The organism is Priestia aryabhattai (assembly GCF_023715685.1).
GTDB classification, from domain to species: domain Bacteria; phylum Bacillota; class Bacilli; order Bacillales; family Bacillaceae_H; genus Priestia; species Priestia aryabhattai_B.
On record NZ_JAMBOQ010000003.1, the window covers coordinates 519,041 to 634,383 of the forward strand.

The following is a 115,343-nucleotide window of genomic DNA, read 5'->3' on the forward strand; positions in this document are numbered from 1 at the left end:
AGGAGCCGTGTTTGGAGATAAGATGTCTCCGTTGTCTGATACAACAAATTTTGCTTCTGGTATCGTTGAAGTGCCGCTTCCTAAACATATTCAGCACATTACGTGGACGACGGTTCCAAGTATTGTCATTACAGCAATCATTGCATTGGTAATTGGAATGAACGGAAATCAGGAAAGCGTCAATTACGGGGAAATTCAAGGAATTCAAGAAGCATTAAAACATACGTTTAATTTACACGTGTTAACTTTGCTTTCTCCACTCTTAGTTCTTATTTTTTCAATGAGAAGAGTCGATGTATTGCCAACGTTAGTTTTAGGTATTGTAACGGCAATCATTACAGGAATGATCACACAGCATGAATTTACGCTGAGTCAATTGCTAGGCGTTCTTCAAAGCGGACCGGTAGTAGAGTCAGGAAATAAAGTAGTCGATGCGATCGTGAACAAAGGCGGACTACAGTCCATGATGTTTTCTATTTCCCTTATTATGATTGCCTTGTCACTAGGTGGCTTGATGAGAGCAGTTGGAATTATTGATGCTTTATTAGAAGGATTAGCAAAACAAATTCGCCGCAGCGGAGACGTTATTTTTGCTACGCTTCTATCTTCAATTGGAGTTAACGTTATTACAGGAGAACAGTATTTATCGATTCTCTTGCCTGGGCAGACGTTTAAGCCGCTGTATGAAAAGTGGAATTTAGACCCGAAAAACTTATCACGAACGCTTGAAGACGGTGGAACGGTTATTAATGCTATTATTCCGTGGGGTGTCAGCGGTGCTTTTATTTCAACTGCATTAAATATTCCCGCGGCTGACTATATTCCATTTACATTCTTTAGCGTTCTCTGTCCTATCTTTTCAGTTATTTTAGCATATACAGGCATTGGTATTGCCAAGAAAAAAGCTCAGTCTTAACTGGGCTTTTTTTGTTGGAAAAAGGACAGGTAAAAAACGACAAAAAAAGTATCATTCCACTTTTCAAATCTATAATTTAATAATACAATTTACTATACGTCTTTCTTGTTAATGTATTTGTATGAATTCTTATTTTTTTACAGATGAAGAAATTTGGGTTTTGCGGTATGATAAATAAGCTGTATTGGCGATGGGATGAATGCCCTTTTTAGCAAACATTTAAGAAGGGTAAAGCCAAATGAAAACACTCATTATAAAAGAGAAAAGATATTTATTGAGGAGAGGGTTTCTGTTGAAAAAATGGGGCATCATTGCATTAATCACTGTAGCTGTGCTCGGTGTGACAGCGGTTTTCAACCGAGCTGAAAGTGATGATGTAAATAAAGAAAAATTGAATTTATTATCGCCTTATTCAAATAAAGTAGATGTATATAGCATTAGGTATCCTAGTGATAATTTAAAGATAAAAGGGTTTTTAGTGCAGCCTAAAGACATTGCAGACAAACATTATCCGCTTTTAGTATATAATCGCGGAGGAAATCGCGAACATGGCATGATTCGCGCAAAAACACTTCAGTACTTATCATATTGGGCAAGTAAAGGCTACGTCGTTGTTGCGACTCAATACAGGGGAAATGGCGGGAGTGAAGGAACAGAGACGTACGGCGGTAAAGATATTGACGACGTATTAAATCTTATTAAGTGGGGAGAACAGCTTCCCTATGTAAATCACCAGCAAAAGGTAGCGCTCGGATATTCACGCGGCGGTATGATGACGTATTTAACGATGAAAAACGGCGTTAAATTTGATGCAGTTGTCGTACAATCAGGTATTACAGACATGTTTCAATTCTACGATCAAAGAGGACCTGAAATGAAACAAGTGCTGCGCACAATTGTAGGGGATCCGGCACAATATCCAGAGAGGTATAAAAGTCGTTCTGTTGTCTATTGGAGCGACAAAGTAAATTCACCTCTTTTGATTTTGCAAGGTGATCATGATCGCAAAGTTCATCACACTCAGGCTGAAAAGCTTGTGAAACAACTAGATGAGCAAGGAAAAGAATATAAATATGTACTGTACAAAAACGGAGACCATCCGCTAACTGCTTATTATGATCAATATAACGCGGAAATTGATAAATGGTTTAAAATACATTTAGCTAAGCAGTAAAGAAATTGGAAGCAGTTTTGATGAATGAGAAAGAGCAGCTTGTTTTATCCTACTAGATGTAAGCACTATGAAAAGGGGATGAAGCAAAATGACTCAGTCTAAAAGTCAAAAAGAGCGTCAGTGGAACGTGCGAAAGCAATCACAAAACCCATCGCATGGAAAAGTAAAATCTTTTGAGGAATTATCAGAAGAAATCGCACCTAAACGTAAATAAGGTAACCTTTATATAAAGGAAGACACAAAAAAGGAGAGCTGAAGCTCTCCTTTTTCTATGTTTGTTTATGGATTTGTGGACCACATACCCGCAGATTTGATAAAAATACGCGGATGCAGTTTTAATTGTGCTACCATAATTTCTGCTAGGTCTTCAGGCTGCATAACTTTATCAGGATTGCCGTCCGTTAAGTTTTCTTTATACGCTAATTCCGTTGCTACTGTACTTGGTGTTAGAGCTGTTACACGAATATTGTGTTTGCGCACTTCTAACGCTAGAGATTCGGTTAAGCCGAGTACGCCAAATTTTGAAGCGCTGTAAGCACTTGTAACGGGAGCGCCTTTTTGGCCAGCCGTGGATGAAATATTGATGATGTCTCCACCATTTTTTTCGATTAATTGAGGTAGAACGGCGCGCGTTACGTAGTAAACGCCCATTAAATTTACATCAATGATTTGTTTCCACTCAGCTGGTTCTAACTCTAAAAAGCTTCCGAATTTACCGATTCCCGCATTGTTGATTAAGATATCTGTTGTCCCTAATTTTGTATGTAGATGCTCAACTGCGGCGTTTACTTCTTCCATAGAAGAAACGTCTGCTGTTGCATAAGCAACTTGTACATCAAATGCTTCTAGTTCAGAAGCAACAGCCTTTAAATCCGCTTCTGTACGAGCGATTAAACCGATATTTACGCCTTCTTTTGCTAATTCAATCGCAGTTGAACGACCGATGCCTTTTCCTGCTCCTGTGATAAGAGCTACTTTGCCTTTAAGTGATTGTGCCATGTATAGACTCCTTTCAATGTTCCACATAAACATCCTTCATATTAACGAAGAATTATTCATTACTATCCTATAGAAATGCACAAATGATGTCAAAAATAAAGATTATTAAAATCGCTTTAAGTATAAATTTCCTTTTCATACAAAAACTATAGAGAATAAAAAGAAGAAATTCCGTTTCTTTTCGTTCAATGTAGTGGAGGATGAACAATGCGTATAAAAAAACTATCTGAGTTAACGAATAAATCCAAACAGCGGAAAGAAAAAGCTGATGAATCTAAGGGCTCTAAGGAAACTAGTGCTTCTTCTACTCAGGAAGAGCAGAAATTATCGGAGAGGGTGGGAGATAATTTATCCCGCATGAAAAAAGCACTGGAACAGAGCACGGACTTAGTTGTAAGAGAGTTTAGAATTTCGATTGAAGAAAAATTCACTTTAGGTGTTGCTTACATCGACAGGTTAGTAAATAAAGATGAAGTTGAACACTATGCGCTGGACTCCATTATGCACTATCACGATGAACATTTAACACATTATGACGGCATTGCGGATGAACAAGTCATTCAAGAGGTAAAGGAGCGTCTTTCTAAAATTGATATAGACGGTACACCTTTTGTATTAATGGTTCCTGCACTATTTATTCAATTTTTTCAAGCTGCTGAAGATTATTACCAGCGCGCAGATATTAGTACATTGATTCGCTTAATGCGCTATATGGCATTTTTCTTAGCCCTTTTAACACCTTCTGCTTATATTGCTTTAACTACTTTTCATCAAGAGATGCTTCCTTTTGCTTTGTTAATTAGTATTGCAGCTCAAAGAGAAGGCGTCCCTTTTCCTGCTATTATTGAAGCGTTTATTATGGAAATCACGTTTGAAATTTTGCGAGAAGCGGGAGTTCGATTGCCTCGAGCAGTAGGTTCAGCTATTTCGATTGTTGGAGCACTCGTTTTAGGAGAAGCCGCCGTACAAGCGGGATTAGTCTCGCCTGCAATGGTTATCGTTGTATCCATCACCGCTATTAGTAACTTTGTGTCACCTGTGTATGATATGGCTATTGCAGTAAGGATGCTGCGCTTTACTTTAATGGTTTTAGCAGCTACTTTTGGCTTGTTCGGTATTATCCTGGGGTTAATTTTAATGATTTTACATTTATGCAGCTTAAGGTCATTTGGAGTCCCGTATATGACACCTATGGCTCCATTTGTAAAGCGTGATCAAAAGGATGTGATTAGACGTTCGATCAAAAAAATGAAAACAAGGCCAAAGCTTATTAACGAGAAGAATATTTCACGTCAAAAGACGCAAAAAAACTAAACTGTGGAAAGGTGGCCGTTTACTATGAAAGCATTTCTAATGCTATGTATCTGTTTATTACTATTAAGCGGCTGCTGGAGCAGTCGAGAGTTGAATGAGCTAGCCATTACGGTTGCTGTCGGAATTGATAAAGCAGAAGATGGCATTATTGTTACAGTTCAGTTGATTAACCCAGGTGATATTCAGGCAAAAACTCCTACAAACGGGCCTACTGTGACCACCTTTTCTATTAAGGCTTCTTCTGTAATGGAAGGGTTAAGAAAAATAACGACAAAATCCCCTCGGAAAATTTATCTTTCTCATTTGCGAATGCTAGTCATTAGCGAAAGCATGGCAGAAGACGGTATCGCTGAAGTGCTTGATTTCTTTGCCCGGGATCATGAAGTACGTACCGATTATTTTGTTGTTGTTGCTAAAAATACGAAAGCATCGAACGTGCTGAACGTATTAACAACAATCGGAAAAATACCGGCTAACCATATGTTTGCTTCATTAGACGTGTCACAGCGTATTTGGGCACCTACTAGAGGAGTGAAGTTAAATGAACTGATCAGTAACTTAACCAGTGAAGGGAAGCAGGCGGTGTTGTCAGGGGTATTGTTAAAAGGTAACGTGAAAAATGCAGGAGATATGTCCAGCATTTCTCGCACCAATCTTTCTACTCTGCTCAATTTCAAAGGATTAGGTGTCTTTCAAAATGATAAACTTATCGGCTGGTTTAATGAAGACGAAAGTAAAGGATACAATTATATTACAGGAAATGTAAAAAGTACATTGATTGTTATTCCATGTGAAAAGAAAGAAAAATAGCATGATATCATCGGAGTAGAAATGCTTCGAACGAATGTGAAGGTGACAGCTTCTATGAAAAATCATAAACCTCATATTCACGTTGATTTAAAAGGTGAAGCGAACGTAGCGGATGTAGAGTGTCAAGTGAATTTACAGGACCCAGCTGTAATTAATATGCTGGAACGAAAAACAGCAGCGGACGTAAAAGAAAAAATGAATGATGCGGTGGAAAAAGCTCAAAAAACTTATAAAAGCGATATCTTTGGTTTTGGAGAAGCGTTTTACAGACAAGATGTAAAGAGAGGGTACAAAATGAAAAGAGACTGGAACAGAATTTACGCGTCCGCAATTTTTTAAGTTTTCCTTTAGGTCTAATTATTACAGGCGTGGCGTATTACATTATTCCGAATACAGCATACCTCAATTATTTTGAAAAATATTATTGGCCGTTTTATTTATTTGTACTAAGTGTCTGTTTTCCATCATTATTTATTGCTCTTTCTTATATAAAGAAAAATAAGACAGCCAAAGGCGATAGAAGCCAACAAACATAGCATTATTTATACGCATGTGGTATAGTATACGATGACAATTCAAGAAGAAACGCCGTACACGTTTGTATATGTACGGGAGAGGTTCGAAAACTCCCTCTATAAAAAACTAAGATCATCGTTGATGACAAAAGACACGGTTTTAGCGTGTCTTCTTTCACGTGCTTTTCTACCAACACGTCTCTTTGACGTGTATGCTGGCGAGGGCGTGTATCTTAGTTGCTTTTTAGGGAGATTGCTGGAAAAGAGCAGTCTCTTTTTTGTGTTATAAAATTAGTCACAAAGGGAACGAACGGTTCAATAAAGTTTCTTCTTCTTTTGATTTCAATCAAAAAGGAGACGAACAATGATGATTAAAAATGAAAAAGCTATTGTTGTATTTAGTGGAGGTCAAGATAGTACAACATGTCTATTTTGGGCTTTGAAAAACTTTAAAGAAGTAGAAACGGTTACATTTCAATATGGTCAGCGTCATAGTCAAGAAATAGAGGTAGCAAAAGCTATTGCAGCTGATTTAGGTGTGAAGCACACCGTACTAGATATGTCACTTTTAAATCAATTAGCACCAAATGCATTAACGCGAGATGATATTGATATCGAGCAAAAAGAAGGAGAATTGCCTACCACGTTTGTGGATGGCCGCAATCTGTTATTTTTATCATTTGCAGCCGTACTGGCTAAGAACAGCGGAGGCCGTCATATCGTAACAGGCGTTTGTGAAACCGATTTTTCGGGATATCCAGACTGTCGAGATGTATTTGTGAAATCGTTAAACGTCACGCTTAATTTATCAATGGACTTTGAGTTTGTTATTCATACACCGCTCATGTGGATTGATAAAGCAGAAACGTGGGCTTTAGCTGATGAGTTAGGGGCGCTTGAGTATGTGCGTGAAAAAACATTAACGTGCTACAACGGTATTGTTGCTGATGGATGCGGTGAATGTCCCGCATGTCAATTGCGAAAACGTGGGTTAGATCAATACCTGCAAATAAAAGAAGGAGGAGAGAAATAATGCTGCAACAAATGTATCCTCAAGTATTTCATGACTATGAATATGAACTGAACAAAGATATGCAGTTTGCTGCGGCACATTTTGTTCCTCACACAGAAGCAGGAAAATGCCGTCAAGTCCATGGACATACGTATTTTGTTAACCTAACTGTTGCCGGAGATACATTAGACGAAGCAGGCTTTTTAGTAAACTTTGCGCTATTGAAAAAAATTGTTTCTGGTCAATTTGATCATACATTATTGAACGATCATTCTATCTTTAACGAAGAAAATCCAAATGATTTTCCTACAACTGAAGTTGTTGCTCGTAAAATTTATGAGTTGGTTCAAGAATATCTAGACACACTACCAAATAAGCCTTCTTGCGTACAAGTATTCGTGCGGGAAACGCCGACAAGTTACGTAGTTTACCGCCCAAAGAAGGTGAAAAAACGTGGCTAATACAATTCCAGTACTTGAAATATTCGGACCAACGATTCAAGGGGAAGGAATGGTTGTAGGACGTAAGACGATGTTTGTTCGTACCGCAGGCTGTGATTATTCGTGCAGCTGGTGTGATTCAGCTTTTACATGGGATGGATCGGCTAAAAATGATATTCGTCAACTAACAGCAGAACAAATTTGGACTGAGCTGAAAGAAATCGGTGGAGAGTGCTTTGATCACGTCACCATTTCTGGAGGAAACCCTGCGCTTATCAAGGCAATTGGTTCACTTATAGAGCTTTTGCACAGCCATGGGGTAAAAGCAGCTCTTGAAACACAGGGAAGCCGTTATCAGGATTGGTTTCTAAAGATCGATGATTTAACGATTTCTCCTAAGCCTCCAAGTTCATTAATGAAAACAAATTTCTCCGTATTAGACGATATTATAGAGACATTAATAAAGGAAAAACGCATGGAGCACATAAGCATAAAAGTCGTTGTATTTAATGATGAGGACTTTGAGTATGCAGCGTCCGTTCATGAACGTTATCCTGAGGTTCCGTTTTTTGTTCAAGTAGGCAACGAGGACTTAACGACAATCGATAATGCGTCGTTAACACAAGAATTGCTTAAAAAGTATGAGTGGTTAATCGATAAGGTCGTGGCAGCTAAAAACATGAATAATGTAAGAGTTCTGCCGCAGGTTCACGCCCTTGTTTGGGGAAATAAACGAGGTGTGTAAGCGCATAGCAAAAAATTTACAAAGAAAAATAAAAACAGATATATACAAAATAAAAAAACGCTGTTAGAATGACAATCGTAGAAAGAGAGGAAATGCAAATGAGCGGTCGAAAAGATGAAGAATTAGAAGGTGTATCACTCCTTGGAAATCAAGGAACAAACTATTTGTTTGAATATTCACCAGAGATTCTAGAAGCATTTGATAACAAACATCCAAATCGTGATTATTTTGTGAAATTCAACTGTCCAGAATTTACGAGCTTATGTCCAAAAACAGGTCAGCCGGATTTCGCAACCATTTATATTAGTTACATTCCAGATGAAAAAATGGTGGAAAGCAAGTCGTTAAAGCTTTATTTGTTCAGCTTCCGTAACCATGGAGATTTCCATGAAGACTGTATGAACATTATTATGAATGACTTAATTAAACTGATGAATCCAAGATATATTGAAGTATGGGGGAAATTCACACCACGCGGCGGCATTTCAATTGATCCATATACAAACTATGGCCGTCCCGGTACGAAATATGAAGAAATGGCTAATTATCGCCTAATGAATCATGATTTATACCCAGAAACAATTGATAATCGTTAATTCGAACAAACAGGTTGTGTATGCAACCTGTTTTCCATTGCAAAAACAACAGGTGAGAAGGTGAAAGAATGTCACAGAGATCAGCATTAGTATTAGGTGCAAGCGGACTTGTTGGTCAAGAACTTTTAAAAATGTTATTAAGCAACAGCTTATATAACCATGTGACAGTGTTTGTTCGAAAAAAGTTACCAATCGAACACACAAAGCTACGTCAGCTCGAAATAGATTTTTTAGAGCTTGATAAGCATGAAGAATGCTTTGCAGTTGATGATGTATATTGCTGTTTAGGCACGACAATGAAAAAAGCAAAAACAAAAGCGAGATTCATTAAAGTGGACTACGAATTTCCTTTAAAAGCGGCTAAATGTGCAGAAAAATATCGCTGCAAAAACTTTTTAACGATTACAGCAATTGGTGCTGATCTTCGTTCGCCATTCTTTTACAGTAAAGTAAAGGGGCAAGTAGAAGAAGATATCGCAAGCTTGTATATCCGTTCTACTCACTTTTTCCGCCCATCGTTATTATTAGGCAAGCGCCAAGAGTTTCGCCTATTTGAAAAGATTGGGGGATACACGTTAAAGTCGTGTTCATTTTGCCTTGTAGGAAAGTGGAGAAAGTATCGTCCAATTAAAGCGTATAACGTAGCCAAATCGATGATGAAAGCTGCACTTGAAGATAAATGTGGTGTTCATGTACATGAAAGCCAAGACATCTATACAGGTGAATGCTATTATTCGTTTACCAACGGCAAGCGCGTGTTATCAAAATAAAGAAAAGCCTCTTCATAAGAAGGGGCTTTTTTCTATCTTCCGTCAGCATCCGCATCACCATCACCATCGTGATCAGAAGCTGATTCACTCCAACTTGTGTAGGAGTTAGAATCTTCTTCTGCATAATTCATGGGCTCAACAGATGTTTTTTTATTTGAAGTCTGCTTTCGTTTACAAACGAACTGCACGATGAAAAAAAGAATGACAATAAGAGCAACTATAAACAATATAGTATCAAACATGCTAGTAATTCCTTTCGGTAAGAAGATAGAAGATAATAGTAGCTTTTTTATTGTCACACGAAAATAAGTCCCTTTCAAGAAAAAAGGGGCCTGTTTTTGTTTCTTTAAGGAAACTTTTTTTATCTTAGCCATATATTATTGTATGAAGAAACATTTTAGAAAAGAGGGAGTACAGTGAAAAAAAGTTCGAAGGATGTTAAGGTTCAACAGTATATTTACCTCATGTATAAGCTGGGGATTATTACAGAAGAACAGAAGAATCAATTTTTCCAAAATCAATAAAAAAGCAACCGCTTTTGCTTTCCGGTTGCTTTTTTCTCTTTACATAGCTGGATTAATAATGGTGTAATTTTTGTGGTTGACAACAGTTCGCTGTTCTAAATCTAAATCGCGGTAGTTTGTCATGTAAGTCAAATCAACAATCACGGAGTTTTCGTTTACTTTTTCTACAATGCCCTGTAATCCATTTTTAAATTCTATCAAGTTTCCTACCTCTGCTATTTTCATGATTCATCGCTCCTTTGTTTTAAATTAGTTCATTATGAATTTTTACAATAATTTTAATTTTTAAAATAGTAAAACTAGTTAGCGTTTTCTTTTTTACAATTTTGCCTTAAAACTGGGAATTAGTAAAGGGTTTTTTGAAAAAATATAAAATAAAATTGAAAAAATAAGTGAAATGTGCTGAGAAATAAAAGGAATTGGTAGCTTTAACGAAAGAGAGAAGCAGGACAGTTCCATCTTTGTTCATCTTTCGTTATAATAAACGGGGTATAATCTTGTCATAAATTATAAGAATTAGAAGGTGTAGAAATTGAAAGATACTGGACTCGTGCTCGAAGGAGGCGGTATGAGAGGCCTTTATACAACTGGAGTTTTAGATTACTTTATGGAAAGAAATCTGTACCTTCCGTATGTAATTGGCGTTTCAGCCGGCGCTTGTCATGCCACTTCCTATTTATCTAGACAAATAGGAAGAAGTCGCAAAGCTAATTTAGATTTTTTAGAGGATCCTCGCTACTTGTCGTGGAAAAATTATTTTAAAACAAAAGAGATATTTGGAATGGATTTCGTTTTTGATGAAATTCCTAATCAGCTTCTTCCATTTGACTTTGAGGCATTTGCCGAGCGTACAGAGAAGCTTGTAGTAGGGGCAACGGACTGCGTGACGGGAGAACCCGTTTATTTTGATAAGTATGACCGAGACATTTTGACAGCGGTTCGCGCTTCTAGTTCCCTTCCATTTTTAGCACCTGTCGTTACATATAAAGGAAAAGAGTTGTTAGACGGAGGAATCAGTGATCCGATTCCAATCAAAAAAGCAGTGCAGGATGGATATAGAAAAAATATTGTGGTGCTAACGCGAAACGAAGGATATCGAAAAAAGAAATCAAATATGCTTTGGTTATTGAAGCGCAAATATCGTCATTATGACGGGTTGACTCGTGCGCTTGAAAACCGCTATAAATTGTATAATGAAACATTGTCATATATTGAAGAACAAGAAAGACAAGGGAATATCTTTGTGATTCGTCCGCAAACCCCTCTTGTAGTAGGGCGAATTGAGAAGAATCGTGAGCGTCTCGACGCTCTTTATAACCAAGGATATAAAGAAGCTGAAGCTCAATTTGCATCTCTGCAAAATTGGCTGAACAGTTAAAAGCGAGGTGAAACTGAATGGATGAACAAACAGCAATAAAAATGTTGAATGAGTTAAGTGAAGGAAAAGTAACCGAAATTAAAGTCAAAAAAGAAGACTTTCTTGCTTTTCGTCCTTTTTTAGTAAATCGCCCTGATTTCAAACATTTTCGTGGAATAGCCGGACGCGGTGGAGATTTCACCTATACGTATCTAGAAATTCCTAGGAGCTAAACGAAATGATGGCATTATTTAATTATGCCTTATATAATGGATGTATGAGCCTGTACAGTAGAGAATATACTGTTACAAGTGCTTGTGCGTTTATTTAATAACGTAGGGTAAGAGCGATTAAATGTGTTTAGTTATAGGAGGGATATTATGGATGAGTTTCGAAAAAGTACAGCACCTTTTTATTTTGCAGATCATATATGGAAAGATAAAAATGGAATGACGACTTATGGGATGCTGTTAACGAACCGGCCCGAAGATGACGGGGACTATGACCTCCATTCGTTATTAGAAGAAGCATATGTAGATCATAAAAAAATTCTAATTACTACTGTTTACGATAACAGTGAACAGCAGTTGACCGGATACGTGATACACTTATCAGATGATCAAGACGTCTTTACGTTTATGGATGATACGGGTGCTAAGCTAGTGATTGATTTCTATGATGTTGTAGAAATTGAGATCGAAGATTAAAAAAAGCTGAATGTTGATTACAACATTCAGCTTTTTTGTGTAAAAGTAGATGAATTTAAATGTTTATCATAAGAAGCATAAGGGAAAAACGAATGGAGAAATTTCTGATTAAACTAAAAGAAAGCGGGAAAATATACCTGTATTTTAGAAAATTTACCGTGATTATGACAAAAAACAAGGTACAATGTCATAATTGTGTTCCGAACGTAATTTTGTTCATCAAACTTAAAGAAATGTAATTGAATCGTTCGGTGAAACCCCTATATAGCTATGATAGAGTAATACCATACGAAATTTCAGGAGGTATTACCTATGAAACATAGTTATATGAAATCAATGGTAGTAGCTTGTTTAGCTACTCTTTCATTTATAGGTTTTAATGCAACAGCTACGGCTGCAACTAATTATAAAGTAGTCAAAGGCGATAGTCTTTGGAAGTTAGGTAAAAGATATAGTGTAACAATTGACGATATTAAAAAATTAAACAATCGTCAAGGAGATATGATTTATATTGGTGAAACATTAGCTATTCCGAGTAAGACAAAAGTGCTGGCTGCTGAAACAACGGAACCTTCAACGACAGCACCTGCTAATACGGTCAAGCCTGAACCAAAGCCAGAACCAAAACCAGAAGCTAAACCGACAGAGCAGGAAACACCTGCAGTTTCTATTTCAGCAAGTGAAAAAGATTTATTAGCTCGCCTAGTAGAAGCTGAAGCAAAAGGCGAATCGTATGAAGGAAAAGTAGGGGTAGCGACAGTGGTGTTAAACCGTGTAGATTCTCCGAAGTTTCCAGATACGGTAACAGGAGTTATTAAACAAGTTGTCGGAAAAGCATATGCTTTTTCACCGGTTCAAAACGGATCAATTAACAAACCTGCTTCAGAAGATTCGAAAAAAGCAGTAGAGCAAGCATTGACTAGAAAAGATCGTTTAGACGATTCCATTTATTTTTATAATCCAAAAACAGCTACCGATAACTGGATTCGTTCACGTGCTGTAATTAAAACAATTGATCATCATGTATTTGCCAAATAAAAAGAGCCGCTCTGGCTCTTTTTTTAGTCTAAAAAGATATCGCGTTCCAGACTGCCTTCAGAACCTGTTAAAACTAGACCAATGTCAGTAGTAGCTTCTAAGTTCTGAACGATGGTAAAAGGCACTTTGTATTCGTTAGCAGCTTGAATATAAGGGGAGAGGTATGAATAAGACAAGGTGCCATTTAAAAACAAATGACCGCCCTTCACTTTTTTTAAAATAGGCTTTATTTTTGCTGTATCCTTTTTCATGACTTGCCCTTTTTTTAGCGCAATTTCAATATTCTCACGTAGAGCAGTTAAGAAATATCTTCGTTCGTCTCTTTTTGTTTCCTTTGCTCCATACATCCCTCGTTCTAAGTATTCTTCTAGTTGATCAGACATTACCTCACTTCCTTTCGTTATAAACTATAAACGATTATGTGTATAAGTAAAAGGGACAAGAAAAAAGGAAAATCACTGTGCTATATCACCTGTTTTTTTGCTGAGTACAAAGAAAAACAAAAAATGTGTTGAAATTTAGTCCAAAATATTGTTTAATGTAAATAGATAGAAAATCATATCGGTTTTTTATTAAAGGTTTGTAAGCGATTACAGATATACATACATAGCAGCGTTTGGGGAGACGCTCCTATGATTTTATGTTCAAAGCGTATTGTATAAAAAGGGGATTATATAGCTTTAGGGCATATACGGTCAAGCAAAGGGTCAGATAAATTAATAAAAAATCGCTATGTATTTTCATAAGAAGAACGGTCAACATTTTTGTTGAGCGTTCTTTTTATGCGTTCATATTATGTTTATTCCTCATTGTAGCAGCTGCTGAAAGTTATAAAGGTACATTCCTCATTTCATCTCTCTTATCTTACATAAGTTACATGTAGTATGTTTTAAAGTCCGAAAAAATATATGTCTGTACGCTTGTTCAATCCTAACGCCGTGGTAGAAAAGGAATATTTTTTAAGAAATCACAAAAAAAGAGGCGATTGCCTATGCAAGAAGTGGGTGAATAACATATGTAATAAAGAGAATGAAATATAACTTGAGGAGGCATGTATCATGCAAGAATTTGATGTTAATGACATAAGAAGACCATTCGGTGGTTTTGGAGGCTTTGGCCGTCCAGGATTCGGTTTCGGTCGCCCAGGTTTTGGTTTCGGTCGTCCTGGTTTTGGTTTCGGCCGTCCGGGGTTCGGCTTCGGTTTTGGTCGCCCTTGGGGTTGGGGCTTTGGAGCTGCTCCATTCCTTGGAGGGTTAGTTCTCGGAAGTGCATTAGGAGGTCCAGGTTATTACGGTTATCCAGCACCATATTACCCGCCGTACCCACCATATTATCCTTATTATTAAAACAGTGAGCGCTGATAAAGCGCTCTTTTATTATGTCCAATCCAAGGTATATATAGAATGAATGCAAGACGTTACATTTAGAAAATGATAACAGTTTTAAATAAGGAATGAACGCTTAAGCTAAAGGAGACAAGTTTTCCTTGCAACAATTGTTGATTTTGCTATAATAACTTCGGTGGCATTTTTGGTCACTGGGTGGGCGAGGGATAGATGAAAAGAAGGAAATTAGATTGAACGCATTATTTGAAAAGTTGTTTCGTTTAAACGACCACCAAACAACTGTCGGAAAAGAAAGCTTAGCTGGGGTCATTTCATTTCTTTCCATCGTGTATATTATTGCTGTTAATTCAACCATTTTGTCTGATGCCGGTATTCCGCTTGAAGCAGGAATATTTGCGACAGTGGCTTCGGCTTTTGTAGGCTGTGTTATTATGGCTTTTTGGGCAAATGCGCCTCTCATTCTGGTGCCAGGTATGGGGATTAATGCATTGTTTACGTATACGATGGTTCAATCAATGGGGTTATCTTGGCAAGAAGGGTTATTAGCAGTAGTGATATCTGGCTTTCTTTTTATAGCATTAGCTTTTTCACGATTGTCTGCCAAAATTGTCTCGTCGATTCCACATTCGCTAAAAGAAGCGATAACAGTCGGCGTTGGCTTATTTTTAACGTTTATCGGTTTGCAAAAAGGGAAGCTTGTAGTTCCAAGCGAAACCACTTTTGTAGCACTTGGAGACTTGTCGGACCCGTTTGTTATCAGTACGTTGTTGACGTTAATTATCACAATCGTACTGTTTATCCGAAATGTGAAAGGTAACTTTTTGTTAAGCATGATTGCTGGATCAGTCCTTGCCTTCCTACTTGGTGTCAGAAGCGGTGCAGAAAAAGGACAGTCCGCTGCGAGCGTGAACGACTTCTTTAGTAGCTTTGGCACATTGTCTTTTGGAGCTATTGGAGACATTGCGTTTTGGGCAGCTGTATTTTCATTAACAATGGTATTGATTTTTGAAAATATCGGTTTGCTGCATGGTCAGCTAGGTATGATGAATCAAGATAGCAAATTTCCGCGGGCCTTTCAAGCAACAGCCGCCTCAGCTTTGCTAAGCGGTGTGTTTGGAACAAGTCCAACGGTGTCTTCCGTAGAAGGAGCATCTGGTATTGCAGCTGGAGGGCGAACGGGTTTAACATCGCTGATTACAGGAGTTTTATTTTTAAGTTCACTTCTGTTTATTCCATTTATCAAGCTGGTTCCAGATAGTGCTATTGCACCTATTCTCATTGTTATTGGAGCATTGATGATTCAAAATATCAAAAACATCAATTTACAGGACTTAACAGAAGGTTTCCCTGCATTTTTAATTATTGCGCTTATTCCTCTTACGTACAGCATTGCTGATGGAATTGCATTTGGGTTCATTGCGTATCCACTGCTTAAATTATTCCTTGGTAAAATGCGTGAAGTATCGATGTTCATGTATGTAAGCGCGCTATTGTTTTTCTTGAATTTTGTGTTGCATTATATTGCTTAAAATAGACAGCTGAGTACTTTTGCTCAGCTGTTTTTTGTGTTTGAGGTGAAGAATCCTCTTTTTAGATATCATACTCCGTATTTTGTGTCCTTTGGCTAATCTGTCGCTTCTAAAATGACGTTTTCTGCGTAAAGTAGTACAGAAGTCGGAGGGGGATATAAGAGGGAGAAAACGATGGGAATTAAATTAATTAAAATATCAGCCGTTTATTTTGGAATTGGCATCATATTGGGGCATTATATATCAATTGTTCACAGCTACGCTTTGGCACCTGTTCATGTTCACATCAATTTGTTAGGGTGGACGTCGCTTACGTTAGCGGGACTTATTTATTAGTTGTTTCCTGCGTTTAGCGAAAGTAAATTAGCCAAACTGCACGTATGGTTGCACAATATAGGATTACCGGTCATGATGATTGGTTTATTTTTCATGATTGTACTAGAAAACCAAGCTTTTACACCCGTAGTGGCAGTAGGAGCAACACTTACTGCTATTGGCTTTTTAATTTTCGTGTATCACATCCTTAAAAATTTGAAATCTGAACGATAAACGAAGAAGGTCGTTGATGATGGTTGCTAATTTCAAAAGGAAAAAGAACCATCTATAGCGAATATACATGTAAACAACTTGAAACTGTGATTTACATAAAGGTGTGCTAGGCATCTTTATAAGGAGGGGTAAGCTGCAGGGATTTCTAGCTCTTATAAAAGCCAATAAAAGGGCTGATTATAAGTTTCTTGCGGCGGAGATACTATGGGAGAACATCAACAATTAGTGCGTGTTAGGGAGCTAGCAAATGAAATTATTCGACTTCGTCTTCAAGACCGTACGACTTATGACGAATTAGAGTTGCAAAATAATGTAGAGTTGTTGTCTCGTTCTGTGGTTGACTTAGTAAACATCATGTTAGCCGAAGATGTGGATTCATCTACGTCTTTAAAAGCTACAGCTTCTAAAATGAAAATGGTGTATAATAACATGCATCAAGCTGAGAAAAAAGATTATTTACATTTCTAATTGCTAGCTCCTTTTCGCCACAAACGAAATGGAGGTGTACGAGGCAGATGCTATCGTCACTAACGACTTCTGAAGCTATTGTAGCATCCGTTCTTGCACTGGTTGTCATTGCCGTTTCCATTATCTTTTTTGCCACTCTTATTATGGTTGTTGTTCGACGAGAAAGAATCAGCAGCTTGGTTAATCACGGAGAGCATGCAGATGGGAAGCAAAAAAGCTTAGGTGAATTTTTTCGTTCTTTACGAAAAAAATAAATACCGTTTTCTTATTAAATAGATAAAAGCGGTCAATTTAAACGTTGACCGCTTTTTTTAGGTTGTTTGCTTATTTTTTTCTAAAACAATACGCGCTGCTTCACTAACCGATGACACAACAGTAGAGGCGTGGCGCTGAACAGCTTCAGGAGCTGTAGCCATAGCGAAACTGTTCGGCGTTAATTGAAACATAGGAATATCATTAAATGAATCCCCCACACATGCAATTTCCTCTGGTTTTAGCTGAAGATGATTTAATAAAATTTCAATGGCATTTCCTTTGCTGATATGTTTAGGCATAATATCCAAACACTGCTTGGCAGAAATATATGTATCAATATAATCACCAAACTCTTCGTTCACCTCTTTTTGCAGAGCTACCATTTCATCATGATCTCCAAGAACCGTGATTTTAGATGGAGAAAGAGCGTGACCAAATGAATCCGTCATTTCAATTTGTTCTTCGATAGGGAAAAACATGTGAGTTTCAATCGCTTCAATAATTTCATTTCGCTGCTCTACATAATTCGTATCGTTTGAACAGACAAGCGTAATACGGTTAGGATCTATCGTTTTTTTATAAAGTTGAACCGCTAAATCATCTTCAAACACTTTTCCATGAAGTTCTTGATTTTCTTTGGTCCACACAAATCCTCCGTTTTGGCTAATACGATGAAATGTATTATTAATATCGGTAGAAATTTTTAAAATTTCCGTATCCATTCTTCCAGAAGCAAGACAAACCTCTACTCCTTGGCGCTGAAGTTCACTAAGTGCGTCTGCATTATGCTGTTCTACGTATTTTTCTTCGTGTAAAAGAGTGCCATCTAAGTCGCTTACAAATAACTTAATCATTGCTTGAAAATTCCTTTCCCTAAAAAATCTGCTGTGATAAGAGCTTTACAAATTTATTACATTCCTTATTCTATCAGTGTTTCCCAAGAAACTCATAAAAAAAGCTCAAACCAGCGGTGAATTCAAAAAGTTTGTATAAACTATTTTTTTGTTTATTCACTGTAAAAAACAGCCGCAGTCTAAAAGACCGCGGCCATGTTTTACAATACGTTAAAATATTTCGCTTCAGGATGTGCAAAAACAAGGGCTGTAACAGAAGCCTCTGGTTCCATCATGAAACCGTCTGTTAACTGAATGCCGATGTCTTCAGGTTTAATTAATTTAAACAGTTTTGCTTGGTCTTCAAGGTCTGGACATGCAGGATATCCGAATGAAAAACGCTGACCTTGGTATTTGGCTGAGAAACGCTCCGCCATTGTAAAGTCAGGCGAATCGGGGAATCCCCAGCGGTCACGAATTTGCTGATGAACACGTTCTGCTAATCCTTCGGCTAATTCAAGCGCAAGAGCTTGGAACACGTGACTCTTTAAAAACTCGCCGTTTTCTTTGAATTTCGCTGCGCGTTCGCGAATGCCTGTTCCTGCTGTTACAGAGAAGAAACATACATAGTCCATCTCTTTTTCTTTAGGCTTTGCAAAATCAGATAAGCACAGGAACTGTCCTTTTGCTTGTCGAGGGAAGGTAAATCGTTCAATTTCTGTTTTTTCATCAGCAGGATCATAAATAATTAAATCATTTCCGTCTGCTTGAGCAGGGAAGAACTGATAAATAACCGCTGGCTTAATTAAGTTTTCTTTTAGTGCCAGTTCGAGCAGGTCATCAACGGTTTCTTTTAATTGAACAGCACGCTCGTCTTTTTCAGCAAGCAGCTTATTCACTTTTCCTTTTAGCCCTAAGTGATGGCCTAAAAGCATCTGCCAGTTAATATAGGGAAGAACCTGTGCCAAATCGTAGTGTTTGACAACGTGCCGCTTTAAATCAGCCGGTACAAAAACAGGAGCGTCCGTTGAAATGGCGGATCTTTCTAAAACAGCCGTAGCTGCTTGAGCTGTTTGAGGCTGGCGTTCTCGAACCGTTACTTTCTTTTCTTGCCGCGTTTTTAAATCTTCTAAAAGCTGAATAACTTCTTCTTTGTTCTGCAGCTTATTTGCTAACGCTAATCCGTCCATCGCATCTTTGGCGTAGAGGACCGCACCTTCATATTCCGGGGCGATTTTAAAGTCAGTAAATTTACGGGAAAGGGCAGCGCCTCCTACCATAATTGGAACATCAATGCTTGATTGTGTTAAATCTTGTGCAGTCAAAACCATTTGCTGAGCTGATTTTACTAGAAGACCTGACAAGCCAATGATGTCTGGCTTTTCTTCTTTTACTGCTTCAATCAGCTGCTGCGGCGTTACTTTAATACCTAAATCAATTACTTTAAAACCATTGTTGCTTAAAATGATGTCTACTAAGTTTTTACCGATATCGTGCACGTCACCTTTAACCGTCGCAAGAATAACTTTGCCTTTTCCAGAATCATTTTCAGTTGCTTCCATATGAGGTTCTAAAAAGGCGACGGAGGCTTTCATAACTTCCGCACTTTGAAGCACTTCTGCCACAATCAGCTGGTTGTCATTAAACAAACGTCCGACTTCCGCCATCCCGTCCATAAGCGGTCCGTTAATAATATCTAACGGATCATCATATTGAGCTAAAGCCTGTTCTAAATCAGGAAGCAATCCTTCTTTAGTACCTTCGACAATATACATTGCTAATCGTTCTTCGAGTGTTAACGTAGAAATTTCTACTTTTGCTTCTTTCTTTTTATCACGATAAAAGTTGGTAAACGTGCTTAGCGTTTCATCAGTTGTGTTAAATAATAAAGCATTAGCAAGCTCAATTTCAGCTTCTGGAATAGAAGCATAGCGCTCTAATTTTTCTGTATTAACAATGGCATAATCGAGTCCAGCCTGCGTACAGTGATAAAGGTAAACGGCATTTAGTACTTCACGTCCGACTGGAGGAAGACCGAATGACACGTTACTTACGCCAAGAATGGTCAGGCAATCAGGCAGGGCTTCTTTAATCATTTTAATTCCTTTAACTGTCTCTTCAGCAGAACCAATATATTGTTCATCACCAGTCCCTACAGGAAACACAAGAGGGTCAAAAATAATATCTTTTGGATTAAAGCCATGTTTTTCAACAAGTAAATCATGTGAGCGTTTAGCAATCTCTACTTTTCGTTCTGCAGTAACGGCCATGCCTGTTTCATCGATTGTACCGACAACCAGAGCAGCACCGAATTTTTTTACTAGCGGTAAGATTGCATCAAAACGCTCTTCACCATCTTCTAAGTTAATGGAGTTAATAATGACCTTACCTTGTGAGTACGTTAAAGCTTTTTCAATAACCTTCTCGTCGGTTGAATCGATTACAAGAGGAACCTTCACTTTTTTGACAACTTCTTGAATAAATTCCTCCATGTCTTCCATTTCTTCACGGTCTGGATCTGCTAAGCAAATATCAATAACGTGAGCACCATTTTTAACCTGAGCACGCGCAATTTCAGATGCTTCTTCAATTTTTCCTTCCGCGATCAGACGCTTGAACTTGCGAGAACCGATTACATTCGTACGTTCTCCCACAAAAAGAGGGCGCATAGAATCGTCATATACAAGTGGTTCGATACCAGTTACAGCATGGTTATGCTCGGAGCGATCAAGCGAACGAGGAGCAACCTCTTTTACCGCTTCAGCCAGTGCTTTAATATGAGCAGGCGTTGTACCACAACATCCGCCTACGAAGTTTAGCCAGCCTTTATCAGCAAACCCCTTAATTTTTTGAGCCAGCAGCTCAGGGGATTCGTGATAATTACCTTCTTCATCTGGAAGTCCAGCGTTTGGATAACAGCTAACAGCTGAAGTGGCTAGGTCTGAAAGAGAGCGAATATGATCCGTCATAAATTCAGGACCTGTTGCGCAGTTAAGTCCGACTGAAAGAGGCTTCATATGCTCCAATGATAAATAAAAAGATTCGATATCTTGACCAGCCAAAGTTGTTCCCATTGGCTCAATCGTTCCTGAAATCATAATTGGAACTTCTGTTTTCAGTTTTTCAAACGCAGCTGTAATGCCTAAAAACGCAGCTTTTACGTTCAGCATGTCTTGACATGTTTCGACTAGAAGTAAGTCAACTCCGCCGTCTAACAAACCCCGAACTTGCTCTTCGTACGATTCTACTAACTCAGGGAATGTAATACCTCCGGTAACAGAGAGCGTTTTAGTTGTAGGGCCGATAGCTCCAGCTACGAACCTAGGCCATTCGGGAGTTGAATATTTATCGCGGGCTGCACAAGCAAGCTTCACAGCTTCGATATTCAATTCATACGCTAGGTGCCCTAAATCGTATTCATCAAGTACGGTAGATGTTGAGCCAAACGTATTGGTTTCAATAATATCAGCACCTGCTGCAAAGTACTCTTCATGAATGCGCTGAATCACATGAGGCGCCGTTCGAGTCAAATATTCGTTGCAACCTTCATATTCTTCGCCGCCAAAATCTTCAGCGGTTAAATCAGCATCTTGAATCATCGTTCCCATTGCTCCATCGATGACGAGTATTCGCTTCTTTAGTTGTTGTTCGATAAGTGAGCTCATTTATATCTTCCTTTCTGATGTAACGAGTTGCTTGTCATGAATATAGCGTGTTAGAATTTCGGTCATTTCATAACGCATAAACGGCGTAATTAAGTAAATACCGTCAAATAGCTCATATGCTGTATCAATTAAGTGTTTTGCAATTGCAAGACCTTCGACTTCACCGCGAATCCGGTCATTTCCTGTTGCGTCCATTCGCTCTAGAATATCTTCTGATAATTTAATTCCAGGTACTTCATGGTGAATAAATCGAGCATTTCTTGCGCTTGTTAACGGCATGATCCCGATGTATACCGGTGTTGTTAAATGTTTGGTTGCTTCATATACTTCTTCAATTTGCTTGGTTGAATAGAGAGGCTGAGTAATGAAATAATGAGCCCCGCAGTCGATTTTCTTTTCCAAACGCTGAACTGCTCGGTCTAAGTGACGCACATTTGGGTTAAAGGCAGCTGCGATGGAAAAATTGGTTTTTTGACCAAGCGGTTTGCCGGAATAAGATAGTCCTTCATTAAACTGAGCGATTAAACTAATCAAGTCAAATGAAGATAAATCGTAGACCGAAGTGGCGCCAGGGAAATCGCCAACTTTTGACGGATCACCGGTAATCGCAAGTACTTGATTCATTCCTAATGTATGAAGTCCCATTAAATGAGATTGAAGTCCAATTAAATTTCGGTCGCGACATGTAATATGAATAAGCGGTCGGGCCTTTGTTTCTTGCTGCATCAATGTTGCCATTGCCAAGTTGCTGATGCGAGGTGAGGCAAGAGAATTATCAGCTAATGTAATAGCATCTACGCCAACTTTATCAAGTGCTTTTGCGCCTTCTAAAAATTTCGTCGGACCAAGCTGTTTAGGTGGATCTAGCTCGACGATAACCGAGCGGCGCTTCTTCACAATTTCATGCATATGAGGTTTATCCTGCTGTTCACGCTCTTGAACCGTAACGGCTGGTCTCATTTTAACCACTTTACTTGTAATCGGAGGCTGGTCTTTTAAGGCAGACGACATCGCACGTACGTGAGCTGGTGTTGTACCGCAGCATCCTCCAATTAAGCGAACACCTTGTTCACGGAATAAACGCGCGCTTTCTACAAAGTAGTCTTCATTCGTTTCATATTCCAATTTTCCTTCCACATACGCCGGAAGGCTGGCGTTAGGGTAAGCAGATAAGAAAGCACGATCAGGAAGCGGTACTTCTTCAAGAGACCGAATCATATGATAAGGACCCAAGCGGCAGTTGAGTCCTACGACATCTGCTCCTAAGTCTTCTAATTCTTTTAACGCATCTGCTAAAGGACGGCCATCTTGTAATACGCCAATATCATGCAGGGAAACGTGGGTAATAATAGGCTTATCCGTTTCTTTTCTTGCCAGTGTAAGAACGGTCTTTAATTCTTCGAAATCATAGTATGTTTCAAATAAAAGGCCATCCACGCCTTCATTTAAAAGCCAAAACATTTGTTCGCGAATGCTTCGCTTAACCTCTTCTAAACTAATAGCGTTTTTTTGGAAAGAACGAATTCCGCCGAGTGTACCAACAACGTAAGCCTGGTCTTTTACAGCTTGTTTCGCCAACTTTACACCGGCAACATTGATGTCTTTGACCGAATCTTCTAATCCATAACGAGCAAGTTTTTGATAATTAGCAGCGTAAGTGTTCGTTTGAATAACGTTTGCACCTGCTTCTACATAGGCTCTGTGAATACGAGAAACCTCTTCTGGTTTGGTGATGTTTAGTTCTTCAAAGCAGCTGTCAATACCGTGTGAGTAAAGGAGGGTACCAGTGGCACCATCCCCAATTAAAATTTTAGACTTTAAATCTTCAAGTAACCCCATGTCAAAACCTCCTTAAATTGTTCCGCTTCTATTTCACGAGTGATTCGTTTTATGCAATATGCCGATAAAATAGAAAAAGTCTTCTTAAGAAGAAGACTTTTTTCGCCTTCTTATCTTCCAAGCAATAAATTGCTTGCTGGATTTAGCACCATGTCTCTAACGACTGGTTGCTGAGGTTTCAAAGGGCCAGTCCCTCCACCTCTCATGATAAGAATCAATTGTATATAATTGAAACATATTTTTTTTAATAGAAAGAATACTTATTTAATAATTTATCTGATTTTTAGAAATTATACAACAGTAAATTGTGAATTTCCAGCAAATATTGAGGGGAATCTAAAAGCTAAAGGGAAAATATCCGTATATTTTGTTTGAAAATGACTGTTATGTTAAGGGTTAAGAGGTTTTTTGTGAGAAAAACAAAAAGAAAATGCGAAATAAAAAATAAACGAAAAGGGAAAAGCGCTAGGATATGTGTAAATTCACACGTAAAAAGGCTCGTCTTTTTTTTATAGTTTCTACATATAGTGAACTATGAAGGGTAGAAGGGTGATGGGCATGAAAAGGTGGAAACTCACACTGCAGGTTGCTGCTACGTATGTAGGCACCGTTGTAGGAGCCGGTTTTGCAACAGGCAAGGAAATCGTGCAATTTTTTACACAATACGGGGAACTTGGAATGGTCGGAATTTTAGTCAGCGGCTTGTTTTTTATTTGGCTTGGTTCGAAAATGATGCTGCTTTCGCACTCAATTGGGGCTTCTTCTTATCAGCAGCTTAATACATATTTATTTGGTGATGTGCTTGGAAAAGTGGTAAACGGTGTAATGATTGTCATTTTATTTGGAGTAACTTCAGTCATGCTAGCGAGTACGGGGGCAATAGGAAAAGAGCAGTTCGGGCTGTGGCCTCCTGTTGGAATGATTTTTACAATTGTTTTAACTTATGTATTTATCGCAAGAGGGATTAACGGTATTTTAATGGTTAATTCTCTTGTTGTGCCGATGATGCTTTCATTTGCTTTTATCATCTTTGTGCCAAATATCAGCTATTTCTCACTGATTCAAACGAAGCCAGATTTAACGCTCGTGACACAGTGGAAGTGGGCGGTTAGTCCCTTTTTATATATTTCCCTAAATCTTGCTTTGGCTCAGGCCGTTTTGGTTCCATTAGGAAGCTCCGTAAAGGATAGGAGCGTGATTAAAAAAGGGGCCGTAATAGGAGGATGTGTACTTACGTTTATGCTTGTTTCTACTCATCTTGCACTTTCCAATTTGCCTTATTCATTTCAACTCGATATTCCTATGAGTGCCGTTGTTAAGAATATCTCAGCTTGGGTGAATGTTTTATTTACTGTAGTTGTGTTAGGTGAGATTTTTACTACATTGATTGGAAATGTATTTGGAATCGCTAAGCAGCTTCAGTCATTTCTTCCCCTGAATGATAAACAAGCTTTTGTGTTTATTATCTTGGCTTGCTTTATTATTGGGCAATTCGGATATGCCCAACTTCTTGAGTTTTTGTATCCGATATTTGGCTATATTGGACTAGCTTTTGTATGGATGTTATGTATTAAAAAAGAAAAAATAAGCTAATAGTTGGATTTTAAAGAGCAGATGTGAAAAAACGAAGTTAAATGATGTGACAAGTCGATTTTACTTTGCTATAATGTAAAACAAATAAGACTATAGCAGTCGAATATATTATCCTTCGGGGTCGGGTGTAAGTCCCAACCGGCGGTGATAAAGCGTATGCTTTTAAGCCCGTGACCCGTTTTCATACGATGTATGTTAGCGGTGGATCTAGTTAAAATCTAGAGCCGACAGTAAAAGTCTGGATGGGAGAAGGATCAGGAAGCACAGTTGTTTTTTTGTGTTGTATTAATGAGGGACAGGTTTGCCTTTTTAAGGATACCCTTGTTTTCATACACTACATACGACTGTTTATTTCGTATACAATTAGCGGAATTTTGCATAGATAAAACTGATTCAGCTCAGCCGACCCCTTGGACATTTGTTCAAGGGGCTTTTTTATTTTTAGTGGTTGGGGGAAAGATAAATATGAAAAAAAAGCAGCTGCTATTTCAAAACGGCATAAAAAGTTGGAATAGAGCCAAAGCAGGTGAAGAAAATGTTCACAGGTATTATTGAAGAAATTGGAAAAATAAAACGTATTCAAAAGGCCACAGAAGCAATTGTTCTTACGATTGATGCGAAGACCGTGTTAGAAGATGTGAACTTAGGGGACAGTATTTCAGTTAACGGCGTTTGTTTAACCGTAACGGCTTACTCTCAAAATGAATTTACGGTCGATGTCATGCCGGAGACAATTAAAGCAAGTACCCTTCAGCTTCTAACCGTTGGATCACGTGTTAACTTAGAACGGGCGATGGCTGCAAACGGCCGGTTTGGAGGGCATTTCGTTAGCGGACACGTTGATGGGATTGGAACAATTGTAAGCAAAACACGTAAAGGAAATGCCTTTTATTATGAAATTCAAGTCGATCCTGAACTTCGTGAATTTATGATGTTAAAAGGATCTGTTTCAGTAGACGGAACAAGTCTTACTATTTTTGATGTCAGCAACCAATCATTTACTATTTCTCTTATTCCTCATACGGTGCTTCATACAGTCGTGGGAGACAAACAGCGAGGAGACAAGGTGAATATTGAATGCGATATGTTAGCTAAATATATGCATCAGATGATGACTAATAAGTCAACTCCTGGCGCATCGAATCGTTCAGGTAATATGAAGGATTTATTGCAGCAGCATGGTTTTACAAATTAACAGTGAGGTGAAAGAGATGTTTCATAAAGTAGAAGAAGCCATTGAAGAGTTAAAAAAGGGAAAAGTGGTTATTGTATGCGATGATGAAGATCGAGAAAATGAAGGAGATTTTATTGCATTAGCCGAAAAAACGACGCCTGAGGTTATTAACTTTATGGCTACTCATGGAAGAGGATTAATTTGTACACCTGTTAATGAAGACATTGCGCATAAATTGAATCTTCACCCGATGGTAGCAAACAATACGGATGTACATGGAACAGCATTTACAGTAAGTATTGATCATATTTCAAGTACAACAGGTATCAGTGCATACGAACGTTCTGCTACCGTTATGGCTCTTGTAAATGACGTAACGGTAGCAAGTGATTTTCAACGCCCAGGACACATTTTTCCATTGATTGCAAAAGACGGAGGCGTTCTGCAGCGTGCGGGTCATACAGAGGCCGCTGTTGATTTAGCAGTATTAGCAGGAGGGAAACCTGCGGGTGTTATTTGTGAAATCATGAATGAAGATGGAACAATGGCACGCGTACCGGATTTAACAAAGATTGCAGAGCAATTTGATTTAAAAATGATTACAATAAAAGATTTGATTGCCTACCGCCGCAAACATGACCAGCTTATTAGCCGTGAAGTAGAAGTGAGCTTACCTACGGCATTTGGTGATTTTAAGGCTGTAGGATATACAAATAAACTTGATAATAAAGAACATGTGGCTCTTATTAAAGGTGATATTGATCATAATAGCCCCGTTCTAGTTCGCGTTCACTCTGAGTGTTTGACTGGAGATGTGTTTGGTTCTGAGCGCTGTGACTGCGGTCCTCAGCTTCACGCAGCTCTTACACAAATTGAAGAAGAAGGACGTGGCATTCTGCTGTATATGCGTCAAGAGGGCAGAGGCATTGGCTTATTAAATAAGCTAAGAGCATATAAGCTGCAGGAAGAAGGATACGATACCGTAGAAGCGAATGAAAAACTTGGGTTTGCTGCGGATTTACGAGAGTATGGAATCGGAGCTCAAATCTTGAAAGATCTTGGAGTCAAACAAATGAAGCTTTTAACGAATAATCCTCGTAAAATTACTGGGCTAAAAGGATACGACCTTGAAGTGGTAGAGCGAGTGCCTCTTCAAATGCCGGCAGTGGATGCCAATAAAAAATACTTAGATACAAAAGCTAAAAAATTAGGTCATTTATTACATTTATAATTTTACACTTTTTTTCGTTATAACAAATAAAGCTAATTCATGAAAAGAAATGTAAATAACTATATATTAATACTAGCAGGAGGAACAAAAGATGAATCATTTATATGAAGGAAATTTAGTTGGCACAGGATTAAAAATCGGAATTGTGGTAGGACGTTTTAATGAATTTATTACAGGTCGTTTACTTAGTGGAGCAGAAGATGCGCTCAAACGTCACGGTGTAGCTGATGAAGATGTAGACGTGGCTTGGGTGCCGGGTGCTTATGAAATTCCATTAATCGCTAAAAAATTAGCTGAATCTAAAAAATATGATGCAGTTATTACACTAGGAACGGTTATTCGAGGAGCTACTCCCCACTTTGATTTTGTATGTAATGAAGTAGCAAAAGGCGTTGCATCTCAAAGCTTACAAACAGGCGTACCAATTATCTTTGGTGTATTAACAACTGAAACAATTGAGCAAGCAATTGAACGTGCAGGAACAAAAGCAGGAAATAAAGGATGGGAAGCTGCAGCATCAGCTATCGAAATGGCTAACCTTTCAAAAATGATTGAAGGATAATTGATACCTCTCCCGCTTTTAAAAGCGAGAGCATCTAAAAACCTTGACTATTTGTTAGTCAAGGTTTTTTTGAATAGAAGTTAGCTATGTATAATTTGGATAAAACGTCTTACTCTAAGTAATAATTAAGTCGTAAAAGGGAGACGGCTATGCCTCATTATACTGCTTTTTTTGCATTGATTATTATCAGCACGGCCGTTTTGCTTACAATATTCATACGTGAAAAAGATAAAAAGCTAGTCGTTTTGCTTTTTTTTATCATTGGAATGGCTTATGTACTAGAGTATGTTGTATTTGTGTTGTTTGAAAGTTACGATTACGATCCTGATTTTATGACCAATAAATATTTTGATAATTTGTTTGGGTCCTTAACTTCTCAAGCGTTTGCTTTTCCAATCATGGCTATGGTGGTAGCTGCTTATCAATTAAAATTTCGCTATATTTTAATCATTTCAACTATGTTTATGGGGATTGAAGAATTATTTTTACACTGGGATATTTATACACACCACTGGTGGAAAACAATTTATACAGGTGTTTTAATGACCATAGGCTTTAGTATTTCAAAGATTTGGTATGTATGGCTAACAGAACGTTATATGACATTTGTGCATTACGCTACATTTTTCCTCGGAATGCTCGCCATTACTTCTACTATTATGTTTATGTTGTTAGCATATTTTCATAATAATTGGTTTTATACAGGATGGTTTGCGTCGGCTACTCATGATTCCGTAAATGCAACAATGATTTATGTTTGTATTGTTACGATTCTCCTCGTTTGGAGTGCAGCCAAAGAATTTTTTATTGGAGCTGGAATTATTATAGTTGGGCTGCGTATAGTAGATATTTTTCTGATTCACTATGGGGTTTTGCTGGTATCTATTACCACTTCACTTGTTCTTTTTACGCTTTTACAAGCAGGTGTATTAATTCTGAGCGTTATGCTTCAAGATTTTATTATGAAAAATTGTTATGGGACGAGCAAAAAAGACGTTGCGTTTCCAGCGAAGAACTACTAAGATAATACGTAACTCAAATAGTTTAGTTCAATAATATTTGAAACAAAGAAAAATGAATTGACGGTTATGCGTATTATTTGTAAGATAGGAAAGCAAATAATAGAAAGCCGAAACAGGGGAGTGAAGGATTCGTGAAAGAGTCCTTTTTTGTAGAAAAGGTACTTAATAATAATGTATTAATTGCTAAACACCTTACCTATGATGAAGTTGTGCTAATTGGGAAAGGAATAGGATTCAACAAGAAAAAAGGCGATGAAATCGATGCAAAAGCTGTGGAAAAAATGTTTTTGTTAAAGAGTGAAGAAGAGCAAGAACAGTACAAGCAGCTTTTAGCTCAGGTGGATGAAGACGTAATTGAAATGATGAATGATATTGTAACGCACATTCAAAAACGCGTTAATATTCCTTTGAATGAGCATATACACATTTCATTGACAGATCATATCGCTTTTGCAATAAAACGTTTTCAGCAGGGGATGGGCCTTAAAAATCCATTTTTACTTGAAACAAAAGCCTTATATCCAGAGGAATATACGATAGCATCTGAAGTGGTAGAGATTATTAGTCGCAAAATAGGCGTGCAGCTTCCAGTAGGAGAGATTGGTTTTATTGCGCTTCATATCCATAGTGCGCTGACTGAAAAAAACCTGCTAGAAGTGAATCAAGACTCGCAGCTTATTCAAACGATTATTAATGTGATTGAAGACTCGCTTCATCTGCAGGTAGACAAAGAATCTGTACACTATATGAGATTGATTCGTCATTTGCATTTTGCTATTGATCGAGTAAAAACAGGAGAAAAAATAGAAGAGCCAAAAAAAATTGCTTTGCTATTGAAAGAAGAATATCCACTGTGTTACAATGTGTCTTGGAAAGTGATAAAAGTAATGCAGCAAGCGTTACATTTACCTGTGTATGAAGCAGAAGCAGTTTACTTAACGATGCATCTGCAGCGACTTATAACAAAAACGGATTTATAAAATCATTTCAATACGTGTTACTGATACGATCAGGCATGAGTGAGAAATGAAGCGATGTATAATTGGATGAATTTATCCATTTGTCGTTTCTTTTTCCTCATGCCTTTTTTGTTATAAGAAAGCGCAATCATTGAAAGCTTCGCCTCAGGACACAAGGAGATGTAACGAGTTTTCTAGTTAAAGAAAGCGTTTTATGAAAGCGCGTTAATGATTCACGTATCAAATAGATAGCTTGTTGCACACTAAATATATAAAAGGAGGTAAGCGCCATGTTTAAAAAACTTTTTGGAGTATTACAAAAAGTCGGAAAAGCGCTTATGCTACCGGTTGCGATTTTACCGGCAGCAGGGATTTTATTAGGCTTTGGTACAGCGTTTCAAAATGAAACCTTATTAGACTTATTACCTGCCTTAAATGCAGATTGGTTTCAGCTTATTGCTCACGTAATGGCTAATGCCGGCGACATTATTTTCGGTAACTTACCGCTATTGTTTGCAGTTGGGGTAGCCGTTGGTTTAGCTGGTGGCGATGGAGTAGCTGGTATTGCTGCTATTGTTGGTTATTTAATTATGAATGTAACAATGGGGACAGTAAAAGGGTTAGATACATTAGACGCAGTAGAATTTAGCAAGTTACTGAAGGAAAGTCCAGCATATGCAAGTGTACTAGGTATTCATACACTACAAACGGGAGTATTCGGTGGTATTATCATCGGGGTACTTGCTGCTTCAATGTATAATCGATTCTTTAATATTGATTTACCAGCATATTTAGGTTTCTTTGCTGGAAAGCGTTTTGTTCCAATCGTAACTGGAGTTTCATCTATTATCGTGGGGTTAATTATGGTAGTAGTATGGCCAGTAATTCAAAGTGGTTTAAACACGTTCTCAACAAATATGATTGATTCAAATTTAACATTATCAGCATTTATCTTTGGATTAATTGAACGTTCATTAATTCCATTTGGGTTACATCATATTTTCTATTCACCTTTCTGGTTTGAATTTGGACAATATGTAGATAAAGCAGGTAATGTGGTTCACGGAGATCAACGTATTTTCTTTGCACAATTAAAAGATGGCGTGCCTTTAACGGCAGGAACATTCCAAGTTGGTAAATTCCCATTCATGATGTTCGGTTTACCAGCAGCTGCTCTTGCAATTTATCACGAAGCTCGTCCTGAAAATAAAAAATATGTAGCTGGTATCATGGGTTCAGCTGCTTTAACATCATTCTTAACGGGTATTACAGAGCCGCTTGAATTCTCCTTCTTATTCGTAGCGCCAATACTGTTTGCAATTCACGCAGTATTTGCTGGTTTATCGTTTATGGTTATGCAATTATTAAATGTTAAAATCGGTATGACGTTCTCTGGAGGAGTCATTGATTACATTCTATTCGGAGTTCTACAAAACCGTACAGCATGGTGGTTAGTAATTCCGGTAGGTTTAGTTTTAGCCGTTATCTACTACTTCGGTTTCCGCTTTGCGATCCGTAAATTTAACTTAAAAACACCAGGACGCGAAGATAAAGAAGAAGGCGCAGATGATGAGAAAGTAGAAGCAGCAGAGCTTCCAACAAACATTTTAGCTGCACTTGGTGGTAAAGAAAACATTACACATTTAGACGCTTGTATTACGCGTTTACGTGTATCAGTAGATGATGTAGGCAACGTTGATAAAAACCGTTTGAAAAAACTTGGAGCTTCTGGTGTTCTTGAAGTTGGTAACAATATTCAAGCTATTTTCGGTCCAAAATCTGACACGTTAAAAGGTCAAATTCAAGATATTATGAATGGCAAAACACCAGTTGTCAAAAAAGAAGAGACAAAAACAATTGAAAAACCTGTTGCAACATCTGGAGCAGGAAGCGATAATGGTAATGATATTGTTTCACCGATTGAGGGAGAATTGGTACCTTTATCGGAAGTACCAGATCAGGTATTTTCACAAAAATTAATGGGCGACGGTTTTGCGATTATTCCGAAAACAGGCACAGTAGTTGCACCAGTGGACGGAAAAATAGTAAACTTATTCCCGACGAAACATGCTTTAGGTATTGAATCAACGACTGGACGTGAAGTTTTAATTCACGTTGGTATTGATACAGTTAATTTAAAAGGCGAAGGTTTTGAAGCTTTAGTTGCCCAAGGCGATGAAGTGAAAAAAGGACAGCCTCTATTGAAAATTGATTTAGACTTTGTAAAAGAAAATGCACCATCGACGATCACGCCGATCATTTTCACGAATTTACAAGCTGATGAAAAAATTGATATCTTAAAGCAGGGCCAAGTTTCTCAACAAGAAGCAAATATTATTAACATTTCAAAGTAAAAAGGAGATTGATTTAACATGGCACAAAAAACATTTACAGTAACAGCAGACTCAGGAATTCACGCACGTCCAGCAACAACTTTAGTACAAGCAGCAAGCAAATTTGATTCTGATATCAACTTAGAATTCAACGGTAAAACTGTAAACTTAAAATCAATCATGGGCGTTATGTCTTTAGGTATTCAAAAAGGCGCTACAATCACTATCTCTGCAGAAGGTTCTGACGAAGCAGATGCACTTGCTGCTCTTGAAGATACAATGAGCAAAGAAGGATTAGGCGAATAATGACAAAGGAAATTCAAGGCATTGCCGCTTCTAGCGGCATTGCTATTGCTAAAGCATTTCGTCTAGAAAATCCAGAATTAACCGTTGAAAAAAAATCAGTAACTGAAGTTGAAGCAGAAGTAGCACGTCTAGAAGCTGCACTAGAAACGTCAAAATCAGAACTTGAAATTATTAGAGAGCACGCTCGTAAAGAACTAGGAGATGACAAAGCAGAAATCTTTGAAGCTCACTTATTAGTTCTAAGCGATCCTGAACTTATTAATCCAATTAAAGATAAAATTACAAATGAAAATGTAAACGCTGAACATGCACTTGATGAAGTAGCGGCAATGTTTATTAATATGTTTGAGTCAATGGACAATGAATATATGAAAGAACGTGCTGCTGATATCCGTGACGTAACAAAGCGTGTATTAGCTCATCTTTTAGGTGTAAACGTTTCAAATCCAAGTTTAATCTCAGAAGAAGTTGTCATTATCGCAGAAGATTTAACGCCGTCTGATACAGCACAGTTAAATCGTAAGTTCGTAAAAGGATTTACTACAGATATTGGGGGACGTACTTCTCACTCAGCAATTATGGCGCGTTCAATGGAGATTCCAGCTGTTGTAGGTACAAAAACAGTTATGGAAGACATTCAAAACGGCGTATTAGTAATTGTTGATGGTTTAGATGGCGAAGTTATCGTTGATCCAAGCGAAGAAACAGTAAAAGCTTACGAGAAAAAAGCCGCTGAGTATGCAGAACAAAAAGCTGAATGGGCTAAGCTTGTAAATGAAAAAACGGTTTCAGCTGATGATCATCACGTTGAACTTGCAGCTAACATTGGTACACCGGAAGATGTAAAAGGCGTATTAGAAAACGGCGGCGAAGGCGTTGGCCTTTATCGTACAGAATTCTTATATATGGGCCGCGAAGAGCTTCCAACGGAAGAAGAGCAGTTTACTTCTTATAAAACAGTTCTTGAACGTATGGAAGGCAAACCAGTGGTTGTTCGTACTCTTGACATTGGTGGAGACAAAGAGCTTCCTTATTTAAATCTACCAAAAGAAATGAACCCATTCTTAGGATTCCGTGCCATTCGCTTATGTCTAGAGATGCAAGATATGTTCCGTACACAGCTTCGTGCGCTTCTGCGTGCAAGCGTATACGGTAATCTGAAAATTATGTTTCCTATGATTGCTACTGTTGATGAGTTCCGTCAAGCAAAAGCTATTCTTTTAGAAGAAAAAGCAAAACTTCAACAAGAAGGCGTACAAGTTTCGGAAGACATCGAAGTAGGGATGATGGTAGAGATTCCTTCTTCAGCGGTAATCGCAGATTTATTTGCTAAAGAAGTAGATTTCTTCTCTATCGGAACAAACGATTTAATTCAATACACGCTTGCTGCTGACCGCATGAATGAGCGCGTGTCTTATTTATATCAACCGTATAACCCAGCGATTCTTCGCTTAGTGAATATGGTAATCAAAGCGGCTCATAAAGAAGGTAAGTGGGTAGGCATGTGCGGAGAGATGGCAGGAGATGAGATTGCAATTCCAATTCTTTTAGGCTTAGGCTTAGATGAATTTTCAATGAGTGCAACATCCATTCTCAAAGCTCGTTCTCAAATCCGTCAATTATCAAAAGCTGATATCGAACCTCATTTAGATACAATTCTATCAATGTCTTCTACAGAAGAAGTTATTGAGTTCGTAAAATCAACTTTTCATATTGGATAAAAAAAAAGGTGTGATCATATATGATCACACCTTTTTTATCTTTTAGGCGAAAATAGTAGGCAGAAGCATATTTGCAAACAGCATTGTAAGAAGTGCTGCTACAATCATACCAAGGCTAGAAAAAGTACCTTCAATTTTTCCAAATTCAAAAGCTCTTGCTGTACCTGTCCCATGAGAAGCTACTCCTAAGAGAAGACCTCTCGCTAGAGAAGAGTGGAGTGCGAGGAGTTTAATAAGTTTTGGTGCCACCATACATCCCACTACACCGGTTATAATCACAAACATAATTGTAATATTCGGATCTCCCCCTAGCGTCTGAGATACATTAACAGCAATAGGAATCGTAACTGATCTTGGAATCAAGCTATGAACTAGCGTTGATTGTAAATGAAACACTAATGCTAACAGCATGGAAGAAATCATGGCAGCAAATGTGCCGAGCCCTACGCTTAAGCTGATTTCAACACGGTGTTTTTTGAGTAAATCAAAATACTTAAACATAGGAACAGCAAAAGCAACGGTTGCCGGCCCAAGCATAAAGCTAATAGCGCTGGCACCTTGCTTATAATGGTCATAAGAGCCATTTGTTACTAATAAGATGCCAATTAAAAGAATGGGGGCTAGTAAAATAGGGGAAACTAGCATAGACTTATATTTTTTATAGAGTACTTTTGTGCCAATATAAACGAGCAGTGTAAGCGGAAGAGCAACCCATGTAAGTAACGTCATTTTAGCGAACCTTCCTTTCTTCTTGAAATATGTTCTGCAATGATTCCTGTTATAGACATCACTATAATCGTACTGATTGTGATAATAATCACAATCTGAATTCCAAAATGCATCAATACATCTCCATAATTGATGAGTCCAACGACGGCTGGTATGAAAAATAATAATAGTTCTCCCACTAACAGTGTTCCACCTTGTTCAACCCAGCTTAATTTAATTACTTTAAAATACAGTAAGAAAAACAGTAAGAAAAATCCGATGATACTACCTGGCACTGGGAGGTCAAACCATTGTGAAATACTTTCTCCTATTAAAAACAGAGCCGTTAGTAATAAAATCTGTAAAATCACCATAATCAGTTTCATGATTAGCCTCCTTTATCTATTTTTTTATTCATTCCTAATTTGTTGAGACAATAATGGAGTCGTCTATGCTGAAAAGACGACTCCATCATGGGAAAAGAGAAACTATTTGGATTTTGCAAATGGGGATACAACTTAAGTAAATGAATGCTACACACTTATCTTACAAAAAAGTGACTATAATATGAAATATATAATAACTATGATAACTATTCCTTTTAGTTATAGTTGAAAGAAATCTCTCTACAAATGTGTTGGTAACCTTTTCAAAAAAAGAGTTTGTGAAATATAAGGTCTAATTATTCAATAAAAGGCAGTCAAAAAAGCACAGCTGTGCTGTGCTTCAAACTGTACTTTTAATATAATCAATAAAAGCCTGCGTAGCATAAGAGATATAGCGATCTTTTTTAGCGATTAAAGCAATTTCCCATGGAATAGCATTCTCGAGATTAATCACTTTCATATGCTCCAAATCAAGCTTTTGACATAATGAATAAGGGAAAAGAGCAATGCCAAGATTAGCGGCTACCAGTTCTCCAATGAAGTCCCACTGAGAGCTTTTAAAAGCAATATTAGGTGTAAACCCATTTTTTAAACATTCGTTGTAGACCATTTCATGCATAGTGAAATCTTCATGAAAGGAAATAAGCTTTTCATCTTTTAACTCTTTTAATGAAATCGTAGAATGCTGAGCCAACGGATGAGATTTATGGACAACAAGCTGCAGCGTTTCTCGTGCTAAAGGCGTCGTAAAAAACATGTTTTCATCAACCGGAAGTAAAACTACGCCCACATCTACTTCTCCTTGTTCCACAAATTTTTGCATCTTTTTAGCGCCGTATTCAATTAACTGAATATGAATTTCAGGATATTGCTCTCGAAATGCTTTAATAATGGTAGGGAAAAACAATGTACCAATAATAGGGGGGATGCCTATTTTAATTGTCCCTCTTTTTAAATGCATTAAATCGTAGAGAGAATCCGATAAATCTCGGAGAGAAGATAAAATGCTTTCAGCTTGTTCATACACAATCATTCCTGCATCTGTAAGCTGCACTTGTTTGCCAGCGCGATCAAACAAAGGTGTGCCGAGCTCTTCTTCTAATGATTTAACCATTTTACTGAGAGAAGGTTGAGAAATATGTAGAGCTTCAGAAGCTCTTGTGAAATTTTTATGTTTAGCCACTTCTGTTAAGTAATGCAAATGGCGAACATCCATTTTGTATACCTCCGTGTTCATACATGCCAATTAAAAAGCATTAAGATACACACATTCTACCACATTCACAAACAGCTCTATACCTTTCTTTCATATCAAATCAAATGATCAGTAGAAGAGTACTGAATACGAAAGAAATTGCCAACAATATATATTTACACATTGTTTATTTTAGAAGTATAATATATAAATCAGTAGAACGGTTACATATCGATCACAGAATCAATCAATAAGGTGGTTAGAACGGTTGAGTAAAGCAGATGAAATAAGAGATATCGTTTATATTAATGGCCATGTAAATAAAAAATGCTTTATTACATATGGAATTGAATTTAAAGAGTTTTATCATTCCCTTCCTACGCCGCTTGCAAATATATTATTGTTAAAGCACGGTTTTGAAGACAGTGATTACCATTACCAAACCCATATGGACTACGTAGAAGAAGAACAGATTCATCTTTTAGCAGAGGATGATGTTTATAATTATGGCGATTTTTGTTGGATTGATTTTGAGGATATATCTTCGTTAGATTTGTTAGAACCTCAAGATATTGCAGCGCTGCTGTATTTAGGTCATTTAAAAAAACCGCTCAATTCGCCATTTAATAATAAACTCGGTAATCAATTTGTTTATTTAGCTCATGATGATGGATTTTATAACAAAATCTATTTTCGAGACGTGTATGATATGAAGCATATTTTAAGCCGAATCATTCCGTTAAAAATGTCAGCAATTAAGCAAAAAAGATTTGTATTTAGAAGGAAAAAGTTGGAATATCCAATTTTGCCGCTTGTTTTAGCAAATACTCTTCTTACTTTAACGAATGACGGTTTGTTTATTGATTTTGAACATATGGTGCAATCGCGTAGAGATATTAAAATTCCTTTGTATACAATCGGTGATTTTGACGACATGAATGAAATGTATAATGATCGGTTTGAGCACAAAGAGATGAGTAAATTACAGGCGCATCTTGTTCTGACTCATAAAGAACTAGAATGGAGCATTGAAGAAGTTCAATAATCTAAAAAGCACGCAGCTCATCAGCTGCGTGCTTTTTGAATAGCCGTATAAAAAGGATTTTTCCATTCCATTAGTACGGCGTAATTGTGTGAATCTTCATCTTCAATATAGTTTGCTGCTAAACCAATAGGCGTTCTGCCACAGCGCATCAAAAAGGTCATAACGGGATCATAGAGAGTTCCGGCTGACACAAGATTCATGTATTCAAAAGGCGTGTACAAGGAAGAAACTGATGCGTATCCAGGGATGCGGCATCCGCCGAGCAGCCTTTCTAACTTGTAATGAATCACAACTTCATATAAAGACTGCAAAAGCAGCTTCCCAAGCCCCATCGATCGATGGGAAGGAGCGACGCATACGTCTACTACATAAAGCGTATTACCAGAAGGATCGTGCGTACGAATATATCCGCTTCCTGTTACTTCATCCCATGTATGAGCCGCATTGCCTTCTACTGAAACAATCGCGCTTGTGATAGACCCGCATATTGTTCCGTCTATCTCCACGCATAGTGCTCCATCTGGAAAGAGAGAAACGTGGTTATTTAACTGATCTTTGCTCCATAATAATTCAGAAGGGAAAGGAGGAGGGAAACTTTCTTCTTGAATCCGAATTAACTCATCAAAATCACTCGATGTATACGATCGTACGGTACATGTCACAGGTTTACTTTGATGAAAGACATAGCATTGTTTTTTATACACTGCTTTTTTACCTCCTTTTAAGAAATAATTTTCAGATAATTAAGTATACCATAGGTGAAAAAGAAATTATTTCATATTTATTGAAGGGTTTGACATGAACGTGATAAAGTTAAAAAGATTCGAACTATTAGATGGGGTGAAAAAAAGATGGATGTTCAATTAAAAGGAAAAACAGCACTTGTATTTGCGGCTAGTCAAGGGCTTGGCAAAGCGATTGCTGCTAGGCTCGCAGAAGAAGGCGCAAACATTATGCTTGCAAGTCGTTCAGAAGAGAAACTAATCCAAGTAGCGGAAGAGCTGTCATACCGTGGAAGCGGACAAGTGTTACATAAAACGGCAGATGTCACAAAAACTCATGATATTCAAGATGTTGTTCAATATACGGTAGATACGTTTGGAAGCATTGACATTTTAATTAATAATACAGGAGGCCCGAAAGCAGGGAACTTCCTTTCGTTAACAGATGAAGATTGGAAGCAAGCATTTGAGTTAAATCTCCTCAGTTATATTCGCATCATTCGTGAGGTAGTACCCGCTATGAAAAAGAGCGGAGGACGTATTGTCAATATTGCTTCTTCTTCCATTAAAGAGCCAATTGCTGGACTTATTCTATCAAATACCTTCCGTACAGGAATCGTGGGGCTTACCAAAACACTCGCTTCGGAATTGGCAGAGGACGGTATCTTAATTAACACGGTTGCACCAGGAAGAATTGCAACAGACCGAGTGAAAGAACTAGATACGATTCGTGCTGAAAAATTGGGAGTAGGCGTTTCAGAAATTGAAGAAGAGATGAGAAATCAAATTCCCCTTAAGCGCTACGGTCAGCCTGAAGAGTTTGCCAAAGCCGTTGCTTTCTTTGTATCGGGAGCGAATTCATATATGACAGGCCAGTCATTTCTAATTGACGGAGGTATGGTGAAATCCATTTAGTTACATAGAAAAACCCTGCAGCTGCAGGGTTTTTTATTAAATCCAAGTTGTAACTTGGTCTAATGGTAAACGATCGCTAGCGTGTGCTTCTTTAGCCGCTTTTCCAACCGAGATAAGCATAACTGGAATGTATCGATCCTCAATTTTAAATTCTTCTACAAATTTTTGTGCGTTAAATCCGCCCATTGAACAAGTGTCTAACCCTTTCGCTTTTGCTGCAAGCATGAACGTCATGGATGCAAGAGAAGCATTAGTAAAAGCTGCATCGCGAGCAAAAGCACCGTTTTTATAAGCGCCGTTAATTTGTCCTGACAAAATATTTTTTACATCTTCTGTCATATGACCGGATTCAACTAGTGGGTTGTACACGTCATCTACATTTTTATTTGCTTCTAAATCACCTAAGATAGCTACTACAGCGCCTGCTTCTGTAATTTGTTTTTGGTTGTAAGCAATTGGAAGTAGACGTTCTTTAGCATCTTGGTCTGTAATAACAACAAAATGCCAGTGCTGTAAGTTCCAAGCAGATGGTGACTTCACTGTTGCTTCTAAAAGTTCCGTTAATTCTTCTTTGCTTAATTTAGCTGAAGAGTCATATTCACGAATCGATGTACGTTCATTTACCACATCAAAAAAATCTTTTGTCATAATAAAAACCTCCGTTAAAAGTATGTATTTCTTTAATCAATCGATGCACATTTTATAATGATACACTACTGAAGTCAATTTATATGCTTTTAGTATACCCGCTCTTATGTGCTGTCACTCGCCAAAAAATGCATACACTTCTTACCATCGGTTTAACGTGATTCACGAGATGTAAGATAAGCTTCAATTCGATCACAGGCTTCACGCAGAGTTTTCATGGAATACGCATACGATAGGCGTACATATCCTTCACCGTGAGTAGAAAAGGCGCTGCCAGGTACTAGTGCAACACCCGCTTCTTTTACTAACTCCAGTGCAAAATCAAATGAATTGCTGTGGAAGTTCTGAATAGAAGGGAAGATATAAAAAGCACCAGTCGGCTTTTCCACATCAAATCCCATTTTTACTAGTCGATCATAAACATAATTCAGTCTTTGTTCGTATTCTTTTTTCATATCTACCGCATCGTTTTTGCCTGCTGTCAGTGCCTCAAGTGCAGCTGCTTGGGAGACAGAAGAAGCACAGCTCACGTTGTATTGATGAACTTTTAAAATATGTTTGGCTAAATAAGAAGGAGCAAATAAAAGGCCGATTCGCCAGCCTGTCATAGAATGAGACTTTGATACTCCATTAATGACAATCGTTTTGTCTCTCATAGATGCAATGGAGGCAATTGACTGATGCTTTTTATTAAAAACTAGCTCGCTGTATATTTCATCAGACAATACAAAAATATCTTTATCACTTAAAAGAGCAGCAATCTCTTCTAATTCTTGCTGAGATAACGTTACGCCTGTGGGATTAGACGGATAAGGTAAGATGACACATCTTGTTTTAGACGTCAAATGTTGTTCGATTAAATCGGCTGTTAGTCGAAACCCTGTTTTTGTTGTATCAATATGTATAGGTTTAGCTCCATTTAACCGGATAAGCGGTTCATATCCCGGATATACAGGTCCAGGTAAAATAACTTCGGAATCTTCTTCTAAAATGGTGCGAAGAGCAATATCAATTGCTTGACTAGCCCCGATGGTCACGATAATTTCATCAGCTGGGTTATAGTGTAAGTCATATTTTTCTTTGACAAATTGAGCTGCTGCCTCGCGTAGTTCAATTGTTCCAGCATTGTGGGTATAAGAAGTTTGGTTATCATCAATTGCAGATTTTGCCGCTTCTTTTACATGTTGCGGTGTTAAGAAGTCAGGTTGTCCAATTGTGAGGGATAAAACATCTTGATATTGTGAGACCATATTATAAAATGTACGTATTCCTGATAATTCAATTTCTTTGACACGTTTATTGATTAAGTGCTCCATGGTTTCAAATCCTTCCGCGTATTTTCAACTCATTTTATCACAATGAAAATAGGTAAAAAACCACTATTTGCTTATTTTGCAAATAGTGGTTTTAAGTTAGGTGTTATATATCTTATTATAAGCAGTTGTTAGTTCATAAAATTGTTCTTCGTCTCTGTTATCTAATGCATCGTCAATAAGAGATTTCAAATACTGTTTATTAAAGTTTGTACTCATAGTCGTTAAAATACGATTAGCTTCTTTCGCATAATAGTGTTGGTAAGGTGTGTACTGAGATGAGTGAGGATAGTGATTCATATTTTTTCGATAAGAACTCATAACATAAACCTCCTTTTTTAAAATAAAACGCAGCTTCTATTACTTGAAATGTACCCTTTCTATATAGTTGTTAACCCTGTTTTTAGTTGCGAATGTGCTGAGGTATATGTTAGAAAATAAAACGTAAATTCAGAGGTCCCTCGCTTCACGTTCGATTCTAGGTTTAAAGAAATAAGTGCATAAAAAGACCTGCATATATATGCAGGTCTTGTATATTAGTCAGTGTGTATTTGGCCTTCACGCCAATAAACGGGGGAAACGTAGCCAAAATCAACTTCATGATCGTCCAATGTTACAACGCAGTGATCAGAGCCTTCTTGTTCTTTAATATCTTGATACACAGCTTCTTCTACGTTTTCAATAATGGTCATTTCATTATCGTCATTAAAAAGAATGACGGAGCCTTTCATATTACGAACACCTTCTTTTAAGATTATTCATTCACTTTGTGTAGTATAAACCGTTTTAGCTGTAGAGTCCACAGCTATCTTCGATTTCTTGTTAAAAATTTGTGAACAGGCTTTTAGGAATGAATAAGAAACCCTCTAAATAGAAGAGTAACTGACTTTTCTATCCTTTCTTGAAGGGCAATAGAGTCGGGTTGGTTGGTACACCAGTAGAGAAGCGTGCCAAAAAAATTAAGTATAGCAATAGAAGCCATTTCTTCAGCAGGGATATCGCCTATAAGTTCACCTCGGTCTTGTCCTGTTTGAAAAACTTTTGTAAAATGAGCACGCATTTTTTCAATTTGAAGAATTTCAGATTGTTGAAAGGAACTGTTGGTAATAGCGATATGAAACCAAGAGCGGATTAGGTGAGGGTTAGCTTCTTCGTTTGATTGTGCTAGTAATAAAAACAGTTGTTTAACAATGGCAGCAGTCGATTCTTCTGTTTGAAGGAGCTGTTCTAATTTATAGGAGATACGGTTTGTAAAATTAATTCCAAGGTAGTGAAGAACTTCTTCTTTTGTTTTGAAGTAATTAAAAAATGTTCCTTTTGCTACACCCGCTTCATGCGTAATTTGAGACACAGTCGTTTTTTGATATCCCTGCTGTTGGAATAAAGAGATAGCTGCGTTTTGGATGCGTTTTTTTGTTTCTTCTTTTTGTAATCCTCTGTTCATAAATTACACCTCATTTGGATAGGAGTAGTCGTTTGAATCAAGTTAATAAGCTAGTATAGAGAAGTAAAATAGAGCAATTAAAAAACTGAGCAGAGGATGAGACGAAAGGGATCGAAGCTCATGTTTTTATATAGTATATAATATTCTGTTAATTCATAAAACAATATTTTGTGTATATGTTTTAGCGCAAAAGATAACAAAATAAGCAAATTTTTCTTTACGGATATAAGAGACGGTCACTATAATAGGAAATATGGACTATTAGATAAGTCGGCGAGATGAAAGGAGTAAGTGATATGAATCAAGATAAAGGAATATTGTTAGAAAGTGGTACAAATGAACTGGAAATTGTCGAATTTGAGATAGGAAATGTTTTGTTTGGCATCAATGTAGTAAAGGTTAGAGAGATTATTAATCCAGTATCTATTACACCCGTTCCAAATGCGCATTCTTACATAGAAGGTATTATAGAGCTAAGAGGGGAAGTTCTGCCTGTTGTTGATATAGCAAAAGCGTTAAAAATGGAACCTTCAAATACACCAGAAAAAGATAAGTTAATTGTTACAGAGTTCAATCAGCAAAAAATTGTCTTTCATACTCATGCAGTGACACAAATTCACCGTATTTCTTGGAAAGAAATTGAGAAGCCTTCAGATTTGTATCAAGGTTTGGAAACGCAAATTACTGGAGTGGTGAAATTAAACGGCCAAATGATTCTGCTGTTAGACTTTGAAAAGTTGATTTCTGACGTGAACCCTGATGCGGGTATTAATCAGTCGAAAATAAAAAAGATAGGGACTAGGGAACGATCTAATAAAAAGATTGTCGTGGCTGAAGATTCGCCGCTGCTGCGCCGAATGATTGAAGATACCCTTGCACAAGCCGGTTATGAGAACACGGAATTTTTTGAGAACGGTGAGGAAGCATGGAACTATCTAAGCTCGGTGATCGATGAAGGAGTGGAAATCAGTGGTCAAGTCCAGCTGCTTATTACAGATATAGAAATGCCGCAAATGGATGGACATCATTTAACTAAAAAAGTGAAAGAAAATCCTCAGCTTTCTATACTTCCAGTCATTATTTTCTCTTCTCTTATCACAGAAGATTTACGTCACAAGGGAAAGATGGTAGGAGCGGAAGGACAAGTAAGTAAACCGGAAATCGGAGAGCTTGTTGAGTTGATTGATCTCTATATTTTGTAGGATGACAAAAAAGTGCCTGAAAGCAGATTGCTCCACTTCAGGCACTTTTTTTAAAAATAACTTTTACCCAGCGGTTTAAACACAGGTGCTTGCCGTTTTCTTGGAGTCGAAACAGGGCTTTTTGCCGGCTGTACGAGATGACCCGTATATTTAGATAATAAGCGCTTCGCATAAGATAATGACATAGTCGTTTTGGGATTTCGATACTGATGGTTTAAATGGCCGAGGTGTGATAACTCTTTGAAGTCTTCTTTCTTTGGAGGCATATGGAAAAAGTAGTCTCCAACTGATACAAGTACATCTGATTTTTGTTGACTTTTACCAGGATTTGGCGAAAAGTGAAGTCCTTCTTTTTTTGCTTTTCCTTCTAAAATTAGTTGATCTAATGCAATTTTCTTTAACATGTATAACTGCTTAGGATCAGGAGCAGCTTTTGCGTGACGATTTACAGTGAAAATAGCTTGTGCAATCTCAGATACAGACGGGGTCAAAGAGCCTTGTCCATTTGCTTGAGACATACGTTCACTCCCTTTCTATCATATCAGCTGTTCAACCTATAAGGTGAAAGCTGATACGTTCATTATAGCGTGTCTTGTCCCATTTGAAAATAATTACACGAAGAAGTATTTTGGTAATTAATGAAATTTCTTATGTATAGGGTTTGTTTTGTTGCGTTTCCTTATACAAGTAAAGTGGAACAGCACGTCATACTTTCTAGTTAAAAGAAATGCTGCTCGCACAGTTAAACAATCATTGATTAGTAAAGCACTAACTATTGAGCCATTCGTCGAGAAGGTCGAATATAAACACCAGTACCATTTGGCACAATTTGAGCTAGCTCATTTACTTGAGCATTATACATGCGAATGCATCCTTTGGATACGGCTTTTCCAATAGAACTTGGCTCATTTGTTCCGTGAATGCCATATGACTTTTTAGACAAGCTGAGCCACATTGTGCCAAAAGGCCCCCCAGGGTTTGGCTCCCGGTTAACGATAACAAAGTCTCCAGTAGGGGTTGCGCTCAGCATTTTTCCTGCTGCAATGGGATAGACTTTTTGTATGATATTATTTTTTCTTAATTCAAGCTGTTTTTCAGCAATGAACACGTGGATCGTGTAAGGAATGAGCTCTTTATCGGGGAGGTTTGGAATGACGATTACTTGCCCAGGCGTCAGCGTACTATGGCTTATAAAAGGGTTAGCCATCCAAAGGTCTTCAACCGGAATCCGGTAGTCACCTGAAACGCTTTGCCAGGTTTCACCGCGCTTTACTACATATCTCATTAACTTCGCTCCTTTGATATATGACTATGTTGTAACAGTATACGATTGAAAAAAGTAAAAGTGACTTTTGTGAGCATAAAGTTATTTTGAAAAAGGTGTTGAAATTACATTGACTTATAAGCATGGACTGATTGATATAGGTTCAAATACGATACGCCTTGTTATTTATGAATACAAAAAAGGCAGAGGGTTTAAGCAAATTGAAAACGTGAAAGTAGCTGCACGGCTTCGGAATTATTTAAGTAAAGAAGGAGTGTTAACAGCTAAAGGAATATATACCTTGCTTGATACGCTTAAAACGTTTGGAGTTATTACAAAGCATCATCAGCTGCCGCACGTTACCTGTGTGGCCACAGCCACCATTCGTCAAGCGACTAATGCAAAAGAAGTTCTAGCGTTTGTAAAAAAAGAAACGGGCTTTTCTATTCAACTATTGTCTGAGTATGAAGAAGCGTATTACGGCTTTGTTGCAGTTATTCATTCCACTTCGATCGAAGAAGCCATTACAATTGACATTGGTGGAGGAAGTACGGAAGTTACGTATTTTCGCAATCGTGAGTTAGTGCAGTACCACAGCTTTCCATTCGGTGCCTTGTCTCTACGTCTGCAGTTCGTCAAAGGTAATATCCCCACTGCAGAAGAAAAAGTGAAAATCCGCGATTTCGTGATCCGGCATTTCCATACTGTCCCGTGGCTTTTAAATCGCCAAGTTCCGATTGTAGCAATTGGAGGAAGTGCAAGAAATATGGTGCAATTGCATCAAGGTTTTATCCATTACCCTCTCGCCGGGCTGCATCAATATGAAATGAAGTTAGCTGATATATTGCATGTGAAATCTGCTATAGGCTCATTGTCTTATCACAATCTTCAAAAGCTAGACCGCTTGTCAAAAGATCGTGCGGATACAATTTTGCCAGCGATTGAAGTATTTCAATCGTTATATGAAACAGTGAACGCAACTCGTTTCATCTTAAGCCGCAAAGGCTTGAGAGAAGGGGTGTTATTTAAGGAAGCATCTGATGCTAATATCCAGCCAACGTACCCCGATGTCATACAGCAAAGTTTTCAAGAGATAATGGAAGAGTTTGAAGTAAGTAAAGCTTACGTCAAACAGCTTACGCGCACAGCTATTATAATCTTTCAGCATCTTGGAGAGCAGGGACCGGTTGATTTAAAAGAGGATGACTTAGCGCTTCTTATAAGAGCTGCGCAAGTATATTATATAGGAGAGTATATTGATGCAGAATCAAGCAGCCAGCATACGTTTTATGTGCTTGCTAATCGCACAATAGATGGAATTTCACATAGAGAACGTTTAAAGCTGGCACTTGTTTCTTCATATAAAGGGAAGTCTTCTTTTAGGCAATATGTTGCTCCTTTTAAAAAGTGGTTAACAAAAGAAGAACAAAAAAAAGTCCAGCTGCTCGGTGCGGTTTTAAAAATAGCTACCGGCTTACATGCAACAAAGCGAAATGTTGTTCAACATATTGATATGAAAAGCGATGAAGACACGGTTACGATTAAACTATTATGTACAAAAAACTTTCGTCCTGAACAATATCAGGCTGAAAAACAGAAAAAGCATCTAGAAAAAGTAGTGAAAAAAAATATTGTTCTTGAATTTACTAAGCTTTAGAATAACGCTGGATCGGTTAGAATATTCAGTATAGCTAACTAGATTAAATCCATTATCCCGGAAGGTGAGGCTAATGTTAGAAAGTAATCGCACTTATAAGCAAACCATACAAGTAGCTGATTCAGCTTATTATAATAATCGTGAATTGAGCTGGCTGGCCTTTAACAAGCGGGTGTTGGAAGAAGCTGTAGATACGAAAAACCCTTTGCTTGAGCGGTTTAAATTTCTAGGGATTTTCAGTTCGAATCTGGATGAGTTTTTTATGATTCGGGTAGCCGGATTAAAAGATCAAGTGAAAGCTGGATTTAGCAAACCGGAAAACAAAGCAGGCTTAACTCCTAAACAGCAGCTATTCTCTATCTCCAAACAAAACCACGATTTAGTAAAGCAACAGTATGATACGTATATTCACACACTTCTTCCCGAATTACAGAAATACGGTGTGGAAATCATTACGATTGAAAAGCTGGAGAAATCAAACCTAGAAAAGCTTGAACAGTATTTTGACGAGCAAATCTTTCCCGTATTAACTCCTATAGCTATTGATGCCTACCGGCCGTTTCCTATGTTGCTGAATAAAAGCTTGAACTTAGCAGTCGTCCTTTCAGAAAATTTAAATGATAAGCAGCAAATTGCCGAGATAAAAGGAAGACTAGCTATCGTCCAAGTACCTTCGATGCTAACGCGCTATATTGAAATAGCTACGTCAGATTCTACCCGTCTATTTGTATTGCTAGAAGATGTGATTGCCTATTTTATTAAAAAGTTGTTTAAGGGATACCGCGTTTCTTCCGTTTCTCAATTTCGAATTACCCGCAACGCAGATATGACTATTCACGAAGAAGACGCTCAAGACTTACTAAAAGAAATTGAAGAAGAGTTACAGAAGCGAAAATGGGGAGCGGCTGTTCGCCTTGAGATTAAGGGTCCATATGATCAGGATGTACTAGCGTATTTAAAGTCAGTACTTGAAATTGATGATGAAGATGTGTATGGGATCGAAGGACAGCTGGATTTAACCAGTTTATTTTCGTTTTATAGATTACTTAAATCTACGCATGAAGAGTTGGCTGAAAAAGCCTTTATTCCTAAGCTTACAAGAGAGTTACACCCCGATCAAAATAGTTTCGACCAAATGATTCAAAGAGATATTTTGCTTCATCATCCTTATGAATCGTTTAAGCCGGTACTTGATTTTGTTAACTGTGCAGCAGACGATGAAAATGTGCTTGCTATTAAGCAAACGTTATACAGGGTAAGCGGAGATTCTCCCGTTATTAAAGCATTAAAACGCGCGGCTGCAAAAGGTAAACAAGTGACGGTACTAGTTGAACTAAAAGCGAGGTTTGATGAAGAGAATAATGTGCAATGGGCTAAAGAGCTAGAGCGGGAAGGGTGTCACGTGATATATGGAATGACGCATTTAAAAACGCATGGTAAAATTACGCTCGTGGTGAGAAGAGAAGGAGAGCATATTAAACGATTTGTTCATCTTGGTACTGGGAATTACAACGATGCGACGGCAAAGATCTATACGGATATAAGTCTTTTTACTGTCAACCGAAACATCGGGATAGATGCGGCCAATTTTTTTAATTACTTAAGTGGCTATACGCAAAAACCAGTATATCATCATTTATCAGTCGCACCATTTGATATAAGAAATGATTTTCTGCATCTCATTGATAAGGAAATCCATTATCACAGACAGTATGGTAATGGAAGAATCATTGGGAAAATGAACTCGTTGACGGATAAAATTTTAATTATGAAGCTATATGAAGCTTCTATAGCTGGTGTGACAATCGAACTCATTGTTAGAGGAGCGTGCTGCTTGCGCCCTCAAATTCAAGGCGTTAGCGAGAATATAAGGGTAAGAAGCATTGTCGGAAGATTTTTAGAACATAGCCGAATCTATTATTTTCATCATAATAAACAGGGAAAGTTTTTCTTTTCATCTGCAGATATGATGACAAGAAATATGGTGAAACGAGTAGAAATTTTATTTCCTATCTTGGATACACATTTGAAAAAAAAGGTGTGGAAGTGGCTTGAAGTTATGCTTGCTGATAATGTAAAAGCACGAGAACAAGATCAAGAAGGAAATTATCATTACGTCATAAAAAAAGAACATGAGCCTTCTATTAATAGTCAAGAGATCTTTTGCCAATATGCTCTTTGCGACAATCGATAATAACATGACTAAAAAGCCGAGTACTCGGCTTTTTAGTCATGTTATTATCTAGGAATGGGACCAACAGGACCGTATCCAGGTCCGTAGTATGTGTTATAAACAGGAGCACCGCCTCCATAGCCTCCTCCAGGGTAGCCTCCTCCAGGAAATCCACCGCCGTAAAACGGAACTTGATAAGGATAAGGTGGTGGACAGCACCCAGGCCTGCCTCCAAAACCGCCAACAGCTAGTCCGCCAAGCAGCCCACCAGCTAAGCCAGCAACAAAAGGAAATCCAAAAAAGCGCTCGTCACCATTTGGAATATTACGATATCCTGCATAGGGATATTGATAGTACATAATTTAACCTCCTTGTCAGTTGTCTTTGTAGTGTATGGTTGAACGGAAGCTTTTGAGCCTGGTTTATTTCTTTAAGACTAGAATTAGGCGGTCATGATCAGCTAAAAAAAGACAAAAAAACATAAAAACGCCCTATAAGGGCGTTTTTATGTTGATTGCAAGGTGAAAAGCGTAATTTCAGGCGTAGCTAAAAAACGAAAAGGAATGCGAGTGGTTCCTAAGCCTCTATTCACATAAAGCTTCATTTTAGAATCTCCAACTTCGTACATTCCTTCAGGGTAAACCGTCCCAAAGGGCGGTGTAATCAAAGGACCGTAAAAAGGAATTTGAATTTGTCCTCCATGACTATGGCCGGAGAGCTGAAGGTCAACTGGAAAAGGAGCTGCTTTGACAGCAACGTCAGGTTCATGAATCATAGCAATAGAAAAGATATCCGGCTGTAATTGCCCTAGCGTTCCTTCATATTGTGGATTCCCAAGCATAATATCATCGAGTCCGCAAATATGAATGTAGCTTTTATCAGGCATGGACACCGTGTCAACTTCATTTACTAGAAGTCTAAATCCTGCGTCTTCAATGGCTTGTTTATAGATATTTGTTCCATACCCCCCATGATCATGATTTCCATATATTGCGTATTTTCCAAGAGGAGCCTGAAGCCTCTGTAAAACCGAGGGGATTCTTTCTGGATGTGGGTATTCATTAGGTACATCCATTAAATCGCCGGTAAATAATATGATATTAGGCTTCAAGTTATTTATGGTCACCATAAGCTGTTCTAGTTGTAATAAATCGTAAGAGAGTCCAAGGTGAATATCACTAAATTGTAAAATTTTTATTCCGTTAAAGGTTTTCGGAATATTTTTAGAAGTAATTGTATGACGAACAATTTGCAGGCGTCTAGGCTCAATGTATTTGGCATATGTATACCCAAAAGACGTGGTGAGCAAAGACCCTAACGAAATAGACGCTAGTCCTTTCAAAAAAGATCGTCTTGTATACATCTTTTTCATGCAAAATCAACCTATTCCTTATAGTTTTCAAGTTTTCATTATAGCATTGTTTTTTTTATCATCACAACGAGAAGTCTGCTTTTAAGTTAAATAGATAAAAGTTTCACTTTATTCAGAAAAAATAGTAAAATGATAGTTGTAAAACACTTATGTTTTAGGGAGGAAGATAAATTGAAGAACAAGGTCGTAATTGTTACTGGCGGTTCAAGTGGGATGGGAAAACATATGGCGAAGCGATTTGCAGAACAAGGTGCTCATGTGGTAATCACAGGTAGATCAGCCGATCGATTACAAGAGACAGAAAATGAAATTAAAACGTTTGATGGACAGGTACTTTCAGTGGTGATGGATGTACGCAATCCAGAAGATGTTGAACGAATGGTTCAAGAAACAGACAAGGCATTTGGACAAATTGATTTTTTAGTTAATAATGCTGCAGGCAATTTTATATGTGCAGCTGAAGACTTATCCATTAACGGATGGAACAGCGTGATTAATATCGTATTAAATGGTACATTTTATTGCAGTTCTGCAGTAGGGAAATATTGGATCGAGAAAGGTACAAAAGGGGCCATTACAAACATTGTGGCTACATATGCGTGGAACGCAGGAGCAGGTGTTATTCATTCAGCTTGTGCTAAGTCAGGAGTTTTAACCATGACGCGCACGCTCGCAGTGGAGTGGGGAAAGAAATATGGTATACGGGTAAATGCGATTGCGCCGGGGCCGATCGAGCGAACAGGAGGAGCCGATAAGTTATTTGAGTCAGAAAAAATGAAAGCGCGTACATTAAATTCTGTACCTTTAGGACGCCTTGGAACTCCTGAAGAAATAGCAGGATTAGCTAGTTTCTTATTTTCCGATGAAGCGTCTTATATCAATGGGGAATGCATCACAATGGACGGGGGACAGTGGCTAAATCAGCATCCTTTTTAAGCTTGGCGACGCACTAAAAAGTACAAAGCAAACCGAGAAGGACTAGCAAAATTATGCTATTCGTATTATACTAACGTAAAGTGAACAAGGAGAGGGGAGAGTTGAGTGGACCCGTTAGATGTATTAACAAACATAGAGAAAACTCTTCCGTATTATCAAGCAATTTTTAGTGCAGATGGACATAGAGTAATTGGCTATGAAGTGTTGGCGAGGTTTCAAGATGAAGGGGAAATTGAAAGTCTTGGCCCATTCTTTCATGATGATGCGATTCCGGATGAATATCGCATAGAAGTTGATTATGCTGTTTTAACACAAGCGCTCGAGCATATGTTAACCCAGGAAGAACAATTTTTAATTTTTATTAATCAGAATCCTAATTTATTAATGAACGATCACGGAGAATCCTTGCTAGAATTATTGCAACTTTTTGAAAATAAAGGATTATCGCTTGACCGAATTGTTCTCGAAATTACAGAACACAATTTTAGTGGAGATTTGGAATCCCTTCAACACTTACTAAAGTATTATCAAACATATGGTATTAAGATTGCAATTGATAATATAGGAAAAGAAAGTAGTAATCTAGACAGGATTGGGTTGCTTTCACCAGATATCTTAAAAGTAGATTTACATATTCTGAGACAAACGGACATGGCGCAGTCGTATCAAGACGTATTGTATTCTTTATCTCTGTTAGCAAGAAAAATGGGTGCTACGCTTCTATACGAAGATATAGAAGCCTCCTATCAGCTGCAATATGCATGGAGAAACGGAGGCAGGTATTTTCAAGGTTATTATTTACATAAGCCGGCTGCTGAACTTGTCGATCCGAACATCTTAAAGGATAAACTAAAGGAACGTTTTGAAATGTATATCGCTCATGAAAAGAAAAAGCTGCTTGCTGTTTACCAGCTGACAGAACGCTTTCAAGATAAAATGCAGCAGGTAATGACAAAGTGCAGAAAGCTAGAAACGTATGACGATATGCTGCCTGTTATTGCAGAAGAACTATCCAACGTGTGTTTTCGCCTTTACATTTGCGATGAAAATGGATTTCAAAAGTCATCTAACTATGTAAAGAAAAACGAAGATTGGATGCTTGAGCCTGAGTATGTAAAGAAAAATTGGAGCTGGCGCCCATATTTTCTTGAGAATATTATTCGAATGAGCTATGAAAAAAAAGGAATATTATCAGATTTGTATAATGATATTGAAACAGGTGAGAATATCCGAACTTTTTCGTATCCGATTGATAATATGCACTATATATTCCTTGATATTTCATATTCTTTTTTATACGAAAGAGACGTTTTGTAGAGAATAAATAAGTTGAAGTTAAACCGGCAACCAGCAAAGTGGTTGCCGGTTTTTTATTTTTTTTAGAGGAGAAACGACAGTCTGTTATGAGAGATATGCATAGGGAGGGAGAATTTCGGAATTCTAATAAAAAAGAAGTTAAGGAGCTGATTTAATTTGAAGAAAGTATGCTTACTTGTCTTTTTGCTGATTGTCTCGTACTCAGGAAAATCTGTTCATGCAGAAGTATCAGGAGAGATCAGGCATGAAATCTTTACAAATTTGCAGGGCGCTTATCAGGCTCAGCTAAGAGTTGCGTCTTCCCCTAATAATCAAGATGCTGCTCGTGAGCTGAAGTTGTTTTTGGATGATGAGTATGCATCGGTGTTTTTTAATGAGGCTCTGCTACAAAAAGCTCAAGGGTATGTCGGAGAGGGACCTGAATATTTAATACACTATATTCCTTTCTTTTCTTTCGATGAACAGACGAAGGTAGCTCTTCATTCCGACCAAAATAAAGCTTATGTCTATCAATTTTTTCCGGCTGTACATAATGAACGGGTAGAATACCAAGATCATTATGAAATGATCACTTTAGTAAAAAAACAGGGTAGATGGAAAGGGCAAAAGTTTATATATAGTAAATAACACTCAAAATAGCCGGGGAAAGCTTATTTTGAGTGTTTCTGTTACCTGATGTTAAGAAGCTTCTCAAGCGCTTGAAGGTCGAATCCTCTGATGATTTCCTGGTCAATACGAATGGTCGGAGTGGAATAAGACTCTAACTCAGTAGTCATTCGTTTTCGAGCAGAAGTATCTTTAGATACGTCAAATTCTTTATAGGAAACGTGGTGATGCTGTAAAAACTGTTTAACAATTTCGCAAGGTGGGCAAGCTGGTTGTGTGTATAACTCTATAGATCTCAATGAAAGCACCTCCCTATATCAAAATGAATGATGTTAAAGTAGAATGAAGTTTGTATGATACATAGTATATCGCTATGTTATTATAATAAAAAACGACATGTATCGCTATAATAAGGCATTTTCTTACGAAAAATCACGTAAAGTACTTGTGTTTTTTTAGTATGTGGCATATAGTGAAATGGTGTCTTTTAAGTATTAGTTTAGATAAAGCGTTTATTTGAATTGATATTGTAGAAAAGTCGAATGCGTAATGATGTAATAGGTGAAAGGAGAGATTATATGTCACAATTACAAGGTATTTTAACTCGTCTTGTGAATCTCCGTGAGCAAGCAAGTGGAAGTGAAGCGCCACAACGCTTCTTCGAAGTAGAGGGAAAAAGAATTTGCAGCGTGAAATATCATGCAAAAACTGAAACATACGAACTTGAAGTATATCAAGATGGTGAAAAGCCAGCCGTTTATCAATTTGATAACGTTGATATGATTGCAATTGAAATTTTTGAACTTATTCATTAAGGGATAAAGCAAAACGAATGCCGCAAAGGATTTTATACTTTGCGGTATTTTTTTGTTACTGCGTATGGAGTTTTTGCGGTGGCTTCTGCCCTATTTTCACGAGAAATATCGACAAAGTGATAGCAGATTTTCTGAGAAATGGAAGGAACGAGTCGAATGCTGTAAAAAAACTAAAATAAAAAATTCAGATAATTATGAACTTTCGTTGACACTTGTTTTAAAAAAATCTAGACTTAACATATAAGGGAGAACATCGAGTGCGTCTGCTGCTATTCCCTCTTAAAGGTTCGCATTTACGTAAGCAAGCTATTTTCATTTTGTAGCTTGTTCTTTTTCTCTTTACACACGTGGAAGTTATGAGAAATGGAAGGAGAATGTATAAATGATTGATATTGATCACAATCAGTTAAATCAAATTGAACTTCGAGATTTGCTTGTCACTTCTGATAAAGTTGCTCATGTTCAAGTGGGAAATAATTTAGAACATGCTTTGCTTGTGTTAACAAAGACTGGCTATACGTCCATTCCCGTATTAAATCCAAGGTTTCAGCTGCAGGGGTTCGTGAGCATGACGCTTATTTTAGATTCGATTTTAGGATTAAAGCGCATTGAATTTGAACGATTAGAAACCATGAAAGTAGAAGAAGTTATGAATCAAAATGTTCCTCGTGTCTCCATGAAAAAATCCGTACTGAAAGTCATAAATGCCATGGTTAACCATCCTTTTTTGTGCGTAGAGAATGAAGATGGCATTTTTGAAGGGATTTTAACACGAAGAAATTTGTTAAAGTCATTAAGAAGGCAGTCCATTATTCTCCCGAAGGAGTCATTTCAATAATTTTTTTAAGAAATCGTGTTTCAGCCTATCTTTCTCCGTTTTTTTCTTATATGATAAAGGTAAAATGAAAGTAAAAAGAGGCTTGAAAGGAATAACTGAATGCAATTAATAGAATGTCGAATGCTCGTTGTATTAGCTCAAGAATTAAATATGAGAAAAGCTGCAGAGAGATTATTTGTATCGCAACCAGCTTTATCACAGAGGCTGCAAACCATTGAAAAAGCATGGGATACACAAATCTTCATTCGTTCGCAAAAAGGACTGTCATTAACGCCTGCTGGAGAAAAGATTGTTCAATTTGCAAAAGAAGTGGTAGAAAAAGAAGATCGGGTTCGCGAGGACTTGCATCATTTAGATAATGAAGTATATGGTACACTCAAATTAGCGGTGGCTTCGATTATTGGACAGCACTGGCTGCCGGCGGTGTTAAAACGCTATATGGATCGTTACCCACATGCTAAAATCTCTCTTGTAACCGGCTGGAGCAGTGAAATGCTTCGCTACCTGTACGAAGATGAGGTACATATTGGAATCATACGTGGAAACCCGGATTGGAAAGGTGTCAAAGAACATTTGTTTACAGATCCTCTTTACCTAGTTGATTCAGAAATTGAAAGGGCAGCGGAAGTAGTAAATACTCATCGACCATTTATTCAATTTAAAAGTGACTCGACGTATTATCAAGAAATTTTAGAATGGTGGCATCGAGAGTTTCATACTACACCGAAGCGTACGATTGTAGTGGATCAGATTGAGACGTGTAAGCAAATGGCTTTAAATGGTCTTGGCTTCGCTATTTTACCATCGATTGCTATTAAAGAAGCTGGAAACCATATTCACCGGACGCCGCTTCTAAAAGCAAATGGAGAGCCAATTACGCGAGACACTTCTTTAGTTGGATATGAATCAGCTTTTAAACTGAAGCAAGTTCGAGCATTCGTTGATATTGTACGTGAATATGTAAGAGAAACGGTCTAAAGCGAGCCCAGATGCTCGCTTTTTTTATTTGCAATCGTTATCTTTTTATTAAAACGATAATGATGCTTGTCATTGTGAAAGCATTTTGTTACATTAAATGAGACATTGCTTACTTAGGAGGAATACATAATGAAAATGATGGATGCTAATGAGATTATCTCATTTATTCAAAACAGCACAAAATCAACACCGGTAAAAGTTTACGTAAAAGGTGAAGTAGAAGGAATTGACTTTGGTTCATCTTCTAAAACATTCGTAACGGGCAACACAGGTGTGGTATTCGGTGAATGGAAAGAAATCAAAGCTGCTATTGAAGCAAACGAAGGAAAAATTGAAGACTACGTAATTGAAAACGATCGCCGCAACTCTGCGATTCCTTTATTAGATATGAAAGGAATTAAAGCTCGTATTGAGCCAGGCGCTATTATTCGCGATCAAGTTGAAATCGGCGACAACGCTGTTATTATGATGGGTGCATCTATTAACATCGGCTCTGTGATCGGTGAAGGAACAATGATCGACATGAATGTAGTACTCGGTGGTCGTGCAACAGTAGGTAAAAACTGTCACATCGGCGCAGGTTCTGTATTAGCTGGTGTTATTGAGCCACCTTCTGCAAAACCAGTTGTAGTAGAAGATGATGTAGTAATCGGTGCTAATGCTGTTGTTCTTGAAGGTGTAACAGTAGGTAAAGGTGCCGTAGTTGCTGCAGGTGCAATTGTAGTAGAAGATGTAGCTCCTTACACAGTAGTAGCAGGTACGCCGGCTCGCGTTATTAAAGAAATTGACGAAAAAACAAAGTCTAAAACAGAAATCAAGCAAGAATTGCGTCAATTAAACGAAGAATAAGAAAGACGATCAGTTTGCGCTTTTTCTTTGCTGAATTAATAGGTTTTAGCGATTCAGATACTGAATCCTTAAACGTGTCATATGGACAAGAAGAAAGCGTGGGCAACCACGCTTTCTTCTTTATTTCGTGAGGAGGACATACACATGGCTGAAAATGAATATGTGAAAATAAGAAGAGAGCTACATAAAATTCCTGAATTAGGGTTTCAAGAGGTAAAAACACAGCGTTTTTTGCTTGATTATATTAACACTCTTCCGCAAGAGCGCTTAGAAGTAAAGACGTGGAAAACAGGGCTCTTTGTTAAAGTACATGGTACAAACCCAACTAAAACAATAGGTTACCGAGCAGATATTGATGGTCTTCCTATCACGGAAGAAACAAATTATTCTTTTCAATCACAGCATGAAGGACTCATGCATGCCTGTGGACATGATATGCATATGGCCATTGGGCTAGGAGTACTGACTTACTTTGCTCAGCATGAAATCAAAGATAATTTACTGTTCATCTTTCAACCTGCAGAAGAAGGTCCAGGCGGAGCGCAGCCAATGCTCCAAAGCGACATCATGAAAGAATGGCTTCCAGATTTCATCTTCGCCCTTCACGTAGCACCTGAATATCCGGTTGGGTCGATTGCGCTGAAGGAAGGGTTACTATTTGCTAACACGTCTGAGTTATTTATTGATTTAAAAGGAAAAGGCGGGCATGCTGCTTATCCGCATACAACAAATGATATGGTGGTTGCTGCATGTCAGCTCGTTTCACAGCTTCAAACTATTGTTGCTCGCAACGTTGATCCGCTAGACAGCGCTGTAATTACAGTAGGAAAAATTCAAGGGGGGACGGTTCAAAATATTATTGCGGAGCGAGCTCGAATAGAAGGAACCATTCGTACGCTATCTCCTGAATCAATGACGCGTGTTAAAGAGCGAATTGAAGCGATTATTAAAGGAGTAGAAGTAGGGTATCAGTGTGAAACAGCCATTGATTATGGTTGTATGTATCATCAAGTATATAATCACCATGAAGTCACGCGAGAGTTTATGGAGTTTGCTAAAGTGCAAACGGACGTGGATGTTATTGAGTGCAAAGAAGCAATGACAGGAGAAGATTTTGGCTATATGCTAAAAGATATTCCTGGATTTATGTTTTGGCTTGGCGTTCAGTCTGAATATGGGCTTCATCATGCAAAGCTGCAGCCTCATGAAGGAGCAATAGATATCGCGATTTCACTTATTACAAAATATTTTGAACATAAAGGCAATCAATAAATCGTATAATCATTTTTCCTTATGGCTAAATTAATAGCATGAGGAGGTGGGCAACGATGGCACGAATTGGTGTAGAATACGGTTTAACAGATGTACAGGCTGCACTTCAGCAGCTCGGACATGAAGTGGTACAATTACGCAACGAAAGTGATGCACAAGGGTGCGATTGCTGTGTTGTAACAGGACAGGATTCAAACGTAATGGGGATTTCTGATGCAGTAACGCAAGGCTCAGTTATTACAGCTAGCGGATTAACGGCAGAAGAAATTTGTCAGCAAGTAGGCAACAAGGTACAAGGATAAAAGAAAGCCGAAGGGATAAATCCTTCGGCTATTTTTTATGCATGCTGAGGCTGCTTGGCATCTTCAGCATGCTTTTTATCAATATTTACTTGATGAGGGAATGGAATATCAATACCGTTTGCGTCAAACGCCTCTTTAAACTCTTTGCGAAGCTGACGTTCAACACCCCACTGTTCACCGTTTTTAGCTTTGCCAACTACACGAAGCACAACATCGGATGCGCCAAGACCTTGAACTCCTATCACGCTTGGTCCTTCTACAATGTTTTCGTTTGTCGCAGCAACGCGCTCGCATACTTTTTCTAGTACGGAAATAGCTTTGTCAATATCATCATCATACGAAATGCCAATATCAATCAACGCGCGCATATTGCCTCGGGAATGATTGCTTAAGCTTGTAATTTCACGGTTAGGCACATAGTGAAGAGTTCCATCAAATCCGCGAATTTGAGTAGTACGAAGACCTACTGATTCGACAATTCCTGAAAAACTTCCGGTTGTGACATAGTCGTCTACATCAAGCTGTTTTTCAAGAAGCAAAAAGAAACCTGTTACAACGTCACTAACAAGTCCTTGAGCACCGAACCCGATTGCTAGACCCACAACTCCGGCACCAGCTAATAGAGCTGTAGCATGGATATTTACTGCTTCAAGAAGCATGACGACAAAAATAAAAATAAGTACATATGAAAACACATTAACGGTTAAACTTTTGAGTGTGAGCATACGTCCGCGCGTAGCATTTTCGCGCTCACTCATTTTTTCAAAGGAACGTTCAATAACTTTTTTACCAATTGCTCGTACAAGTAAAAATACAATAGTAATGGCAATAAGTTTTAACACAATAACTCCAGCATTGGTAAGAAGTTGTTCCCAGTTTATGTCTTGCATCTTAAACATTATTTGTTCATCCTTCCTATGTTCTGTTTCAATATTGTAAGTGGGAATTTATTCTGTGGAAAAGATTTTGTAAGAGTATGAGCACATTTGTTTATTCCCGATATTAGACATGCTAAACTGAGAAGGTAAATAAATGCAACCCTTTTATAGCATTTATTTGCTAAAGTCAGGGTTTAATTTGCCCTAAAGGCGGGCATAACAACTATGTTACCATTATAAGGTGTTGTTTAAATTAATTCTTAATTAATATTGACTAAAAAAACAATATCTATTATAATGAAAACCGTTATAACAGTACATAAGTGAGAATGTTTTATACATTTTCTCATTTAATAATTATTTGGAGGGATCATGTATGCCAGAACGTATGGTAGGTAAACAAGCTCCACGCTTTGAAATGGAAGCTGTATTATCAAACAAAGAATTCGGTAAAGTTAGCTTAGAAGAAAATATTAAAAATGACAAATGGACAGTATTATTCTTCTATCCAATGGACTTTACATTTGTATGTCCAACAGAAATCACTGCACTTTCTGATCGTTTTGATGAGTTTGAAGATCTTGACGCAGAAGTAATCGGTGTTTCTACAGACACAATCCATACACACTTAGCTTGGATCAACACTGATCGTAAAGATAATGGTTTAGGTGATCTTAAATATCCATTAGCAGCTGATACAAATCACGTTGTTTCTCGTGAGTACGGCGTTTTAATTGAAGAAGAAGGTGTAGCACTTCGCGGTTTATTCATCATCAGCCCAGAAGGCGAATTACAATATTCAGTTGTAAACCACAACAATATTGGCCGTGACGTTGATGAAACTTTACGTGTTCTTCAAGCGTTACAAACTGGCGGACTTTGCCCAGCTAACTGGAAACCAGGTCAAGCTACTTTAAACGCGTAAGCACAACGTTTAAAAGGTCTAACGTCCACGTTAGGCCTTTTTTTCATCGGATAATAGAGAACATATAGTCAATAATAGTAAAAATAAGGGAGGCTTTTATTCATGAAATTACGTCAGCCAATGCCTGAGTTAACGGGCGCTACAGAATGGTTAAACGGAGAGGTAACAAAAGAGCAGCTAATCGGCGAAAAGCCAACGCTTATTCATTTTTGGTCAGTAAGCTGTCATTTATGTAAAGAAGCAATGCCTCAAGTAAATGAATTTCGCGACCAATACAAAGATCAATTAAACGTAGTAGCAGTTCATATGCCACGCTCTGAAGATGATTTAGACTTAACAAAAATTAAAGAAGTAGCAGCAGAACATGACATTACGCAGCCAATCTTTGTAGACAGTGAACATAAATTAACGGATGCATTTGAAAATCAATATGTACCGGCATATTACGTATTTGATAAAACAGGTCAGCTACGCCACTTCCAAGCTGGCGGAAGCGGTATGAAAATGCTTGAAAAGCGCGTGAATCGTGTATTAGGCGAGAACGAATAAATACAGGCAGTTGTAACAGGTGAAAAGCATTCGATGCTTAGTAGAACTTGCATCGAATGTTTTTCTTTTTTGTGTGTAGGAAGTAACTGATAAAGGAAATATAAAAATGTGGATTTTTTCTTGTGAGTTTACACCATACTAACACTAACAACATGATACGAAACTTACTATTGGAGGTAATTTACATATGAAATTAGGTATGATTGGCTTAGGGAAAATGGGAGCAAATTTAGTATTAAATTTACTAGATCATAACCATTCTGTGGTAGCATTCGATGTTAATAACGAAGCAGTACAGAAAGTATCAGAAAAGGGAGCAGAAGGCGCTTCTTCCATTAAAGAATTAGTGAGCAAATTAGAAAAACCACGCATTGCTTGGGTAATGGTTCCGGCTGGAGAGCTTACAGAAAAAGTAATTTCCGAGCTCCAAGAACTACTTGAAGAAGGAGATATGATTATCGAAGGTGGTAATTCCAAGTATAAAGATTCTGTACGACGTGCTGCAGCTTCTGCTGAAAAAGGAATTCACTACTTTGATGTTGGAACAAGCGGCGGAATGGAAGGTGCTCGAAACGGCGCTTGTATGATGATTGGCGGAGATAAAGAAGCATTTGCTACAATCGAACCTATTTTCCGCGACATCAACGTAGAAAACGGCTATCTCTATTCAGGTGCAGCAGGAAGTGGTCACTTCTTGAAAATGGTTCATAACGGAATTGAGTACGGCATGATGCAAGCAATTGCTGAAGGTTTTGATGTGTTAGAGAAAAGTGAATTTGACTATGACTATGAAGCCGTAGCCCGCGTATGGAATAATGGCTCTGTTATTCGCTCATGGTTAATCGAATTAATGGAACGTGCATTTTCAAAAGATGCAAAACTTGACAGTATTCGAGGAGTCATGCATTCTTCTGGTGAAGGAAAATGGACGGTTGAATCAGCTTTAGATTTACAAGTGCCAACGCCAGTTATTGCTCTATCGTTAATGATGCGCTATCGCTCACTTGAAGATGATACGTTTACAGGTAAAGTAGTTGCCGCTCTTCGCAATGAGTTCGGCGGACATGCAGTGGAAAAACAATAAAAAAGATCAGCGATGAGCTGATCTTTTTTTATGACTATTTACCTTTTTTTGATAAAAATTATAAAAATTATGGTAATTTATTTCGGGAACCGATATATTTAAATATGTGTGGCACATTCTAGCTAAGGGAAAGGACGGGGTATATGGGAACGTTTAAAAAACTAAAAGATTTTTATTTGCCGTACCGAATGTACTTTTTTTATTCTGCTATTTGTTTGTTGTTTGTAACCTCAATCACTGTGATTTACCCTATTGTGTTGCAATATACGATTGATCATATTGTGTTAGGAAAACAATATCAGCTAGTCGATAATGTAGCATTTATTTTTATTGGACTGATGATTGTCAAAGGAATCTTTACATATATTCAGCAATATTACGGCGACTTATTTGGAATTAAGTCCGTGTATACTCTTCGCAATAAACTTTACCGCAAACTTCAGTATTTACCGTTTTCATACTATGACAATGCTAAAACAGGGGACTTGATGTCCAGGTTGACAGCTGATGTAGAAGGATTCCGTTTTTTTCTATCTTTTGGCTTCTCAGAATTAATTCGCTTCATTATTTTACTTACTGCCAGCTTTTCCGTTATGTTCTATTACTCTATTTCACTCACTCTTGTCACAATCTGCTTGCTGCCTTTTTTAGGGGTAGCCGTTTATCGTTTTGATAAACGCGTTCATCCAGCGTTTCGCTTAATTCGCCAATCGTTTGGGGAACTTAATACAAATGTTCAAGAAAGTATAAGCGGCATACAGACGGTCAAATCATTATCAAGAGAAAAATTTCAAACCTCTAAATTTAACGACTCCAATGGAGTTTATAAAAATCGAAACATTGAAACAGCGAATGTGTGGGCGACTTATTTCCCCTTAATGGAGTTTATAGGAAACTTATCTATTGTTGGTCTCCTTGCGTACGGAGGAGCGCTTGTTATGAACGGCAGCGTACGCCCGGGAGAGCTTGTTGCTTTCTTTAGCTTAACCTCTTATTTGATGTGGCCTATTATGAATCTAGGGTTTGTTATCAATATGTTTTCACAGTCTAAAGCTTCAGGTGAAAGGCTGCTAGAAATTTTAGAAGAAAAAGAAAAAGTCCATGAGCATTCCGGAAGTTTCTCTATTAATGGAACAGTCGAGTTTCAACATGTTAGCTTAGCCTATCCAAACGAAGAAAAAAAATCGCTTGAGAACATATCATTTTCTGCTTCTAAAGGGAAAGTAGTAGGTTTAATTGGAGCAACTGGAGCCGGCAAAACAAGCTTAACACAGCTGCTCACGAGGTTTTACGAACCGACTTCAGGACAGATCTTAGTTAACCATCGTCCGATTAAAGAGTATCCACTCTCTGTTCTTCGGAAAGAAATTGGTTTCGTACTTCAAGAAACATTTTTATTCTCAAGCAGTATAGGGACCAATATCTCCTATGGCGTTCCAGGTATTTCTAGAGAAGACATTGTTGATGCTGCAAAACGGGCACAGGCGCATGACTTTATTATGGAACTTCCAGATAGATATGATACGATGCTGGGAGAGAGAGGACTGGGGTTATCAGGTGGACAAAAGCAGCGCATTGCTATTGCACGAGCGCTTATCTTAAACCCTAGCATCTTAGTATTAGATGATGCCACGAGTGCTGTTGATATGAAAACAGAAAGAGAAATTCAATTGGCTTTAAAAGAAGTGATGAAAAATCGTACTACGTTTATTATCGCACACCGCCTTTCTTCTTTGCGACATGCCGATGAAATCTTGGTCTTACACGAAGGTCGAATAAAAGAGAGAGGAAGCCATGAAACACTCATTCAAAAGCAAGGGATTTATAAAAACATTTATGACATTCAATATGAAAGCAATACGTCGGTGATGAACGTATAACAAGGGAGGAATAGAATGGAAGCCGAAAAATATAAAGTTGTTCGAGAGCGCTTTTATTATCAAACAGATCAAATCATTGATAAGATGTTTAACTGGAAGCAAATGGCCCGCTTGTTTCGTTATCTTCATCCATATCGAAAAAACTTGCTTCCTTTCTCGTTTTTTATGGTCATTATCACTACGGTAATTAGACTTGCTATTCCTATTTTGATAGGTGTATATACGCTTGATCATGCTGTGAAAGACAAGAATAGCACGCTGCTCATGCAGTTAGTTTTCATGATCTTTAGCTTGTATGTACTATCGTATATTGCGAATGTCTTTCGAATTAAATGGATGAACCAACTCGGGCAGCACGTTATATATGATTTAAGAAAACATTTATTTACGCATGTTCAAGGGCTGTCGCACCGTTTTTTCGATACACGTTCAGGAGGCTCTATTCTTGTAAGGATTATGAATGATATTAACTCTCTTCAAGATTTATTTACCAATGGGGTGGTTAACCTATTTATGGACCTCTTATTGTTAGTTGGGATTGTGGTTATATTATTTTCTCTCAGTCCTACTTTGACATGTGCTGTTTTAGTTATTTTACCGATTATGTTCTTGATTTCTACAAAGTTGAGAAGAAGAATTCGTCGATCATGGCAAGTTGTTCGTATGAAACAGTCAGTATTAAATTCACATTTAAATGAGAGTATTCAAGGCATTCGTGTCACTCAATCATTTGCTCAAGAACAAGAAAATATGCTGTTTTTTGAGCGTATAAACAGTGAAAATTACGAGAGTTGGAGGCAAGCTACTCGAAAAAATGCCATGTTTCGACCATTTGTAGAACTTACAAATGCTGTTGGAACGGCTATTTTAATTTGGTTCGGTGCTGTACTTATTCAAGATGAACGGCTAACAATTGGTATTTTTGTATCATTTGCTTTTTATCTTGGGATGTTTTGGGAACCGATTTCTCGTTTAGGGCAAGTATACAATCAATTATTAATGGGAATGGCTTCATCCGAGCGTATCTTTGAATTTTTAGATGAAAAACCTCTTGTCGCGGATTTAGAAACCGCTACGTCTTTAGAGGATATGAAGGGAAAAGTTGAGTTCAAGCACGTCTCATTTTCTTATGATGGGAAGCGGAAAGCTCTAAACAACGTATCAATTGAAATAAAAGAAGGACAGACGGTTGCTTTAGTGGGGCATACTGGATCTGGAAAAACATCCATTGCTAATTTAATCACGCGTTTTTATGATGTGAACGAAGGGCAAATCTTAATTGATAATATGCCTATTCAAGATATTACTTTAGCGAGTTTACGAGCGCAAATTAGTATTGTGCTGCAAGAAACATTTATTTTTTCAGGAACCATTATGGAAAACATTCGGTTTGGAAAGCCGGATGCTGCTGATGATGAAGTGATCAAGGCGGCAGAAGCGGTAGGGGCTGCAGATTTTATAAAGCGTCTGAAAAAAGGCTATGATACGGAAGTAGAAGAGCGGGGAAACGTCTTATCCGTGGGAGAGCGTCAATTGATTTCATTTGCTCGAACGCTGTTGGCTGATCCTCGTATTATCATTTTAGATGAAGCGACAGCAAGCATCGATACAGAAACAGAAGTGAAGATTCAACAGGCGCTTAAAACGCTGTTAAAAAACAGAACTGCCATCATGATTGCTCATCGGTTATCTACCATACGAGAAGCAGATAACATCATTGTATTAGATCACGGAAGCATTATTGAAACAGGTAATCACATGGAACTAATGCAGCAAAAAGGCGTATATTATTACCTTGTTCAAACCCATGCTACAGCTTAAAAAACAGAGAGAGTTGATCTTTCTGTTTTTCTGTGAGAAATAGTAAAGAGGTATAAGCGTCGTTAACGGGAAAATGAGGTTGATACAAAAGAATTGTGGTAAAATAACGGTAGTTCAGATTTTTTCCTGTACATAATGGAGGAATTCAAATGAAAAAAGAATTTGCAGTCATCGGATTAGGTAGATTTGGAGGAAGTATTTGTAAAACATTAAGCGATCAAGGAATGGAAGTTCTGGCGATTGATATTGATGAAGAAAAGGTAAATGAGTATGCTAACGTTGCTTCCCACGCAGTAGTAGGCGATTCAATGGACGAAGGGGTTCTAAAAAGTTTAGGAATTCGTAATTTTGATCATGTTATCGTAGCTATTGGTGACAATATTCAGGCAAGTATTTTGACGACCCTTATTCTAAAAGAGTTGGGCGTTGAAAAAATAACGGTAAAAGCGCAAAATGATTATCATGCCAAAGTACTATCAAAAATTGGAGCTAATTTTATCGTGCATCCCGAACGAGATATGGGACGAAGAATTGCCAATAACATGATTTCAAACAGCGTGCTAGATTATTTAGAGCTATCTGAAGAACACAGCATTGTAGAGTTAGTAGCGAGTAAAAGAATGGCTGGCAATACGTTAATTGAGTTAGACATTCGTGCGAAATATGGCATTAACATTGTAGCCATTAAGCGTGATCGAGATATCATCGTTTCTCCGCAAGCGTCAGAAACGATTCGAGAAGGGGACGTGTTGATTGTTATTGGAGCAGATGCAGATATCAACCGCTTCGAAAATAAATTTGCCAGTGCTTAATAAAAGAAAGAGCGGATGCGATCGCATCCGCTCTATTTCTTTTATTAAACCTCCATAATGATCGGTAAAATCATTGGACGGCGCTTTGTTTTTTCGTAAAGGAATGGAGCCAATGTGTCTGTGATTTCATTCTTAATCTCAGACCATTGTGACGTACGACGTTCCATTACTTTGTTCAAGTGTTTTGTAATAAGGGATTGTGCATCATTAATTAAGTCGCCAGATTCGCGCATATAAACAAAACCACGAGAGATAATGTCTGGACCAGCAGCGATCTTGAAGTCTTTCATATTGATGCTTACAACCACAATAACAAGACCTTCTTCAGATAAAATGCGGCGGTCACGAAGTACGATATTTCCAATGTCACCAATTCCGCTTCCGTCAATATATACAGAGCCTGAAGGGATTTTTCCAGCTACTGAAGCTTCGCTGTCGCTTAAAGCTAGCACCTCTCCATTATCCATAATGAAGCAGTTTTCTTCAGGAACTCCACAATCTGTTGCAAGTTTGATGTGCATCTTCTGCATGCGATACTCACCGTGAATTGGCATAAAGTATTTTGGTTTCATCAAACGAAGCATTAATTTTTGCTCTTCCTGTCCACCGTGTCCAGAAGTGTGGATATCGTTTAGAGCACCGTGAATAACCTCTGCTCCTGCACGGAATAGCATATCAATTGTTTTGCTAACACTTACTGTATTTCCTGGAATAGGTGAAGATGAGAATACAACCGTATCTCCAGGGATAATTTGAATTTGGCGGTGAGTACCGTTTGCAATTCTAGATAGCGCTGCCATCGGTTCACCTTGGCTGCCTGTACATAAAATAGTCACGCGATTAGCTGGAATTCGGTTAATTTGAGAAGGCTCAATGAACGTATCTTTTGGACATGAGATATATCCAAGCTGTTGGCCAATCTCAATAGCTGCTTCCATACTGCGTCCGAATACAGCAACTTTACGGTTATGCAATACGGCTGCTTCCACTACTTGCTGTAAGCGATGAATATTTGAAGCAAACGTTGCAAAAATAATACGGCCGTCTACTTTACGGAAAATGTCATGAATGCTGTCACCTACGCGGCGCTCAGACATCGTAAAGTTAGGAATTTCACTGTTTGTACTGTCTGAAAGCAAGCATAGAACGCCTTCTTTACCAATTTCAGCCATTTTCGTTAAGTTCGCCGGTTCGCCCACTGGTGTAAAATCAAACTTGAAATCTCCTGTATGTACGATTTGTCCGTTTGGTGTTTTTACCACAATTCCGTAAGAATCAGGAATACTGTGAGTTGTGCGGAAGAACGTTACCGATGTTTTGCGGAACTTAATTACGTCATCTTCGGTAATTTCATGAAGCTGAGCTGTGCGAAGCAACCCGTGCTCGTCTAATTTGTTGCGAAGAAGCCCAAGGGCTAATTTCCCTGCATAAATAGGAATGTTTAATTCTCTTAATAAGTAAGGAATTCCGCCGATGTGATCTTCATGACCATGTGTAACGAAAAGGCCACGGATTTTATCTGCATTTTTTACTAAATAACTGTAGTCAGGAATAACGTAGTCAATTCCTAAAAGCTCATCTTCAGGGAATTTAATTCCTGCATCAATAAGGATAATTTCATCTTGAAACTGTACGGCATACGTATTTTTACCGATTTCGCCTAGTCCACCCAGGGCGAAAACTGCCGTTTGATTATTTTTTACAAATTTCATTTTCATCATATCTCCAATACTTTAAAATCTTCATGCTGTTGTTCGTACTCTAAATAGTCTCCTGTCACTGCTTGAACAAACTCAATATTAATTGAACGCGCTTTTAACTTTTGACGAACGTCACGCTCAGAATCTGCGTTCACATAGACTGTTTTTGTATTTTCACGTACAGCTACTTCACTCATTTTTTCTTGAAAATAAACTTTAAAAATCATAACAAAAATCTCTCCTTAATTCCGAAATTCAAATAACTTATTTTATTATATTATAAAATGTGTATGTATTTCATGTATTTTCTAAAGAAACTTGCTTTCACTACATTTTAGTCATCTAAATATAACAAGTCAATTAATTATAGAATAATATTAATAGGAAACGGATACAAGACTATATTTTCCGGGCGTATAAAAAATAGGGCTATTCCATTGTACGATGCAGACACACACTCTGCAAATTTTACAACAGAAAGCCCTGAAAAAATCGATTATGCCATCGTTTTTTTACGCAATAATTCATTCCAGCGTTTTAGCAGCCTTTTTCGAAAATCTTTTAACATGATTTTTTAGCTCCTTTGTTTTTTTTGCAATACCTGCCTGTCTCTCTCTGTACTTTTATTATATGATGAAAAGGGAGAGGTTTCTCGTGGTTAAATATGGAAAAATGTAAATAGGAACGTCCATTTATAGAGAAACCAGAGCTTGTTTGATATAATCGGAAAGGCTTAACAAAGAGATAAAAAATTATAAAAAATAAGGTGATAAACGTGGAACGAAAGATTATTTTTTTTGATATTGATGGAACGTTATTGGATCATGATAAAAAACTGCCTGCTTCTACAAAAAAAGCTGTACAGCTGCTAAAAGAGCAGGGGCATGAAGTGGCAATTGCAACTGGAAGAGCTCCTTTTATGTTTAAAGATCTGCGTGAAGAGTTGGATATTCAAACATATATTAGCTTTAATGGTCAGTACATTGTCTTAAATGGAGAAGTTCTTTACAAAAATCCGTTAAATAAAGAAGAGCTTCAACACTTAACGGCTTTTGCTGTTGAGCATGATCACCCTGTTGTGTACATGGATCATGAAGATATGAAATCAAACATCGAGTTTCATGACTATATCGAATCCAGCATCAGTACGCTGAAAATTGGATTTACCCACCCTCACCACGATCCTACTTATTTCGAAGGGCGTGAAATTTATCAATCCCTCTTGTTCTGTACAGCGGGAGAAGAAGCTCCTTATGAAGAAAAATTTAAGAAATTTGACTTTATTCGCTGGCATGAATTTTCAACTGATGTTCTGCCAAAAGGTGGATCAAAAGCGCGAGGAATTGAGACAATGATTGAAAAGCTCGGTTTTGACAAAAAAGATGTATATGCATTTGGAGACGGCTTAAACGATATTGAAATGCTGGAATTTGTGGGAAATGGCGTAGCGATGGGAAATGCGGAAGAAGTCGTGAAAGAAGTTGCTGATCTTGTTACAAAAGATGTAGCAGAAGATGGTATTCTCCACGGATTGGAGCTAGTAGGATTATTAAAGTAAGAAAAAACGCGAGCAGCAGCTCGCGTTTTTTAGCGTTCATATGGAAAAGCATTTTCAGGTTCTTGAAATGGATTTTCTTTATTAATGTAATCATAAAACATAATTCCGTCTAAATGATCAATTTCGTGCTGGAATACGACAGCAGGAAGGCCTTTCAAACGAATTTTCACTTCTTCGCCTTCAAGTGTTGTGCCTTTTACTGTGATACGTGCATACCGAGGAACAAATCCTGGGATATCTTGATCGACAGACAAGCAGCCTTCACCACCTGTAAGGTATGTCTTTTCTACTGAGTGGCTAATGATCTTAGGATTAAATAATGCATAGCTGTATAGCTTGCCTTTTTCATCCGTAACGTGTACCCCAATCATTCGTTTTGATACATTAATTTGAGGAGCGGCAAGCCCGATACCAGATCGCAGCCCATATTTAGCAGCAATTTCAGGATCTTGGCTGTTTTTTACATATTCTAATAAGCTATGTAAAATCTTTTTGTCTTCTTCAGAAGCAGGTAACGGTACTTCTTTTGCTACTTCTCGCAGCGTTGGGTGTCCGTCTTGAATAATATCGTTCATTGTAATCAACTTTCACATCTCCCTAGGCTATTTTATAGGTATAAAGTGTATCAAATCCGTATAAAAAAGTCATTACCTCGACCTTGACCACATAAATGTTTCTTCTAATTATATGTATCACGCCTATGGAAAAACCTGCATAAGAAAAAATAAAAGCGACCGTTAGCCGCTTTTATTGTATAATTACCAGCCGCCACAGCTGCAGCCGATAATAACTAATAAAATGAACAGTACGATTAATAAAACAAAGCCTTTATTAGAACTGCCGCAGCCATATCCACCGTAACCCCACATAATATAACCTCCCGTAGTTATCAATCCCAAGGTAAAAAGTAATAAACTCCCTTTTTTTCACGATTGGGTTAGTATAATATATTAAAAGGTGGAAAAAGGGTGTAGAGAAATTGCTAATTTCCTACAAAAATTGTATAATGGCCCATGGATAAGGGAGGATTTACCAGATATGAAATGCGTCGGAAGATATATAATTATCGGCATTGCTGCTATGTCACTAGCAGGCTGTGCAGAAGGCTCATCGCCTGAACTTGAGGTATATAATGGATTAGAAAAAGTGGTAGCACAAGAAAAGCAATTTGCCGATCAGCAAAAACCGTTAGCTGATTTAGAACAGCAAGAAAATGCGATATACGACCAAATTATTCAGCTAGGGATTAAAGATAAAAAGAAAATAAAAAATAAAGCACAAAAAGCGCAGCAGTTATTAGATGAGCGTGAAAGTAAATTACAAAAAGAAGAAAAAAGCATCAGCGCTTCGCAAAAACAATTTGAAGCGACAGAACCTAAGATTCAAAAACTAGAGGACGGCAAAGCAAAAGACGAGGCGCTTGAACTATCTGCGTTAATGAAGAAGCGTTATAAGGCCTACCAGTCCTTACATGATGCCTATCTTCATTCCATTGAATTAGATCGTCAGCTATATACGCTCTTTGAAAAAGAAAATGTGAAATTAGAGAATCTTGAAACACAAATCGCTTCGATTAATGCTACCTATAAAGAAGTTGAAAAGAAAAAAGAAACGTTTAACACATTAACAGCTGACTACAACAAAGCCAAAGAAGATTTTTATAACAAAACAAAGTTAAAGGTGAAAAATAGTGAGGATAAATAAGAAGGCCTGTGAATTTTACAGGTCTTTTTTTTGCTGAAAAGGAATGTTTTCTGAAATGAAGAAAGGATTTCGACATGATTCAAGTAAAAATTGCAAAAGGTTATTGTTTTAAAAAATCGTTTATTTGTGGCAAGATAGGAGATATGCAGACGTAAAAAAAGAGAAGGTTATTATAAAACATATAATACAGTTTGTATCTGTGTAATAGTACAGCATGTCTTTTTTATGTGTTTTATTTCACAAACTAAAAAAGCGTAATTTCTTGATGTAAATGCATTGACGAACTGTTTTAGTGTATTGTAAACTAGTTAGCGTAGTAAGTGTTGTATTAATCATTTTTGCAAAATAATTAATACAGTTTAACGAAACGCTCGTTTCGCTTAAACTTTCCTTTTACGTAAATGTTTGCACAGAATTCGCTGGGGAATACATAGAAATGTTAAGGATTAGCGAATTCAAAAAGCTACTCGACAAAATATGACTTTTACTTGTCCATTTGGGACATTCTAAAAGCGTGTATGTTTGTTTGATTAGTAAAATGAATTTATACGGCTTAAATGAAAGGAAGAGGTGACTTAGATGGCTGCTAAAACTAAAAAGGCTATTATTGATGTATCAAAGCAACTTGATAAAATCGCTGAGCAGTACCAAACGTTCCAAATTCTTAATGAAGAGGGCGAAGTAGTAAATAAATCAGCGATGCCAGATTTATCTGACGAAAAATTAAAAGAGTTAATGACTCGCATGGTATACACTCGTATTCTTGATCAACGTTCAATTTCATTGAACCGTCAAGGTCGTTTAGGTTTCTATGCACCAACTGCTGGGCAAGAAGCTTCTCAAATCGCTTCACATTTCGCATTAGAAAAAGAAGATTTCATTTTACCTGGGTACCGTGATGTGCCTCAGTTAATTTGGCATGGTCTTCCATTATATCAAGCATTCTTATTCTCTCGTGGTCATTTCCACGGTAACCAAGCGCCAGAAGGTGTAGATGTACTTTCTCCACAAATCATCATCGGTGCACAAATCGTGCAAACTGCTGGTGTGGCACTAGGTCTTAAAAAGCGCGGTAAAAAAGCAGTAGCTATCACTTATACAGGTGACGGCGGAGCTTCACAAGGTGACTTCTACGAAGGTATGAACTTCGCAGGTGCATTCAAAGCTCCAGCAATCTTTGTTGTACAAAACAACCGCTTTGCAATTTCAACACCAGTTGAAAAGCAATCTGCAGCACGTACAATCGCTCAAAAAGCAGCGGCTGTTGGTATCCCAGGCGTTCAAGTAGACGGTATGGATGCACTAGCAGTATACGTTGCAGTAAGCGAAGCTCGTGAGCGTGCAGTAAACGGTGAAGGTCCAACTTTAGTTGAAACATTAACTTACCGTTATGGTCCACATACAATGGCTGGTGACGATCCAACTCGTTATCGTACAGCTGAGCTTGACACTGAGTGGGAAAAGAAAGATCCACTTGTTCGCTTCCGTAAATTCTTAGAAGCTAAAGGCATCTGGAATGAAGAAGAAGAAAACAAAGTAATCGAGCAAGCTAAAGAAGATATCAAACAAGCTATTAAGAAGGCTGACGATTATCCGAAGCAAAAAGTTACAGATTTAATGGAAATCATGTACGAAACTATGCCTTCAAACTTACAAGAGCAATATGAAATCTACAAAGAGAAGGAGTCGAAGTAAGCCATGGCGCAAATGACAATGATTCAAGCGATTACTGATGCGTTACGCACAGAAATGAAAAACGACGAAAACGTATTAGTTTTTGGTGAAGACGTTGGCGTAAACGGTGGAGTATTCCGTGCGACTGAAGGTCTTCAACAAGAGTTCGGCGAAGATCGCGTATTCGATACGCCATTAGCTGAATCTGGTATCGGTGGTCTTGCTGTGGGTCTATCGACTCAAGGTTTCCGTCCGGTTCCTGAAATTCAATTCTTTGGTTTCGTATACGAAGTACTTGATTCTGTATCAGGTCAAGCTGCACGTATGCGCTACCGTTCTGGCGGTCGCTGGAATGCACCAATCACATTCCGTTCACCATTCGGTGGAGGCGTTCATACACCAGAACTTCACGCTGATAGCTTAGAAGGTATCGTAGCATCTCAACCTGGTTTAAAAGTTGTAATTCCTTCAACTCCATACGATGCAAAAGGTCTTTTAATTTCATCAATCCGTGATAACGATCCGGTTGTATACTTAGAGCACATGAAGCTTTACCGTTCATTCCGTCAAGAAGTACCTGAAGAATCATACACAATTGATTTAGGTACTGCTGATGTGAAACGTGAAGGTACAGACGTAACGCTTATCGCTTACGGTGCAATGGTACACTCATCATTAAAAGCAGCTGAAGAACTAGAAAAAGAAGGTATCTCTGCTGAAGTAGTGGACTTACGTACAGTTCAACCTTTAGATATCGATACAATTCTTGCATCAGTTGAAAAAACTGGTCGCGTAGTAGTAGTTCAAGAAGCTCAAAAACAAGCTGGTATCGCAGCTAACGTTGTAGCTGAAATTAACGATCGTGCAATCCTAAGCTTAGAAGCACCAGTATTACGTGTAACAGCACCGGATACTGTGTTCCCATTCTCTCAAGCTGAGGGCGTATGGTTACCAGACCACAAAGATATCGTTGAAACAGCTAAAAAAGTACTTGAATTTTAATTAGCATTTTACTGTGACAGAAATCAGCTTTTTGCTGATTTCTGTCTTAGATAAAATAAACACTAACAAATTGAACGCAACTAACTAGGAGGGTGAAGACACGTGGCATTTGAATTTAAACTGCCGGATATCGGTGAAGGTATCCACGAAGGTGAAATTGTAAAATGGTTCGTAAAAGCTGGAGATGAAATTGATGAGGATGATGTACTAGCAGAAGTACAAAATGACAAAGCTGTTGTTGAAATCCCATCTCCTGTAAAAGGTAAAGTATTAGAAGTGAAAGTTGACGAAGGTACAGTAGCTACTGTAGGACAAGTTATCGTTACTTTTGATGCTCCTGGATACGAAGACTTAAAATTCAAAGGTGACGATCATGATGATGCACCAGCAGAAGAAGCTAAAGAAGAAGCTTCAACTGAAGAAGTGACTGAAGAAGCAACAGCTCCTGCAGCACAAGCTGATGTTGATCCTAACCGTAAAGTAATTGCTATGCCTTCAGTGCGCAAATATGCTCGTGAAAAAGGTGTAGACATTAAAGCTGTTCCTGGTTCAGGTAAAAACGGACGTATTGTCAAAGATGATATCGATGGCTTCTTATCTGGTGGTTCTACAGCAACTGCTGAAGCTCCAGCTAAAGAGGAAACTGCTTCAGCTGAGCCAAAAGCAGCAGCAGCACAGGCTATTCCTGAAGGCGACCTACCAGAAACTCGCGAGAAAATGAGCGGTATCCGTCGTGCAATCGCAAAAGCTATGGTTAACTCTAAGCACACTGCTCCACACGTAACATTAATGGATGAAATCGATGTAACAGCTCTTGTTGCTCATCGTAAAAAATTCAAAACAGTTGCAGCAGATCAAGGTATTAAATTAACATTCTTACCTTACGTGGTAAAAGCGTTAACTTCAGCACTTAAGAAGTTCCCAGCTCTTAACACTTCAATTGATGATTCTACAGATGAAGTAATTCAAAAACATTACTACAACATCGGTATCGCTGCTGACACTGAAAAAGGTCTGTTAGTACCAGTTGTGAAAAATGCTGATCGTAAATCTGTGTTCGAAATTTCTGATCAAATTAACGACCTTGCTGGAAAAGCACGTGATGGTAAATTAGCTCCTGCTGAAATGAAAGGCGCTTCTTGTACAATCACAAATATCGGTTCTGCTGGTGGACAATGGTTTACTCCTGTTATCAACCACCCAGAAGTTGCAATTCTAGGTATCGGACGTATCGCTGAAAAACCAGTTGTACGCGACGGTGAAATTGTAATTGCTCCAGTATTAGCATTATCACTAAGCTTTGACCACCGTATTATCGATGGCGCAACAGCTCAAAACGCTCTTAACCAAATCAAGCGTTTATTAAATGATCCAGAATTATTATTAATGGAGGCGTAATAAATGGTAGTAGGAGATTTCCCAATCGAAACTGATACTCTTGTCATTGGTGCTGGCCCTGGTGGCTATGTTGCAGCAATTCGTGCAGCTCAATTAGGTCAAAAAGTTACAATCGTAGAAAAAGGTAACCTTGGAGGCGTATGTTTAAACGTTGGTTGTATTCCTTCAAAAGCATTAATCGCTGCAGGTCACCGTTTTGAACACGCTAAACATTCTGAAGACATGGGGATTATCGCTGAGAACGTAACAGTTGATTTCTCTAAAGTTCAAGAATTCAAAAACGGCGTTGTAAACAAACTTACTGGCGGTGTTGAAGGCCTTCTTAAAGGTAACAAAGTTGACATCGTAAAAGGTGAAGCTTACTTCGTTGACAGCGAAACTGTACGTGTAATGGATGAAAATTCAGCACAAACGTACAAATTCAAAAATGCAATCCTTGCAACTGGTTCTCGTCCAATCGAGATCCCTGGATTCAAATTCTCTGAGCGCGTAATTAACTCTACAGGTGCATTAGCGCTTAAAGAAGTTCCTAAAAAATTAGTTGTAATCGGTGGAGGTTACATCGGTACTGAGCTTGGTACTGCTTTTGCTAACTTTGGTACAGAAGTTACATTTGTAGAAGCTGCTGATGAAATTTTAGCTGGTTTTGAAAAACAAATGAGTTCACTTGTTAAACGTAACCTTAAGAAAAAAGGAAACGTTGAAATCTATACAAAAGCAATGGCTAAAGGTGTGGAAGAAACTGCTGACGGCGTACAAGTTACGTTTGAAGTAGGCGGAGAGTCAAAAGTAATCGATGCTGACTACGTATTAGTTACTGTAGGTCGTCGTCCTAACACTGATGAGCTTGGTCTTGAGCAAGTTGGCGTTAAAATGACTGATCGTGGTCTTATCGAAATCGATAACCAAACTCGTACATCTGTAAGCAACATCTTTGCAATTGGTGATATCGTAACTGGACCACCACTTGCACACAAAGCTTCTTACGAAGGTAAAATCGCAGCTGAAGTAATCGCTGGCGAACCTGCTGAAATTGACTACTTAGGAATTCCAGCAGTTGTATTCTCTGAGCCTGAGCTTGCATCTGTAGGTTATACTGAAGCACAAGCGAAAGAAGAAGGATTAGCTGTTAAAGCTTCTAAATTCCCATTTGCTGCTAACGGACGTGCGCTTGCACTTAACGCTGCAGAAGGCTTCTTGAAGCTTATCACTCGTAAAGAAGACGGAGTAGTTGTTGGTGCTCAAATCGCTGGACCTAGCGCATCTGACATGATCGCTGAGCTTGGTCTTGCTATCGAAGCTGGCGTAACAGCTGAAGATATCGCATTAACAATTCACGCTCACCCAACATTAGGTGAAATCACAATGGAAGCTGCAGAAGTAGCTATTGGAAGCCCAATTCACATTGTAAAATAATGTTTTTAAAAAGCTGATGCGTACGCATCAGCTTTTTTTTGATGAAAACGGTTTTCATAAAGTATCAGATGCTTGTCAGACAGTTTTTGCTGCTGGTGAGTATAAATTCTAGAAGAAACATGTAAAAAGCGCTGAGATAGTCTTAAATAAGCTCTAGATGGCATAGATATGAAGTGGGACGTGCTTTTCTTATAGTTAGATACAAATTTGTTCTTTTGGGTAACGAATGAAAAGGCGGCGAAGGAGCTATGAAGACGTATTTCGTTTGGAGCTTGCACATTGTTATTTGGATTGGTTATTCACTGGTTGAATTGCTATCAAAACGTGATCAATTGACATCTAAAATTATTTTATTTTTAGTATTTGCTTATTTAGCTTACGGTATAGCAGAAATGAACGTCAAATCTAAAAGACTGGCACTTATGATGACAGGCACAACTTCAACTGTCTGCTTGACATGTTATCAACTAATTTTATTTTGCACGACGTAAGATTTGATAAAAAAAGCGTTAGCTTATATAAGCTAACGCTTTTTTTATCTTACACAGATTTCTTTTCTTTTTTCAATGAGCCTTCTTCTTTAAATGCTTTCATTAATGAGAAGAACGTTAGCACCAGCACAATTGAGAATGGAAGTGCTGCTATAATCCAGCTGTTTGGAGCGCATCCACACAGCCTGTCCAAAGCAGAATGATTGCTGTTAACGATTGAATTAAGCCCCACGTAAGCTTAATAGAGCCTGAAGGATTTAAATCACCATTTGTTGTCTGAATTCCTATTCTATTTTACATAACATAGTTTCTCATATAACCTTTTTAGCTATACATGAAACCACATGGTTATACATTGTAGTAAAGTTTGTATAAAATGTCTACCCTATTAGTAAGAAAAAGCAGCAAGAGCCCAAATTCTTATTTTTCGTAATTATTTTAAAGTGCTGAAATAGATGTGAAATTAGACGTTATTTTTTCATCTAAATGGGTAGAAATGAAACTTATAGAGATGATGCTAAGCGGTCAGCTTTTTTAAAACAAATATGACATTTATGAGAAAAATATTTTTAATGTGACATACTAATTAGTTGTTGACATATTTAATGTGACATAATAATATAATATTAAGAGTTGTAAAACGCTTACAAAAAAACGGTTAAAGGGGAGTTTACAAAATGGGAACAATCGTATGTCAAACATGTAACTGCACAATTGATCATTTCGAAGATGAGAAAGTGACACGATTATACTCAACATGTAAAAGCGGAGAATGTCAAAAAGCAGATGAAGATTTAGATTAATTCAATAAAAAAAAGGTGCGGAGTTTCGCACCTTTTTTTTATTGAATTGCTTTATGTTCTTTAATTACACGAAATGTTTTTAATTCAAAATCTTCCGGACCCTGCACTGGCAAACCTGCCTCTAAGTTTGTTTCAATGTATGTTAAATTTTCCTCAGTGATGATTTCCCCAGGAATAAAAATAGGAATACCAGGAGGATAGACCATCACAAATTCTGCAATAATACGACCTGCTGACTCGTGAAAAGGTACTACTTCGGTTTCAGCGTAAAAAGCATCACGAGGTGTTAAAGCCAGTACAGGAATATCAGGTAATAAAATAGCCGGTTTTGCCGTTGTCTCAGAAAGGTAATGGAATTTTGCGGATAACTCACGCAGAGCTGTGACCAGGCGTGAAAGATCTTCTTCTGTATCTCCAGGCGTGATAATACATAGAATATTATACAGGTCAGACATTTCGACTTCGATATTATGAGCTTCACGCATCCATTTTTCTACGTCATACCCCGTAATTCCTAAATCTGAAACAGAAATAATTAATTTAGTAGGGTCTAAATCATACGTAGCTTTTGTGCCTAAGATTTCTCTGCCTATACATCGGATATGTTCAATTGTATTAATTTCTTTTCGTGCTTTTTCAGCAAGAGAAATTGCACGTTCAGCCAGATCTTTTCCTTCTGTAGCTAAACGTTTTCGTGCAACATCTAAAGAAGCCAGAAGCAGATAAGATGTTGATGTTGTTGTCAGCATGCTTAAAATAGACTGTACACGTTTTGGAGAAATTAAGCCTTCGCGTATGTTTAGAATTGAACTTTGTGTCATAGAGCCGCCTAATTTATGCACGCTTGTTGCTGCCATATCTGCACCGGCCTGCATAGCAGACAGAGGCAAATCATCATGGAAGTGAATATGAACGCCGTGAGCTTCATCAACAAGTACAGGCACTTGATACGAGTGGGCAATTTCTACGATTTTACGAAGGTCTCCTGAAATTCCAAAATAAGTTGGATTGATAACAAGTACTGCTTTTGCTTCAGGGTGCTGCTTTAAGGCTTTTTCTACAGAGTCCGATGTAATACCGTGAGAAATGCCAAGATTTTCGTCAATTTCAGGATGAATAAAAATAGGCGTAGCTCCTGAAAAAACAATCGCACTCATAACAGATTTATGCACGTTTCTAGGAACGATAATTTTATCTCCGGGTCCACATGTTGCCATAACCATTGCCATAATTGCTCCGCTCGTTCCTTGAACAGAGAAAAAAGTATGATCAGCACCAAATGCTTCTGCAGCTAAATCCTGCGCTTGTTTAATAATGCCTTTTGGCTGGTGAAGGTCATCAAGAGGACCGATATTAATTAAATCAATGGACAAAGCATCATCGCCAATAAATGAGCGGAATTCAGGATCCATTCCATTTCCTTTTTTATGTCCAGGGATATGGAATTGTGTTGGGTTTTTCTTAGCGTGATTAACTAATCCAGTAAATAATGGAGTTGAAAATTGAGAAGACAACTTTGCTATACACCTCTTTTATCATAAATTGTCAGTCCCTCTAAGCAAAGCTTAGAGGGACTTTGATTGTTTTTTTATCAAATTACAGCATTCAATTTTATATACAAAAAGCAGCGGCTGGTGAATTCTACATATTAAAATATCAGACCTTATATAAATGAATGAAACGTGTATGTTTACTACTGTTTGATAATATAAATACAAATTTTAGTTAAAAAAATACAAGTAATTGTAAACTGCTTATTACTCATTATTTTATAGTTCTTTATGTTTTGAAAATCCCCATAAAACAAAAGAATTATAGCACTTATTAAACCATTTGCAAAGATATTTTAAAGAGAAAATAAAAAGAAAAAAAAGGAGCATTTCTTTTGTGTGAAAAGAGAATAAATTTTGTGTACATTATAGATTGTGATAGAGTTAAGAATATAGATATACATAGATTGAAGAAATAAATGGAGTGATGAGAAGTGGAATATCAATACCCTATCTCCCTTGATTGGAGTACAGAAGAAATTGTTGATGTAGTGAAGTTTTTTGAAAGCATTGAACGAGCTTATGAAAAAGGTATTGAGCGCGATCAGCTAATGGCAGTCTATCGCCGATTTAAAGAAATTGTGCCAAGTAAAGCAGAAGAAAAAACAATCTGCAACGATTTTGAAGACCAAAGCAAATACTCTTCTTATCGAACGATTCAAAAAGCAAAGACTGCTTCTTCTGGAGACATCATAAAAATGTAAAAAATGGAGCCAAGCTTGGCTCCATTTTTTTTATATCAATTCGTTAAAATTATGCATATGCTTTTTTAGTTAGTTCATATAATGGAGTTACCGTATGAAATGTTTGTTCAATACGAGCTATCCATTCTTCGCCGTTCATTGCAATTGCTTCTTCTTTTGGAATTGTAATGCCGCATAGGATCTCAGCTTTTTTAACCGTCTCTAGACGCTCAAACAAACTCTCTAAGTCTTCAGAAGATAAGTCGTCCATTTTTTCACTATCAGGTTTTGTATGATCTTTCGACCAAACAAAAGAGGCTGGGATATTTTGACGAATCTCCTCAATATTTTGTTTTAGCAGCTTTCCAAATTGTTCTTTAATAGGTGATTCGTAAATGACGGCGAACCACACAAAGACGTGTGTTTCCCAAAGGCCAATTTGAAAATGAGGGAGCTTTTTGTACCCGCGTTTACTGTTAGCAAAGGCTACCCACGTATCTGCTGGCGGGTTAACTGTTCTTCGTGCATGCTTGGCAATGTGTACGAACATTTCATCTCCACAAAGTGAAGAAAGAGTAGGAGCAAAATGATTGCTCAATTGTTTCAATTTTGGGCGTATCGTTGTCTTGATGGCTTCCATACGTGCATCAAGCCCCTCGATACGGAATACGTTAAAGTCATCTTGTGAAAATCCTGAGAATGCCATGTGAAACCTCCGTTTTTTAGTGAATATGTATAGCTGCTGTGCATCTATGCAAGTAAGTATGATTTACGCGAAGATTCTACCACAGGAAAAGCATAAATACCAATTAATTCGCATATGCTTGTCAAAACGTGTCTATCATTTTTTTATAGGTAATCACACAATTTAGTTACATGAGATTAGGTTTCGACATAGACTATATCAATCAAAATATCTGAAAATTTAGTTTTCTATAAGCGGGTTCAATAATTTGAGAGGGGTGTTTGAAACATGAAACAAGTGGTGAATATGTATAAGAAGAATGATGGACAAAAAAGATTAGGTGTAATTCGTTTGGAGTTAGATTACGAGTTAGCGACGTTATATGAAGCCATGATGGAGAATAATGAGGAACAAAAACAAAAATGTAAGCGAAAGCTCGAGAAACTTCGTGAAGAAATGATATCTCTTCAATAGCAGATACGGGAATAAAATAGAACAAATAAGGGTAAACTGTAAAAAAGGGTTAAATTGAATGAGCAGATTCATAAGTGGTAACAGAGCACGTGGGAGAAGAAGCGGCAGTTCTTCTCCCACGTGCTCTGTTAATTGACATCTTACGGAGGTTTTCTTAAGCTTAAATAAGAGACGTATTTTTGAGGGGGAATTGAGATGACACAATGCTGGAAAGAAATTGATACATACGTTAAAGAGTGGCTAAAAGAAGCTGGACAAAAAATTCAACAGTCGTTTAGTAAAGAACTTCTCATTCAAACGAAATCGAATCCAAATGATTTAGTAACAAATATGGATAAAGAAATTGAACAGTTTTTTATCTCGAAAATCAATGAAACATTTCCGGAACATCATATTCTTGGAGAAGAAGGATATGGAGAAGAGCTTGAATCCGAAGAAGGAACGATTTGGATTATCGATCCAATCGACGGTACAATGAACTTTGTTCATCAGCAGCGAAATTTTGCTATTTCCATCGGTATATTTGAAAATGGTGTAGGACAAGCAGGTTATATTTATGATGTTATTCATAATGAGCTGTATCATGCTTTAAAAGGACACGGCGCGTTTATGAATGACATTGAATTGCCGAAACTTGAACCTGTACCAGTTGAACAAGCTATTATTAGCCTAAATGCAACATGGGTGACGGAGAATCGTCGTATTGACCCTTCTGTATTAAGTCCGCTCGTGCGTAAAGTAAGAGGGACTCGCTCATATGGATCCGCAGCTATTGAGCTTGCTTACGTAGCGGCTGGACGCTTGGATGGATATATTACTTTACGTTTGGCTCCATGGGACTTTGCTGCCGGTAAAGTGTTGATTGAAGAAGTTGGAGGAGTTATGACGGATTTAGAAGGAAAGCCGTTAGAGATTCTGGAAAAAAGCAGTGTGTTTGTAAGCAAACCAACATTACATGACGAAATTTTTCGTACGTACCTTGAAGGAAAGTGGAAAAAATAAAATAGAAGTGAAGACTTACGTGGAGTCAAAGAGTTTTGTGATGAAAAAACGTCATGAACCATTTTGATGTTGCAAATGGCCATGACGCTTTCAATCATCGCAAAAAAATTATAGCTGCCCTTTTTCTCGCATTTTTTTCTTAGTCGTAAAGCCAAAACCCATTACAACAATTAAAGCTACGATAGCTAAAATGACCCCGAGAGCGCTTCCTTCTCCGATAAATATGCCAATTGACATAATTGCTGCAGTTGCGATGAATGCATATAAAACGAATACCCACTTAATGTTTCTCATGTTGATTCCTCCCATTTGTAACGGATATTTATAGTGTACAACAAAATCATTCGGCAATTCTAGAGTTAGTGTGATATAATAGCTTAGTTATTACAAGCATAGGAGTGAAATGCGTGAACATTCGTAAAGATTTACGTAATATTGCCATTATTGCCCATGTAGACCATGGGAAAACAACGTTAGTAGATAAATTATTACATCAGTCCGGAACATTCCGTACTAATGAGCATGTTGAAGAACGTGCGATGGATTCAAATGACCTTGAGCGTGAGCGTGGAATTACAATTTTAGCGAAAAACACAGCTATTAATTATAAAGATACGCGTATCAACATCATGGATACGCCAGGACATGCTGACTTCGGTGGAGAAGTTGAGCGTATTATGAAAATGGTAGACGGTGTTCTACTTGTAGTAGATGCATACGAAGGATGTATGCCTCAAACGCGCTTTGTATTGAAAAAAGCATTAGAGCAAAACTTAACGCCGATTGTTGTTGTCAATAAAATCGACCGTGACTTTGCTCGTCCAACTGAAGTAGTTGATGAAGTAATTGACTTATTTATTGAACTAGGTGCAAGCGAGGAACAAATTGAGTTCCCTGTTGTTTATGCTTCAGCAATCAACGGAACAGCTAGCACGAACCCTGAAAAGCAAGATGAGAACATGTCATCTCTATTTGACTCAATCATTGAGCACATTCCAGCACCAGTAGACAACAGCGACGAACCACTTCAATTCCAAGTGGCAATGCTTGACTACAATGACTATCTTGGTCGTATCGGTGTAGGTCGCGTATTCCGCGGAACAATGAAAGTAGGCCAGCAAGTTGCATTAATGAAGCTTGATGGTACGGTAAAACAATTCCGCGTAACAAAATTATTCGGTTTCCTAGGCTTAAAGCGTGTTGAAATCGAAGAAGCAAAAGCAGGAGACTTGATCGCTGTATCAGGAATGGAAGACATCAACGTAGGTGAAACAGTATGTCCGTTTGACCACCAAGATGCACTGCCAATTTTACGTATTGATGAACCTACTTTACAAATGACGTTCTTAGTAAACAATTCACCGTTTGCTGGTCGTGAAGGTAAGTTTGTTACATCTCGTAAAATTGAAGAGCGCTTAATGTCTGAACTTGAGACAGATGTAAGTTTACGCGTGGAAAATACTGATTCACCGGATGTATGGGTCGTTTCAGGACGTGGAGAACTTCATTTATCTATTTTAATTGAAAATATGCGTCGTGAAGGATATGAGATTCAAGTATCAAAACCTGAAGTAATCGTTCGTGAAATTGATGGCGTTCGCTGTGAGCCAGTTGAACGTGTTCAAATCGACGTGCCTGAAGAACATACAGGTTCTATTATGGAATCAATGGGTGCTCGTAAAGGCGAAATGGTTGATATGATTAACAACGGCAGTGGTCAAGTTCGTCTAATCTTCATGGTTCCTGCACGTGGTTTAATCGGTTATACAACTGAGTTCTTATCGTTAACTCGTGGATTCGGTATCATTAACCATTCATTTGATAGCTACCAACCAATGCAGCAAGGTCAAGTTGGAGGTCGCCGTCAAGGTGTGCTTGTTTCTATGGAAAGCGGTAAATCATCTACTTATGGAATCCAAGGCGTAGAAGACCGCGGTACAATTTTCGTTGAGCCAGGTACAGAAGTATACGAAGGTATGATCGTAGGAGAACACACTCGTGAAAATGATATCGTTGTTAACATCTGTAAAATGAAGCAAATGACGAATATGCGTTCTGCTAACAAAGATCAAACAACAGGTATGAAAAAACCTCGTATTATGTCTCTAGAGCAATCACTTGAATATTTAAACGAAGATGAATATTGTGAAATCACACCAGAATCTATTCGTCTACGTAAAAAAATTCTTGATAAAAATGAGCGTGAAAAAGCAGCGAAAAAGAAAAAATACGCTGACACCAAATAATAAAAAAAGTAAGTCGTTAGCTCTATCTGCTAGCGGCTTGTTTTTTATCTATTATATCAGAATTTTCTATCTTTTGGAAGCGTTTTATAAAGAAGGGATCCGGAAAGGAAAAAGGTGGTTTATATCGAATAATGTAAAGTAAGGAATAGGGGGAAGAATTATGGATGTAAAAGAACACCTTTCATTTTTTGCTGCTTTGTATCAAGTAGATGAACATGCAAAAATAGGAATGTGGCTGTTATACTTTACAATTTTAGGGCTATCTGTTCTCGTGTACAAGCTCGGGTTTGCAAAGAAGCTGCCGCTTTTAAAATCTGTGGTTATTTATCTATTTTTAGCTTTTGGATGTACGATATTAACGTTTTTAGGCATTTTTTTACCTGTAGCTGAAGGGCTTGTGGTTGCAGCGCTTGTATTGATTATTTATAAAATACGGCTCTATCAGGCTAAAAAGCAAAAGTCCTCGTTTGGTTCATAAAAGACTACATAAAAAGACGCTTGTAGCTACAAGCGTCTTTTTAGTATGATATAGCCGATGGTAAGAGCGGCTGCGGAAATTAAATAACCAGCTGTTCAATAAAAAATCGCTAATGCATCATCCACCGCAGGCGTAGGCTTGAGCGCAAGCAACGTCAACGGAAAATACAGAGGAATGGTTGGAAGTGTTAATAAAAAGGAACACAATACGATTTTTCGAATAGACATATTATTTAATTTATCTACTATGTAAACAAAAACGATCCCAATTACAACGGCAATGAATAAATGAAAAACAAACTCTACCCATTCAGGCCATTGAATAGGGTCAATGATAGGAATAAAATCAACATTTAATAAAAGGGTATAAACTTGTTTGCCGGTTAGCCATTCTATCCATTTCAAACATAACCCAAGGATACTCCCGCTTAAAATGCCAATACTTATTCCTAATCGGATCACCTTACCAATCCTCCTCTGTCTTTTTCGACTCATATAGTTTAAAGTTACCGGTAGCTATGCGTTCTTTTGTTCGTTTTTCAATCCGTTCAGAACATTCATTGCACATATATGTATGGATAGGACGGTTGCGCAGTCGTTTTGCCACGAGCGTTTCATCCTCAATTGTTTCAATTTTATCGCACATGACACATTGTACTCTCATTTCTATCACCTCAACTTCTCTATACATCATTCTAGCCGAAAATTCTTGTTTTATAAAGTTTTTTTGCGGTGCTATCTCTCAGTAGAAAAGGAACGATAGGAAAACATTCCTAAAGAAGCAGGTAATTTTGCTTGTTAGCTCGAAGATAGTAACTAGTAAGTACATAAACAGTAGGAGGGATGAAAATGGCCAACGAAGTCGAGACTCAATTAGTAGATGCATTATACGATGAGCTACAGACAGAGAGATTTGCAACCATTTCAACTATTGATTTTGAAACAAACGGTCCAAATGTTAGTGCCATTTCGTGGTTAGTAGCTCCGACTAAGCAAAAAATTCGATTTGCCGTAGATGTCAAATCGAGGATTGTAGAAAACATTAAACATACGAATAAAGCAGTGGTAAATATTCTTGCCAATGAATCATGCTACTCAATCAGTGGAATAGCTGAGGTATTGCAAGAAAAGTTAGAAGGAGTAGCTTTAAAGCTGACGCTAATTGAACTAGATATTAATGAAGTAAGAGATGTCATGTTCTATGGTTCTAAGATTTCAGTAAATCCTTCATATGAAAAGACCTATGATCCAGTAGCAGCCGCTAAACTCGATAAGCAAGTAATTGAAGCGATAAAAAAAGCTTAGCAGCAGCCTGCCGCTAAGCGACTTTCTTATTCATTTTTTTGAAGATGATTATTAGATTGTTTTTCCTGCTCATTCTTTAAGTTTTGCTCTTGTTTATTATTTAATTTTTGATTGTTTGTATCTGTTGAACTAGGATTTCTGCGGATTTCTTCTGCAAATTCAGGCATCACTCGGTTCACAATGGCTGCTAATTCATCTAAAAATCCTGTAACCGGCCGACCCTTACGAATTTCATTTCCAATTTGTTTTAGCCGAGCGACCGTATCAGGATCTGCAATAACAACAGAATTAGCGCCGTACGGATCAGCTTTCAGACCTTCGGCAACTGTATATTTGATTGAACTTACTTCTGAACGATCAATATCTTTGCCGACGTCAATGCCTACGATTGCATACTTACCAAGCACAATGGCAGTAGCATCGTTTACATTCGGAACGCTTGAAGCCAGTTCAACTAAATGCGCTGATATTTCATTAGCAGTTCGCTTGTGAGAGCGTTCAGGAGATGAATTTTTGACCTGTACAATTCGATCTGTTTTTTGCCCTTCTTCAACGTCTGCTTGGTTATTGTTGCAGCCAGTTAGTGTAATAAAACATAAGCTAATGGATAGAAAAAATTTGTTCATGTGGGAGACTCCTCCTTATGAATGACTCATTTTTTGTAGTAATTTGTATTTAGTTTCTAATAGTTCTTCTATCTTTATGCACGTGTTCATATATTTAAAGAAAATGGTCCGTCCATTTAAGGTCACTTCACATATGTGCGTTACATAGTATATAAATGGATGGGTGCCTTGTTTCACTCCTTACAGGAAAAACAATCGGAGTAGGAGGCTGAATTATTGGGAAAAATTTATGTATTAGATACGAATGTTTTATTACAAGATCCGCATTCAATTTTTTCATTTGATGATAACGAAGTAGTGATTCCGGCCGTTGTACTAGAAGAAGTTGATTCGAAAAAAAGAAACATGGATGAAGTCGGACGAAATGCAAGGCAGGTATCTAAACTCATTGATAACTTGAGACAGCATGGAAAGTTATATGAGAAAATCCCTTTAGAAAATGGGGGCCATTTGCGAATTGAACTCAATCATCGCTCTTTTCAACAGCTTCAAGAAATCTTTGTGGAAAAAACAAATGATAATCGAATTTTAGCTGTTGCTAAAAATCTATCCCTTGAAGAGGAAACAAAAGAAGATGGACGTGAAGTGATACTAGTGAGTAAAGATGTGTTGGTACGTGTGAAGGCTGACGCAATCGGTTTAAAGGCAGAAGATTTTTTAAGTGATCGAGTAGTGGAATTCAATAGTATTTATACAGGCTTTTCAGAAGTCTATATTGCAAAAGAACTGCTGAGTCAATTTTACGAAAAAGGGGAGTTGCTAACGTCGCAAATTGCGAACCACTCCTTTTTTGCAAATCAATTCTTAGTCATGAAAGATGCATTTGGAGGATCTGGATCAGCCATCGGCATTGTCGATCAAACAACAACGAAAGTAAAAAAGCTTTTATTTGAATATGATCATATCTGGGGAATCAAACCTCGAAATGTTCAGCAAATTATGGCTTTAGAACTTCTTCTTAGAGACGACGTTCAACTGGTTACGTTAATTGGAAAGGCGGGTACGGGTAAAACGCTGCTTGCTTTAGCTTCAGGACTTATGCAGACGGAAGATTTAGGATGTTTTAAAAAGCTACTTGTAGCTCGTCCAATTGTTCCTTTAGGGAAAGATATTGGATTCTTACCAGGAGAAAAGCAAGAGAAGCTTCGTCCATGGATGCAACCAATTTATGATAACCTAGAGTACTTATTCAACACTAAAAAACCTGGAGAACTGGATGCGATTCTAGCGGGGCTCAGTTCAATAGAAGTGGAAGCCTTGACATATATAAGAGGCCGAAGCATTCCGGAGCAGTTCATTATTATTGATGAAGCGCAAAATTTAACGAAACATGAAATTAAAACAATTTTAACAAGGGTAGGAGAAAAAAGTAAAATTGTGCTTATGGGAGATCCAGCTCAAATTGATCATCCTTATTTAGATGAGTATAACAACGGATTAACGTACGTAGTTGAAAAGTTTAAAGAGCAAAAAGTATCAGGCCACGTTCGGTTAATCAAAGGAGAACGCTCTGGGCTAGCACAATTAGCAGCTGATATTCTTTAAAAAAAGTGGGGTTTCTTTTGGAACCCCACTTTTTTTATTATGTAACGATGATTTCTTCCACATATTTAATAGGGTTATTTCGGTTAGAGCCGTCTGGTAAATAGACATAGATAGGCCCATCTTCTCTAAGAGGCTTTCCGTCTTGGCTGAAACCAAAGATTAGTTTTTGCGCTTCTTCTAATGAAAAAGAAATCAGCGCGTCTTTTGTTTTAAATGAAACGTTGGTAGCTTCTTCAGTAGGTGAAGCGTTTGCTAGAAAAGGTGCAAATAAAATGCCAAATGTCCCATTTACTAGCTCCTGTTTTTTGAATTTCTTTTCGGTTTTTAACGTAGGAGGAAAGACGGCTCCTTCTTGAATTTCACGGTCCCAGTGCTTCGAAACAGCCTTTGTGTACGCTTCTGTTTCGTCTTTTTGCTCCGGTGGATGTTCAAAAAAAACGTCCATATCGAGCTTGCGGTCATCGAAAATCCACACGCTTGGGTCGAGTGTCAGCGTATATTTTACTTTTCCTTTTAACATAATAATTGAATTCATAATAAATGCCCCCTTGCTAAAAGTATAAGCGCTTTCTACTTATTTGTCACTTTGATGAAAAAATTTAGTTGAGAGTGATTCTCGTATGATATAATGTAAAAGTCAACGAAAGTGCGAAATTTCCTACATCTATGGTAATGGTTTTGAGAAAGTAACAGTATAAAAAAGACGGCCAGCCTCAAGGACATGTTTATCCTTGCTTTTTTGGAGCATAGCCTTTAAAATTGAGAGATAGATTAGGTAATCGCTCGCGAACGGAGGGATTGAGTTTGACGCCTGAGACAATGATAGATCATCGTGAAAAAGCGTATGCGTTGTTAAAAGCTGATGCAGATAAGATTTTGCAATTAATTCAAGTTCAAATGGATAACTTAACAATGCCACAATGTCCTCTTTATGAAGAGGTTTTAGATACACAAATGTTTGGTTTATCAAGAGAAATTGATTTTGCAGTTCGTCTTGGTTTAATTGATGAACGTGTTGGAAAAACATTGCTAGACCGCCTCGAGCGTGAACTTTCTGCACTGCATGAAGCGTTTACAAAAAAATAAAAATCACGCGATCGAAACTCAAACTATATACAAACGTAGTTTGAGTTTTTTATTACAGGTGGTTGAAATTTCCTGATTTACTCAAATTTGTACATAAAAGATGAAACGAAACAGAAACACGTCATTTTTAAAGGAAGAGGGTTATGGTAAAAAAAATATTTAGGCATTTTGACTATTCAATTGTGATTCCAGTGCTGCTTCTTTGTGCGGTTGGACTAGTTATGGTTTACAGTTCAAGTATGATTGTAAGTATTACAAGATATCATACGTCAAGTGATTTCTTTTACAACAGACAAAAAATGTGGCTTGCTTTTACGCTTGTATTGTTCATTTTAACAATGCTAACACCTTACAAGCTGTATCCTAAAATACTGCCTTATGCGATTCTGGGCATTTTTGTACTGCTTTTGCTTGTGTTTGTAATGGGGCATACGAGTAACAATGCGCAAAGTTGGTTGCAGCTTGGCGGGGCAAACATGCAGCCGGCTGAGTATGCCAAGCTTGTTGTCATTTTATACTTATCGTATGTTTTGTCTAAAAGGCAAGAGTATATTGACAACATCAAAAAAGCTTTTTTTGGACCTATGGGCCTTGTATTTCTAATATTAGGTTTTGTAGCTATTCAGCCTGACCTTGGAACCGGATCAATTATTTTCGCTATTGCCGTTACAATTATGCTATGTTCGGGAATCTCTCGAAAAACCTTTTTCCGCATGCTAGCACTAGGTATCATTTTGCTTATGGTAATTATTACGATTGGTTTTTTTACAGGTCAGTTTACTGCTAATCGAATTGGCCGTTTTACCGGCGCATCAGATCCGTTTGCTAATGCTCAAGGGACCGGTTATCAGCTGGTTAATTCATATTTAGCAATAGGTACAGGAGGCTTAAAAGGCCTTGGTTTAGGAGAAAGTGTACAAAAGTATGGTTATCTTCCAGAGCCCCATACCGATTTTATTATGGCTATTATTGCAGAAGAATTAGGGTTCTTTGGAGTTATGCTCGTGCTGGGCCTTTTAGGCTTCTTAATTTTCAGGATTTTAATGCTGGCTAAAAAATCTCAGGATCCTTTTGCTAGTATGATCTGTATTGGAGTAGCCAGTATGATAGGTATTCAAACAGGCATTAACCTCGGAGGGCTTACGGGACTCATTCCGATTACCGGCGTAACGCTTCCGTTTATCAGTTATGGAGGATCTTCGCTGCTAACGCTTATGGTGTCTATGGGAATTATTGTAAATATATCGTTTTTCGTAAATTATCAAAACAAAAAACAAAAAAATACGGAAAATATTGTGCTACATCCGAACAATACATCAACAACAACTGATTGATTTTCGTGAAAAAATTGTGTAAAAAAAGCAAAAATTTATTGGAATTTTATCGTTTTCCATTGATTTTTGCTTTTCTTTTATCCAATTTTGCTATATATTGAAGTTTATACGAAATTGAGAGGAGATTAGCAACATGAGTTTTGTAACTAAAAAAATCAAAAAAGTATTAGTAGCAAACCGAGGAGAAATTGCGATTCGTGTATTTCGAGCATGTACTGAACTGAATATTCGGACTGTTGCAATTTATTCTAAGGAAGACGCAGGTTCTTATCACCGTTACAAAGCGGATGAAGCCTATTTAGTAGGAGCGGAGAAAAAACCGATTGATGCTTATTTAGATATAGAAGGCATCATCGACATTGCTAAGTCCCATGATGTAGATGCTATTCACCCTGGCTATGGATTTTTGTCAGAAAATATCCAATTTGCGAAACGTTGCGAAGAAGAAGGCATTATTTTTATTGGCCCAAAATCCAAGCATCTTGATATGTTTGGAGATAAAGTAAAAGCACGTCATCAGGCTATTCAAGCAGATATTCCCGTTATTCCTGGTACGGATGGTCCTATTGATTCGATTGACGAAGCAAAAGAATTTGCTAATCAGCATGGATATCCTCTAATGATCAAAGCAGCTTTGGGCGGAGGCGGTCGAGGTATGCGTATCGTTCGCGATGCAGATAGCTTGAGCGAATCTTATGACCGTGCCAAATCAGAAGCAAAAGCAGCTTTTGGTAATGATGAAGTGTATGTCGAGAAACTAGTTGAAAACCCAAAACATATTGAAGTGCAAATTTTAGGTGATGAACAAGGAAATGTTGTACACCTTTATGAACGCGACTGTTCTGTGCAGCGTCGTCACCAAAAAGTAGTAGAAGTAGCTCCGAGTGTTTCTATAGATGAAGACTTACGTCTCCGCATTTGTGAAGCAGCTGTGCAGCTGATGGAAAAAGTGCAGTACATAAATGCAGGTACAGTAGAATTTTTAGTATCAGGAAGCGATTTTTATTTCATTGAAGTAAATCCACGTGTTCAAGTAGAGCACACAATTACTGAAATGATTACAGGTATTGATATCGTTCAATCGCAAATTTTAATTGCAGATGGCTACGCACTTCACAGCAAGGAAGTGTCCATTCCTGCACAAGATAAAATTCAAGTACATGGATATGCGATTCAATCTCGTGTAACGACAGAAGATCCGTTAAACAACTTCATGCCGGATACGGGTAAGATTATGGCTTATCGTTCGGGTGGCGGTTTTGGCGTACGCTTAGATACGGGAAACAGCTTCCAAGGTGCTGTGATTACGCCGTATTATGATTCACTGTTAGTAAAAGTAACAACATGGGCATTAACATTCGATCAAGCCGCATCAAAAATGGTACGGAACTTAAAAGAGTTTCGTATTCGTGGAATTAAAACAAATATTCCGTTTCTTGAAAATGTAGTGAAACATGATAAGTTCTTAACAGGTGCTTATGATACATCATTTATTGATACAACGCCTGAACTTTTTGTCTTCCCTAAGCGAAAAGACCGCGGAACTAAAATGCTTACATACATTGGGAATGTTACGGTAAACGGGTTCCCTGGTGTATCGGAAAAGAAAAAGCCAATCTTTACAAAACCGCGCGTTCCTAGTGTGGATATAAGCAAACCAATTCAAAACGGAACAAAGCAGATTTTAGATGAAAAAGGCGCTGAAGGGCTAGTAAATTGGGTGAAAGAACGCAAGGAAGTGCTATTAACGGATACAACCTTCCGTGATGGCCATCAGTCTCTTTTAGCAACGCGTATTCGTACAAACGACTTAAAACAAGTAGCTAACCCAACTGCACGCTTGCTTCCAGATTTATTTTCTATGGAAATGTGGGGGGGAGCAACGTTTGATGTCGCTTATCGATTCTTAAAAGAAGATCCATGGGATCGCTTGCTTACTTTACGTCAACAAGCGCCAAACGTTCTTTTCCAAATGCTTCTTCGCGCGTCAAATGCGGTTGGATATAAAAACTATCCTGATAATGTAATTAAGGAATTTGTTGAAAAATCAGCTTATGCAGGTATTGATGTTTTCCGTATCTTTGACAGCTTAAACTGGGTGCAAGGAATGACTCTTGCAATTGACTCAGTTCGTCAAACAGGAAAGATTGCAGAAGCAGCGATGTGTTATACAGGTGATATTTTAGATCCGACACGCCGTAAGTATGATTTGGATTACTATAAGAATTTAGCAAAAGAGCTTGAGCAGTCTGGAGCACATATTCTAGGCATTAAAGATATGGCGGGTCTTTTAAAACCACAGGCAGCTTATGATTTAGTATCGGCTCTAAAAGAAACGGTTGATATTCCGATTCACCTTCATACGCATGATACAAGCGGAAACGGTGTATACACGTATGCAAAAGCAATTGAAGCAGGTGTAGACATTGTAGACGTAGCCGTAAGTTCAATGGCAGGCTTAACGTCTCAGCCAAGTGCTAACTCTCTTTATTACGCTTTAGAAGGAGCGGACCGCAGACCAAATTTAGATATTAAAAGTCTAGAAGAGCTTTCTTACTATTGGGAAGACGTGCGAAAATATTACCAAGACTTCGAAAGCGGCATGAACGCTCCCCATACGGAAGTGTACGTGCATGAAATGCCAGGCGGTCAATATAGCAACTTACAGCAACAAGCAAAAGCAGTTGGTTTAGGAAACCGCTGGGATGAAGTAAAAGATATGTATTCACGCGTGAATTTGTTATTTGGTGATATTGTAAAAGTTACGCCATCATCAAAAGTAGTTGGAGATATGGCATTGTTTATGGTTCAAAACAACTTGACAGAAGAAACGCTGTTTGAGCGCGGTGAAACGCTTGATTTCCCGGATTCAGTTATTGAATTGTTTGAAGGGTATTTAGGACAGCCTCATGGGGGATTCCCTAAAGAGCTTCAGCGCATCATCCTAAAAGGCAGAAAACCTATTACAGTTCGTCCTGGAGAACTGTTAGAAGATGTGGACTTCGATGCAGTGAAAGAAAAGCTATTTAAAGACTTAAATCGTCAAGTAACAAGTTTTGATGCCATTGCATATGCGCTGTATCCAAAAGTATTTATGGATTATCACAAAGCAGTTGAGCAATACGGGGACATTTCCGTTCTTGATACACCAACTTTCCTATACGGAATGCGTTTAGGAGAAGAGGTTGAAATTGAGATTGAAAAAGGAAAAACCTTAATTGTTCGCCTTGTATCCATTGGAGAACCTCAGGCAGACGGTACGCGAACAGTATACTTTGAATTGAACGGTCAGCCTCGTGAAGTAGTGATTAAAGACGAAAGTGTCAAAACAACCGTCACAGCAAAACAAAAAGCGGACCAAGGAAATCCGGCCCACATCGGCGCTTCCATGCCTGGAACCGTTATTCGAGTAGTAGTGGAAAAAGGCGATAAAGTCTCAAAAGGTGATCACTTAATGATCACAGAAGCAATGAAAATGGAAACAACCGTGCAAGCACCATTTGACGGCGTGATTAAACAAGTACACGTGTCCAATGGAGATGGCATCCAGCCGGGAGATTTATTAATTGAATTAGAAAGCTAATCAAAAAAGGTACGGGCTCTGAGCTCGTACCTTTTTTTGATCAATTATGTGTATGACGCGTTGCAAGTAAGGTTAAATAGCTTAATACCCCGAATAGGAAAGAGATAATTAAAGAATGGGCAAGCGCAAGCTCTAGCTGCAAACGTGTGACAACAACAAGCATACCGGAAACCGCCTGAAAAATAACTAGAATGAGAGCAGCTAACCATCCGTAAAAAATATTTTTCTGATTACGATAATATTTAACTGCATGGATAAATGCAGCTAAAATCCATACAAACGTTAAAACAGCAGCGAATCGATGTCCCATTTGAATCCACTGATTCAAATCAACAGGTAGCCAACCGTTTCCGTTTGAACAAAATGGAACGTCTGGACAAGCTAAACTAGCTTCTTTATGGCGAACAAGCGCGCCTGTGTAAACAACGGCATATGTGTACAAGATAGCTCCGTAAATATGTTTTTTCATTTTAAAGCCTAGCTGTATATTATTTGCGTCGAGCTTTCGATCCACTTCAAAGATAATGAGTGTTAACAGCAGCACAGAAGCAAACGAAATAAGGGAAATACCAAAATGAAGAGCTAGCACTGCATCTGATTGCCCCCACATAACGGCTGCTGCCCCAATTAATGCTTGCAGTACTAGGAAGAAAAAAGAGATAAACGCTAAAGGTTTAACTTCTTTTATATGCCCTAGTGAAATCCATGCCCATACGCATAAAGCGAGCACAAGAAAGCCTGACACGCCAGAAACTAAGCGGTGGCTTAATTCAACAACGGTTTCAAATGTTAAAGGATCAGGAATGAGCTGCCCGTTACACAGAGGCCAAGAATCTCCGCACCCGTCTGCTGAACCAGTTTTCGTAACAAGGGCACCGCCAAGTAGAATAAGTAACATGGCCATGCTCGTCACAACGGATAAAAATTTTAATCCAAGTCGCACAATAATCACCATCCTAAAAGCAAAGTAAGTAATATAACGAGCTAAACAATTTATCCTAATCTTTTTGTATATTAAACATAAATTTCATTTATTCTCCATAAACTTGATTGAATTTGTTATAATGGTAGAAAGTGTAAGGTTTGTTCATGAGTTTGACTCTGCAGATATGTAAAAGGTACCGTACAGAAAACTATTTTACTTGCAGAAATATCTTTTAACAAGTGACAGGGACAAGCATTTAGCTCATGACAAAAAAAATCCATATTTTTTTCATGAATTCTTCACAAAGTAGCGGCAAAATATGGTTTAATAAACATGAGAAATAGATATTTCTCTACTATTTTATCGTTTACATGTGAAGCTTTTAAGTAGTTTTGGTGAGAGGAATATGACTTCTTTGTGAACAAAGAGGGGATTTTTGTAAAAATATGTTGAAAACGCCTTCATTTATAGACTCTTTATTTAATAGATAAAAGTCTGTGGATGAGTAAAGGAGGAAGCGCCATGGAAGATTCGAAAATGGTGGAAGATTCAACGCTTTCTGCATCGCCTAACACAGCTCATGTAAGCGAAAATAGTTCCATTTGGTCAGATTTTTTAGCTACAATTAAAATTGGAATAGTCAACTCAAATTTCATCACCACCTTTACTGGTTTTTGGCTAGCTCTTTTCTTCAACGAACAACACTTCTTAGAAAACCTGGATAAAGCATTTTTTACTTTAATAGGTTCTTCACTTATCATCGCCGGTTCATGCAGTTTGAATAATTACATAGATCGTGACATTGACCCTCTAATGGAACGAACAAAGGGACGACCTACAGTGACAGGGAGTTTTGCACCTTTGACGGTCCTTGGGATTGGAATCGGTTTTACGTTAACCGGCTTGCTTATGCTACTAATTGTTTCTTCGGTAGCTGCTCTCATCGGATTAGCAGGAATACTTACATATGTAGTTCTTTACACCATGTGGTCCAAAAGACTATACACAATTAATACCGTAATCGGAAGTATATCAGGCGCCGTCCCGCCTTTAATTGGATGGGCCGCTATTGATCCAAATTTACACGTAGTGGCTTGGGTGTTGTTTTTAATCATGTTTATTTGGCAGCCGCCTCATTTTCTAGCTCTTGCTATGCGGAGATGTGAAGAATACCGAGCAGCCGGAATTCCTATGTTGCCTGTTGTACACGGTTTTGAGCTTACAAAACGACAGATTCTCATTTGGGTTGCTTGTTTGTTGCCATTACCTCTATATTTATACGAATTAGGCACTCCATTTCTAATTTTGGCGACTGTTTTAAACATAGGATGGCTATTTTTAGGATTTGCTCAATACAATAAACAAGAAGACACAAAGTGGGCTAGCATGATGTTTGTCTACTCACTAAACTATTTAACTATTTTATTTGTCTCAATGATTGTCGCAACGCTTTTTGCCTAGATAAAATCTTTCAATGAATGCGACACTGCACAAGGGGGATTTCTTCTACATGTAGAATTCATTATAGAAGGAATAAGTTTTATGCTCAAGAGGGCATAGATGAAATCACGTCAATGAAAGAGAGGTTGGGGAATGGTATGAAAAAATGGCGATTGAACTTTCGTGTTTTGTCGTTATTTACGCTGTTTGCATTCGTGTTATCGGCCTGTGGAAAACCGTTTTTATCAACACTTAAGCCTGCAGGTGAGGTAGCTGAAGAACAATATTCGCTTATGCTGCTTAGTACAGCCATCATGGTTTTAGTTATTATTGTTGTCACCATTATCTTTATATTTGTTATTCTGCGCTTTCGTCGTCGTAAAGGCGAAGAAAATGTGATTCCAAAGCAAGTAGAGGGAAGCAGAAAGTTAGAAATTATATGGACAGTGATTCCTATTTTGTTGCTGATTATTTTGACTGTTCCAACGGTCATCTCAACATTTAAGCTAGCGGATGTAAAAGGAATGAAGGACAAAGATGCTGTCGTAGTAAATGTGCGTGCTAACTTGTACTGGTGGGAATTCGAGTATCCTAATCAAAAAATTATTACATCGCAAGATCTAGTTGTTCCAACCGATAAAAAAGTCTACTTTAATATTAAAGCTTCTGACGTCAAGCACTCATTCTGGATTCCTTCAGTTGGAGGAAAGCTCGATGCTAACACAGAAAATGATAATAAATTCTGGCTAGTGTTTGATTCTAAAAAATCGAAGGAGGCCAACGGAGTTTTCTACGGAAAATGTGCCGAGCTTTGCGGTCCATCTCATTCTCTTATGGACTTTAAAGTACGGGCTGTATCAAGCGATGAGTTTGATACGTGGGCAAAAGATTTGAAAAAGGCAAAGCCTGATGTAGAAACAGCATCAGCCAAAGCTGGTCAAGAGGTCTTTAATGAAAGCTGTATCGGATGTCATGCTGTTGATGTCAAAGACAATCGCCCAGAACAAGCTCGTCAAGCACCAAACTTAGCCGGTTTTTCTGAACGTGAGCGTGTAGCCGGGGTGCTTCCTCACAACAAGGAAAATATCAAAAAATGGTTAAAAGACCCTGAAAAAGTTAAGCCGGGTAATAAGATGAGTGGTACATATCCTGACTTAACAGATGAACAAGTGAATGAGCTAGCAGACTATTTAATGAGTTTAAAAGAAAAATAAACGTCCAGTCGTTTTTAAAAGGGGAGGTTTAGCGATGAGTACACTCAGTCAAAAGAAGGGTGTAGGTGGAACAATTTGGGACTTTATGACAACCGTTGACCATAAGAAAATCGCCATTCTTTATTTAATTGCCGGCGGTATCTTCTTTCTAGTCGGAGGAGTGGAAGCGCTATTTATACGTATTCAGCTGGCTATACCAAGCAATGACTTTGTTAGTGCAGGAACGTATAATGAAATTTTAACAATGCATGGAACAACGATGATTTTCTTAGCTGCAATGCCGCTTCTTTTTGCTATGATGAATGCAGTTGTTCCGCTGCAAATTGGAGCTCGAGATGTAGCATTTCCATTTTTAAATTTGTTAGGTTTTTGGTTGTTTGCCTTTGGGGGACTCTTTTTAAATCTAAGCTGGTTTTTAGGAGGAGCACCTGATGCAGGTTGGACATCATATGCTTCGCTGTCTATTGCATCACCTGGTCACGGAATTGATTTTTATGCGATAGGTTTGCAGATTTCCGGAGCCGGGACATTGATTTCAGGTATCAACTTTCTTGTGACAATCATTAACATGAGGGCGCCAGGTATGACCTATATGCGTATGCCGCTGTTTACGTGGACGACGTTTGTTGCATCAGCTCTTATTTTGTTTGCGTTTCCAGCACTGACGGTTGGATTGTTTTTAATGATTTTTGACCGCTTGTTCGGTGGAAACTTTTTTGACGCCACAATGGGGGGAAACACCATTATCTGGGAACATCTTTTCTGGATATTCGGTCATCCGGAAGTATATATTTTAATTCTTCCAGCGTTTGGTGTTTTCTCTGAAATTTTACCTACTTTTTCAAGAAAGAGATTATTCGGGTACTCGTCGATGGTTTTTGCTACCGTATTAATCGGATTTTTAGGGTTCATGGTGTGGGCTCACCACATGTTTACAACCGGACTTGGTCCGATTGCAAATGCCATTTTTGCTGTCGCTACGATGGCCATTGCCGTTCCAACTGGAATTAAAATTTTCAACTGGTTGTTTACGCTTTGGGGAGGAAGTATTGAATTTACGTCTCCAATGCTGTATGCTGTGGCCTTTATTCCATCATTTGTTATCGGGGGAGTAACAGGAGTTATGGCAGCTGTAGCACCTGCAGATTATCAATTTCAAGATTCTTATTTTATCGTTGCCCACTTCCATTACGTTATCGTAGGCGGTGTCGTATACGCTATATTAGCAGGTGTCACATACTGGTGGCCCAAAATGTTTGGGAAGATGTTAGATGAAAAGTTAAGCAAAGCAACGTTCTGGCTCTTTTTGATTGGTTTCCACTTAACGTTCTTTATTCAGCATTTCTTAGGCCTAATGGGGATGCCTCGCCGCGTATGGACGTTCTTGCCTAATCAAGGTCTCGACCTCGGGAATGCAATCAGTTCATCAGGAGCTGCTTTCATGGCAGTTGCTACGCTCATTTTACTTGTTAATATTATAAAAACAACTGCCAAAGGACAAAAGGTAGGAGGAGATCCTTGGGGAGACGGACGTACATTAGAATGGGCTATTTCATCTCCACCTCCAGAGTATAACTTTAAACAAACGCCGCTTGTACGCGGATTAGATGCATATTGGATTGAAAAAAGGGCAGGAAATAAAGAAATGACGCCAGCCGAACCTCTTGGTGATATTCATATGCCAAACTCGTCGTTTATTCCATTTATGATATCGCTTGGAATGTTTATTGCAGGGATTGGCTTTTTGTATCGAAATGATCATGCGTGGGGAGATATTGTAGGCATTATTGGAATGATCGTCATGTTTTTATCGATGTTCTTCCGTTCATGGATTGACGATCACGGCTTTCATATTCATAAAGAAGACTTAGTTGATGATGACAAGGAGGCGAAGATGTAATGGAGACTGAACAAAAGCTAACGGCTGAAACTTTCCCTGCTTCGCCTGAAAAAGCAACGCTTGAAGGGAAAAATAAATTTACTGGCTTTTGGCTCTTTTTAGGCGGAGAGACGGTTTTGTTTGCTTCACTTTTTGCTACTTATTTAGCTTTACGTAATTCAACCATGTCAGGACCTAAGCCAGAAGAATTGTTTGATATTAAGCTTGTCTTTGCAGCCACCATGATTTTATTAACAAGTTCACTAACAAGCGTATATGCTATGTATCATATGAAAAATTTTGAATTTAAAAAGATGCAGCTATGGTTAGGCGTTACGTGGCTTTTAGGTTTAGCTTTTTTAGGGTTAGAAATTTATGAGTTCAGGCATTATGTTCATGAAGGACATACGTTTACAAGCAGCGCATTCGGTTCTTCATTCTACGCGCTGGTTGGGACCCACGGAGCTCACGTAACGTTCGGATTGCTTTGGATTGGTTCTTTGATGATTCGAAATGCGAAGCGGGGGTTAAACTTATATAACGCCCCAAAATATTATGTAGCAAGTTTATACTGGCACTTTATCGATGTTGTTTGGGTCTTTATTTTCACGGTTGTATATTTAATGGGAATGGTGGGATAAGCTGATGACGACAAATCAATCAAACTCAGATAACCCAAGGCTCAATTTAGAGTATCGTAAAAAAAGAAACGCAGAAGATATGAAGATGCAAGTTATCTCTTTTGCGATGATGTTGTTTTTAACACTAATTGCTTTTTTTGCGGTTTATCAAGAGTTTAGCGGATGGTATATTATGCCGGTGATTGTGCTCTTGGCGGTTGTTCAAGTCATCTTTCAACTTTATTATTTCATGCATATGAACCACAAAGGACATACCATACCAGCATTTTTCTTGTATTCGGGCGTATTGGTAGCTCTTTTAACCATTTTAGCTTTTGTAACCATTATTTGGTGGTAAAGAAAAGGGCTGGCATGCGCCAGTCCTTTTCATCATCTGTAGAAGGAGGAATAGACGTTGATTAACAATTTGCAGATGTTTGGTTTTGAAGCACTTTGGAGTCCTTACTATTTTTTAACCATTTGTCTGGTGACCGTCTTATATTTTTTCATCGTTGGTAGATGGAGAAGGAATTTTATAGGAGCGGAGGCCGTAAGCAGGAAAACAAAAGCGCATTTTGTCATCAGCATGGTTCTTTTATATATATGTAAAGGAGGACCTGTAGATTTACTAGGGCATTTTATGTTTAGTGCTCATATGACGCAAATGGCAATCGTTTACTTGGTGATTCCTCCGCTTTTTATTTTAGGAATTCCGCCGTGGTTAGCTCGTTCTGTTATTTATGTAAAAGGGGTTAAACCTGTTTTTAAATTCTTTACAAAGCCTTTAATTGCTCTACTATTATTTAATGGGTTATTCTCTTTGTATCATATTCCGCTGCTTTTTGATTTTATTAAAACGGATATGACGCTCCACGGAATCGTGAGTGTTGTATTATTTATCGCTGCATTTTGTATGTGGTGGCCACTCGTTAATCAGCTAGAAGAAGAACAAACGCTAAGTTCTTTAAAAAAGCTTGGATACATTTTTGCAGATGGCGTACTCCTTACTCCAGCGTGCGCGCTGATTATTTTTGCAAATCATTCTTTATATGCGACGTATACAGACTCAAGCGCTTGGGTGCAAGCTCTTTCCCTTTGTGTACCGCCTTCTATGATTGCAAGTTTGGGGCAGCTCGCTCCCGAGATGTTTAATACACTACCGCCCGTGGAAGATCAGCAGCTAGGCGGCGTTATTATGAAGATCATTCAAGAAATTGTGTATGGAACGGTCTTAGGATTTATTTTTTTTCAGTGGGCTCGAAAAGAACGAGAGAAAGATACGTACATGCCTGATTTTAGTGAACGTCAAAATATAAAATCAAAGGAAATTCCATCTACTCCTCCTTTGAATTGAAAAAGCGCAGTGTGATTACTGCGCTTTTTCTACTTCTATAGCTGAACGATTTCAAGCTGTGATTTGATTTGTGCCAATATCTTTTCACACTGTTCTACAAGGGATGGTGGGAAGTATTCACCGTCTCCATATTCTACACCGTGAGGATAATAATGTTTGCCTAGTAGAGGTGTCATAAGGTGAATAACAGCATGCCTGCCCCCTACATCGCCTGAAATAGCATGTCCTTGGACTCGTAAATAGAAGGTATCTCGCTGAAACTCGAATTTTCGATCGTACGTGACGCGTTCATAATCCCATTGTCCAGCGCGGACCAGGCCAAATTGATGCATAATCTCATCTAATAAATCTAAATCAACCTTTAATGAATCAAACTTTGCATATTCAAATTTCATATGGACTCCCTCCCAAAACAAATATACCCCAATTAAATCATAAGCCGAATGGATAAAACTTGCAATATATAATAAGGAAAAATGTAAACGTTATCTATTTTTATTTAAACGTTTTAAATACGAAAGTTTACTAAAAAGTTGGTCACACTATAAAGCGAACACACTATGTAAAGGAGGATAAAACAATGAAAACTGTACAAGATGTAATGACAGCTGATACGGAAACATGCACCACGCTCGATAATGTATATGAAGTGGCAGTGAAAATGAAGGAATGGAATGTAGGCGCAATTCCAATTGTCGATAAAGATCAGCTAGTAGGAATGATTACAGATCGAGACTTAGTTATAAAAGGCATTGCAGAAAAGAAGCCAAATTCAAGTAAAGTAACGGATGTTATGAGTGAGGAGCTTATAACTATTACAGCGGAAGCCTCTGTAGAAGAAGCTTCTAAGCTTATGGCTCAACATCAAATCCGTCGTCTTCCTGTTGTAGAAAATCAAAAGCTAGTAGGGATTGTATCGCTAGGTGATTTATCAACGTTTCGCTATGCAAATGAACGTGCAGGAGAAGCGCTCTCAGACATTTCAGAACATACGCATTAAAAAGAGAAAGGCCAACTGTTTGCAGTATATTCGTAAATAGTTGGCTTTTTCTTTTGTTTCCTTCATACCAATAGCTATTTTTTTTTGAATGCATGTATAATAGAGATAAAAATAAGTTAAACAGGTAAAGAAAACAGGTGTAAGGAGAGGAAGAAAAGCTGAAAAAAGTTATTTTTATTCTCGCATTAATAGTGGCATTTGTATACGCGGAGGATTGTTTACCTCAGCTAGAAAAATATCTAACGGGTCAAAATATTGAGCAAAACCAAACGGATTCCCAAAGTCAGCCGACACAAGAAGTGGCTTCTTATGAAAAACAAAGTGAAAATATGATGAGACTCATTGGAGATCATTCAGAACAGTTAATTGGAATGCTTGGAGAGCCGGATCGTATTGATTCTTCTGCATATGGCTATGACTGGTGGATTTACAAAAAGAATCGTCAAACGTATGCGCAGGTAGGAGTAGAAAATAATCAAGTCGTATCTGTATACGTCATTGGTTCAAAAACAAATACAGATCCTTTTGAGATTGGTGAGAAGCGAGAAGAAGTAGAAAAAAGAGTTTCACTTTCATCCGAACTCACACTTCAAAAAGACGGAAATGAATACCGATTTCGTCTGAGTGAAGAGGATATGAAAATGCGTCCAATTATTAAATATGGAGATGTATACGTCCAACTATATTTTGATCAGTTCCTTAATACAATCTCAAGTATTCGAATTATGGACATGGACACGCTATTAAAACAGCGTCCGTACGAAATTGTTTATCGTGGCGAGCTTCCCACAGCTCCGTCATTGACAGCGGAGGAGTGGAAAAGTGTCCAAGAAGGAGAAGAGCAGCAAATTATCGATATTACAAATGTAATTCGAGACCGATTTCAGCTATCACCTTTAGCTTGGGACGAAGCCACTGCCGGAGTAGCCTATTTACACAGCAAAGAAATGAGCGACTTAAACTATTTCTCTCACGTTTCACCAGCACAAGGTGATTTAGGCAACCGTCTGCAAAAAGGTGATGTAGTATATCGCATCGCGGGCGAAAATATTGCCTCGAATTATCAGGATGGAATCGCTGCGGTTGAAGGGTGGCTTAATAGTGAGGGACATCGTAAGGCTTTACTCAATAAAGAGTTTACGCGTCTTGGTGTAGGTGTATATGAGAAATATTATACGCAAAACTTTATCACTCCGATGAATGAATAGTGAGATCAAAACTTCCTTTTGAAAATAGGTCTACTCTTGTCCTCTTTCTCATAAGTTTTAGTAGAGGTTAGAGGAGGGACGAGAATGAAAGGAAGAATAGTAGGAATATTGCTCGTACTTTTCTTTGCATATACGACTACTGTACATGCAGCTGAAGGGCAGTGGGAAAAGCTTGATAACTTATCTGATCAAACGCTATCGCTTGTAGAGCAAAAGGAGTATAAAGCAGCCCAACATTTGTTCAGAAACTTTTCGAATGAATTTACTAGTCTCAATACAGCTTCTTTAGGCGTATCGGCCGAAGATATACGTATTTTAACTCTTTGTTATGAACAGGTAGAAAGGTCTCTTTTATCTTCTGATTCCAGTGATGAAGAACGTCTTCAAAAAGCTACTCAATTTCGATTATTAGTTGATGCGCTGCACAGTAAGCATCAGCCAATGTGGACTGAACTCGAAGGCAGTATGCTAGCAACATTTAAAGAGATGCGAAATGAAGCGGTAAAAGGAGAACAAGCGGCTTATGAAGCGCAGCTTAAGCAATTTTTGAAAGAATATGATATGATTTTACCGAGCGCGCAGGTAGACGTGTCGTCTCCCTACGTACAGCGTGTGAGCGCGGACGTTCACTTTTTACAAAGTGAGGGAACGCTAAGTGAGATTAACGATGAGCAGTTTAACCAAATGGAACAAAACTTAAAAGATTTTTTTGAACAAGTAAAAGAAAACCATACAGACCCGTCTTTTATTTGGGTTACAATTACCACCGGAAGTATTATTATTGCTACACTTTTTTATGTAGGAGCACGAAAATATTTCGCTGATCAGAAAAGAAAGTCAGCTAGAGGGCGTAATGATTGACGTAAAAGCGCAGAATTGTCTAAAATAAAAGAGTAGTCAAACACATAATGAAAGGTGTGGGTAAATGAGCTTTTTGATTTATTTTCTCATCATTATCCTTGTGCCAATTTGGGCGCAGTTTAAAGTGAGAAGTGCTTACAAAAAATATTCAAAAGTAAGCAACTCATCAGGAATGACAGGTGCAGAAGTAGCAAGGAAAATTCTGGATGAAAACGGGCTGTATAACGTTCACGTAGAGCCTGTAGGCGGATTTTTATCCGATCACTACGATCCTCGCTCAAAAGTAATTCGTTTGTCAGAAGACAACTATTATGGAACGTCTGTGGCAGGGGCTGCCGTTGCAGCTCACGAAGTGGGGCACGCGATTCAAGACAAAGAAAACTATTCGTTTTTACGTCTTCGCCACTCGCTTGTGCCGGTGGCAAGCCTAGGGTCTAACGTGTCATGGATCTTAATTATGATTGGGATTATCGCACAAGCTAGTGGTTTACTATTACTTGGAATTATCTTCATGGCAGCAGCCGTCGTGTTCCAACTTGTAACACTGCCTGTTGAATTCAACGCTTCAAGCCGAGCGATGACGCAAATCGTCTCAGTCGGAGCGATTCGAAATGACGAAGAGCGCGAAACGCGCAAAGTGCTTAATGCAGCAGCTTTAACATACGTAGCAGCCGCAGCAGTAGCAGTTCTTGAGTTGGTTCGTTTAATCATGATTTATACAGGAATGAATAACGACGATTAATAAAAAATACCGCATTAGCGGTATTTTTTATTATCTTTCAAGCGGTTTTTTATTTTCATCAAGGGTAAATCCTTCGCCTAAGACATCATGAACATCTGTAACCGCAACGAATGCGTGTGGATCTACAGAAGTAATAACTTGTTTTAAACGGAAAATTTCATTTTTACTCACAACGCAGTATAGCACGTTGGTATCTTGCTTAGAAAAAGAACCTTGCCCTTTTAAAATCGTCACGCCTCGATCCATTTCTTTCATAATTTTATCCGATATGGCTTCGTTATGATTCGAAATGATGGTTGCTCCTTTGGCGGCATACGCACCGTCTTGCATAAAGTCAATAACGCGTGCAGCGACAAAGACTGCAACAAGTGTGTACATAGCTTCTCGGTAGGATAAATAAATGAGAGACGCACTAATCACAACAAAGTCAAAAAGAAACATCGTTTTTCCCATATTCCACCCGATATATTTTTGAACAACACGTGCGATAATATCGACTCCTCCTGTTGTTCCTCCGAACCTAAAAATAATACCAAGACCCACTCCAATAAAAACACCAGCAAAGAGAGCTGCTAGAGTCATATCATGACGCAGAGGCATATTCACTGGGAAGCGCTGGAATATCCATAAAAATAGCGATAAGCTAACGACTCCGAGCATGGTATAAATAAATGCTGTTCTCCCTAATAGTTTCCACCCTACAAAAAACAAAGGAATATTTAACACTAAGTTAGAATAAGAGGGATCAATGTTAAATAAAAAAAATAAAAGCAGGGTAATGCCTGTGAATCCACCTTCAGCTAAATTGTTTTGCATGTTAAAATTAACAAGTCCAAACGCAAATATGGCAGCACCAAGCAGTATAAAAACAATATTTTTTAATCTGAGACCTTTCATACTTACAAACCTCCTATAGCCGTTTTTGCACTACCTTATCATAAAGGAATATATTTCATTTCGTAAATAACTATCGAAAAGATTTTTGAAAATAGTAAAAAGTGATGATGTTTCTTCTAGTGCTATGTATTAGTAGTATCCTCAATTCGTAAAATATAGACAGATTTTTGAGAATTAAGGGAAACGCGAGGAATATTGTGAAAAGGCATCTGGCAAAGGCGTGGTAAGAAGAAGTAATTACACTAAATAATTTGAAGTAAAGATGTTATAATAGTAAGCTGAGTGTACGTCTAAAAGAGGTGAAATAAAACGATGTCAAAAAAAACGATGGAGCAAATGCAGCAAGAAGTTGATGCCTATATTAGCCAATTTAAAGAAGGATATTTTAGTCCTCTCGCTATGCTTGCGCGAATGTCGGAAGAAGTGGGCGAATTATCGCGCGAAATTAACCACTATTATGGTGAAAAGCCGAAGAAAACGACTGAAGCAGAACGTACGGTCGAAGAAGAAATGGGCGACATTTTATTTGTATTAATTTGCTTTGCAAATTCATTAAATATTGATTTACAAGAAGCGCATGATCGCGTTATGAATAAATTTAATACGCGTGACAAAGATCGCTGGACGAAAAAAGAAGACTAAGGAGAGAAAAAAATGGACAAAATTCGAATTGTACTTGCAGGACCAAGAGGTCGTATGGGAAAAGAAGCTGTATTATTAATAGAAGAAACAGAGCATTTTGAATTAGTAGCAGCGGTGGATCGTATCAATGAAGGAAAATACATAAGTGATATTGAAGGAATGCCAAACGTACAAGCGCCAATCTACACGGATATTGAAAAATGTTTTCAAGACGTTAAGGCAGATGTTCTAGTTGATTTGACAACACCTGAAATTGGGCGCGTTCATACTAAAACAGCCCTAACATATGGAGTAAGACCTGTTGTAGGAACAACTGGCTTTTCAGAAGAAGATTTAAAAGAATTAAAGCAGCTTGCTGAAGAGAAAGAGCTTGGCTGTATCATTGCACCAAATTTCGCAATTGGCGCTATTTTAATGATGAAGTTTTCACAAATGGCAGCTAAATACTTTGATGATGTAGAGATTATTGAAATGCATCACGATCAAAAGTTAGATGCACCATCAGGAACAGGCTTAAAAACAGCGGAGCTTATCAGTGAAGTTCGTGAAGCAAAAAAACAAGGCCATCCTGATGAAAAAGAATTGATAGAAGGGGCGCGCGGCGCAGATTATGAAGGAATCCGTCTACATAGCGTACGCCTGCCAGGACTGATTGCTCACCAAGAAGTGATGTTCGGAGGATTTGGACAAACATTAAAAATCCGTCATGATTCATACAACCGTGCTTCTTTTATGTCAGGTGTGAAGCTAGCTGTTGATACAGTTATGAAAGTAGACACACTTGTATATGGATTAGAAAATATTATTGACTAAGGAGCGAGAAAAATGAAAATCGCCTTAATTGCACATGATAAAAAGAAAAATGATATGGTACAATTCACAACAGCCTATCAAGCGATTTTACAGGAACATTCGCTGTTCGCAACAGGAACAACAGGAACGCGTATTTCAGAAGCAACAGGTTTGAAGGTTCACCGCTTTCAATCAGGACCGCTTGGAGGAGATCAGGAGATAGGAGCTTTAATTGCTCAAAATGAAATGGATATGGTTATTTTTTTCCGCGACCCGTTAACAGCTCAGCCTCATGAACCTGATATTTCAGCTCTGATGCGTCTATGTGACGTATATGCGGTTCCTCTTGCAACGAATATGGGAACAGCAGAGATTTTAATTCATGGACTTGAACGAGGCGATTTGCATTGGCGTTCAATTATAAAAAAATAGGGTGAAGATAATGAAAGAAACAATAGATATCCTTGCCTTTGGTGCCCATGCCGATGATGTAGAAATCGGCATGGGTGGAACCATTGCAAGAATGAGTGAACAAGGTTTGAAGGTAGTCATTTGTGATTTGACGCAAGCTGAACTTTCTTCAAATGGAACGGTTGAAATTCGAAAACAAGAAGCGTCTAAAGCAGCTGAAGTCTTAGGTGTTCATGAGCGAATTCATCTGCATTTGCCAGATAGAGGTCTGTTTCTAAAGCCAGAGTATATATCTGAAATTGCATCAGTCATTCGCACGTATCAACCAAGGATTATATTTGCTCCTTATTTTGAAGATCGTCATCCTGATCATGGAAATTGTGCAAAGCTTGTAGAAGAGGCCATGTTTTCAGCTGGCGTTAAAAATTATATCGATGATAAGAAGCAAAAAGCTCATCGTGCTGAGTCTCTATATTTCTATATGATAAATGGATTTCATAAGCCAGATTTTATCGTAGATGTATCAAGCACGTTTCAAAAGAAAGTAGCTAGTCTAGAGGCTTATGAAAGTCAATTTATAAAAACAGCAGATACGTTTGATACGCCGCTGGTAAATGGATATATTGAAACTGTAGAGAGCAGAGAGCGATTATTTGGCAAAGAAGTCGGGGTAGCTTACGGTGAAGGTTTTTTATCTAAAAAACCGATTTTGATGTACGATGATTTAGTAGGTGGAAAATAAATGAAGTTAAAGATTGGTATTACATGTTATGCTTCCGTTGGCGGTTCAGGAGTGGTAGCAACGGAGCTAGGGAAGCTGCTGGCTGAAAAGGGGCACGAAATTCATTTTATTTCCTCTAGCATGCCTTTTAGATTGACGAAAGTATATCCAAATATTTATTTTCACGAAGTAGATGTAAATCAGTACTCCGTCTTTAAATACCCTCCGTATGATCTTGCTTTATCCAGTAAAATGGCTGAAGTGGCTAAAAGAGAAAAGCTTGACATTATTCATACGCATTATGCAATCCCCCATGCCGTTTGCGGGATTTTAGCCAAACAAATGGTGGAGCACGAAGTGAAAATTGTGACCACTCTTCATGGGACAGATATTACGGTTCTAGGAGAGGATCCGTCGTTAAAAGATTTAATTAAATTTGGAATTGAGAAATCAGATGCAGTGACGGCTGTATCTCAGTCACTTGTTGATCAAACTCATCATTTAATTAGTCCAGATAAAGAAATTGAAACGATGTATAATTTTATTGATGAACGAGTTTATCATAAAAAAGAAGTTCAGTATTTAAAGGCTGAGTATGGCATATTAGAAAATGAAAAAGTCGTTATTCATATTTCAAACTTTCGTCAAGTCAAACGGGTTACAGACATAGTCAAAACATTTGCTATTATTAATAAAAAGCTTCCGTCTAAGTTGCTGCTTGTAGGAGACGGCCCTGAAATGACGGTTGTGTCTCAATTAATAAGAGAGCTAAATCTTCAAGATTCTGTGTTATTTCTTGGGAAACAAGAAAATGTAGCAGAATTATATTCGATCAGCGATTTGAAACTGTTATTATCTGAAAAAGAAAGCTTTGGGCTTGTACTTTTAGAAGCTATGGCTTGTGGTGTTCCATGCATCGGCACAAATATAGGCGGAATTCCTGAAGTAATTGAACACGAAAAAACAGGATATATTTGCGAAGTGGGAGACGTCGAAGAGGCAGCGAGCAAAGCGATTCAGCTACTTGAAAATGAACAGCTGCATCATCAAATGAGGGAAGCGTCTCTAAGCGTAGTCAATCATAAATTTCATTCAACAGAGATTGTGAGTCAATATGAAAAACTTTATTATAAATTGGTACAGGGTTGAAGAATGGAGGAAGTTATGAAAGAACCGTTCATTCATCCGCTTTATATTATTGAAAAACTGGAGACAGCCGGTTACGAAGCGTATTTTGTTGGAGGAGCGGTCCGGGATCTTATTTTAAATCGGACGATTGGAGATATTGATATCGCTACGTCAGCTAGGCCTGAACAAGTGATGGAACTCTTTCCTAAGACGATTCATGTAGGAATCGAGCATGGTACGGTTGTCGTTGTCCATGAGAACGAGACCTATGAGGTAACCACTTTTCGCTCTGAGGGAGAATATGATGATTTTCGTCGTCCGTCGTCCGTTACGTTTATTTCGTCTCTGATAGAAGATTTGCATCGTCGCGATTTTACGATCAATGCAATGGCTATGAATGCAAAAGGAGAAATTATCGATCCATTTAATGGAAGAGAAGATTTGCGAAATCAGTTAATTCGTACTGTTGGAAATGCTAAGGAACGCTTTCATGAAGATGCTCTTCGTATGATGAGAGCCGTTCGCTTTGTGAGTCAGCTGGCGTTTTCGTTGTCTGATCAAACTAAAAGAGCCATTCAACAATACGGTGAGCTGCTGAGGCATGTCTCTATTGAACGCATTACAATTGAATTCGAAAAAATGCTGAGCGGAAAACGTCCGTCTTTAGCACTAGCACTTGTAGCAGATACGGAACTGTATCGTTATTTGCCCCAATTGAATGTAGATCCGCAAAAATTCCGATCTGTTTGTGCACACGATTGGATGATGCTTCAGCGAGTGTCGGAGTCATGGACACTTCTTGTACATCTGCTCGACATTCAAGACAAGCAGGCATTCTTTAAAAGCTGGAAATTATCTAATAAGCAAATTAAAGATATTCAGCTTCAATCCATTGGTCTTCAAGACGTTTTGGAAAATGGATGGTCAAAGCGCATCATGTATACAATTGGAGAGCAGGCCAGCGTGAGCGTGAATCGTATTTTACAACTTCTTCGAAGCAATGAGTATATGAATGAACATGAGCTTCTTTATATCTATAGCGAGCTACCTATTCATTCTTTAAAAGATTTAGATATAAATGGTCAAGATCTTTTAGTGTGGACAGGTAAAAAGGGTGGCCCATGGGTGTCTCAACTGTTAAAAGAAATTGAGGAGAAAGTCCTATACAATGAGTTAATGAATACGAAATCTTCAATAAGAAAGTGGGTGCAGTCTTGCAGTCAGATATAAGAAGAACGCTGCTTGAAATGTTTACGAACGCGCATGGAGACTATGTGTCCGGCCAAAAGATCAGCGATTTATTAGGCTGTTCAAGAACAGCTGTATGGAAGCATATCGAAGAGCTTCGAAAAGACGGATATGAACTTGAAGCTGTTCGTAAAAAAGGCTATCGCATTGTCGGAAAGCCGAACAAAGTAAGCAGCAACGAGCTTTTATTAGGGCTTCAAACAACAAAAATCGGTCAGTATATTCATTATGAGGAAAGCGTGCATTCTACTCAAAAAATTGCTCATCGAATTGCTCAAGAAGGAGCCAAAGAAGGAACGGTCGTAGTTGCTGAAGAGCAAACGGCAGGGAGAGGAAGACTTGATAGAGCGTGGTATTCTCCCAAATATACTGGCGCATGGATGAGTATTATACTGCGTCCTTCTATTCCTCCGCAGCAGGCTCCTCAGCTGACTTTACTATCAGCAGTGGCTGTCGTACAGGCCATTCAAGAAGTGACGAACCTTTCTCCAGACATTAAATGGCCTAATGATGTTTTATTAAATGGGAAGAAGCTAGTTGGGATTTTAACAGAAATGCAGGCTGATTTTGACCGGATTCATTCGGTCATTATTGGAATCGGCATCAATGTGAATCAGCAGGAAACGGATTTTAATGAACAAATAAAACACATTGCCACATCTTTACGTATTGAAAAAGGTGAAGAAATTAATCGTGCAGCTTTGATGCAAGCGTTTTTCTTAAAGTTAGAAACTCTTTATGAAGAATACTTAAAAAATGGCTTTGGTTTAATTAAAGTTCTTTGGGAAACGTATGCGATCAGTATTGGCAAGCGAATTATAGCACGCACGATGACAGCCAACATTGAAGGGTTTGCAAAAGGTATAACAGATGAAGGCGTTTTATTGATTGAAGATGATGAAGGGGTTATACACCGCATTCATTCTGCAGATATTGAGCTCTCTGCTAAAAAATAGTAGAAAAATAAAGAAATTTTTATTATAATACGAGTATCAAGGTAGTATCGCAAGAACTTCACTTGATACTTGTTTGTTTATTTTTAATACGACAATAAATCTGCCTTGATCCATTAAGGACTAGGACAGAGGGATGACGCGTAGGTAAGCACATTAGGTAAAGTGTGCTTTTTATAGATGAAGTCTGTCAAAGTCCTTCTTCCTTTTATAGGTAGAAGGGCTTTTTGTGTGCAGACGTGCGCTCATCTCCTCTGAGAAGGAGGAGAAAGTTAATGAAAACAAAATTAGACTTTTTACGTATGAAACAGAACAATGAACCAATTGTGATGCTGACTGCGTACGATTATCCGTCGGCTAAGTACGCTGAGGAAGCAGGCGTAGACATGATTTTAGTAGGCGATTCTCTAGGAATGGTCGTTTTAGGATATGACTCTACGATTCCTGTAACAGTAGATGATATGATTCATCATACAAAAGCGGTTAAAAGAGGGGCTGCTGATACATTTATCGTCACCGACATGCCATTTATGTCCTATCACGTGTCGAAAGAAGATACGATGAAAAATGCTGCTCGTATTATGCAGGAAAGCGGAGCTCATGCCTTAAAAGTAGAAGGTGCAAACGATGTTCTTTATACAATTTCAGAATTGACGCAAGCTGGTATTCCGGTTGTTGCACATCTCGGCTTAACGCCTCAGTCTGTCGGTGTCCTGGGGGGTTATAAAGTGCAAGGAAAAGAAGCGAAAGAAGCAAAACAGCTAATCCAAGACGCCATCAAGTGTGAGCAGGCGGGAGCTATTGCTGTTGTATTAGAATGTGTTCCTAAACAAGTAGCAAAGCAAGTAGCTGAACGCTTAAGCATTCCAACAATCGGAATTGGAGCAGGAGCTGATACGGATGGTCAAGTGCTTGTATACCACGATGTATTAACGTACGGAGTAGAGCGTGTGCCAAAATTTGTTCAGTCATTTGCGAAAATAAATGAGCCTATTTTACAGGGGCTTTCTCAGTATGTAAGTGAAGTGAAAAAAAGAGAGTTTCCGAAAGAAACACATACTTTTTCAATGAAAGAAGAGCAGTTAACGGCACTGTACGGAGGGAAATAAGATGAAAGTCATTACCACAATTAAAGACATGCAGCAGGAGATGAAAAAAGAAAAGCAGCTTGGACGTTCAATTGGATTTGTCCCGACGATGGGCTATTTGCATGAAGGCCATGCTACTTTGCTTCAAGCGGCTCGCACAGAAAACGAGGTAGTGGCGCTAAGTATTTTTGTGAACCCGACTCAATTTGGACCAAATGAAGATTTTGATACGTATCCAAGAGATTTTGAACGCGATGAGCGCGTGGCAAAAGAAGCTAACGTCGACTATTTATTTTATCCTTCAGTAGAGGAAATGTATAAGTCAAGCCGTTCAGTTGCTATAACAGTGACAGATCGTGTAGACGTATTGTGTGGACAGAAGCGCCCCGGCCATTTTGACGGAGTAGCCACGGTACTAACAAAGCTTTTTCACATTGTAGCACCAGCTCGTGCATACTTTGGTAAAAAAGATGCACAGCAAGTTGCTGTAGTAGATGGTTTAATTGAAGACTTTAATTTCCCAGTGGAGCTTAGAGCAGTAGATACGGTGAGAGAAGCAGATGGATTAGCTAAAAGTTCTCGTAACGTATATTTAACAGATAAAGAAAGAGAAGAGGCACCTGTTTTATTTAAGAGTTTACAAAGCGCTCTGCAGCTTCTTGAAAGTGGAGAGAAGCATGTAGAAATCATTAAACAGACCATTCGAAAAGAAATTGAGCAACATACGAGCGGTAAAGTGGATTATATCGATGTTTATACGTATCCAGAGCTAAAAACGATTAAGCAAGCCGCTGGAAAAATCATTATCGCTTTAGCTGTTCAATTCTCTAAAGCTCGTTTAATTGATAATGTAATTGTAGACGTACAGGGGGATAACTAAATGTTTCGCACGATGATGAATGCTAAAATACACAGAGCTCATGTAACTGAAGCCAACTTAAATTATGTTGGCAGCATCACCATTGATGAAGATATCATCGACGCAGTAGGAATCGCAGCAAACGAAAAAGTGCAAATTGTAAACAATAATAACGGAGCTCGTTTGGAAACGTACGTTATTCCCGGCGAACGTGGAAGCGGAGTAGTTTGTTTAAATGGAGCTGCTGCAAGACTCGTGCAGCCTGGAGATATTGTCATCATTATCTCTTATGCGCTCGTAGCAAATGAAGAAGTAGCTCATCATCATCCAACCGTAGCGATTATGAATGAGCAGAATAAAATCCAACAATTGCTTAAACAAGAACCAGCTGGTACAATTCTATAAGAACAGTCCCCCTTTATGAGGGGGATTTTTATTTGAATACATATGCTAGTAAGTGAACGGTATAAACCTCTATACACACTAAAGTAAAACTTCTATGTATGAAAGCCTCTCTGTTTTTCACGAGAAGGAGTTGCGCTTTTAAAGCATATAGAGCAGGCTTTCACTTTATACTATAAAAAGACAGACTTGCGAGGTGTTGACCGTGAATAAACGCTTTGTTGTGGTAGATCTTGAAACGACGGGACATTCTCCAAAACAAGGAGATAAAATGATTCAATTTGCTGCTGTCATAGTAGAAGACGGCAAAATTGTTGAACGTTTTTCTAGTTTTTTAAATCCTGGTATGGATATTCCGCCTTTTATTACACAACTAACTAACATTCAAAATAATATGGTGAAAGATGCG

At 38.1% G+C, this 115,343-nt stretch carries 122 protein-coding genes, 2 pseudogenes and 3 riboswitches (2 of these 127 running past the window's edge); of the genes and pseudogenes, 87 read left to right on the plus strand and 37 right to left on the minus strand.

The window, feature by feature from the left end:
• From nhaC to M3225_RS15720, 3 genes are all read left to right on the plus strand, one after another.
• A protein-coding gene (gene nhaC, locus M3225_RS15710; protein ID WP_251395223.1) for a Na+/H+ antiporter NhaC crosses the window boundary here: on the plus strand, positions 1-916 show its 3' portion. The gene continues 467 nt to the left of window position 1, outside the view; the window shows 916 of its 1,383 coding nt (coding positions 468-1,383); its start codon lies off the left edge, out of view; it ends in the stop codon at positions 914-916.
• Positions 917-1,208: 292 nt separating this feature from the next.
• The gene (locus M3225_RS15715; protein ID WP_251395225.1) at positions 1,209-2,090 is read left to right on the plus strand and encodes an alpha/beta hydrolase family protein; all 882 of its coding nucleotides are present in this window, start codon (positions 1,209-1,211) and stop codon (positions 2,088-2,090) included.
• An 88-nt stretch (positions 2,091-2,178) separates the two neighbouring features.
• Entirely contained in the window at positions 2,179-2,304 is a 126-nt protein-coding gene (locus M3225_RS15720) for a DUF6254 family protein (RefSeq protein WP_235569145.1), read from the plus strand.
• A gap of 65 nt (positions 2,305-2,369) precedes the next feature.
• Here M3225_RS15720 and M3225_RS15725 read toward each other — a convergent pair whose 3' ends face one another.
• Positions 2,370-3,089, minus strand: a complete 720-nt coding sequence (locus M3225_RS15725; protein WP_251395227.1) for a 3-ketoacyl-ACP reductase — start codon at positions 3,087-3,089, stop codon at positions 2,370-2,372.
• A 207-nt stretch (positions 3,090-3,296) separates the two neighbouring features.
• Between M3225_RS15725 and M3225_RS15730 the strand changes: the two genes are divergently transcribed.
• The 7 genes and pseudogenes from M3225_RS15730 to M3225_RS15760 all read left to right on the plus strand — a co-directional run bounded on the left by M3225_RS15730 (position 3,297) and on the right by M3225_RS15760 (position 9,291).
• On the plus strand, positions 3,297-4,403 hold the full coding sequence (locus M3225_RS15730) for a spore germination protein (protein WP_374109832.1): 1,107 nt from the start codon (positions 3,297-3,299) through the stop codon (positions 4,401-4,403).
• 24 nt (positions 4,404-4,427) lie between these two features.
• Positions 4,428-5,552, plus strand: a pseudogene (locus tag M3225_RS15735) (Ger(x)C family spore germination protein).
• Positions 5,553-5,821: 269 nt separating this feature from the next.
• A riboswitch (PreQ1 riboswitch) is annotated at positions 5,822-5,865 on the plus strand.
• A 230-nt stretch (positions 5,866-6,095) separates the two neighbouring features.
• Positions 6,096-6,761 (plus strand): 7-cyano-7-deazaguanine synthase QueC, encoded by a 666-nt coding sequence (gene queC / locus M3225_RS15740; RefSeq protein WP_251396109.1) that lies wholly within the window; start codon positions 6,096-6,098, stop codon positions 6,759-6,761.
• Complete coding sequence (gene queD / locus M3225_RS15745; RefSeq protein WP_013055983.1) at positions 6,761-7,201, plus strand: 6-carboxytetrahydropterin synthase QueD; 441 nt, start codon at positions 6,761-6,763, stop codon at positions 7,199-7,201. The genes queC and queD overlap by 1 nt, the downstream gene beginning before the upstream one ends.
• Positions 7,194-7,925 (plus strand): 7-carboxy-7-deazaguanine synthase QueE, encoded by a 732-nt coding sequence (queE, locus tag M3225_RS15750; protein WP_251395229.1) that lies wholly within the window; start codon positions 7,194-7,196, stop codon positions 7,923-7,925. The genes queD and queE overlap by 8 nt, the downstream gene beginning before the upstream one ends.
• Before the next feature lie 98 nt (positions 7,926-8,023).
• A complete protein-coding gene (gene queF, locus M3225_RS15755) occupies positions 8,024-8,521 on the plus strand; it encodes a preQ(1) synthase (RefSeq protein WP_013055985.1) in 498 nt (165 codons plus the stop codon).
• 68 nt (positions 8,522-8,589) lie between these two features.
• Complete coding sequence (locus M3225_RS15760; protein ID WP_251395231.1) at positions 8,590-9,291, plus strand: oxidoreductase; 702 nt, start codon at positions 8,590-8,592, stop codon at positions 9,289-9,291.
• Positions 9,292-9,323: 32 nt separating this feature from the next.
• Here M3225_RS15760 and M3225_RS15765 read toward each other — a convergent pair whose 3' ends face one another.
• Positions 9,324-9,533 (minus strand): hypothetical protein, encoded by a 210-nt coding sequence (locus M3225_RS15765; protein WP_251395233.1) that lies wholly within the window; start codon positions 9,531-9,533, stop codon positions 9,324-9,326.
• Positions 9,534-9,854: 321 nt separating this feature from the next.
• The gene (locus tag M3225_RS15770) at positions 9,855-10,040 is read right to left on the minus strand and encodes a YkvS family protein (protein WP_013055988.1); all 186 of its coding nucleotides are present in this window, start codon (positions 10,038-10,040) and stop codon (positions 9,855-9,857) included.
• 307 nt (positions 10,041-10,347) lie between these two features.
• On the opposite strand from M3225_RS15770, the gene M3225_RS15775 reads away from it, so the two are divergent.
• The 4 genes from M3225_RS15775 to M3225_RS15790 all read left to right on the plus strand — a co-directional run bounded on the left by M3225_RS15775 (position 10,348) and on the right by M3225_RS15790 (position 12,917).
• The gene (locus tag M3225_RS15775) at positions 10,348-11,193 is read left to right on the plus strand and encodes a patatin-like phospholipase family protein (protein WP_251395235.1); all 846 of its coding nucleotides are present in this window, start codon (positions 10,348-10,350) and stop codon (positions 11,191-11,193) included.
• A gap of 17 nt (positions 11,194-11,210) precedes the next feature.
• On the plus strand, positions 11,211-11,405 hold the full coding sequence (locus tag M3225_RS15780; RefSeq protein ID WP_251395237.1) for a hypothetical protein: 195 nt from the start codon (positions 11,211-11,213) through the stop codon (positions 11,403-11,405).
• Between the two features lie 147 nt (positions 11,406-11,552).
• Entirely contained in the window at positions 11,553-11,879 is a 327-nt protein-coding gene (locus tag M3225_RS15785; protein ID WP_013082248.1) for a hypothetical protein, read from the plus strand.
• 312 nt (positions 11,880-12,191) lie between these two features.
• Positions 12,192-12,917, plus strand: a complete 726-nt coding sequence (locus tag M3225_RS15790; protein ID WP_251395239.1) for a cell wall hydrolase — start codon at positions 12,192-12,194, stop codon at positions 12,915-12,917.
• 23 nt (positions 12,918-12,940) lie between these two features.
• Here the strand turns inward: M3225_RS15790 and M3225_RS15795 are convergent, their stop codons facing one another.
• Positions 12,941-13,300, minus strand: a complete 360-nt coding sequence (locus M3225_RS15795; protein ID WP_251395241.1) for a YueI family protein — start codon at positions 13,298-13,300, stop codon at positions 12,941-12,943.
• Positions 13,301-13,975: 675 nt separating this feature from the next.
• Between M3225_RS15795 and M3225_RS15800 the strand changes: the two genes are divergently transcribed.
• From M3225_RS15800 to M3225_RS15820, 5 genes and pseudogenes are all read left to right on the plus strand, one after another.
• Positions 13,976-14,263, plus strand: a complete 288-nt coding sequence (locus tag M3225_RS15800) for a hypothetical protein (RefSeq protein WP_251395243.1) — start codon at positions 13,976-13,978, stop codon at positions 14,261-14,263.
• Positions 14,264-14,493: 230 nt separating this feature from the next.
• Entirely contained in the window at positions 14,494-15,792 is a 1,299-nt protein-coding gene (locus M3225_RS15805; protein ID WP_251395245.1) for an NCS2 family permease, read from the plus strand.
• Between the two features lie 174 nt (positions 15,793-15,966).
• A pseudogene (locus M3225_RS15810) lies at positions 15,967-16,341 on the plus strand (cytochrome-c oxidase).
• Positions 16,342-16,545: 204 nt separating this feature from the next.
• Positions 16,546-16,809, plus strand: coding sequence for a hypothetical protein (locus M3225_RS15815; protein ID WP_013055998.1), 264 nt, complete (start codon positions 16,546-16,548; stop codon positions 16,807-16,809).
• Positions 16,810-16,856: 47 nt separating this feature from the next.
• Positions 16,857-17,063: a hypothetical protein gene (locus tag M3225_RS15820; protein WP_013055999.1), complete on the plus strand. Its 207-nt coding sequence runs from the start codon at positions 16,857-16,859 to the stop codon at positions 17,061-17,063.
• A gap of 57 nt (positions 17,064-17,120) precedes the next feature.
• On the opposite strand, the gene M3225_RS15825 is transcribed toward M3225_RS15820, so the two are convergent.
• The 3 genes from M3225_RS15825 to M3225_RS15835 all read right to left on the minus strand — a co-directional run bounded on the left by M3225_RS15825 (position 17,121) and on the right by M3225_RS15835 (position 23,401).
• Positions 17,121-17,918 carry an HAD family hydrolase gene (locus tag M3225_RS15825; protein WP_251395247.1) on the minus strand — a complete coding sequence of 266 codons (798 nt, stop codon included), beginning with the start codon at positions 17,916-17,918 and terminating at the stop codon, positions 17,121-17,123.
• A 200-nt stretch (positions 17,919-18,118) separates the two neighbouring features.
• On the minus strand, positions 18,119-21,562 hold the full coding sequence (gene metH / locus M3225_RS15830) for a methionine synthase (RefSeq protein WP_251395249.1): 3,444 nt from the start codon (positions 21,560-21,562) through the stop codon (positions 18,119-18,121).
• Positions 21,563-23,401 carry a bifunctional homocysteine S-methyltransferase/methylenetetrahydrofolate reductase gene (locus M3225_RS15835; protein ID WP_251395251.1) on the minus strand — a complete coding sequence of 613 codons (1,839 nt, stop codon included), beginning with the start codon at positions 23,399-23,401 and terminating at the stop codon, positions 21,563-21,565.
• Positions 23,402-23,508: 107 nt separating this feature from the next.
• Positions 23,509-23,615, minus strand: a riboswitch (SAM riboswitch).
• A gap of 344 nt (positions 23,616-23,959) precedes the next feature.
• Between M3225_RS15835 and M3225_RS15840 the strand changes: the two genes are divergently transcribed.
• From M3225_RS15840 to ptsP, 9 genes are all read left to right on the plus strand, one after another.
• The gene (locus M3225_RS15840) at positions 23,960-24,994 is read left to right on the plus strand and encodes a YkvI family membrane protein (RefSeq protein ID WP_251395253.1); all 1,035 of its coding nucleotides are present in this window, start codon (positions 23,960-23,962) and stop codon (positions 24,992-24,994) included.
• A 107-nt stretch (positions 24,995-25,101) separates the two neighbouring features.
• Positions 25,102-25,252, plus strand: a riboswitch (FMN riboswitch).
• 277 nt (positions 25,253-25,529) lie between these two features.
• The gene (gene ribE, locus M3225_RS15845) at positions 25,530-26,189 is read left to right on the plus strand and encodes a riboflavin synthase (RefSeq protein ID WP_013056005.1); all 660 of its coding nucleotides are present in this window, start codon (positions 25,530-25,532) and stop codon (positions 26,187-26,189) included.
• Between the two features lie 16 nt (positions 26,190-26,205).
• Entirely contained in the window at positions 26,206-27,399 is a 1,194-nt protein-coding gene (locus M3225_RS15850) for a bifunctional 3,4-dihydroxy-2-butanone-4-phosphate synthase/GTP cyclohydrolase II (protein ID WP_251395255.1), read from the plus strand.
• Positions 27,400-27,490: 91 nt separating this feature from the next.
• On the plus strand, positions 27,491-27,961 hold the full coding sequence (ribH, locus tag M3225_RS15855) for a 6,7-dimethyl-8-ribityllumazine synthase (protein ID WP_013056007.1): 471 nt from the start codon (positions 27,491-27,493) through the stop codon (positions 27,959-27,961).
• 149 nt (positions 27,962-28,110) lie between these two features.
• A complete protein-coding gene (locus M3225_RS15860) occupies positions 28,111-28,983 on the plus strand; it encodes a hypothetical protein (RefSeq protein ID WP_251395257.1) in 873 nt (290 codons plus the stop codon).
• Positions 28,984-29,114: 131 nt separating this feature from the next.
• Positions 29,115-29,963 carry a glucose PTS transporter transcription antiterminator GlcT gene (gene glcT / locus M3225_RS15865; protein ID WP_251395259.1) on the plus strand — a complete coding sequence of 283 codons (849 nt, stop codon included), beginning with the start codon at positions 29,115-29,117 and terminating at the stop codon, positions 29,961-29,963.
• A 269-nt stretch (positions 29,964-30,232) separates the two neighbouring features.
• Positions 30,233-32,296 carry a glucose-specific PTS transporter subunit IIBC gene (ptsG, locus tag M3225_RS15870; RefSeq protein ID WP_251395261.1) on the plus strand — a complete coding sequence of 688 codons (2,064 nt, stop codon included), beginning with the start codon at positions 30,233-30,235 and terminating at the stop codon, positions 32,294-32,296.
• A gap of 18 nt (positions 32,297-32,314) precedes the next feature.
• Positions 32,315-32,581 carry a phosphocarrier protein HPr gene (locus tag M3225_RS15875; protein ID WP_013056011.1) on the plus strand — a complete coding sequence of 89 codons (267 nt, stop codon included), beginning with the start codon at positions 32,315-32,317 and terminating at the stop codon, positions 32,579-32,581.
• Positions 32,581-34,302, plus strand: a complete 1,722-nt coding sequence (gene ptsP, locus M3225_RS15880) for a phosphoenolpyruvate--protein phosphotransferase (protein ID WP_251395263.1) — start codon at positions 32,581-32,583, stop codon at positions 34,300-34,302. The genes M3225_RS15875 and ptsP overlap by 1 nt, the downstream gene beginning before the upstream one ends.
• A gap of 42 nt (positions 34,303-34,344) precedes the next feature.
• On the opposite strand, the gene M3225_RS15885 is transcribed toward ptsP, so the two are convergent.
• The 3 genes from M3225_RS15885 to M3225_RS15895 form a co-directional block, all read right to left on the minus strand.
• Positions 34,345-35,031: an LrgB family protein gene (locus tag M3225_RS15885; protein ID WP_251395265.1), complete on the minus strand. Its 687-nt coding sequence runs from the start codon at positions 35,029-35,031 to the stop codon at positions 34,345-34,347.
• The gene (locus tag M3225_RS15890; RefSeq protein ID WP_013082263.1) at positions 35,028-35,396 is read right to left on the minus strand and encodes a CidA/LrgA family holin-like protein; all 369 of its coding nucleotides are present in this window, start codon (positions 35,394-35,396) and stop codon (positions 35,028-35,030) included. The genes M3225_RS15885 and M3225_RS15890 overlap by 4 nt, the downstream gene beginning before the upstream one ends.
• 340 nt (positions 35,397-35,736) lie before the next feature.
• Positions 35,737-36,612: a LysR family transcriptional regulator gene (locus M3225_RS15895; protein ID WP_251395267.1), complete on the minus strand. Its 876-nt coding sequence runs from the start codon at positions 36,610-36,612 to the stop codon at positions 35,737-35,739.
• 247 nt (positions 36,613-36,859) lie between these two features.
• On the opposite strand from M3225_RS15895, the gene M3225_RS15900 reads away from it, so the two are divergent.
• Positions 36,860-37,636 carry a hypothetical protein gene (locus M3225_RS15900; protein WP_034275587.1) on the plus strand — a complete coding sequence of 259 codons (777 nt, stop codon included), beginning with the start codon at positions 36,860-36,862 and terminating at the stop codon, positions 37,634-37,636.
• A 20-nt stretch (positions 37,637-37,656) separates the two neighbouring features.
• On the opposite strand, the gene M3225_RS15905 is transcribed toward M3225_RS15900, so the two are convergent.
• On the minus strand, positions 37,657-38,340 hold the full coding sequence (locus M3225_RS15905) for a GNAT family N-acetyltransferase (protein ID WP_251395269.1): 684 nt from the start codon (positions 38,338-38,340) through the stop codon (positions 37,657-37,659).
• Positions 38,341-38,487: 147 nt separating this feature from the next.
• On the opposite strand from M3225_RS15905, the gene M3225_RS15910 reads away from it, so the two are divergent.
• Positions 38,488-39,273, plus strand: coding sequence for an SDR family oxidoreductase (locus M3225_RS15910; RefSeq protein WP_251395270.1), 786 nt, complete (start codon positions 38,488-38,490; stop codon positions 39,271-39,273).
• Between the two features lie 36 nt (positions 39,274-39,309).
• Here the strand turns inward: M3225_RS15910 and M3225_RS15915 are convergent, their stop codons facing one another.
• The 5 genes from M3225_RS15915 to M3225_RS15935 form a co-directional block, all read right to left on the minus strand.
• Complete coding sequence (locus M3225_RS15915; protein WP_251395272.1) at positions 39,310-39,921, minus strand: nitroreductase family protein; 612 nt, start codon at positions 39,919-39,921, stop codon at positions 39,310-39,312.
• 152 nt (positions 39,922-40,073) lie between these two features.
• Positions 40,074-41,237, minus strand: coding sequence for an aminotransferase A (locus M3225_RS15920; protein WP_251395274.1), 1,164 nt, complete (start codon positions 41,235-41,237; stop codon positions 40,074-40,076).
• A gap of 96 nt (positions 41,238-41,333) precedes the next feature.
• Entirely contained in the window at positions 41,334-41,555 is a 222-nt protein-coding gene (locus tag M3225_RS15925; RefSeq protein WP_251395276.1) for an IDEAL domain-containing protein, read from the minus strand.
• Positions 41,556-41,770: 215 nt separating this feature from the next.
• Positions 41,771-41,965 carry a hypothetical protein gene (locus M3225_RS15930; RefSeq protein ID WP_013056022.1) on the minus strand — a complete coding sequence of 65 codons (195 nt, stop codon included), beginning with the start codon at positions 41,963-41,965 and terminating at the stop codon, positions 41,771-41,773.
• Between the two features lie 113 nt (positions 41,966-42,078).
• Positions 42,079-42,678, minus strand: a complete 600-nt coding sequence (locus M3225_RS15935) for a TetR/AcrR family transcriptional regulator (RefSeq protein WP_251395278.1) — start codon at positions 42,676-42,678, stop codon at positions 42,079-42,081.
• 296 nt (positions 42,679-42,974) lie between these two features.
• Between M3225_RS15935 and M3225_RS15940 the strand changes: the two genes are divergently transcribed.
• Entirely contained in the window at positions 42,975-43,880 is a 906-nt protein-coding gene (locus tag M3225_RS15940) for a chemotaxis protein (RefSeq protein WP_251395280.1), read from the plus strand.
• A gap of 50 nt (positions 43,881-43,930) precedes the next feature.
• Here the strand turns inward: M3225_RS15940 and M3225_RS15945 are convergent, their stop codons facing one another.
• On the minus strand, positions 43,931-44,398 hold the full coding sequence (locus M3225_RS15945) for a YkyB family protein (protein WP_057241776.1): 468 nt from the start codon (positions 44,396-44,398) through the stop codon (positions 43,931-43,933).
• Between the two features lie 254 nt (positions 44,399-44,652).
• Positions 44,653-45,165, minus strand: coding sequence for a L,D-transpeptidase family protein (locus tag M3225_RS15950; protein ID WP_251395282.1), 513 nt, complete (start codon positions 45,163-45,165; stop codon positions 44,653-44,655).
• A gap of 109 nt (positions 45,166-45,274) precedes the next feature.
• On the opposite strand from M3225_RS15950, the gene M3225_RS15955 reads away from it, so the two are divergent.
• Together M3225_RS15955 and M3225_RS15960 are read left to right on the plus strand one after the other, a co-directional pair.
• Positions 45,275-46,801, plus strand: coding sequence for a Ppx/GppA family phosphatase (locus tag M3225_RS15955; protein ID WP_251395284.1), 1,527 nt, complete (start codon positions 45,275-45,277; stop codon positions 46,799-46,801).
• A gap of 73 nt (positions 46,802-46,874) precedes the next feature.
• Complete coding sequence (locus M3225_RS15960; protein ID WP_251395286.1) at positions 46,875-48,995, plus strand: RNA degradosome polyphosphate kinase; 2,121 nt, start codon at positions 46,875-46,877, stop codon at positions 48,993-48,995.
• 44 nt (positions 48,996-49,039) lie between these two features.
• Here M3225_RS15960 and M3225_RS15965 read toward each other — a convergent pair whose 3' ends face one another.
• Together M3225_RS15965 and M3225_RS15970 are read right to left on the minus strand one after the other, a co-directional pair.
• Positions 49,040-49,333, minus strand: coding sequence for a hypothetical protein (locus M3225_RS15965; RefSeq protein ID WP_251395288.1), 294 nt, complete (start codon positions 49,331-49,333; stop codon positions 49,040-49,042).
• A gap of 146 nt (positions 49,334-49,479) precedes the next feature.
• Positions 49,480-50,346 (minus strand): metallophosphoesterase, encoded by an 867-nt coding sequence (locus M3225_RS15970; protein WP_251395290.1) that lies wholly within the window; start codon positions 50,344-50,346, stop codon positions 49,480-49,482.
• 171 nt (positions 50,347-50,517) lie between these two features.
• Here M3225_RS15970 and fadH point away from each other — a divergent pair, with 171 nt between their 5' ends.
• From fadH to M3225_RS15985, 3 genes are all read left to right on the plus strand, one after another.
• A complete protein-coding gene (gene fadH, locus M3225_RS15975) occupies positions 50,518-51,282 on the plus strand; it encodes a 2,4-dienoyl-CoA reductase (RefSeq protein ID WP_251395292.1) in 765 nt (254 codons plus the stop codon).
• 105 nt (positions 51,283-51,387) lie between these two features.
• Positions 51,388-52,599 (plus strand): EAL domain-containing protein, encoded by a 1,212-nt coding sequence (locus M3225_RS15980; RefSeq protein WP_251395294.1) that lies wholly within the window; start codon positions 51,388-51,390, stop codon positions 52,597-52,599.
• A gap of 156 nt (positions 52,600-52,755) precedes the next feature.
• A complete protein-coding gene (locus M3225_RS15985) occupies positions 52,756-53,226 on the plus strand; it encodes a DUF3993 domain-containing protein (RefSeq protein WP_251395296.1) in 471 nt (156 codons plus the stop codon).
• 41 nt (positions 53,227-53,267) lie between these two features.
• Here M3225_RS15985 and M3225_RS15990 read toward each other — a convergent pair whose 3' ends face one another.
• Positions 53,268-53,504 (minus strand): glutaredoxin domain-containing protein, encoded by a 237-nt coding sequence (locus M3225_RS15990; RefSeq protein WP_251395298.1) that lies wholly within the window; start codon positions 53,502-53,504, stop codon positions 53,268-53,270.
• A 279-nt stretch (positions 53,505-53,783) separates the two neighbouring features.
• Here M3225_RS15990 and M3225_RS15995 point away from each other — a divergent pair, with 279 nt between their 5' ends.
• The 6 genes from M3225_RS15995 (at position 53,784) to M3225_RS16020 (ending at position 58,259) form a co-directional block, all read left to right on the plus strand.
• The gene (locus M3225_RS15995) at positions 53,784-54,020 is read left to right on the plus strand and encodes a YkuJ family protein (protein ID WP_013056035.1); all 237 of its coding nucleotides are present in this window, start codon (positions 53,784-53,786) and stop codon (positions 54,018-54,020) included.
• A 382-nt stretch (positions 54,021-54,402) separates the two neighbouring features.
• The gene (gene cbpB / locus M3225_RS16000; RefSeq protein WP_251395300.1) at positions 54,403-54,858 is read left to right on the plus strand and encodes a cyclic-di-AMP-binding protein CbpB; all 456 of its coding nucleotides are present in this window, start codon (positions 54,403-54,405) and stop codon (positions 54,856-54,858) included.
• Positions 54,859-54,957: 99 nt separating this feature from the next.
• Positions 54,958-55,836 carry a LysR family transcriptional regulator gene (locus tag M3225_RS16005; protein WP_251395302.1) on the plus strand — a complete coding sequence of 293 codons (879 nt, stop codon included), beginning with the start codon at positions 54,958-54,960 and terminating at the stop codon, positions 55,834-55,836.
• Positions 55,837-55,965: 129 nt separating this feature from the next.
• Positions 55,966-56,685 (plus strand): 2,3,4,5-tetrahydropyridine-2,6-dicarboxylate N-acetyltransferase, encoded by a 720-nt coding sequence (gene dapD / locus M3225_RS16010; RefSeq protein ID WP_013082280.1) that lies wholly within the window; start codon positions 55,966-55,968, stop codon positions 56,683-56,685.
• 144 nt (positions 56,686-56,829) lie between these two features.
• On the plus strand, positions 56,830-57,957 hold the full coding sequence (locus M3225_RS16015) for an N-acetyldiaminopimelate deacetylase (RefSeq protein ID WP_251395304.1): 1,128 nt from the start codon (positions 56,830-56,832) through the stop codon (positions 57,955-57,957).
• Between the two features lie 56 nt (positions 57,958-58,013).
• Positions 58,014-58,259 carry a YkuS family protein gene (locus M3225_RS16020; protein WP_013056040.1) on the plus strand — a complete coding sequence of 82 codons (246 nt, stop codon included), beginning with the start codon at positions 58,014-58,016 and terminating at the stop codon, positions 58,257-58,259.
• 35 nt (positions 58,260-58,294) lie between these two features.
• Here M3225_RS16020 and M3225_RS16025 read toward each other — a convergent pair whose 3' ends face one another.
• Complete coding sequence (locus M3225_RS16025; protein ID WP_251395306.1) at positions 58,295-59,158, minus strand: mechanosensitive ion channel family protein; 864 nt, start codon at positions 59,156-59,158, stop codon at positions 58,295-58,297.
• A 355-nt stretch (positions 59,159-59,513) separates the two neighbouring features.
• On the opposite strand from M3225_RS16025, the gene M3225_RS16030 reads away from it, so the two are divergent.
• From M3225_RS16030 to M3225_RS16055, 6 genes are all read left to right on the plus strand, one after another.
• Positions 59,514-60,062: a peroxiredoxin gene (locus M3225_RS16030; RefSeq protein WP_251395308.1), complete on the plus strand. Its 549-nt coding sequence runs from the start codon at positions 59,514-59,516 to the stop codon at positions 60,060-60,062.
• A gap of 102 nt (positions 60,063-60,164) precedes the next feature.
• A complete protein-coding gene (locus tag M3225_RS16035) occupies positions 60,165-60,611 on the plus strand; it encodes a TlpA family protein disulfide reductase (RefSeq protein WP_045292727.1) in 447 nt (148 codons plus the stop codon).
• 187 nt (positions 60,612-60,798) lie between these two features.
• Complete coding sequence (gene gnd / locus M3225_RS16040) at positions 60,799-61,695, plus strand: phosphogluconate dehydrogenase (NAD(+)-dependent, decarboxylating) (RefSeq protein ID WP_057238651.1); 897 nt, start codon at positions 60,799-60,801, stop codon at positions 61,693-61,695.
• A gap of 143 nt (positions 61,696-61,838) precedes the next feature.
• Positions 61,839-63,575, plus strand: a complete 1,737-nt coding sequence (locus tag M3225_RS16045; RefSeq protein WP_251395310.1) for an ABC transporter ATP-binding protein — start codon at positions 61,839-61,841, stop codon at positions 63,573-63,575.
• 15 nt (positions 63,576-63,590) lie between these two features.
• On the plus strand, positions 63,591-65,396 hold the full coding sequence (locus M3225_RS16050) for an ABC transporter ATP-binding protein (protein WP_251395312.1): 1,806 nt from the start codon (positions 63,591-63,593) through the stop codon (positions 65,394-65,396).
• A 149-nt stretch (positions 65,397-65,545) separates the two neighbouring features.
• A complete protein-coding gene (locus M3225_RS16055; RefSeq protein WP_251395315.1) occupies positions 65,546-66,208 on the plus strand; it encodes a potassium channel family protein in 663 nt (220 codons plus the stop codon).
• Between the two features lie 44 nt (positions 66,209-66,252).
• Here M3225_RS16055 and rnjA read toward each other — a convergent pair whose 3' ends face one another.
• Both rnjA and M3225_RS16065 read right to left on the minus strand, forming a co-directional pair.
• Positions 66,253-67,920: a ribonuclease J1 gene (gene rnjA / locus M3225_RS16060; protein WP_013056048.1), complete on the minus strand. Its 1,668-nt coding sequence runs from the start codon at positions 67,918-67,920 to the stop codon at positions 66,253-66,255.
• 5 nt (positions 67,921-67,925) lie between these two features.
• Positions 67,926-68,135 carry a DNA-dependent RNA polymerase subunit epsilon gene (locus tag M3225_RS16065; RefSeq protein WP_013082289.1) on the minus strand — a complete coding sequence of 70 codons (210 nt, stop codon included), beginning with the start codon at positions 68,133-68,135 and terminating at the stop codon, positions 67,926-67,928.
• Between the two features lie 548 nt (positions 68,136-68,683).
• On the opposite strand from M3225_RS16065, the gene M3225_RS16070 reads away from it, so the two are divergent.
• Positions 68,684-69,466: a Cof-type HAD-IIB family hydrolase gene (locus M3225_RS16070; protein ID WP_251395317.1), complete on the plus strand. Its 783-nt coding sequence runs from the start codon at positions 68,684-68,686 to the stop codon at positions 69,464-69,466.
• Between the two features lie 29 nt (positions 69,467-69,495).
• Here M3225_RS16070 and def read toward each other — a convergent pair whose 3' ends face one another.
• Together def and M3225_RS16080 are read right to left on the minus strand one after the other, a co-directional pair.
• Positions 69,496-70,050, minus strand: a complete 555-nt coding sequence (gene def / locus M3225_RS16075) for a peptide deformylase (protein ID WP_013056051.1) — start codon at positions 70,048-70,050, stop codon at positions 69,496-69,498.
• Between the two features lie 174 nt (positions 70,051-70,224).
• Positions 70,225-70,335 carry a YjcZ family sporulation protein gene (locus M3225_RS16080; protein ID WP_251395319.1) on the minus strand — a complete coding sequence of 37 codons (111 nt, stop codon included), beginning with the start codon at positions 70,333-70,335 and terminating at the stop codon, positions 70,225-70,227.
• A 169-nt stretch (positions 70,336-70,504) separates the two neighbouring features.
• On the opposite strand from M3225_RS16080, the gene M3225_RS16085 reads away from it, so the two are divergent.
• The 6 genes from M3225_RS16085 to M3225_RS16110 all read left to right on the plus strand — a co-directional run bounded on the left by M3225_RS16085 (position 70,505) and on the right by M3225_RS16110 (position 77,151).
• Entirely contained in the window at positions 70,505-71,170 is a 666-nt protein-coding gene (locus M3225_RS16085) for a YkyA family protein (protein WP_251395320.1), read from the plus strand.
• Between the two features lie 579 nt (positions 71,171-71,749).
• Complete coding sequence (gene pdhA, locus M3225_RS16090) at positions 71,750-72,865, plus strand: pyruvate dehydrogenase (acetyl-transferring) E1 component subunit alpha (RefSeq protein WP_251395322.1); 1,116 nt, start codon at positions 71,750-71,752, stop codon at positions 72,863-72,865.
• Positions 72,866-72,868: 3 nt separating this feature from the next.
• The gene (locus M3225_RS16095; protein WP_013056055.1) at positions 72,869-73,846 is read left to right on the plus strand and encodes an alpha-ketoacid dehydrogenase subunit beta; all 978 of its coding nucleotides are present in this window, start codon (positions 72,869-72,871) and stop codon (positions 73,844-73,846) included.
• Positions 73,847-73,948: 102 nt separating this feature from the next.
• Positions 73,949-75,244 (plus strand): dihydrolipoamide acetyltransferase family protein, encoded by a 1,296-nt coding sequence (locus tag M3225_RS16100; protein ID WP_237074674.1) that lies wholly within the window; start codon positions 73,949-73,951, stop codon positions 75,242-75,244.
• A gap of 3 nt (positions 75,245-75,247) precedes the next feature.
• Entirely contained in the window at positions 75,248-76,660 is a 1,413-nt protein-coding gene (lpdA, locus tag M3225_RS16105; RefSeq protein WP_013082295.1) for a dihydrolipoyl dehydrogenase, read from the plus strand.
• A 248-nt stretch (positions 76,661-76,908) separates the two neighbouring features.
• Positions 76,909-77,151, plus strand: coding sequence for a hypothetical protein (locus M3225_RS16110; protein ID WP_251395324.1), 243 nt, complete (start codon positions 76,909-76,911; stop codon positions 77,149-77,151).
• Between the two features lie 49 nt (positions 77,152-77,200).
• Here the strand turns inward: M3225_RS16110 and M3225_RS29835 are convergent, their stop codons facing one another.
• Positions 77,201-77,383 (minus strand): hypothetical protein, encoded by a 183-nt coding sequence (locus M3225_RS29835; protein ID WP_308215746.1) that lies wholly within the window; start codon positions 77,381-77,383, stop codon positions 77,201-77,203.
• Positions 77,384-77,828: 445 nt separating this feature from the next.
• Between M3225_RS29835 and M3225_RS16120 the strand changes: the two genes are divergently transcribed.
• On the plus strand, positions 77,829-77,954 hold the full coding sequence (locus M3225_RS16120) for a GapA-binding peptide SR1P (protein WP_013056059.1): 126 nt from the start codon (positions 77,829-77,831) through the stop codon (positions 77,952-77,954).
• Positions 77,955-77,992: 38 nt separating this feature from the next.
• Here M3225_RS16120 and M3225_RS16125 read toward each other — a convergent pair whose 3' ends face one another.
• The gene (locus tag M3225_RS16125; RefSeq protein WP_285885688.1) at positions 77,993-79,468 is read right to left on the minus strand and encodes an aminotransferase class I/II-fold pyridoxal phosphate-dependent enzyme; all 1,476 of its coding nucleotides are present in this window, start codon (positions 79,466-79,468) and stop codon (positions 77,993-77,995) included.
• A 470-nt stretch (positions 79,469-79,938) separates the two neighbouring features.
• On the opposite strand from M3225_RS16125, the gene M3225_RS16130 reads away from it, so the two are divergent.
• Positions 79,939-80,208 carry a UPF0223 family protein gene (locus M3225_RS16130; protein ID WP_251395326.1) on the plus strand — a complete coding sequence of 90 codons (270 nt, stop codon included), beginning with the start codon at positions 79,939-79,941 and terminating at the stop codon, positions 80,206-80,208.
• A 49-nt stretch (positions 80,209-80,257) separates the two neighbouring features.
• Here M3225_RS16130 and M3225_RS16135 read toward each other — a convergent pair whose 3' ends face one another.
• Positions 80,258-80,893, minus strand: coding sequence for a YktB family protein (locus M3225_RS16135; RefSeq protein ID WP_251395328.1), 636 nt, complete (start codon positions 80,891-80,893; stop codon positions 80,258-80,260).
• Between the two features lie 267 nt (positions 80,894-81,160).
• Between M3225_RS16135 and M3225_RS16140 the strand changes: the two genes are divergently transcribed.
• Both M3225_RS16140 and M3225_RS16145 read left to right on the plus strand, forming a co-directional pair.
• Positions 81,161-81,346 (plus strand): hypothetical protein, encoded by a 186-nt coding sequence (locus M3225_RS16140; RefSeq protein WP_013056063.1) that lies wholly within the window; start codon positions 81,161-81,163, stop codon positions 81,344-81,346.
• Positions 81,347-81,541: 195 nt separating this feature from the next.
• A complete protein-coding gene (locus M3225_RS16145) occupies positions 81,542-82,348 on the plus strand; it encodes an inositol monophosphatase family protein (RefSeq protein ID WP_251395331.1) in 807 nt (268 codons plus the stop codon).
• A 108-nt stretch (positions 82,349-82,456) separates the two neighbouring features.
• On the opposite strand, the gene M3225_RS16150 is transcribed toward M3225_RS16145, so the two are convergent.
• Positions 82,457-82,642: a YlaF family protein gene (locus tag M3225_RS16150; RefSeq protein ID WP_045293815.1), complete on the minus strand. Its 186-nt coding sequence runs from the start codon at positions 82,640-82,642 to the stop codon at positions 82,457-82,459.
• A gap of 113 nt (positions 82,643-82,755) precedes the next feature.
• Here M3225_RS16150 and typA point away from each other — a divergent pair, with 113 nt between their 5' ends.
• Together typA and M3225_RS16160 are read left to right on the plus strand one after the other, a co-directional pair.
• On the plus strand, positions 82,756-84,594 hold the full coding sequence (gene typA, locus M3225_RS16155) for a translational GTPase TypA (protein ID WP_013056066.1): 1,839 nt from the start codon (positions 82,756-82,758) through the stop codon (positions 84,592-84,594).
• A gap of 160 nt (positions 84,595-84,754) precedes the next feature.
• Complete coding sequence (locus M3225_RS16160) at positions 84,755-85,072, plus strand: YlaH-like family protein (protein WP_285885690.1); 318 nt, start codon at positions 84,755-84,757, stop codon at positions 85,070-85,072.
• Between the two features lie 95 nt (positions 85,073-85,167).
• Here M3225_RS16160 and M3225_RS16165 read toward each other — a convergent pair whose 3' ends face one another.
• Positions 85,168-85,533 carry a hypothetical protein gene (locus tag M3225_RS16165; RefSeq protein WP_251395333.1) on the minus strand — a complete coding sequence of 122 codons (366 nt, stop codon included), beginning with the start codon at positions 85,531-85,533 and terminating at the stop codon, positions 85,168-85,170.
• Position 85,534: 1 nt separating this feature from the next.
• The gene (locus tag M3225_RS16170; RefSeq protein ID WP_013056069.1) at positions 85,535-85,735 is read right to left on the minus strand and encodes a YlaI family protein; all 201 of its coding nucleotides are present in this window, start codon (positions 85,733-85,735) and stop codon (positions 85,535-85,537) included.
• A 185-nt stretch (positions 85,736-85,920) separates the two neighbouring features.
• Between M3225_RS16170 and M3225_RS16175 the strand changes: the two genes are divergently transcribed.
• On the plus strand, positions 85,921-86,376 hold the full coding sequence (locus tag M3225_RS16175) for a pyridoxamine 5'-phosphate oxidase family protein (RefSeq protein ID WP_195780791.1): 456 nt from the start codon (positions 85,921-85,923) through the stop codon (positions 86,374-86,376).
• 26 nt (positions 86,377-86,402) lie between these two features.
• Here the strand turns inward: M3225_RS16175 and M3225_RS16180 are convergent, their stop codons facing one another.
• Entirely contained in the window at positions 86,403-87,002 is a 600-nt protein-coding gene (locus M3225_RS16180) for a YhcN/YlaJ family sporulation lipoprotein (protein ID WP_013056071.1), read from the minus strand.
• 216 nt (positions 87,003-87,218) lie between these two features.
• Between M3225_RS16180 and M3225_RS16185 the strand changes: the two genes are divergently transcribed.
• Positions 87,219-88,547 carry a PhoH family protein gene (locus tag M3225_RS16185; RefSeq protein ID WP_251395335.1) on the plus strand — a complete coding sequence of 443 codons (1,329 nt, stop codon included), beginning with the start codon at positions 87,219-87,221 and terminating at the stop codon, positions 88,545-88,547.
• Between the two features lie 37 nt (positions 88,548-88,584).
• Here M3225_RS16185 and M3225_RS16190 read toward each other — a convergent pair whose 3' ends face one another.
• Positions 88,585-89,082 carry a hypothetical protein gene (locus M3225_RS16190; protein WP_028407950.1) on the minus strand — a complete coding sequence of 166 codons (498 nt, stop codon included), beginning with the start codon at positions 89,080-89,082 and terminating at the stop codon, positions 88,585-88,587.
• A 284-nt stretch (positions 89,083-89,366) separates the two neighbouring features.
• On the opposite strand from M3225_RS16190, the gene M3225_RS16195 reads away from it, so the two are divergent.
• From M3225_RS16195 to pyc, 3 genes are all read left to right on the plus strand, one after another.
• A complete protein-coding gene (locus M3225_RS16195; protein ID WP_370506486.1) occupies positions 89,367-89,633 on the plus strand; it encodes a YlaN family protein in 267 nt (88 codons plus the stop codon).
• Between the two features lie 143 nt (positions 89,634-89,776).
• On the plus strand, positions 89,777-90,967 hold the full coding sequence (locus M3225_RS16200; protein ID WP_251395337.1) for an FtsW/RodA/SpoVE family cell cycle protein: 1,191 nt from the start codon (positions 89,777-89,779) through the stop codon (positions 90,965-90,967).
• A gap of 133 nt (positions 90,968-91,100) precedes the next feature.
• Complete coding sequence (pyc, locus tag M3225_RS16205) at positions 91,101-94,550, plus strand: pyruvate carboxylase (protein ID WP_251395339.1); 3,450 nt, start codon at positions 91,101-91,103, stop codon at positions 94,548-94,550.
• Positions 94,551-94,590: 40 nt separating this feature from the next.
• Here the strand turns inward: pyc and M3225_RS16210 are convergent, their stop codons facing one another.
• Positions 94,591-95,493, minus strand: coding sequence for a COX15/CtaA family protein (locus M3225_RS16210; RefSeq protein WP_251395341.1), 903 nt, complete (start codon positions 95,491-95,493; stop codon positions 94,591-94,593).
• 504 nt (positions 95,494-95,997) lie between these two features.
• Here M3225_RS16210 and cyoE point away from each other — a divergent pair.
• The 6 genes from cyoE to ctaG all read left to right on the plus strand — a co-directional run bounded on the left by cyoE (position 95,998) and on the right by ctaG (position 101,982).
• Positions 95,998-96,936: a heme o synthase gene (gene cyoE / locus M3225_RS16215; RefSeq protein WP_251395344.1), complete on the plus strand. Its 939-nt coding sequence runs from the start codon at positions 95,998-96,000 to the stop codon at positions 96,934-96,936.
• 137 nt (positions 96,937-97,073) lie between these two features.
• On the plus strand, positions 97,074-98,129 hold the full coding sequence (coxB, locus tag M3225_RS16220; RefSeq protein ID WP_251395346.1) for a cytochrome c oxidase subunit II: 1,056 nt from the start codon (positions 97,074-97,076) through the stop codon (positions 98,127-98,129).
• A gap of 34 nt (positions 98,130-98,163) precedes the next feature.
• Complete coding sequence (gene ctaD, locus M3225_RS16225; RefSeq protein ID WP_251395348.1) at positions 98,164-100,029, plus strand: cytochrome c oxidase subunit I; 1,866 nt, start codon at positions 98,164-98,166, stop codon at positions 100,027-100,029.
• Positions 100,029-100,649, plus strand: a complete 621-nt coding sequence (ctaE, locus tag M3225_RS16230) for a cytochrome c oxidase subunit III (RefSeq protein WP_013056081.1) — start codon at positions 100,029-100,031, stop codon at positions 100,647-100,649. The genes ctaD and ctaE overlap by 1 nt, the downstream gene beginning before the upstream one ends.
• Positions 100,650-100,653: 4 nt before the next feature.
• Positions 100,654-100,986 (plus strand): cytochrome c oxidase subunit IVB, encoded by a 333-nt coding sequence (gene ctaF, locus M3225_RS16235; protein ID WP_014460982.1) that lies wholly within the window; start codon positions 100,654-100,656, stop codon positions 100,984-100,986.
• Between the two features lie 57 nt (positions 100,987-101,043).
• The gene (gene ctaG, locus M3225_RS16240; RefSeq protein WP_251395350.1) at positions 101,044-101,982 is read left to right on the plus strand and encodes a cytochrome c oxidase assembly factor CtaG; all 939 of its coding nucleotides are present in this window, start codon (positions 101,044-101,046) and stop codon (positions 101,980-101,982) included.
• Between the two features lie 35 nt (positions 101,983-102,017).
• On the opposite strand, the gene M3225_RS16245 is transcribed toward ctaG, so the two are convergent.
• Positions 102,018-102,377, minus strand: a complete 360-nt coding sequence (locus M3225_RS16245; protein WP_251395352.1) for a YugN family protein — start codon at positions 102,375-102,377, stop codon at positions 102,018-102,020.
• A 185-nt stretch (positions 102,378-102,562) separates the two neighbouring features.
• Here M3225_RS16245 and M3225_RS16250 point away from each other — a divergent pair, with 185 nt between their 5' ends.
• The 4 genes from M3225_RS16250 to M3225_RS16265 all read left to right on the plus strand — a co-directional run bounded on the left by M3225_RS16250 (position 102,563) and on the right by M3225_RS16265 (position 105,793).
• Positions 102,563-102,982, plus strand: coding sequence for a CBS domain-containing protein (locus tag M3225_RS16250; protein ID WP_251395354.1), 420 nt, complete (start codon positions 102,563-102,565; stop codon positions 102,980-102,982).
• A gap of 191 nt (positions 102,983-103,173) precedes the next feature.
• Positions 103,174-104,190, plus strand: a complete 1,017-nt coding sequence (locus M3225_RS16255; protein ID WP_251395356.1) for a CAP domain-containing protein — start codon at positions 103,174-103,176, stop codon at positions 104,188-104,190.
• Positions 104,191-104,274: 84 nt separating this feature from the next.
• Positions 104,275-105,051, plus strand: a complete 777-nt coding sequence (locus M3225_RS16260) for a sporulation protein YpjB (RefSeq protein ID WP_251395358.1) — start codon at positions 104,275-104,277, stop codon at positions 105,049-105,051.
• Between the two features lie 64 nt (positions 105,052-105,115).
• On the plus strand, positions 105,116-105,793 hold the full coding sequence (locus tag M3225_RS16265) for a zinc metallopeptidase (RefSeq protein WP_095379851.1): 678 nt from the start codon (positions 105,116-105,118) through the stop codon (positions 105,791-105,793).
• A gap of 30 nt (positions 105,794-105,823) precedes the next feature.
• Here M3225_RS16265 and M3225_RS16270 read toward each other — a convergent pair whose 3' ends face one another.
• A complete protein-coding gene (locus M3225_RS16270) occupies positions 105,824-106,690 on the minus strand; it encodes a YitT family protein (protein WP_251395360.1) in 867 nt (288 codons plus the stop codon).
• Between the two features lie 312 nt (positions 106,691-107,002).
• On the opposite strand from M3225_RS16270, the gene M3225_RS16275 reads away from it, so the two are divergent.
• The 11 genes from M3225_RS16275 to dinG all read left to right on the plus strand — a co-directional run.
• A complete protein-coding gene (locus tag M3225_RS16275; RefSeq protein WP_013056090.1) occupies positions 107,003-107,332 on the plus strand; it encodes a nucleotide pyrophosphohydrolase in 330 nt (109 codons plus the stop codon).
• A gap of 12 nt (positions 107,333-107,344) precedes the next feature.
• Complete coding sequence (gene dapB / locus M3225_RS16280) at positions 107,345-108,145, plus strand: 4-hydroxy-tetrahydrodipicolinate reductase (RefSeq protein WP_251395362.1); 801 nt, start codon at positions 107,345-107,347, stop codon at positions 108,143-108,145.
• Between the two features lie 12 nt (positions 108,146-108,157).
• Positions 108,158-108,556 carry a methylglyoxal synthase gene (gene mgsA / locus M3225_RS16285; RefSeq protein ID WP_013056092.1) on the plus strand — a complete coding sequence of 133 codons (399 nt, stop codon included), beginning with the start codon at positions 108,158-108,160 and terminating at the stop codon, positions 108,554-108,556.
• Between the two features lie 10 nt (positions 108,557-108,566).
• The gene (bshB1, locus tag M3225_RS16290; protein WP_251395364.1) at positions 108,567-109,277 is read left to right on the plus strand and encodes a bacillithiol biosynthesis deacetylase BshB1; all 711 of its coding nucleotides are present in this window, start codon (positions 108,567-108,569) and stop codon (positions 109,275-109,277) included.
• The gene (bshA, locus tag M3225_RS16295; RefSeq protein ID WP_251395366.1) at positions 109,278-110,405 is read left to right on the plus strand and encodes an N-acetyl-alpha-D-glucosaminyl L-malate synthase BshA; all 1,128 of its coding nucleotides are present in this window, start codon (positions 109,278-109,280) and stop codon (positions 110,403-110,405) included.
• 15 nt (positions 110,406-110,420) lie between these two features.
• On the plus strand, positions 110,421-111,614 hold the full coding sequence (locus tag M3225_RS16300; protein WP_251395369.1) for a CCA tRNA nucleotidyltransferase: 1,194 nt from the start codon (positions 110,421-110,423) through the stop codon (positions 111,612-111,614).
• Positions 111,599-112,588: a biotin--[acetyl-CoA-carboxylase] ligase gene (locus M3225_RS16305; RefSeq protein WP_251395372.1), complete on the plus strand. Its 990-nt coding sequence runs from the start codon at positions 111,599-111,601 to the stop codon at positions 112,586-112,588. The genes M3225_RS16300 and M3225_RS16305 overlap by 16 nt, the downstream gene beginning before the upstream one ends.
• Before the next feature lie 272 nt (positions 112,589-112,860).
• Entirely contained in the window at positions 112,861-113,694 is an 834-nt protein-coding gene (panB, locus tag M3225_RS16310; protein WP_251395374.1) for a 3-methyl-2-oxobutanoate hydroxymethyltransferase, read from the plus strand.
• 1 nt (position 113,695) lies between these two features.
• Complete coding sequence (gene panC, locus M3225_RS16315; protein WP_251395376.1) at positions 113,696-114,553, plus strand: pantoate--beta-alanine ligase; 858 nt, start codon at positions 113,696-113,698, stop codon at positions 114,551-114,553.
• The gene (gene panD / locus M3225_RS16320; RefSeq protein ID WP_028407965.1) at positions 114,554-114,937 is read left to right on the plus strand and encodes an aspartate 1-decarboxylase; all 384 of its coding nucleotides are present in this window, start codon (positions 114,554-114,556) and stop codon (positions 114,935-114,937) included.
• 202 nt (positions 114,938-115,139) lie between these two features.
• A protein-coding gene (dinG, locus tag M3225_RS16325; RefSeq protein WP_251395378.1) for an ATP-dependent DNA helicase DinG crosses the window boundary here: on the plus strand, positions 115,140-115,343 show its 5' portion. 2,598 nt of this gene lie beyond the right edge of the window; 204 of the gene's 2,802 nt are visible here — the first part of the coding sequence; it begins with the start codon at positions 115,140-115,142; the stop codon falls past the right edge of the window.

What these genes read in the sequence shown, in the direction of transcription:
- M3225_RS15720 (WP_235569145.1), top strand. Translation starts at nt 2,179, where the DNA reads ATGACTCAGTCTAAAAGTCAAAAAGAGCGTCAGTGGAACGTGCGAAAG.
- M3225_RS15725 (WP_251395227.1), bottom strand. Translation starts at nt 3,089, where the DNA reads ATGGCACAATCACTTAAAGGCAAAGTAGCTCTTATCACAGGAGCAGGA.
- M3225_RS15730 (WP_374109832.1), top strand. Translation starts at nt 3,297, where the DNA reads ATGCGTATAAAAAAACTATCTGAGTTAACGAATAAATCCAAACAGCGG.
- queC (WP_251396109.1), top strand. Translation starts at nt 6,096, where the DNA reads ATGATTAAAAATGAAAAAGCTATTGTTGTATTTAGTGGAGGTCAAGAT.
- queD (WP_013055983.1), top strand. Translation starts at nt 6,761, where the DNA reads ATGCTGCAACAAATGTATCCTCAAGTATTTCATGACTATGAATATGAA.
- queF (WP_013055985.1), top strand. Translation starts at nt 8,024, where the DNA reads ATGAGCGGTCGAAAAGATGAAGAATTAGAAGGTGTATCACTCCTTGGA.
- M3225_RS15760 (WP_251395231.1), top strand. Translation starts at nt 8,590, where the DNA reads ATGTCACAGAGATCAGCATTAGTATTAGGTGCAAGCGGACTTGTTGGT.
- M3225_RS15765 (WP_251395233.1), bottom strand. Translation starts at nt 9,533, where the DNA reads ATGTTTGATACTATATTGTTTATAGTTGCTCTTATTGTCATTCTTTTT.
- M3225_RS15770 (WP_013055988.1), bottom strand. Translation starts at nt 10,040, where the DNA reads ATGAAAATAGCAGAGGTAGGAAACTTGATAGAATTTAAAAATGGATTA.
- M3225_RS15780 (WP_251395237.1), top strand. Translation starts at nt 11,211, where the DNA reads ATGGATGAACAAACAGCAATAAAAATGTTGAATGAGTTAAGTGAAGGA.
- M3225_RS15785 (WP_013082248.1), top strand. Translation starts at nt 11,553, where the DNA reads ATGGATGAGTTTCGAAAAAGTACAGCACCTTTTTATTTTGCAGATCAT.
- M3225_RS15790 (WP_251395239.1), top strand. Translation starts at nt 12,192, where the DNA reads ATGAAACATAGTTATATGAAATCAATGGTAGTAGCTTGTTTAGCTACT.
- M3225_RS15795 (WP_251395241.1), bottom strand. Translation starts at nt 13,300, where the DNA reads ATGTCTGATCAACTAGAAGAATACTTAGAACGAGGGATGTATGGAGCA.
- M3225_RS15800 (WP_251395243.1), top strand. Translation starts at nt 13,976, where the DNA reads ATGCAAGAATTTGATGTTAATGACATAAGAAGACCATTCGGTGGTTTT.
- M3225_RS15815 (WP_013055998.1), top strand. Translation starts at nt 16,546, where the DNA reads ATGGGAGAACATCAACAATTAGTGCGTGTTAGGGAGCTAGCAAATGAA.
- M3225_RS15820 (WP_013055999.1), top strand. Translation starts at nt 16,857, where the DNA reads ATGCTATCGTCACTAACGACTTCTGAAGCTATTGTAGCATCCGTTCTT.
- M3225_RS15825 (WP_251395247.1), bottom strand. Translation starts at nt 17,918, where the DNA reads ATGATTAAGTTATTTGTAAGCGACTTAGATGGCACTCTTTTACACGAA.
- metH (WP_251395249.1), bottom strand. Translation starts at nt 21,562, where the DNA reads ATGAGCTCACTTATCGAACAACAACTAAAGAAGCGAATACTCGTCATC.
- M3225_RS15835 (WP_251395251.1), bottom strand. Translation starts at nt 23,401, where the DNA reads ATGGGGTTACTTGAAGATTTAAAGTCTAAAATTTTAATTGGGGATGGT.
- M3225_RS15840 (WP_251395253.1), top strand. Translation starts at nt 23,960, where the DNA reads ATGAAAAGGTGGAAACTCACACTGCAGGTTGCTGCTACGTATGTAGGC.
- ribE (WP_013056005.1), top strand. Translation starts at nt 25,530, where the DNA reads ATGTTCACAGGTATTATTGAAGAAATTGGAAAAATAAAACGTATTCAA.
- M3225_RS15850 (WP_251395255.1), top strand. Translation starts at nt 26,206, where the DNA reads ATGTTTCATAAAGTAGAAGAAGCCATTGAAGAGTTAAAAAAGGGAAAA.
- ribH (WP_013056007.1), top strand. Translation starts at nt 27,491, where the DNA reads ATGAATCATTTATATGAAGGAAATTTAGTTGGCACAGGATTAAAAATC.
- M3225_RS15860 (WP_251395257.1), top strand. Translation starts at nt 28,111, where the DNA reads ATGCCTCATTATACTGCTTTTTTTGCATTGATTATTATCAGCACGGCC.
- ptsG (WP_251395261.1), top strand. Translation starts at nt 30,233, where the DNA reads ATGTTTAAAAAACTTTTTGGAGTATTACAAAAAGTCGGAAAAGCGCTT.
- M3225_RS15875 (WP_013056011.1), top strand. Translation starts at nt 32,315, where the DNA reads ATGGCACAAAAAACATTTACAGTAACAGCAGACTCAGGAATTCACGCA.
- ptsP (WP_251395263.1), top strand. Translation starts at nt 32,581, where the DNA reads ATGACAAAGGAAATTCAAGGCATTGCCGCTTCTAGCGGCATTGCTATT.
- M3225_RS15885 (WP_251395265.1), bottom strand. Translation starts at nt 35,031, where the DNA reads ATGACGTTACTTACATGGGTTGCTCTTCCGCTTACACTGCTCGTTTAT.
- M3225_RS15890 (WP_013082263.1), bottom strand. Translation starts at nt 35,396, where the DNA reads ATGAAACTGATTATGGTGATTTTACAGATTTTATTACTAACGGCTCTG.
- M3225_RS15895 (WP_251395267.1), bottom strand. Translation starts at nt 36,612, where the DNA reads ATGGATGTTCGCCATTTGCATTACTTAACAGAAGTGGCTAAACATAAA.
- M3225_RS15910 (WP_251395270.1), top strand. Translation starts at nt 38,488, where the DNA reads ATGGATGTTCAATTAAAAGGAAAAACAGCACTTGTATTTGCGGCTAGT.
- M3225_RS15915 (WP_251395272.1), bottom strand. Translation starts at nt 39,921, where the DNA reads ATGACAAAAGATTTTTTTGATGTGGTAAATGAACGTACATCGATTCGT.
- M3225_RS15920 (WP_251395274.1), bottom strand. Translation starts at nt 41,237, where the DNA reads ATGGAGCACTTAATCAATAAACGTGTCAAAGAAATTGAATTATCAGGA.
- M3225_RS15925 (WP_251395276.1), bottom strand. Translation starts at nt 41,555, where the DNA reads ATGAGTTCTTATCGAAAAAATATGAATCACTATCCTCACTCATCTCAG.
- M3225_RS15930 (WP_013056022.1), bottom strand. Translation starts at nt 41,965, where the DNA reads ATGAAAGGCTCCGTCATTCTTTTTAATGACGATAATGAAATGACCATT.
- M3225_RS15935 (WP_251395278.1), bottom strand. Translation starts at nt 42,678, where the DNA reads ATGAACAGAGGATTACAAAAAGAAGAAACAAAAAAACGCATCCAAAAC.
- M3225_RS15940 (WP_251395280.1), top strand. Translation starts at nt 42,975, where the DNA reads ATGAATCAAGATAAAGGAATATTGTTAGAAAGTGGTACAAATGAACTG.
- M3225_RS15945 (WP_057241776.1), bottom strand. Translation starts at nt 44,398, where the DNA reads ATGTCTCAAGCAAATGGACAAGGCTCTTTGACCCCGTCTGTATCTGAG.
- M3225_RS15950 (WP_251395282.1), bottom strand. Translation starts at nt 45,165, where the DNA reads ATGAGATATGTAGTAAAGCGCGGTGAAACCTGGCAAAGCGTTTCAGGT.
- M3225_RS15960 (WP_251395286.1), top strand. Translation starts at nt 46,875, where the DNA reads ATGTTAGAAAGTAATCGCACTTATAAGCAAACCATACAAGTAGCTGAT.
- M3225_RS15965 (WP_251395288.1), bottom strand. Translation starts at nt 49,333, where the DNA reads ATGTACTATCAATATCCCTATGCAGGATATCGTAATATTCCAAATGGT.
- M3225_RS15970 (WP_251395290.1), bottom strand. Translation starts at nt 50,346, where the DNA reads ATGAAAAAGATGTATACAAGACGATCTTTTTTGAAAGGACTAGCGTCT.
- M3225_RS15995 (WP_013056035.1), top strand. Translation starts at nt 53,784, where the DNA reads ATGTCACAATTACAAGGTATTTTAACTCGTCTTGTGAATCTCCGTGAG.
- cbpB (WP_251395300.1), top strand. Translation starts at nt 54,403, where the DNA reads ATGATTGATATTGATCACAATCAGTTAAATCAAATTGAACTTCGAGAT.
- M3225_RS16005 (WP_251395302.1), top strand. Translation starts at nt 54,958, where the DNA reads ATGCAATTAATAGAATGTCGAATGCTCGTTGTATTAGCTCAAGAATTA.
- dapD (WP_013082280.1), top strand. Translation starts at nt 55,966, where the DNA reads ATGAAAATGATGGATGCTAATGAGATTATCTCATTTATTCAAAACAGC.
- M3225_RS16015 (WP_251395304.1), top strand. Translation starts at nt 56,830, where the DNA reads ATGGCTGAAAATGAATATGTGAAAATAAGAAGAGAGCTACATAAAATT.
- M3225_RS16020 (WP_013056040.1), top strand. Translation starts at nt 58,014, where the DNA reads ATGGCACGAATTGGTGTAGAATACGGTTTAACAGATGTACAGGCTGCA.
- M3225_RS16025 (WP_251395306.1), bottom strand. Translation starts at nt 59,158, where the DNA reads ATGTTTAAGATGCAAGACATAAACTGGGAACAACTTCTTACCAATGCT.
- M3225_RS16030 (WP_251395308.1), top strand. Translation starts at nt 59,514, where the DNA reads ATGCCAGAACGTATGGTAGGTAAACAAGCTCCACGCTTTGAAATGGAA.
- M3225_RS16035 (WP_045292727.1), top strand. Translation starts at nt 60,165, where the DNA reads ATGAAATTACGTCAGCCAATGCCTGAGTTAACGGGCGCTACAGAATGG.
- gnd (WP_057238651.1), top strand. Translation starts at nt 60,799, where the DNA reads ATGAAATTAGGTATGATTGGCTTAGGGAAAATGGGAGCAAATTTAGTA.
- M3225_RS16045 (WP_251395310.1), top strand. Translation starts at nt 61,839, where the DNA reads ATGGGAACGTTTAAAAAACTAAAAGATTTTTATTTGCCGTACCGAATG.
- M3225_RS16050 (WP_251395312.1), top strand. Translation starts at nt 63,591, where the DNA reads ATGGAAGCCGAAAAATATAAAGTTGTTCGAGAGCGCTTTTATTATCAA.
- M3225_RS16055 (WP_251395315.1), top strand. Translation starts at nt 65,546, where the DNA reads ATGAAAAAAGAATTTGCAGTCATCGGATTAGGTAGATTTGGAGGAAGT.
- rnjA (WP_013056048.1), bottom strand. Translation starts at nt 67,920, where the DNA reads ATGAAATTTGTAAAAAATAATCAAACGGCAGTTTTCGCCCTGGGTGGA.
- M3225_RS16065 (WP_013082289.1), bottom strand. Translation starts at nt 68,135, where the DNA reads ATGATTTTTAAAGTTTATTTTCAAGAAAAAATGAGTGAAGTAGCTGTA.
- M3225_RS16080 (WP_251395319.1), bottom strand. Translation starts at nt 70,335, where the DNA reads ATGTGGGGTTACGGTGGATATGGCTGCGGCAGTTCTAATAAAGGCTTT.
- M3225_RS16085 (WP_251395320.1), top strand. Translation starts at nt 70,505, where the DNA reads ATGAAATGCGTCGGAAGATATATAATTATCGGCATTGCTGCTATGTCA.
- pdhA (WP_251395322.1), top strand. Translation starts at nt 71,750, where the DNA reads ATGGCTGCTAAAACTAAAAAGGCTATTATTGATGTATCAAAGCAACTT.
- M3225_RS16095 (WP_013056055.1), top strand. Translation starts at nt 72,869, where the DNA reads ATGGCGCAAATGACAATGATTCAAGCGATTACTGATGCGTTACGCACA.
- lpdA (WP_013082295.1), top strand. Translation starts at nt 75,248, where the DNA reads ATGGTAGTAGGAGATTTCCCAATCGAAACTGATACTCTTGTCATTGGT.
- M3225_RS16110 (WP_251395324.1), top strand. Translation starts at nt 76,909, where the DNA reads ATGAAGACGTATTTCGTTTGGAGCTTGCACATTGTTATTTGGATTGGT.
- M3225_RS16120 (WP_013056059.1), top strand. Translation starts at nt 77,829, where the DNA reads ATGGGAACAATCGTATGTCAAACATGTAACTGCACAATTGATCATTTC.
- M3225_RS16135 (WP_251395328.1), bottom strand. Translation starts at nt 80,893, where the DNA reads ATGGCATTCTCAGGATTTTCACAAGATGACTTTAACGTATTCCGTATC.
- M3225_RS16140 (WP_013056063.1), top strand. Translation starts at nt 81,161, where the DNA reads ATGAAACAAGTGGTGAATATGTATAAGAAGAATGATGGACAAAAAAGA.
- M3225_RS16145 (WP_251395331.1), top strand. Translation starts at nt 81,542, where the DNA reads ATGACACAATGCTGGAAAGAAATTGATACATACGTTAAAGAGTGGCTA.
- M3225_RS16150 (WP_045293815.1), bottom strand. Translation starts at nt 82,642, where the DNA reads ATGAGAAACATTAAGTGGGTATTCGTTTTATATGCATTCATCGCAACT.
- M3225_RS16160 (WP_285885690.1), top strand. Translation starts at nt 84,755, where the DNA reads ATGGATGTAAAAGAACACCTTTCATTTTTTGCTGCTTTGTATCAAGTA.
- M3225_RS16170 (WP_013056069.1), bottom strand. Translation starts at nt 85,735, where the DNA reads ATGAGAGTACAATGTGTCATGTGCGATAAAATTGAAACAATTGAGGAT.
- M3225_RS16175 (WP_195780791.1), top strand. Translation starts at nt 85,921, where the DNA reads ATGGCCAACGAAGTCGAGACTCAATTAGTAGATGCATTATACGATGAG.
- M3225_RS16180 (WP_013056071.1), bottom strand. Translation starts at nt 87,002, where the DNA reads ATGAACAAATTTTTTCTATCCATTAGCTTATGTTTTATTACACTAACT.
- M3225_RS16190 (WP_028407950.1), bottom strand. Translation starts at nt 89,082, where the DNA reads ATGAATTCAATTATTATGTTAAAAGGAAAAGTAAAATATACGCTGACA.
- M3225_RS16195 (WP_370506486.1), top strand. Translation starts at nt 89,367, where the DNA reads ATGATAGATCATCGTGAAAAAGCGTATGCGTTGTTAAAAGCTGATGCA.
- M3225_RS16200 (WP_251395337.1), top strand. Translation starts at nt 89,777, where the DNA reads ATGGTAAAAAAAATATTTAGGCATTTTGACTATTCAATTGTGATTCCA.
- pyc (WP_251395339.1), top strand. Translation starts at nt 91,101, where the DNA reads ATGAGTTTTGTAACTAAAAAAATCAAAAAAGTATTAGTAGCAAACCGA.
- cyoE (WP_251395344.1), top strand. Translation starts at nt 95,998, where the DNA reads ATGGAAGATTCGAAAATGGTGGAAGATTCAACGCTTTCTGCATCGCCT.
- coxB (WP_251395346.1), top strand. Translation starts at nt 97,074, where the DNA reads ATGAAAAAATGGCGATTGAACTTTCGTGTTTTGTCGTTATTTACGCTG.
- ctaD (WP_251395348.1), top strand. Translation starts at nt 98,164, where the DNA reads ATGAGTACACTCAGTCAAAAGAAGGGTGTAGGTGGAACAATTTGGGAC.
- ctaE (WP_013056081.1), top strand. Translation starts at nt 100,029, where the DNA reads ATGGAGACTGAACAAAAGCTAACGGCTGAAACTTTCCCTGCTTCGCCT.
- ctaF (WP_014460982.1), top strand. Translation starts at nt 100,654, where the DNA reads ATGACGACAAATCAATCAAACTCAGATAACCCAAGGCTCAATTTAGAG.
- M3225_RS16245 (WP_251395352.1), bottom strand. Translation starts at nt 102,377, where the DNA reads ATGAAATTTGAATATGCAAAGTTTGATTCATTAAAGGTTGATTTAGAT.
- M3225_RS16250 (WP_251395354.1), top strand. Translation starts at nt 102,563, where the DNA reads ATGAAAACTGTACAAGATGTAATGACAGCTGATACGGAAACATGCACC.
- M3225_RS16260 (WP_251395358.1), top strand. Translation starts at nt 104,275, where the DNA reads ATGAAAGGAAGAATAGTAGGAATATTGCTCGTACTTTTCTTTGCATAT.
- M3225_RS16265 (WP_095379851.1), top strand. Translation starts at nt 105,116, where the DNA reads ATGAGCTTTTTGATTTATTTTCTCATCATTATCCTTGTGCCAATTTGG.
- M3225_RS16270 (WP_251395360.1), bottom strand. Translation starts at nt 106,690, where the DNA reads ATGAAAGGTCTCAGATTAAAAAATATTGTTTTTATACTGCTTGGTGCT.
- M3225_RS16275 (WP_013056090.1), top strand. Translation starts at nt 107,003, where the DNA reads ATGTCAAAAAAAACGATGGAGCAAATGCAGCAAGAAGTTGATGCCTAT.
- dapB (WP_251395362.1), top strand. Translation starts at nt 107,345, where the DNA reads ATGGACAAAATTCGAATTGTACTTGCAGGACCAAGAGGTCGTATGGGA.
- mgsA (WP_013056092.1), top strand. Translation starts at nt 108,158, where the DNA reads ATGAAAATCGCCTTAATTGCACATGATAAAAAGAAAAATGATATGGTA.
- bshB1 (WP_251395364.1), top strand. Translation starts at nt 108,567, where the DNA reads ATGAAAGAAACAATAGATATCCTTGCCTTTGGTGCCCATGCCGATGAT.
- bshA (WP_251395366.1), top strand. Translation starts at nt 109,278, where the DNA reads ATGAAGTTAAAGATTGGTATTACATGTTATGCTTCCGTTGGCGGTTCA.
- M3225_RS16300 (WP_251395369.1), top strand. Translation starts at nt 110,421, where the DNA reads ATGAAAGAACCGTTCATTCATCCGCTTTATATTATTGAAAAACTGGAG.
- panB (WP_251395374.1), top strand. Translation starts at nt 112,861, where the DNA reads ATGAAAACAAAATTAGACTTTTTACGTATGAAACAGAACAATGAACCA.
- panC (WP_251395376.1), top strand. Translation starts at nt 113,696, where the DNA reads ATGAAAGTCATTACCACAATTAAAGACATGCAGCAGGAGATGAAAAAA.
- panD (WP_028407965.1), top strand. Translation starts at nt 114,554, where the DNA reads ATGTTTCGCACGATGATGAATGCTAAAATACACAGAGCTCATGTAACT.